The sequence below is a fragment of the Paenibacillus sp. FSL W8-0194 genome (genome assembly GCF_037969745.1).
Classification (GTDB): Bacteria; Bacillota; Bacilli; order Paenibacillales; family Paenibacillaceae; genus Paenibacillus_AQ; species Paenibacillus_AQ cookii.
Window position 1 is genome coordinate 921,774 of the sequence record NZ_CP150205.1, and the last position, 115,343, is coordinate 1,037,116.

Annotated in this window: 74 protein-coding genes, 4 pseudogenes and 2 CRISPR repeat arrays (2 of these 80 cut by a window edge); of the genes and pseudogenes, 63 read left to right on the forward strand and 15 right to left on the reverse strand. The window is 47.2% G+C overall.

Annotation, left to right across the window (positions count from 1 at the left end; translation table 11 throughout):
• Positions 1-3,437: direct repeats of the CRISPR family, unit length 32 nt; unit sequence GTCGCATCCTGTGTGGATGCGTGGATTGAAAT; it begins 109 nt to the left of the window's first position.
• Between the two features lie 526 nt (positions 3,438-3,963).
• The 5 genes from MKY58_RS03955 (at position 3,964) to MKY58_RS03975 (ending at position 9,015) form a co-directional block, all read left to right on the forward strand.
• Positions 3,964-4,647 (forward strand): response regulator transcription factor, encoded by a 684-nt coding sequence (locus tag MKY58_RS03955; protein WP_339323554.1) that lies wholly within the window; start codon positions 3,964-3,966, stop codon positions 4,645-4,647.
• Between the two features lie 18 nt (positions 4,648-4,665).
• On the forward strand, positions 4,666-5,700 hold the full coding sequence (locus MKY58_RS03960; protein WP_339323555.1) for a sensor histidine kinase: 1,035 nt from the start codon (positions 4,666-4,668) through the stop codon (positions 5,698-5,700).
• 225 nt (positions 5,701-5,925) lie between these two features.
• A complete protein-coding gene (locus MKY58_RS03965) occupies positions 5,926-6,711 on the forward strand; it encodes an ABC transporter ATP-binding protein (protein ID WP_212950927.1) in 786 nt (261 codons plus the stop codon).
• Entirely contained in the window at positions 6,698-8,626 is a 1,929-nt protein-coding gene (locus MKY58_RS03970; protein WP_339323556.1) for an FtsX-like permease family protein, read from the forward strand. Before MKY58_RS03965 ends, MKY58_RS03970 begins: the two co-directional genes overlap by 14 nt.
• Positions 8,627-8,682: 56 nt before the next feature.
• Entirely contained in the window at positions 8,683-9,015 is a 333-nt protein-coding gene (locus tag MKY58_RS03975) for a YxeA family protein (RefSeq protein ID WP_339323557.1), read from the forward strand.
• Positions 9,016-9,193: 178 nt separating this feature from the next.
• On the opposite strand, the gene MKY58_RS03980 is transcribed toward MKY58_RS03975, so the two are convergent.
• Positions 9,194-9,559: a DoxX family protein gene (locus tag MKY58_RS03980; RefSeq protein WP_339323558.1), complete on the reverse strand. Its 366-nt coding sequence runs from the start codon at positions 9,557-9,559 to the stop codon at positions 9,194-9,196.
• A 316-nt stretch (positions 9,560-9,875) separates the two neighbouring features.
• Here MKY58_RS03980 and MKY58_RS03985 point away from each other — a divergent pair, with 316 nt between their 5' ends.
• On the forward strand, positions 9,876-10,487 hold the full coding sequence (locus tag MKY58_RS03985) for a helix-turn-helix domain-containing protein (RefSeq protein WP_339323559.1): 612 nt from the start codon (positions 9,876-9,878) through the stop codon (positions 10,485-10,487).
• 102 nt (positions 10,488-10,589) lie between these two features.
• On the opposite strand, the gene MKY58_RS03990 is transcribed toward MKY58_RS03985, so the two are convergent.
• The gene (locus tag MKY58_RS03990) at positions 10,590-12,095 is read right to left on the reverse strand and encodes an oligosaccharide flippase family protein (RefSeq protein ID WP_339323560.1); all 1,506 of its coding nucleotides are present in this window, start codon (positions 12,093-12,095) and stop codon (positions 10,590-10,592) included.
• A gap of 223 nt (positions 12,096-12,318) precedes the next feature.
• On the opposite strand from MKY58_RS03990, the gene MKY58_RS03995 reads away from it, so the two are divergent.
• From MKY58_RS03995 to MKY58_RS04035, 9 genes and pseudogenes are all read left to right on the forward strand, one after another.
• Positions 12,319-13,425: an amidase domain-containing protein gene (locus tag MKY58_RS03995; protein ID WP_339323561.1), complete on the forward strand. Its 1,107-nt coding sequence runs from the start codon at positions 12,319-12,321 to the stop codon at positions 13,423-13,425.
• A 36-nt stretch (positions 13,426-13,461) separates the two neighbouring features.
• Positions 13,462-13,599: pseudogene (locus MKY58_RS04000) on the forward strand (IS3 family transposase); the annotation flags it as partial.
• Between the two features lie 509 nt (positions 13,600-14,108).
• A complete protein-coding gene (locus tag MKY58_RS04005) occupies positions 14,109-16,271 on the forward strand; it encodes a dynamin family protein (RefSeq protein ID WP_339323562.1) in 2,163 nt (720 codons plus the stop codon).
• A 16-nt stretch (positions 16,272-16,287) separates the two neighbouring features.
• Positions 16,288-18,591, forward strand: a complete 2,304-nt coding sequence (locus MKY58_RS04010) for a dynamin family protein (RefSeq protein WP_339323563.1) — start codon at positions 16,288-16,290, stop codon at positions 18,589-18,591.
• Positions 18,588-20,918: a dynamin family protein gene (locus MKY58_RS04015; protein WP_339323564.1), complete on the forward strand. Its 2,331-nt coding sequence runs from the start codon at positions 18,588-18,590 to the stop codon at positions 20,916-20,918. Before MKY58_RS04010 ends, MKY58_RS04015 begins: the two co-directional genes overlap by 4 nt.
• Positions 20,890-22,188, forward strand: a complete 1,299-nt coding sequence (locus MKY58_RS04020) for a hypothetical protein (RefSeq protein ID WP_339323565.1) — start codon at positions 20,890-20,892, stop codon at positions 22,186-22,188. The genes MKY58_RS04015 and MKY58_RS04020 overlap by 29 nt, the downstream gene beginning before the upstream one ends.
• Entirely contained in the window at positions 22,157-22,489 is a 333-nt protein-coding gene (locus MKY58_RS04025) for a hypothetical protein (RefSeq protein WP_339323566.1), read from the forward strand. The genes MKY58_RS04020 and MKY58_RS04025 overlap by 32 nt, the downstream gene beginning before the upstream one ends.
• 16 nt (positions 22,490-22,505) lie before the next feature.
• Positions 22,506-23,081, forward strand: a complete 576-nt coding sequence (locus tag MKY58_RS04030) for a hypothetical protein (protein WP_339323567.1) — start codon at positions 22,506-22,508, stop codon at positions 23,079-23,081.
• A gap of 212 nt (positions 23,082-23,293) precedes the next feature.
• A complete protein-coding gene (locus MKY58_RS04035) occupies positions 23,294-24,217 on the forward strand; it encodes a hypothetical protein (RefSeq protein WP_339323568.1) in 924 nt (307 codons plus the stop codon).
• Between the two features lie 110 nt (positions 24,218-24,327).
• Here MKY58_RS04035 and MKY58_RS04040 read toward each other — a convergent pair whose 3' ends face one another.
• Positions 24,328-25,305, reverse strand: coding sequence for a WYL domain-containing protein (locus MKY58_RS04040; RefSeq protein ID WP_339323569.1), 978 nt, complete (start codon positions 25,303-25,305; stop codon positions 24,328-24,330).
• A gap of 126 nt (positions 25,306-25,431) precedes the next feature.
• On the opposite strand from MKY58_RS04040, the gene MKY58_RS04045 reads away from it, so the two are divergent.
• From MKY58_RS04045 to MKY58_RS04065, 5 genes are all read left to right on the forward strand, one after another.
• Positions 25,432-26,139: a uracil-DNA glycosylase family protein gene (locus MKY58_RS04045; protein WP_339323570.1), complete on the forward strand. Its 708-nt coding sequence runs from the start codon at positions 25,432-25,434 to the stop codon at positions 26,137-26,139.
• Between the two features lie 350 nt (positions 26,140-26,489).
• Positions 26,490-26,858, forward strand: coding sequence for an HIRAN domain-containing protein (locus tag MKY58_RS04050; RefSeq protein WP_339323571.1), 369 nt, complete (start codon positions 26,490-26,492; stop codon positions 26,856-26,858).
• 85 nt (positions 26,859-26,943) lie between these two features.
• Positions 26,944-29,835: a PD-(D/E)XK nuclease family protein gene (locus MKY58_RS04055; RefSeq protein WP_339323572.1), complete on the forward strand. Its 2,892-nt coding sequence runs from the start codon at positions 26,944-26,946 to the stop codon at positions 29,833-29,835.
• Positions 29,828-33,127 carry a UvrD-helicase domain-containing protein gene (locus MKY58_RS04060; protein WP_339323573.1) on the forward strand — a complete coding sequence of 1,100 codons (3,300 nt, stop codon included), beginning with the start codon at positions 29,828-29,830 and terminating at the stop codon, positions 33,125-33,127. Before MKY58_RS04055 ends, MKY58_RS04060 begins: the two co-directional genes overlap by 8 nt.
• A 150-nt stretch (positions 33,128-33,277) precedes the next feature.
• Positions 33,278-34,234 carry a transcriptional regulator gene (locus MKY58_RS04065; protein ID WP_339323574.1) on the forward strand — a complete coding sequence of 319 codons (957 nt, stop codon included), beginning with the start codon at positions 33,278-33,280 and terminating at the stop codon, positions 34,232-34,234.
• A gap of 9 nt (positions 34,235-34,243) precedes the next feature.
• On the opposite strand, the gene MKY58_RS04070 is transcribed toward MKY58_RS04065, so the two are convergent.
• Complete coding sequence (locus MKY58_RS04070) at positions 34,244-34,906, reverse strand: 3'-5' exonuclease (protein WP_339323575.1); 663 nt, start codon at positions 34,904-34,906, stop codon at positions 34,244-34,246.
• A 118-nt stretch (positions 34,907-35,024) separates the two neighbouring features.
• Here MKY58_RS04070 and MKY58_RS04075 point away from each other — a divergent pair, with 118 nt between their 5' ends.
• The 20 genes from MKY58_RS04075 (at position 35,025) to mazF (ending at position 70,824) form a co-directional block, all read left to right on the forward strand.
• Complete coding sequence (locus MKY58_RS04075) at positions 35,025-36,053, forward strand: restriction endonuclease (protein ID WP_339323576.1); 1,029 nt, start codon at positions 35,025-35,027, stop codon at positions 36,051-36,053.
• A 107-nt stretch (positions 36,054-36,160) separates the two neighbouring features.
• Positions 36,161-38,167 (forward strand): DUF4145 domain-containing protein, encoded by a 2,007-nt coding sequence (locus MKY58_RS04080; protein WP_339323577.1) that lies wholly within the window; start codon positions 36,161-36,163, stop codon positions 38,165-38,167.
• Between the two features lie 468 nt (positions 38,168-38,635).
• Positions 38,636-40,480 (forward strand): hypothetical protein, encoded by a 1,845-nt coding sequence (locus tag MKY58_RS04085; protein WP_339323578.1) that lies wholly within the window; start codon positions 38,636-38,638, stop codon positions 40,478-40,480.
• Between the two features lie 18 nt (positions 40,481-40,498).
• Positions 40,499-41,275, forward strand: a complete 777-nt coding sequence (locus tag MKY58_RS04090; protein ID WP_339323579.1) for an OmpA family protein — start codon at positions 40,499-40,501, stop codon at positions 41,273-41,275.
• Complete coding sequence (locus MKY58_RS04095; protein WP_339323580.1) at positions 41,262-42,521, forward strand: hypothetical protein; 1,260 nt, start codon at positions 41,262-41,264, stop codon at positions 42,519-42,521. The genes MKY58_RS04090 and MKY58_RS04095 overlap by 14 nt, the downstream gene beginning before the upstream one ends.
• A gap of 9 nt (positions 42,522-42,530) precedes the next feature.
• Positions 42,531-45,281, forward strand: a complete 2,751-nt coding sequence (locus MKY58_RS04100) for a DEAD/DEAH box helicase (RefSeq protein ID WP_339323581.1) — start codon at positions 42,531-42,533, stop codon at positions 45,279-45,281.
• 117 nt (positions 45,282-45,398) lie between these two features.
• The gene (locus MKY58_RS04105; RefSeq protein WP_339325042.1) at positions 45,399-47,408 is read left to right on the forward strand and encodes a class I SAM-dependent DNA methyltransferase; all 2,010 of its coding nucleotides are present in this window, start codon (positions 45,399-45,401) and stop codon (positions 47,406-47,408) included.
• Entirely contained in the window at positions 47,405-48,652 is a 1,248-nt protein-coding gene (locus tag MKY58_RS04110; RefSeq protein ID WP_339323582.1) for a restriction endonuclease subunit S, read from the forward strand. Before MKY58_RS04105 ends, MKY58_RS04110 begins: the two co-directional genes overlap by 4 nt.
• A 14-nt stretch (positions 48,653-48,666) precedes the next feature.
• Positions 48,667-51,654, forward strand: coding sequence for a type I restriction endonuclease (locus MKY58_RS04115; RefSeq protein ID WP_339323583.1), 2,988 nt, complete (start codon positions 48,667-48,669; stop codon positions 51,652-51,654).
• A gap of 216 nt (positions 51,655-51,870) precedes the next feature.
• Positions 51,871-52,947, forward strand: a complete 1,077-nt coding sequence (locus tag MKY58_RS04120; RefSeq protein ID WP_339323584.1) for a hypothetical protein — start codon at positions 51,871-51,873, stop codon at positions 52,945-52,947.
• On the forward strand, positions 52,944-56,045 hold the full coding sequence (locus MKY58_RS04125) for a hypothetical protein (protein WP_339325043.1): 3,102 nt from the start codon (positions 52,944-52,946) through the stop codon (positions 56,043-56,045). The genes MKY58_RS04120 and MKY58_RS04125 overlap by 4 nt, the downstream gene beginning before the upstream one ends.
• Entirely contained in the window at positions 56,032-58,671 is a 2,640-nt protein-coding gene (locus tag MKY58_RS04130) for a DUF3962 domain-containing protein (RefSeq protein WP_339323585.1), read from the forward strand. The genes MKY58_RS04125 and MKY58_RS04130 overlap by 14 nt, the downstream gene beginning before the upstream one ends.
• 208 nt (positions 58,672-58,879) lie before the next feature.
• Positions 58,880-59,041, forward strand: a complete 162-nt coding sequence (locus MKY58_RS04135; RefSeq protein WP_339323586.1) for a hypothetical protein — start codon at positions 58,880-58,882, stop codon at positions 59,039-59,041.
• Positions 59,042-59,226: 185 nt separating this feature from the next.
• On the forward strand, positions 59,227-62,997 hold the full coding sequence (locus tag MKY58_RS04140) for an AAA domain-containing protein (protein WP_339323587.1): 3,771 nt from the start codon (positions 59,227-59,229) through the stop codon (positions 62,995-62,997).
• Positions 62,998-63,444: 447 nt separating this feature from the next.
• Complete coding sequence (locus tag MKY58_RS04145; protein WP_339323588.1) at positions 63,445-64,827, forward strand: DUF2399 domain-containing protein; 1,383 nt, start codon at positions 63,445-63,447, stop codon at positions 64,825-64,827.
• A complete protein-coding gene (locus tag MKY58_RS04150; RefSeq protein WP_339325044.1) occupies positions 64,812-66,224 on the forward strand; it encodes a hypothetical protein in 1,413 nt (470 codons plus the stop codon). The genes MKY58_RS04145 and MKY58_RS04150 overlap by 16 nt, the downstream gene beginning before the upstream one ends.
• Positions 66,214-66,930: a hypothetical protein gene (locus MKY58_RS04155; protein ID WP_339325045.1), complete on the forward strand. Its 717-nt coding sequence runs from the start codon at positions 66,214-66,216 to the stop codon at positions 66,928-66,930. Before MKY58_RS04150 ends, MKY58_RS04155 begins: the two co-directional genes overlap by 11 nt.
• A gap of 1 nt (position 66,931) precedes the next feature.
• Complete coding sequence (locus tag MKY58_RS04160; RefSeq protein ID WP_339323589.1) at positions 66,932-70,177, forward strand: AAA family ATPase; 3,246 nt, start codon at positions 66,932-66,934, stop codon at positions 70,175-70,177.
• A gap of 81 nt (positions 70,178-70,258) precedes the next feature.
• A complete protein-coding gene (locus MKY58_RS04165) occupies positions 70,259-70,489 on the forward strand; it encodes an AbrB/MazE/SpoVT family DNA-binding domain-containing protein (RefSeq protein WP_339323590.1) in 231 nt (76 codons plus the stop codon).
• Positions 70,483-70,824, forward strand: coding sequence for an endoribonuclease MazF (gene mazF / locus MKY58_RS04170; protein ID WP_339323591.1), 342 nt, complete (start codon positions 70,483-70,485; stop codon positions 70,822-70,824). Before MKY58_RS04165 ends, mazF begins: the two co-directional genes overlap by 7 nt.
• A gap of 172 nt (positions 70,825-70,996) precedes the next feature.
• Here mazF and MKY58_RS04175 read toward each other — a convergent pair whose 3' ends face one another.
• A complete protein-coding gene (locus MKY58_RS04175; protein ID WP_339325046.1) occupies positions 70,997-71,941 on the reverse strand; it encodes a phosphotransferase in 945 nt (314 codons plus the stop codon).
• On the opposite strand from MKY58_RS04175, the gene MKY58_RS04180 reads away from it, so the two are divergent.
• The 10 genes from MKY58_RS04180 (at position 71,940) to MKY58_RS04225 (ending at position 83,449) form a co-directional block, all read left to right on the forward strand.
• Positions 71,940-72,062, forward strand: a complete 123-nt coding sequence (locus tag MKY58_RS04180) for a hypothetical protein (RefSeq protein ID WP_339325266.1) — start codon at positions 71,940-71,942, stop codon at positions 72,060-72,062. The two genes, MKY58_RS04175 and MKY58_RS04180, sit on opposite strands and share 2 nt — an antisense overlap.
• A gap of 360 nt (positions 72,063-72,422) precedes the next feature.
• Positions 72,423-73,349, forward strand: a complete 927-nt coding sequence (locus MKY58_RS04185; RefSeq protein ID WP_339325047.1) for an ABC transporter permease subunit — start codon at positions 72,423-72,425, stop codon at positions 73,347-73,349.
• 39 nt (positions 73,350-73,388) lie between these two features.
• Complete coding sequence (locus tag MKY58_RS04190; RefSeq protein WP_339323592.1) at positions 73,389-74,270, forward strand: carbohydrate ABC transporter permease; 882 nt, start codon at positions 73,389-73,391, stop codon at positions 74,268-74,270.
• Positions 74,271-74,390: 120 nt separating this feature from the next.
• Positions 74,391-75,968, forward strand: a complete 1,578-nt coding sequence (locus MKY58_RS04195; protein WP_339323593.1) for an extracellular solute-binding protein — start codon at positions 74,391-74,393, stop codon at positions 75,966-75,968.
• 93 nt (positions 75,969-76,061) lie between these two features.
• A complete protein-coding gene (locus MKY58_RS04200) occupies positions 76,062-77,105 on the forward strand; it encodes a response regulator (RefSeq protein ID WP_339323594.1) in 1,044 nt (347 codons plus the stop codon).
• On the forward strand, positions 77,105-78,952 hold the full coding sequence (locus MKY58_RS04205) for a histidine kinase (protein ID WP_339323595.1): 1,848 nt from the start codon (positions 77,105-77,107) through the stop codon (positions 78,950-78,952). Before MKY58_RS04200 ends, MKY58_RS04205 begins: the two co-directional genes overlap by 1 nt.
• Entirely contained in the window at positions 78,949-79,716 is a 768-nt protein-coding gene (locus MKY58_RS04210) for a 3-oxoacyl-ACP reductase family protein (RefSeq protein WP_339323596.1), read from the forward strand. Before MKY58_RS04205 ends, MKY58_RS04210 begins: the two co-directional genes overlap by 4 nt.
• Before the next feature lie 28 nt (positions 79,717-79,744).
• A complete protein-coding gene (locus MKY58_RS04215; protein ID WP_339323597.1) occupies positions 79,745-82,063 on the forward strand; it encodes a DUF4962 domain-containing protein in 2,319 nt (772 codons plus the stop codon).
• 68 nt (positions 82,064-82,131) lie between these two features.
• Positions 82,132-82,449, forward strand: a complete 318-nt coding sequence (locus MKY58_RS04220) for a cupin domain-containing protein (RefSeq protein ID WP_339323598.1) — start codon at positions 82,132-82,134, stop codon at positions 82,447-82,449.
• A 148-nt stretch (positions 82,450-82,597) separates the two neighbouring features.
• On the forward strand, positions 82,598-83,449 hold the full coding sequence (locus MKY58_RS04225; RefSeq protein ID WP_339323599.1) for an AraC family transcriptional regulator: 852 nt from the start codon (positions 82,598-82,600) through the stop codon (positions 83,447-83,449).
• A gap of 58 nt (positions 83,450-83,507) precedes the next feature.
• Here MKY58_RS04225 and MKY58_RS04230 read toward each other — a convergent pair whose 3' ends face one another.
• The 3 genes from MKY58_RS04230 to MKY58_RS04240 form a co-directional block, all read right to left on the reverse strand.
• Complete coding sequence (locus tag MKY58_RS04230) at positions 83,508-84,395, reverse strand: type II CAAX endopeptidase family protein (protein WP_339323600.1); 888 nt, start codon at positions 84,393-84,395, stop codon at positions 83,508-83,510.
• 82 nt (positions 84,396-84,477) lie between these two features.
• A complete protein-coding gene (locus MKY58_RS04235) occupies positions 84,478-85,122 on the reverse strand; it encodes a response regulator transcription factor (RefSeq protein WP_339323601.1) in 645 nt (214 codons plus the stop codon).
• Positions 85,109-86,284: a sensor histidine kinase gene (locus tag MKY58_RS04240; RefSeq protein ID WP_339323602.1), complete on the reverse strand. Its 1,176-nt coding sequence runs from the start codon at positions 86,282-86,284 to the stop codon at positions 85,109-85,111. Before MKY58_RS04240 ends, MKY58_RS04235 begins: the two co-directional genes overlap by 14 nt.
• 196 nt (positions 86,285-86,480) lie before the next feature.
• Here MKY58_RS04240 and MKY58_RS04245 point away from each other — a divergent pair, with 196 nt between their 5' ends.
• Complete coding sequence (locus tag MKY58_RS04245) at positions 86,481-86,912, forward strand: hypothetical protein (protein WP_339323603.1); 432 nt, start codon at positions 86,481-86,483, stop codon at positions 86,910-86,912.
• A 175-nt stretch (positions 86,913-87,087) separates the two neighbouring features.
• The gene (locus MKY58_RS04250; protein WP_212950969.1) at positions 87,088-87,594 is read left to right on the forward strand and encodes a GNAT family N-acetyltransferase; all 507 of its coding nucleotides are present in this window, start codon (positions 87,088-87,090) and stop codon (positions 87,592-87,594) included.
• Between the two features lie 100 nt (positions 87,595-87,694).
• Here the strand turns inward: MKY58_RS04250 and MKY58_RS04255 are convergent, their stop codons facing one another.
• The gene (locus MKY58_RS04255) at positions 87,695-88,432 is read right to left on the reverse strand and encodes a GTP pyrophosphokinase family protein (RefSeq protein ID WP_339323604.1); all 738 of its coding nucleotides are present in this window, start codon (positions 88,430-88,432) and stop codon (positions 87,695-87,697) included.
• Between the two features lie 493 nt (positions 88,433-88,925).
• Here MKY58_RS04255 and MKY58_RS04260 point away from each other — a divergent pair, with 493 nt between their 5' ends.
• The 10 genes and pseudogenes from MKY58_RS04260 to cas2 all read left to right on the forward strand — a co-directional run bounded on the left by MKY58_RS04260 (position 88,926) and on the right by cas2 (position 104,828).
• On the forward strand, positions 88,926-95,042 hold the full coding sequence (locus MKY58_RS04260) for a phosphodiester glycosidase family protein (RefSeq protein WP_339323605.1): 6,117 nt from the start codon (positions 88,926-88,928) through the stop codon (positions 95,040-95,042).
• A gap of 338 nt (positions 95,043-95,380) precedes the next feature.
• Positions 95,381-96,187, forward strand: a complete 807-nt coding sequence (gene minD, locus MKY58_RS04265; protein WP_339323606.1) for a septum site-determining protein MinD — start codon at positions 95,381-95,383, stop codon at positions 96,185-96,187.
• A 651-nt stretch (positions 96,188-96,838) separates the two neighbouring features.
• Positions 96,839-97,283, forward strand: a pseudogene (locus tag MKY58_RS04270) (CRISPR-associated endonuclease Cas3''); the annotation flags it as partial.
• Positions 97,284-97,569: 286 nt separating this feature from the next.
• The gene (cas3, locus tag MKY58_RS04275; protein WP_339323607.1) at positions 97,570-99,834 is read left to right on the forward strand and encodes a CRISPR-associated helicase Cas3'; all 2,265 of its coding nucleotides are present in this window, start codon (positions 97,570-97,572) and stop codon (positions 99,832-99,834) included.
• A gap of 15 nt (positions 99,835-99,849) precedes the next feature.
• Positions 99,850-100,497: a type I-C CRISPR-associated protein Cas5c gene (gene cas5c / locus MKY58_RS04280; protein WP_036712949.1), complete on the forward strand. Its 648-nt coding sequence runs from the start codon at positions 99,850-99,852 to the stop codon at positions 100,495-100,497.
• The gene (gene cas8c / locus MKY58_RS04285; RefSeq protein ID WP_339323608.1) at positions 100,494-102,323 is read left to right on the forward strand and encodes a type I-C CRISPR-associated protein Cas8c/Csd1; all 1,830 of its coding nucleotides are present in this window, start codon (positions 100,494-100,496) and stop codon (positions 102,321-102,323) included. The genes cas5c and cas8c overlap by 4 nt, the downstream gene beginning before the upstream one ends.
• Positions 102,316-103,197 (forward strand): type I-C CRISPR-associated protein Cas7/Csd2, encoded by an 882-nt coding sequence (gene cas7c, locus MKY58_RS04290; RefSeq protein WP_036712950.1) that lies wholly within the window; start codon positions 102,316-102,318, stop codon positions 103,195-103,197. Before cas8c ends, cas7c begins: the two co-directional genes overlap by 8 nt.
• 296 nt (positions 103,198-103,493) lie before the next feature.
• Positions 103,494-103,667 (forward strand): annotated as a pseudogene (locus MKY58_RS04295) (type I-C CRISPR-associated protein Cas7/Csd2); the annotation flags it as partial.
• Positions 103,668-103,700: 33 nt separating this feature from the next.
• Positions 103,701-104,528, forward strand: a pseudogene (cas1, locus tag MKY58_RS04300) (CRISPR-associated endonuclease Cas1); the annotation flags it as partial.
• Positions 104,529-104,537: 9 nt separating this feature from the next.
• Entirely contained in the window at positions 104,538-104,828 is a 291-nt protein-coding gene (cas2, locus tag MKY58_RS04305) for a CRISPR-associated endonuclease Cas2 (RefSeq protein WP_339325048.1), read from the forward strand.
• Between the two features lie 157 nt (positions 104,829-104,985).
• Positions 104,986-106,542: direct repeats of the CRISPR family, unit length 32 nt; unit sequence GTCGCACCCTATGCGGGTGCGTGGATTGAAAT.
• A 284-nt stretch (positions 106,543-106,826) separates the two neighbouring features.
• Here cas2 and MKY58_RS04310 read toward each other — a convergent pair.
• The 6 genes from MKY58_RS04310 to MKY58_RS04335 form a co-directional block, all read right to left on the reverse strand.
• Entirely contained in the window at positions 106,827-107,852 is a 1,026-nt protein-coding gene (locus MKY58_RS04310; RefSeq protein WP_339323609.1) for a glycoside hydrolase family 88 protein, read from the reverse strand.
• Positions 107,853-107,928: 76 nt separating this feature from the next.
• Positions 107,929-108,762: a carbohydrate ABC transporter permease gene (locus MKY58_RS04315; RefSeq protein WP_339325049.1), complete on the reverse strand. Its 834-nt coding sequence runs from the start codon at positions 108,760-108,762 to the stop codon at positions 107,929-107,931.
• Between the two features lie 10 nt (positions 108,763-108,772).
• Positions 108,773-109,696, reverse strand: a complete 924-nt coding sequence (locus MKY58_RS04320) for a sugar ABC transporter permease (RefSeq protein WP_339323610.1) — start codon at positions 109,694-109,696, stop codon at positions 108,773-108,775.
• A 193-nt stretch (positions 109,697-109,889) separates the two neighbouring features.
• Positions 109,890-111,245, reverse strand: a complete 1,356-nt coding sequence (locus tag MKY58_RS04325) for an ABC transporter substrate-binding protein (protein ID WP_339323611.1) — start codon at positions 111,243-111,245, stop codon at positions 109,890-109,892.
• A 234-nt stretch (positions 111,246-111,479) separates the two neighbouring features.
• Positions 111,480-113,051: a response regulator transcription factor gene (locus MKY58_RS04330; RefSeq protein ID WP_339323612.1), complete on the reverse strand. Its 1,572-nt coding sequence runs from the start codon at positions 113,049-113,051 to the stop codon at positions 111,480-111,482.
• Positions 113,052-113,054: 3 nt separating this feature from the next.
• A complete protein-coding gene (locus MKY58_RS04335; protein WP_339323613.1) occupies positions 113,055-114,800 on the reverse strand; it encodes a sensor histidine kinase in 1,746 nt (581 codons plus the stop codon).
• A 412-nt stretch (positions 114,801-115,212) separates the two neighbouring features.
• Here MKY58_RS04335 and MKY58_RS04340 point away from each other — a divergent pair, with 412 nt between their 5' ends.
• Positions 115,213-115,343, forward strand: the start of a protein-coding gene (locus tag MKY58_RS04340) for a hypothetical protein (RefSeq protein WP_339323614.1). The gene runs 244 nt beyond the window's last position; the window shows 131 of its 375 coding nt (coding positions 1-131); it begins with the start codon at positions 115,213-115,215; its stop codon lies off the right edge, out of view.

Consider the following 115,343-nt stretch of genomic DNA (forward strand, 5'->3'; position numbering starts at 1 on the left):
ACAAGCTACCTGATTGACAAACTGGTCGCATCCTGTGTGGATGCGTGGATTGAAATAGGATAACCAGCAGCGCTTTGTCCATTACTTGACCGTCGCATCCTGTGTGGATGCGTGGATTGAAATGGAAGGGTGGTAAGCACCGTAAATGACGGTCTGGTCGCATCCTGTGTGGATGCGTGGATTGAAATACTTTTGATCCGCATACTATTCCATTCCACGAACCGTCGCATCCTGTGTGGATGCGTGGATTGAAATTTCAGCGGCAAGGACATGGCAAAGCTTGCGCCGCGTCGCATCCTGTGTGGATGCGTGGATTGAAATACTTGACAAAGAAAATTTATCACCAGAGAGAAAGTCGCATCCTGTGTGGATGCGTGGATTGAAATGCCATCCGGCCCCGCGTACGCCCAGCGGCGTCCTGTCGCATCCTGTGTGGATGCGTGGATTGAAATCCCGTCCTCACTATCATATGGATTGGCGATATCGGTCGCATCCTGTGTGGATGCGTGGATTGAAATAACACAAGTTCAATTCAGCCTCGGAGATGCAGTAAGTCGCATCCTGTGTGGATGCGTGGATTGAAATATCGGATACCTGAAGGAATGGAGGAAAGAAGAAAAGTCGCATCCTGTGTGGATGCGTGGATTGAAATATTATCATCATACACAGGCATTTTTCAAAATTCTGTCGCATCCTGTGTGGATGCGTGGATTGAAATTTACACCTCCATAAAAATAAGAGAGTCCAAAAGGGTCGCATCCTGTGTGGATGCGTGGATTGAAATCGTGAGGTAAAAGCCTACAACGTGAATGTCCCTGTCGCATCCTGTGTGGATGCGTGGATTGAAATTTCTCCAATCCCGATGAAGGCGAACTATTTTCGCCGTCGCATCCTGTGTGGATGCGTGGATTGAAATAAAAAATGCCGCCTCGATCCGAGACGGCAGTTCAAAGTCGCATCCTGTGTGGATGCGTGGATTGAAATAAAAACCCTGGTAAGGACCCTGCGAACCCATAAGTCGCATCCTGTGTGGATGCGTGGATTGAAATTTCGCAACGGCGATGAAAGAGCACAAGGATAAGCTGTCGCATCCTGTGTGGATGCGTGGATTGAAATAAATAAGTACACGATCCGGCCGCTTGAATGGCGTATGGTCGCATCCTGTGTGGATGCGTGGATTGAAATAAGTTTTTCGATGCTTCTTAAAACATCAGCGTGGGTCGCATCCTGTGTGGATGCGTGGATTGAAATTTAGAGGCCATGCCGGTAATCGCTGGAGCCATTGGTCGCATCCTGTGTGGATGCGTGGATTGAAATCACACGCGATATTCGCCGTTTTCAAGGCATTTTGTCGCATCCTGTGTGGATGCGTGGATTGAAATATAGAATTTAATATATGTCAAGCCAACATGTGTTCGTCGCATCCTGTGTGGATGCGTGGATTGAAATCGGTATACATCTGCATCAGCAGCAACAAAAGCGTGTCGCATCCTGTGTGGATGCGTGGATTGAAATCCATAAGACCCACCGCCCGCGCCGGGCAATCATGTCGCATCCTGTGTGGATGCGTGGATTGAAATCGGGAAGCTCCTATCATGAAGCCGCCTGTTTGGGTCGCATCCTGTGTGGATGCGTGGATTGAAATGGCAAACGTTAAGGTCTTCATATAATCGTACCTCCGTCGCATCCTGTGTGGATGCGTGGATTGAAATCTCTAGTTGTTAGCCTAATAGCGAATCGGAACAATGTCGCATCCTGTGTGGATGCGTGGATTGAAATGATTTGGTCGAGGTACTTGCGGATGGCGCCGGCGTGTCGCATCCTGTGTGGATGCGTGGATTGAAATATGTATCGAGCTCTCGCCGAATCAACCTGCTGCGTCGCATCCTGTGTGGATGCGTGGATTGAAATTGCGTATTAAACCGTAGGAATATCGCTGGTGGGGTCGCATCCTGTGTGGATGCGTGGATTGAAATACCCGTTTGTCCCTGTTACCCCAAATTTAACCTCGTCGCATCCTGTGTGGATGCGTGGATTGAAATACCCGTTTGTCCCTGTTACCCCAAATTTAACCTCGTCGCATCCTGTGTGGATGCGTGGATTGAAATTGAAAGCCGGTTGTGATTAGGTCCATTGCTTCCGTGTCGCATCCTGTGTGGATGCGTGGATTGAAATTCGTTCATGTCGGAACCCGGCAACAGCGGGTCCGCGTCGCATCCTGTGTGGATGCGTGGATTGAAATCAGCGTGTCTCCGACTTCTTTCAGCTGGCCGTAGTCGCATCCTGTGTGGATGCGTGGATTGAAATTAATAATTGTGTCTAAAATGTGAACATTCGAAAAGTCGCATCCTGTGTGGATGCGTGGATTGAAATATCGAATATCCCGCCCTTTCGTGCGCCCCGGCTTGTCGCATCCTGTGTGGATGCGTGGATTGAAATTTCGGAAGGCAATCACATCATGGACGTGCTTGGATGTCGCATCCTGTGTGGATGCGTGGATTGAAATCTCCTTAGCATCAAACTTGAATGTCCGCTTTCCGTCGCATCCTGTGTGGATGCGTGGATTGAAATGGAAGCCTGACGAAGCTCGTGCGCGTCGTTCTTCGTCGCATCCTGTGTGGATGCGTGGATTGAAATCTGTATAGGTTTTTGAATTGCCGTTATCCTTTTCGTCGCATCCTGTGTGGATGCGTGGATTGAAATATCGAAGACTATATGCGTACGTATCCGGGTGTTCGGTCGCATCCTGTGTGGATGCGTGGATTGAAATCACAACCCGGACGGCACACACCTCGACGGGATGGGTCGCATCCTGTGTGGATGCGTGGATTGAAATAACGAGGGCCTGTCGGTTGTCCGGCAACGGCAGAACGAGTCGCATCCTATGTGGATGCGTGGATTGAAATGTTCTGGACGGGGAAACCCACCGTAAGGTGCCGAACGTCGCATCCTATGTGGATGCGTGGATTGAAATATCGATAATGAGCAGCGTGCAGCCTTCATGTTTATGTCGCATCCTGTGTGGATGCGTGGATTGAAATCGGCGCCGATCGTTACGACATCTATCGGGATGGGTCGCATCCTGTGTGGATGCGTGGATTGAAATAGCAAAATATAAAAAGCACCCGAAGGTGCTAAATGTCGCATCCTGTGTGGATGCGTGGATTGAAATATGAAACGATTTCCTGATGCGTGGGAGGCGGATGAGTCGCATCCTGTGTGGATGCGTGGATTGAAATATAGGGGTCATAAAAGTTACAGTTGCGCGCCTCTGTCGCATCCTGTGTGGATGCGTGGATTGAAATGCCTTACGATGAACAATCTTGTATTCGATACAGGGTCGCATCCTATGTGGATGCGTGGATTGAAATTCAACGCTGGCATAGAAACTTTGCATGTCAATAAGTCGCATCCTATCCGGATGCGTGGATCGAAAGATAAGCCGTCGTAGAACTCACCTCCCGTTTGGCCGCTTTTTAAACACAAGAAAATCACGCGAAACGGGTCGCTAAGAAATTTACGGAAGCCCTAATTGCCACGAACCTTGAGGTATATTTCTCCATATGCTAAGATAACATTAAAGAAGGGACCGTGCTGGAACACGATCCCTCAGCACAACAGCCGCTAAAAAGAGCGGTCGGCCGTAAGGTTGATCAGAAAATAGACCGAATCCTTACCTGGGGCGGTCTATTTTCGTTTATTAAACGAAAGCAGCGCGACGATTAATGTCCCGAAGGTAAGCATTAAGCTTATCGCTTCATACGCTGTCATAGGCATCACCTCCCGTTTGGGAGACTAGCCGACCGCCCTTATAGCCGAAATGTTGTACAATCCATATTATACCATAGGACTCTCTTTCGAGGGTCTTTTTCTATTTAAGGAAGAGTCCTTTATCCTGCCTTGTATTTCAATTCACGCCCGCTATGATTTACAATACATGGTATGAAAGGGGACGGTATACCGATGGATATGAACATTTTTATCGTCGAAGACGACGCCCACATCTTTGAAGCCCTGAAGGAAAGGCTGGAAAAATGGTCTTTGCGCGTGACGGGACCGGCATCGTTTGACGATGTGATGGGTTCTTTTGCCGATGCGCAGCCCCATCTGGTCGTCTTGGATATTCAGCTTCCGAAATACGACGGTTTTCACTGGTGCCGGGAAATTCGGGCGGTATCGAAGGTGCCGATCCTGTTCCTGTCCTCGCGGGACCATCCGATGGATATGGTGATGGCGATGAACATGGGCGCGGACGACTACGTCCAGAAGCCGTTCCATATGGACGTGCTGCTGGCCAAAATCCAGGCGATCCTCCGCCGGACGTATGCATACGGGGAAGAGGCGTCGGATATTATCGAGTGGAACGGTGCGGTCATCGACATGAAGCGCGGCGTCATCCGCAAGGACGGCCAGGAGGCCGATTTGACGAAAAACGAATTTTTTATTCTTGCCGTCCTCGTCCAAGCGAAAAATGAAATCGTGTCCCGCCACGATCTGATCCGGAAGCTGTGGGAGGACGAGCATTTTGTGAATGACAACACCCTCACGGCCAACATGACGCGATTGCGCCAAAAGCTGGCGGTGCTCGGGCTCGAAGAAGCGATCGTCACGAAAAAAGGGCTTGGTTACATGGCCATCACGTTATAAAGGAGGCGAGTCGGAGAATTGTTTTTACGTTATGTGGCTTATAAAAAAAGCTGGATTGTTCTGTTTTTGGCGCTGCTCGTGTTTACCGACGTGCTGATTCTGCTCGACCATGGCATCGCGGTCCATGCCGGCTCCATGATCTATTTGAACGTGTTGTTCCTGCTCGTCTTTGCGGTATTTTTGGGTTGGCGTTATAAAACGGAAACGAAGTATGCGGCGGCGCTGGCGGCACGAAGCCAAGAGATGCACGAGGACTGGCTGGAAACGTTGCCGAAACCGGCTTTTTATCCGGATGAGGTAACGAACGACATTTTGCGTGCGGCGGATCTTTTTTACAGAAGAAAGCTATCCGACGTGAAGCAGGCGCAGCTGATCGAAAATGATTTTACCTCCTCCTGGATTCATGAAGTGAAAGCGCCGCTGACCGCGATGAAACTTACGATCGACGCCAACCGCAGCGATCCGGCGATCCGGAAAATCGAAGCGGAGTGGCTGCGGATCCATTTGCTGATCGACCGGCAGCTCCATATGGCGCGCCTTCCGTCCCTTGAGTCGGATTACGTGCTGGAGCCGGCGTCCGTGCGGCGGCTTGCCGCGGAGGAGGTGCGCGACCTGGCTTCCTGGTGCATGGAGAAAAACATCGCGGTCGAATTCGAGGGCGAAGACGCCGAGGTCGTGACCGACCGGAAATGGTGCCGGTTCATCCTCCGCCAGCTGCTGACGAACGCTGTCAAATACAGCCCGGAGGGCGGGATCATCGTCATCGGGACAAGCGTCACGGAGAACGGGAACGCCGTTCTGAACATGAAGGACGAAGGGCCGGGCATTGCCGCGCACGACCTGCCGCGCATTTTCGATAAAGGCTTTACGGGCGGGAACGGCCGAATCCAAAATGCGGCAACAGGCCTCGGGCTGTATCTCGCGCAAACCGTCGCGTCCAAAATCGGGATTACGCTTCAAGCGCAGTCGGAGCCGCCAAACGGAACGAACATGCGCATGATTTTTGCGGTTAAAAACGAGTTTGAGGAGATCCGGAGAGGGATGCTGACATAGCCCCAATCCTTGCTTCTTTGAAGGGAATATCCCCTTCCGATGTTCCCCATAATGGAATCTATACAAGACAAGCAGCCGGGTACGTCCTGACTGCTTTTTTTGATTTGCCGCAGCCGCAACATGACGATATTGTCACCTTGCCCTGCCGGCCTGTCATCCAAAACGTGCGACAAGACCCGGCGGTCGAAAGTACAATGAGGATACAGCAAAACATGGAGGTTCGCTATGAATGACATCAATTCGCAAAAAACGGTGCTGCACGCGCAGAACGTCCGCAAAACCTACGGTTCGAAAGGCAGCGCCCAACAAGTGTTAAAAGGCATCGATCTTCGCGTCCTGGAAGGGGAATTCGTGGGCATCATGGGACCTTCCGGGTCGGGGAAAACCACCCTGCTGAACGTGCTGGCGACCATCGACCGCGCGACCGAGGGGACCATTCGGATCGACGACGCCGATGTTTCGAAAATGAAGGATGCCGAGCTTTCCGCTTTTCGCCGCCAAAAACTCGGCTTCATTTTTCAGGATTACAACCTGCTCGACACGCTCACCGTGAAGGAAAACATTCTGCTTCCTATTTCCCTCAGCAAAATGGATAAACGAATGGCGGAAGAGGAGTTCAACATCATCGCCGACATTTTGGGCATCAAGGAGCTGGCGCATAAATATCCGCATGAAATATCGGGCGGGCAAAAACAGCGCACGTCCGCCGGCCGCGCCCTGATCCACCGGCCCTCGATGGTGTTTGCAGACGAGCCGACGGGGGCGCTGGATTCCAAATCGGCTTCCTCCCTCTTGGGAACGATGGAAGACCTGAACCGGAAACGGGACGTCACCATCGTCATGGTCACGCATGATCCCGTCGCTTCCAGCTACTGCAGCCGGGTCGTGTTCCTGAAAGACGGACAAATTTACTCCGAGCTGTACCGCGGGGACAAAACAAGACCGTCGTTTTTCAAGGAAATCATGGACGTGCAGGCCGTGCTTGGGGGGGACAACGTTGACGTTATTTGAACTGGTCATCCGCAGCATTCGGAAAAACATCAAACATTATTACCTGTACTTTTTTGCGCTCATTTTCAGCATGAGCCTGTATTTCGTCTTTGCGACGCTGCAGCATGATTCGTCGATCGTGGAGCGGATGGGCGCGGACGTGAATTTTGCAACGTCGTTCCGGGTGGCGGGAATTTTGCTGCTCGTCATCGTCGCCATCTTTACCATTTACGCCAACAGCATTTTTCTGAAGCGGCGCAGCAAGGAGATCGGTTTATACCAATTGATCGGCCTGTCGAAGCTGGGCGTGGCCCGGTTTTTGATCATCGAAAACATGCTGCTCGGATTGGGCGCCCTTCTGCTCGGTATCGGGTGCGGCGCGCTCGTATCGCGGCTGTTCCTGCTGATTCTGATGAAGCTGCTCGGCTTCGACGTCATCGTCGGGATCGCCTTTTCGGCCGCGGCGGCGGTGCAGACGGTGATCGTTTTTGCCGCCTTGATCGTGTTCACTTCGATACAGATGACGCTTACGGTTTACCGCAACACGCTGCTGGAATTGTTTAACGCGGATCGCCAAGGCGACCATCCCAAGAAGCCGAAAACCGTCGTCGCCGCGTTTCTTGCCCTGCTTGGCATCGCGCTGATCATCTGCGGCTATGACCTGTCGGGGCATATGGTGAACGACATGCTGTTTTTTAACATGCTGCTGGTGCTCCTTTCGACGATCCTGGGCACGTATCTGCTGTTCCGGGTGACGATCGGGTGGCTGTTTTACCAGTTTAGGAAAAGAAAAAACGGGCATCTCGGGCTGCTGAACAGCTTGTCCCTCGCACCGCTCATGCACCGGATGAAAGCCAACGCCAACTCGCTCACGTTGATCACGGTGTTGTCGGCGATGACGCTTACGATGGTGGCGCTGGCCTACTCGCTTTATTTTTCGGCGGAAAGCGATACGCGCATCTCGCTGCCGTACGATTTTGTGTTCGAAAACAAAGAAAAGGACGCCAAGTCGTTCGGCGCGGAGCTGGAGAAGGCGGGCATCCGGTTCGATCATCACCCGATTGACGCGGTGCGGCTGAAGGGAACGATCCGTGATTTGCAAGGGAAGCCGGAAGAATCGACGCAAGGCATGTTGTTCCTGCCGGCGGAGCAGCTTCAAAATGCGGGCATGAAGGTGAAAGTGCCGCCGAAAGGCGAGGCCGTGCTGTATGATGCCCGGGTGAACCTCGAAGGAAAAACTGATAAGGAAGGCATGGGGTTCCCGAAGGAAATCGCGCTGGGCAAACACGGGGAAACGAAAATGCGGCTGACGAACCTCGTCACGCAATACGTCATGAACTTCAACGTTTACGGCGCCCAACTCGTGACCTCAGAAAACACCGTGCAGGAGCTGGCGAAAAACATGCCGGGATCTTCCGGATACGAAAAAGTCCGCTTGGATACGTATCAGGTCCCGGGCAAAGCGGAGCGTGCCAAGGCATCGGCCCTTTACGCCAAATACGTGTCGAAGGACGGTTTCGAACCCGATTTTCATACGCAATACGAGGGGGCGCTTCATTCGCTCGGGTTATTGATGTTCATCTCGGCCTTCCTCGGCCTGGTGTTCCTCATTTCGACGGGCAGCATCCTGTACTTCAAGCAAATGACCGAAGCGGAACAGGAGAAAAGGAGCTTCAAGACCTTGCGGCAGCTCGGCTTTGACGTGAAGGACATCATGAGGGGCATCGTACGCAAGCAGCTGTTCGTGTTCGCGATACCGCTCCTGATCGGCATCCTGCATTCTATCTTTGCCGTCAAAGCGGCGTCCATCCTGGTCCTGTCCGACATCACCGTACCCTCGGTGATTGCGATGGCCATGTACGCCTTGATCTATTTTGTGTTTGCGGTCCTGACCATCGGCTACTATAGGAAAATCGTCAAAAACGCCATGTCCTGACAGGCTGAAATCAAGCAAATCCATGATTCAACCATGGGAAAAGAGGAGGAACCATCATGAAAAAATTCGGCGCAGTTGCCGCTTTTATCATCGTCATTTTCGGAGCATTTTTCGTTTTTTCGTACAAAGACGTCGTCGATCGTTTCAACCCGTTCATCACCAAAGAATATGTCTACGTCCAGGTGAATAAACCTTCGGAACCGGACGACGGCCGATTCAAGTACAGCTTGACCGGGTACAATGCCGAGGGCAAAAAGAAAGACGTGACGTTTACGTCCAGCGTCGATTTGAAGCAGGGAGTTTATTTGAAGGTGCTGGCGAAGGGAGCGTACGTGCAGGAATGGGAGCAGGTGAAGCAGGAGGATTTGCCGAAGGGCATCGGGTTGTAAGGTGAATGAACGTTAGTTAAAACAAGGTTAGATAAAAAGAATAGATAGAAAAGATCAGATAAAAAAGGTTGGAATAGCAGATTTAGTGGGGAAAGCACTCGGCGGGTTGCCGGGTGTTTTTTCGTTGGAGCGGAATAACCGGGAGCCGCAGCCGCAGGTCCCGGCGTATCGATCGTGATTATAAAAGGTTCATGATGCCGTCCGCATTCATAAGGGTTACAACGACGATGAGCGCAAGGAACACGACGGGCTGCACCGTTTTGCCGAACGAATCTTTAACCCTGATATGCGCAAAAAACGCGACCAGCATCGTAAATCCAAGCCAAATGCCGCCCCATGCAACCGCCTCTGCATACCAATAGCCGATGATGAGCACGGCCGCTCCGGCCAACTGAACCAGGCCCGTGATGACGCGGAACCATTGAGGCAGCTTCAAACCGTTGAACACATCCACCCAGTATTTGGCCCCCGCGATCTTCGCGGAACCCGAAAAGACATAATAAGCAATCAGCAAGCTTTGAAGAACGATCGATAACACGGTCATAGGGGATTCCTCCATTGATTTAATTTTTTTACGATACTGATGCAAAGCTTATTCAATCCAGGAAATCATTTTCGCCACCCGAATTTCGCTCTTCCGCATCACAGCCCCTTTCAAGACCATTCGGATTTTCCTGCCTTCAGCGAAGCTACGCGTTTGTTCCCATCGCCACCTTGTAACAAATATTGGTTACTGACTACATGGTAAGTTACAACTTTACTTTCGTCAAGTATAATTTTATTTTTGTAAAATTAAATTTGACAGCAGTTCAGTAAGCGGGTACGATGATTTTAACAGACTGGGATGGAGGTACAGCCGAGTGGGAGAAATACGCAACGCGGAACGTACGCAAAAGAACATTCTTGAAGCCGCAAAACGCGAGTTTTTCGACAAGGGCTTTAAGGGGGCGCGGATTGAGGCGATCGCGGAAAACGCCGGGGTGAAGAAGCAGCTGATCTATCATTACTTCAAAGGGAAAGCGGAACTGCTGGAAGCCGTTTTGGCGTATTCGGCGACGAGCGAACCGGAGTGGGTTGCCCAGGTTCCCGACGATCCTCTCCATATTGCGGAGCACCGTTTCAGAGTCAACAGCCAGGCGAGGGCGGACTTCATTAAGTTCACCGCTTGGGAAGCGCTTGAGGCGCGAGCCGAGCAAACCTCATGGAATAAGGGCGGGGAAAATGCCCTGCAATCCTACGCGTCGTACTGGAAGGCCCAACAAGAAAAGGGGATGGTGCCGCCGGATCTCGACCCTGAACTTTTGGCGCTGGCGCTGACCGCTTTAACGACGTATCCGATCATTTTCAGCAGCATCACGCAGATCATGACCGGCCTTGAGTCAAGCGACCCCGAATTTCAAGAGAGATGGTCGGCGTTTCTTACCAAGGTAAGCGGGCGTTTGTTGGAGCCGTATGGGAAGACGGAATCGTAAACGTGCTGAATCGTAAAAGCCTTATCTATTCTTCGCGATAGATAAGGCTTTATTTTTGCTTTTTCGGGTGTAGAGCACTCATTGGCCCTCCCGATTCATGGATTATTTTTTCCGGAATCGGTACAGGATGTATAAAACCATATTGGCGGTAAAAAACAACAGGCTTATGGCCGATCGGAGAGCCGACGACGCCAGGCCGATGTGCGCCAGAAAGGCATCCAATGGAGCATGGAGAAAGGGAATCAGCACCAGAAACAGCGAGATTTTAAACAAGTGGCCGATGGAAAACGCACCTTTGCACTGTTTATGCAAAACGATGGCGTTCCCAAGCAATGGAACGAGTTCGAATAGGAAGATGCCGATGGCCGCGCCGGCGTAACCGAACCCGGGAATGGCCGTTAAGAAGTATGCTGCAATCACGGAACAGGCAAGGCCGAAAAGAGAGCCGATGAAGGGCGCTTTCCTTTGGTCGGTCGTCCATAAAATCGTCGTCGTCAGCTCCCTCATCCCCGCAATGATCGGGGCAAAGGACATCCAGCGAATGGCCGCGGCCGCATCTTCGTTTCCAAAAATGAGCCTAGAGAGCTCGTCCGCATGAAAGAAAAGGATGATGGCAGAGCTGATCCCCCATAACCACCCGATTTCCAGGCATATGTTCGAGCGTTCTATAAAATCTTTCCTGTTGTTGCTTTGCCAACTGGCTGACAGCTTCGAGGCAACTGTATAGGATAAAGCGGCGGTCACAATGGTAGGCAGGTAAACGATGATCGATGCCATGCCGAATATTTCCCCGTAAACGGCGAGGGCACCCGAGTGGGTAAGTCCCGCGATCTGCAGTCGGCGAGGGATAATCAGCGCATCCAGAAGATCGGCTGCCGGGGAAATTAAACGGGTAAACATCATGGCAAGGGATGACTTTACGAAAAGAAAGGCTTCCGGCCCCAGGATGAACCAGCGTAACGTGGACGTTTTCCCCGCACTGATCGGCGAACCCTTTTGATTTTTATTTCGCAAAACCCAAAGAAAACATAATGCGGTCACGCCGCCTGTAAAGGCCCCGAACGCCGCCCCGCCGGCCGCAGCATGAATGCCGTATTTCAGCCATAAAACCGCCAATAATAACATCGTACCGGCGCGCACCGCCTGCTCGACGAGTTCGGAAACGGACGCTTGCAGGTAAGACTCGATCCCTTGCAAATAACCGCGGTACAGCTGCAGTAATGGAATCACCGCGAGCGCCGGCGCAATGCAGCGGATGGGAAACGCCAGACGGCTGTCCCCGAGATCATAAGCAATATATGGAGCTATGGCGTAGTAAAGAGAGCCGGAACATACACCCAGGATCAAAAACGGGACAACCAGCCGGTTGAAAAGTTGCAGACCGCGAGCTGCGTTTTTTGCCGTCATGAGCGCCAGTGATGTAGGGAAGCCCCCTACGGTGAGCGTAAGCGCGAATCCGAAGATGGAGTATACGATCTGATAGATCCCTGTTCCTTCCGAGCCGAGCAGCCGAAACAATGGGATGCGGGCCGCAAGCCCGATGGCTTTCACCAGAAAAATGATGCTTGTGCGCATAACGGTTTGTTTAAGGACGGAAGGAAGCGGCATCTTTTCACCCCAAAAAACGTTGTCCCCAAATTATATGAGCGAAACGGTGAAGGTAGTCCCAATTAGCGGCCGAAACTTGTCTGAAACCAGGATATGGAATTCGAACCTCAAAGGATATTTCCGTTCATCATGGGAAGCATAAAGGTTGATTCTCAAAAGGATATTCAAGGATTTTCAATAAAGCCCTGACGCTTAAATAACCTTGATAAGGGAGATTTCCGCCGTGTTACGACTGTTTTTGCTGATTGGCATGTCTTTGATCCTTTGCTTATCGCCATCGGATACTTATGCGCTTTCCCCCGAGCAGGACGATGATAAAGTAAAGATGATGCCGTTTTTGGAGCAATTGTACCAAGACCGCAACCGCTTGCTCATTGATCAGCAGCCGACGACGATTGAAAAATATTACGACCTGTCCGAATCTGGGGGCCGCTACGCTTACCAAATGGAATTAAAACGCGCAACATACGTCCACGCATGGGTTGAAAAACGCGGACTTCGGCTGATCGCCGCCGAACCCCGCATCCGAATCGCCCGTTTGAAGGAAGTAGGGGATCAAGCCGTACTTTCTCTGGTCCAATCCACCAAAATTTCTTACGGCTACAAGTCGTCGTCCGTTCCTCCGCAGTCTTTTGGAATCGGTACCCGGCATGCCCTTATCCTGAAAAAAACGAGCGACGGATGGATCGTTAAAAAGGAGTGGTACCTCGATCCGCTTGAAGAAAATCCGGATCTGATCCCGGATTCCCCTCCCGGCTTTCCGCATCTTTCGCCCGAACCCGAGGCGGCCCAAAAAGAAGGCAGATACAAACGGGAACGCGCCGTCGCTTACGCCAACAAATATGCGGGACTGGCTTGGGGAGCCGGCAATAACAATCGATACAACCGGAATTATAGGGATTATACGTCTCTGGGAGGAGACTGCACCAACTTCGCATCCCAGGTGCTTGGCGATAAAAAAGAAGGCGGCGGATTGCCGATGTCCGGCATTTGGGGATATCGGGGAGGCGGAAGCCAGGCCTGGGTGCAGACGGATGCCTTCCAGCGCTTCTTGTTTTACTCCGGATACGGCCGCCTGATTGCCAAAGGAACTTTTGAAGAAATTACGCGATCCAGCGACAAGCACCCGCACGGCGCGATTGCCAAGCTGCAGCCGGGCGATCTGATCGGCTACGAGCTGAAAGGGGACACGGACCACTTTTCCGTGGTCGTCGGGCACGACGCGAACGGCTATCCCCTCGTGAACTCCCATACCGCCGACCGGTACCGCGTACCATTCGATTTGGGATGGGATCAAACGACGAAGTATATTTTGATTCATGTTAGGTGACGAAACAACGACGGCTATCGTAGAGATCTTTCATGCAACCGAAAAGCATATGGAACGCGCAAATTGAAGGTCAAACTTCAAGAACAAGGCTGCACTGTTTCAAGCCGTCGGATCGGACGGATTATGAAAGAGCAGAGTTTCCCGTGCCTTTGCCACAGTAGAAGGCGAATTTGAGCGACATTTAGTGCCTTCATACCGATCTCGGAGGCGAAAAAGTTGTCTGATTTACTGTTGACAGTCCATATTCCTGGGGATCTATCTATGGACGGTTGTTGTTTGAGTGGATTCAAATAGGAAAAGAAACGTGATTCATGGAGGGTTCTCGATTTTATCGAGGGAATGAAATGGACTTCACATCTTGGGTGTGAGGTTTTTTCTTTTTGGAAAACGATAAAAGGGGGAGAAGATACAACAATTGAGGCACGCTCGAATGGGATTACTGCTTAAAAGAAGCTTGGCTTTATTTTTACGGGGATTGGGCGGTATGGGTGTTGCTCAGAACAATGGCAGAGCAACGTGAATCTTTTAGAATTTAATAAGAATATATGTTTGGTGGCAGACATATGTATACTACATTTTGTATAATCCTAGTGACCTATGTCGAAAAAAGGGAGGTTAAAAGAGGAAGTGGAATAAAATAAGTATAAAGAATTACGTGATGTTTCTTTAAAGAGACGAATGACTTGCTTGGAATTGCGACTAAGAGAGGGGGATCAACACTGTTAAAGCTGTCGATTGATCAAGAGAGACTAATGACTCATATTAGGGAGATTGAGAATAAGATTACAGACTCTGATCCGTTTCTCCTTCAAGAGCTTGATCTCCTAAAAGAAAGAGTAAATAAAAGTGTTTTTAAAATAGTAATTGTGGGTCATTTCAGCGCTGGAAAGTCAACTTTTTTAAATGCCCTGATAGGTCGAAAGCTCCTGCCTTCCTCAGCAAGTGAAACAACGGCTGCTTCTACCAGGGTATACTCTGTTTCTGAGCTGTCCCCGCTGGCTAATAAAGCTGAGGTCCTCTTTAGGAATGGAAATAAGCAACTTTTAGATTTGTCAGAGGGCGAGGGAGACATCGAGTTTTATGTTTCCTTGCTAAAAGGTGGTTTTGATATTGCTCGTGACATTGAATATGTCGATGTTTACTTGATTAACTCAAAGCAACCGACTGCCATTTGTTTGGTTGATACTCCTGGGGCAAATGGATTAGCGAAAGAAATTTTTGAGACGACAAAAAAGGAAATCAAGGACGCTGCAGCGATTGTATATTTACTGCCTAATAGAGGGTTTTCCGATCCGGACCGCCAGCTTTTGGACTATATATCCAATTATCAGGACCGGTTATTTTTTGTGTTAAATCAGTTAGATTTAATTGCTGAAGAGGAACGATCCGAAATGCTCGAGCATGTGAAGAAGCAAGCCAAGGAACTGGTAGGAGTCGAAAATCCGACTATCTATGGAATTTCTTCAAGGTATGCATTGGAGGGGCGTAAACAACATAATGAATCACTGGCACAAAAGTGGGGGTTCTCCGAACTAGAGTACGCTTTAACTACATATATGAATAACACTGAATTTGTACAAGGATTCTACGATTCCATTCAAAGGCAAATCCACTACCTCGAGCAGGAGTTGGAAAGTTCATTGGCAAAGCAGCAAGACGAACTTGAACATAAGCAACACCGGGCAAAACGCCATATTCAATTTGTCCGTAGAAGATTTCTAGCACTTGAAAAAAATCTGGTATCTTTCATTGATGAACAAACTATGAGTCTTCAGAAAAATATTGAAAACAATGCTTCTAGTTGGATAGAACCTGCAGTGAACTCTAGCAGCAGCTACTTAAGTAATGAAATAAAGCTGCTGAACAAACGATTGAAGCAATTGCCTGCTGATCGCATAATCGAATCGGTTCAACAAGAGTTTAAAGCATTGGATCATGTCATTCAGAGGCAAGTTTCTGATATTATTCAACAATTTCAAAAGAAGACGAGGGGATTTCTCGACACGATTACCGATAAATTCCAACAAAGGAATCAAGAAGTTTTCGATCTTATTTTACAATTTGAGCGAGAAGGAGAGGACGAACTGACTCATTTAGCTCAATTAAAGGAGAATATACAAGCTAAGGCATTTACATTCCAATCGCTTTCCACCAGAGCCTTTTCTAATGATATTCATCTTTTTGAAACGGTAACAGAGAAGCAACGCTCGATGGAGGCAAAGACTCAAACGATTAAGCAAAGGCTCAAACAGACTGTGGATGAAATAAATGAGACTCGAAAAACAGAGGAACGGGAATTTCAAAGACATAAAGAAGCTATACAAAGGCTTGGGTCAATGCCTGATGTTGATCGTTGGGAAGAAGAATATCAAGTAAAAAGAAGCGGATTTCTTGGCTGGTTACGTATGTCCAAAACAAAAACGAAAATATGCTCGGATGACTCAAAGCAAAAAAGTTGGTTAAAGCAAAAAGAGGATCTTGAACAACGATTTTACAAAGTTCAAAGCAGTCTTCAACAAAGAGACCAAGAACTTAGCCAGTTGAAGTTACAATTGTCCAGAAGCGAAAGAGATAACTCTTGCCAACTCATGGCACTTGAAATGGAAATGGAGCAAATACTTGACGATTTGCTGGACAAAGTACTAAACACTTCACTAGCATTTACCCGTCAGCTTGAGATCGAATTAAGAGCGTATTTGCACGATTATGTCGTGTCAATCTATTCTGGTTGCTACGAAGACATTATGAAAGACCGTGATGAAATTGTGAAATGGATTCGTGATGCCATCCGTGCACAGCAAAAGGAAACAGAAGATGAATTGATGGGAGCTGTCAATCTTAATTAAGGAGAGGAAATACAGAATGGAAAGTTTTAAACAAAACTATTTGCGTAAAATGGAATTAATAAAAAATGCTTTGACGGAAAATATTCAGGCGGCAAAAGCTTGGCAAATGGAATTGAGTGAGTTTGTTGATTTAACAGATGCAATTCAAAGCCTTGAAAAAATAAAAGACAACTTTGAAGTAAGCCGGTTTGAATTGGTGGTTGTCGGGGAATTCAGTACCGGTAAATCTACCTTTATTAATGCATTAATCGGAAAAAAAGTTCTGCCTAGCAAAGCTATGCCGACAACAGCTACCGTCAATTTTATTCGCCATATCCGCGAAAATCCTAATCATAAGGAGGAAGTTATAGTTCATTTTGAAAATGAAACGACACAGACTGTTGAATTTACGAATCTTGAGGAATTTGTTACGGAAATGAGTCAATCTCATTCGGTAGTGGATGATATTAGATATGTGGATGTCTTTGTTGACTCTCACTACCTTGAAGGCGGCGTAGTTATTGTGGATACACCGGGGATGAAGAGCTTACATCGAAAACATGATGAAATAACCCATGCTCAAATCCGCCGTTCGAATGCAAGTATTTTCCTATTTAATATAAATCAAGCAGGTTCCCGAACGGAATATGAATTTTTACAAAAAGTAAAAGAATCAATTAATCGCATTTTTTTTGTGGCCAACCGTTGTGATGAGGTAAATGAAGAAGACCAGTCAATTATGGATGTCATTCAATCTATCGAGGAAAAGCTGCGGAATAATGATTATTACCAAGTAGAAGAACACCAAGCGATTGTCTATCCTGTAAGCTCTCAGCAAGCTTTACTTTCTAGGGATAATACGCTGATGCATGGTAGAAATGGGATGAGTAACCAGGAGCTTTTCGAAAAGTCACGATTCCAAGTTTTTGAGCATCGTCTGTGGGAATACCTCACCAAAGGTGAAAAGGCACAGGAGCAATTAGAGGATCCATTGCACCGCATAGTGCTATTCTTTGAAAGTATTTCTAAGAAACTAGCTGAACGCTTAAATATTTTATCCGGAGAAGTAAATGTTGAGGAATTACAAGAGAAAATTCGCATCATTCAAGAGAGCATCGAGACTAGGAAGCTTAAACTGGCCAATGATAAGGAAGAGATTCATAGCTTTGCGATTGAAATTCGTGATAATCAGAGATCCAAATTCAATGAAGAGGTTGAAACCTTGAAGCAAGATTTGATCCGAACTTGTGCAAACTTTGAAGACTTGGATGAGTATAATGAGTCTTTTGGACAAACTGAAGCTTATATACATTCACGATTCTACGATTATATTCATCAAAATGCCAATCAGCTGAGGTTGAGCGTTATGAATCTAGTCATGAAAAAGCTGAAGGCAGATAAGGATGAATTTGAGGGGATTTTTAATTTTCCTATTGATCAATTTCAAATTGAAACGAGATTAAAACAGAAGAAGCGTAAACCCAATGAGGAGCTTCTGGCTATAAAAGGCGATATACAGGAGATTCAAGATAATCTGATCAACAAAAAAAATGATGCTGTAGAAGCTGAACAACGCCTTGAATCCGTGCAGATCAATCAAGAGATAGAGCGGCAAATAGAGCGTGAAGAGGAAATGTACCGTCAGCAGTACCAAATGATTAATGGTACGATTGCTAATATTTCTGGCATCTATACTGACTATGAAACTCCAGAATGGAGAGGGCTTGGAAAGGTGTTAGGTTGGATTGGTTTTGAGCGTAAGCAACGATCAGTGAATAGAAAAGATGATACCAAGGAGCAAATGATTAAAAAACAAGAGCAACTAGAGGAGCAGTTTCAAGAAAAGCTTCAAAAGTTGGAGTCACGCAAAGACAGCACAGTCACAGGGACTGTAGGTTTGTCACAGCAGAGGCTAGAGAAGATAGAAAGAGACATTGAAGAGCTCAAAAACAACTACCGTAAAGCGCGAGAGAAATTGCTGGAAAAGAAAATTGAAGCCAGTAAACAAGAAATGGTTAGCATTAATAAGGATGTTACTCGTATGATTGAGGATTCCGCAGCCAAGGTTGTTCGTTCTTACCAGCAAATTATGGCGGAGATTAACATAGACTCGATTATTGATCATTTTTTTGACTCGTATCTGGAGGAAAGTGATGAGACGATTCGTCTTCTTCATGAGGAGTTGGCCAGCAGCGAAAGACTAGTTAATGAAAATGAAGAGAAAAAACGTATGATTAAAGAAAAGATGGAGCAGATCGAAGGTCTAGTCCAAACAAAGAAAGCGCAATTTGAAGGGCTTCTTGAGCAATTAAAAGAACGCGAGGAGGTGCTGGTTCCGTGATTGAAAAGATAGAAAGTCAAATTTCCCTAACTGAAGGACAGTTAAATAAGTTGGAACAAATCCGAAATAGTTTGGAGCGTCCAGAGCTTCAAATAGCGTTTCTTGGGGAATTCAGTGTAGGGAAGTCCTCGCTGATTAATACTTTATTAAACTCTCAGAATCTCTTGCCTACGAAAGTAACAGAAAGTACAGCTGTCGTCACGGAAATCTCCTCAGATGACCGAAACCATGCTGTTATTCACTATGTTGATGGGGCGAGCTCAGAAGTTTCCCATGAACAAATTAATAGTTTTATTCATGGAAATAACAAGGTTCAGAACATTGAAAAAATAAGTGTATTTATTGATCGTACAAAGCTTCCTAAACAACTTACTCTGATCGATACTCCGGGAAGTAACGTCATTTTTGATGCTCATCTAAGAATGTCAGAACAAGCGATCGCGGAAGCTGAATATGCTGTGTATGTTACCAACAAGGCAACCCTGTCAAATTCAGATCTGGAATATCTGAATCATATCTTGAAATTTCAGCCTAATCTTATAGTTGTAATGAATCAAATAGATCGTTTACTAAACTCAGATGAGGGCGAAAGCTTAGTGGAAATTGTGACACAAATGGAAATGGATTTATTCAACCGACTGAATATCAATCTGGAAATCTTCCCGGTTTCGGCAAAGACCGGTCAGGGAGTCGAAGAGTTGCGAAGCTACTTGTTTACTGTTTTAGTCCAGCAACATAACGTTTATAAGAAAGAAGCTGCAAACCAACGGCTCTACCGTCTTTTGCTAGACATTCAGTTGAAGCTGGAACAAAAACAATCTCTATTGCGGATTCAAACAGAGAAAGGAAACAAAGGGTTGACCGTTGAGAGGGACAAGCTTATTGCGCGTCAAAATCAAGTTAATGCCTTGATTTCTAAAGAACGTAATGAGTTAAAACAAAGCTGGCATCAGATTTTAACGAAAAAATTAGATAAAATCCATTCTAAAACCGCGTATTGGGATCATTGGGTAAAACAGGAGAAAAAGAATGTCTTCAGCAAAGAGGGGGCACAAAATCTACTCTCACAGTTACAGAACGACATAGAACGGGATAAAAGAACCTTTATTAACGAATCCATGAATGAGCTGCGGATACAATCAAAGTATGAATTTGAATGTATAAAAAGGGAGCTCCGGGAATCCGAACTTGTTGGTTTACCGTTTCATTTAAAGGATCCAGATTTTACAGATATCACGGAACGTCAAGAAGAGGAAATGGCCGTTCTCCTGTCCGGAATAGCGAAAATAAAAGAGGAATATGACACGGTTAGAGATAAGCTGAAGGAACAAAGCAATGATGCTGAGATTGAAGCTCAAATTCGGGCTCTTGAAATGGAATTACAGTCTTTAAACGAAAAGTTGAACATTCCTTATGACCCTGTTTACGTCCATAAGGAAGGGAATAATGCCGGTATGTTTCGGCAAATCGGCAAGGGCATTGGAAAGATTGGGGATATTGCAATGATGCTAATCCCAGCTATGAGTGCAACGTCCGCGGGGAAAAAAATTGCCGAGAAGGGACTTAAGCAGGGGATAAAAGAATTAAGTAAAGGTACTGTCAAGGAAACTGTAAAAGAATTGGCAGAGCATGCAGTGAAAAAGACTGTTGATAGTAAAGCTGGCCAGAGAATGTTAAACAAGAGTCCAGTTATTCAATATTTAAATATGCTAAGCCTTGAAGGTATCATGGAACAAGCCGGGGAGTCAGCAGACAACTTCTTTGGTAATAACGAGCTTATCAAAGTTGAGGACGAGGGCGAGCGTATGCGTTATATGCAAAGGAGAAAGCAATTGGAATTCGAAACGCTGACCCGTTATAAAGAAATTCAAAGATTAAAAGAGCAGAAGCGAGCATCTATGGGAAGCAAAGAGTTTATGCTAGAAATGGAAAGAGAGAAACAAAAGCTGTTAAAAGAACAAGAACAGAAACTCCAAATGTTCGAGCAGGAGCTGAAAAAAGAATCTAGATTAAGAGAGAAAGATCACTGGAAGAAGCAGTTTGAATATGCGGCTGGCCAAATGATTCAAAGAATGACGGAAAGTCTGTCTGCTTGGTTTACTATGCAAAACCATCATATAACGGAATCCGTACAAAAAGGATTGGCGGCACATTACGAGGAAGAAATAGGACAAATAAATGAGAGTATGCTGGCTTTAGAACAAAAAGAAAACGAACAACAATATTCTGTTGAAGTGGAATTAAAGGACATTCAACGTCAACTACAAGTCTGCACGCGATTTCTGTTGGAGGTAGAAAATGAAGGAAGAACTGTTGTGGCTGGATGAAAGGATGAAGGAGGCCTTAACTTTGCCCCTTAATGAGCAGGAAGATTCCGTATTCTACTATATCCAACATATGAAAAACCGCCAGGAAGACCGGCAAATTCCGCCTGCTGATTATTCGTTAGCATATCTGAAACCTGCCATTCCTGAAGCGGCGGCTGGTGTTGAAGTAATCGATGAAGAGTTCTCGCTTGATTTCGATGATTTTAATTTTGACTTTGACCTTCCTACGAACGCTGAACATAAAGAGGAAGTTAATAATCAGAAAGAAAAGCTACCATTAATTTTTTCGAATGAAGACCAGGAGTTTCAATGGACGTCAAGGAATACTTGGGTATTTACCGACACAGATAAATTCACTTCAGAATATGTCTTCGCTGTTTTTCATTCATTTTCTAATGCTCAGCTTTTTCCACCATCATTTTCTTTTAAGAACTGGATGAAGAATTTTCGAGGCAGATTATACTTTGTTTATCACACCGTCCCAAGATTATATGTACTTCAGGACGGAATCCCTGTTCGAATAAACGAAGATAATTTCTCCGTGGCTTTTGACGCATGCAGTGAAGGAATTGTTGTCATGGGACTACCAGAACCAGTTCTCCAAATGGGGGATTGGTGTTTTCGGTCCTTTACAGTCTCTGCAAAAGAGGCAGGACAGGAAATCATTCTAGTGAAGTACCCGATGGAAAGAAACACTTATAAGTATATTTCTGAGTGTCAAACTGCAAAGCTGCTCTTAGTATTTTCAGAAAAGGAAATGATGTCCCTAGCACGTCAGCGTCTGGAACATTTGTCTAATGTAAGTGGAGTTTTATTTTCTATAGACTTTCATGTTCGAGACCTGATAGGGGGTATGAAACAAATCCAATACCGAAGTTTCCGTAGACAGATTCCTCAAAGCGTGACGATAACAGGGGCCCCATTTTGGCGCTCTATGGTCAATTCCTGGATGAATAAGCAGTTGGGGGATCTGGATCTCGATGATATCTTCACAATAGCTGCTGTAGATGTTTGTAATGAGTGGTGGTTGAGTTCCTTCCCGAAGGATGAAGACATTATTCCTGCCTTGTTTCGTTGCGCCAAAGCTTACCACCAGCAAATTGATGCAATCAAGACTGAGCTTTTTAAGATAGATGCAGAATCCTTGTATCAGGTCAAAAATAACACCTATAAACGAGTTGAGGAATATTTTAATGAAATCGTATTTGCCTTATTAGGTGGGAGAAGAGGTGAAATTCTTGGAAAAGCTAATTCTGCTAGAGCAAAATAATGAAAGATTACATGCTCTTCTGAATGAACACTTTTATCAATTAGAGCAGCTTTACGAAGGGATTAGCAACAAGTACCAACAATTTTACCAAGCGATAGCTCACGCTTCTATTGAAGACAGGGCGATGTTATTAATGGAGCTTTCCCGCCAAACCATTGATTTATATGATCAAACCGAGGATAGCATTCAGGCGTATATGCAGCAATTAAGGTCAGAACCGGCCTCGGGTTTTGCCTTAATGCTATTGGCCAAAATGGAACAGGATCCTTTAATGGTGTTTTCTAAATTACATATGTCATAGGAGAGGAATAAAAATAATGAAAATATATGCACCCATTGCGGTGCTCATAACCTTTATTGCCGCAAGTTTTTGCTTTGCACCAGTGAATTATGCGTTGCTGGGAGGAGGAGGCATTGTCTCCATTCTCGTGTTTTTTGCTTTGAGACATAATGAAATTGAAGATCGAAGCAAAGCCAATGAAATGAATCAACTGCTGGATGCCGTTAAACTTCAAGCTGCACATCATCAGGAAGTTGCGCAAAATCTTATTCATCTCACGAAGGTGGTGACAGATTTATCCGCAGGACTTGATAATGATCTTAAGAAGATTATCATGGGACAAGAGAGTTTGAAGAATGAATTGATTGCGGTTCAAAAAGCCGAGATCGGCCAAATAATTGAAACAACCAGGCAAAACCTTGAACAGCATCAAAAAGCTAATGCAGAGATTTCAAACACAATTAGAGAGCAAGCCCTCACACTTCATGAGTTAGTTGATCAGTTGATGGCAATCACTTCCCAAATGTCTGAATCAAAAGATGTAGTTCGAGAGCAAATACTCCGAATGCAAGAAGCATATGTTAATGAATTGAGACAAAGGGTAAGAGCATAGGCTAATTTGGCATAGAAGTGATTTGTTAAACATAGAAGCGCTTTAGGACTGCAAATTAGAATTATACGAAGTGCATGTGTATTATGATTATGGGACCGCATCGTTTGCTAGAAACACAGGATCGCGATGATAACGCTTCGGAAGCTACGCTCCGAGCAGCTTATCATCGCGATTTTGTTTTGGCCAATTAGATTAATAAGGAGTGTTGGTAAATGTCGTGTGAGTACTGTCATAAAGAAACTGATGAAAAATATATGATTGATTCCAAAGGAAATCAATTCTGTTCGGAACATTGTTTGGAGGAATACGTGGAGGAGGGCGAATATTCATTTGATCTTCATCCGTATGAAGAGACGTATTTATTGATCCGGAGCTCGTATATCCATTTGCTTGAAAGCTGGGAAAGATCGCTTCAACAGGTAACTGACGATTTGGAGGACGCTGTAGATGAGTTACTGGAGGAGATCGACGGTCTCATCGAGGATCATGCGGATTTCATTTTCTCTGAAGGTGATGACGGTCCATATGCTTGGGAAATCTATCAATACACGATAAAGCTGCGAGAATTACAGAAGCGAATATTCGCATGGCGACCGCAGCGAACGACGTATTATTGGATTAGCGGCAGCGACCATTATGGGAATTTAGATGCTAAGGAAGAGCAGAAATATGAAAAAATCTGTGCAGACTTATACCTTAATGGATATGAGGAATTCCTGACGTTCCTAATTGATCAACATCAACATCCGTATCATTGGGGAGTGAATTATATATTCGAAAGACGGGATATGGCTGAGGAGGCACTGAAGATATTACTGCCGTTCTGCAGCAAGCATGGTGTTGAAGTATCTCTTAGGGAAGCACATAAATGCGAAGCCCATTGCGGCGACATATTAGAGTCCGATGCAGATACGTATGTGAATGGCTGGTTCTACTGTTATTCTTGTAAAGAATCGGATGAGCATGGGGTATTTACGCTCCAGGAGTTGAAAATGGAGCTGGAGTATTATGATAACCATGAAGAAGAACGGCAAGTGGTAATTTATGAACGAGAGGACTGGTGTGCTCCTTTTAAGAGGAAAATAAAAAGAACATGCAGGGCACTTAATTATGAAACTCCATTATGGGCTGATTGATTCCTAATAGTTATATGAGATCGGCAAAGTACGTTGAGATTATAATCTAACTTCTTTATTTTCTCCTATATAAAAGGTAAGAGGTGCCATATCTCGGCACCTCGATAAAACTAATTTTGCGAATACAAGTCCAACATCTCTTTAATCGTACCTTGTATCTCTAACCGAAAGTGTGCAGGTTCTAGCACCTCAATCCGTGTGCCCTGACTCAATAACCACATCTTGACTCCCTGCTCGTATACGTCAGCTTCAAAAACGATTCCCTCTCGATCACGACCGATCTCTCTCATATTGGGCAGCCGATCATAGATGGCTTCCGGTGATTTTCCTCTAAAGCGAAATTTTATTCTTTGAAGCTTTCCCGTATGCATAAATTGTACCCGTTCTCGAAAGATGCCCTCTTGAAATCGCTGGGCATCTTTAATGTAAAAATGCTCTTGGTTGATCGAGTATTTCTCGATTCGATCCAGACGGTAGGGAATAGGCGAATCGTAATCTTTATCAGGCAAATATGCCATCAGATAAAAATAATACTCAGCAAACATGATGCCCACGGGGTTGATTATGCGCTCTACCGGGCGAGTATCACTCTCCCTTAGGTAACTCATGGTAACGACTTGCCTGTTTTGCACCGCTTGTTGAAGATCCCATAGCTTTGTAAAAATACTTCGTCCATGTCTAGGCTGTTTATAGTGGTGAAGCTCGTTTCGAATAAATTTATCGATCGGACTTTGGAAATCCGGGTGGCATAGAAGGATCAGTTTCTTTAATACTGCATCAACATCATTTTTAGGGAATGCGCGGCTTTCCAATAGGATCTTCGATACGGCGATGATTTCCTCTTTAGACAGTTGTTTCTGGTGCGCATCAGTCAATTCGAAGCCTTTTTTGCTGCGAGAATATTTTAATTTCCGTACTCCATCAAAATAGATTCGAAGGTCTCTAATATCACGTTGAATCGCTTTTTCACTGACTTGAAATTTCGTTGCCATCTCGGATTTTCGAATCAATTGTCCTTCAAGCAATTTATCAAATATATACAATATTCTTTGTTTATTTCCCGCTTCTGATCTACTGATTTTCCTCACCTCTCAAATCTTCAATCTGATTCTAATTTTAGCAAATGGACATATTATGTCCACATAAAATGGTATAATTAGGTGGATAGGTATGAAAAACGTTTGAAATCTATATCAAAAGTGAGGAGCGATCATATGAGTAACACGAACAAACAAATGGCTTATGAAGCACTAGTCAATCAACGGAAGAACTGCACGATGTGCGACCCTGCACAGTGTGAACTTATAAATCCGAGCCAAGCGCAGAACGGGCGATTCGATACGAATGAAATCGGACACTGGACAGAGTGGCAAGGCAGTCTGGATGCCAAAATGATGGTTGTCGGCCAGGATTGGGGAGATATCAATACATTGGTAAAACAAGAAGGCGTTAGTAATGTGGATAATAGCTCGACCAATCGCGCATTGATTCAATTGTTAAATATTGCGGGCGTGGACATTGACGAAAGTACCGCTAAAAACAAACATGCTGATTTATTTTTTACAAATGCCATCTTGTGTATGAAAACAGAAGGCGGACTGGCTGGTAAAGTGAGAGGATCGTGGTTTCGAAATTGCGTGTCCTCATTTCTTAAACCTCTCATTGAGGAGATCGTTCAACCCAAAGTTGTTGTCACATTGGGAGAAAAGGCGACCAAGTCATTATTACGTGAGTATGGCTATAAAGGTATAAACTTCAAGGAAGTGGTTGAAAGGGAATCACCGATTATCGTTGGCAGGAATACAGCAGTATTTCCGGTCTTCCATTGCGGTAGTTTAGGCCGGAGAAACAGGCCTTTTGAACAACAAAAGTCCGACTGGTTGCGAATCAAGGCATATTTAGAACGAGCAGATGATGTCTAATTTAATCTCTGTCACAGATTAATAATATGGTAAGCAAATTGAAAGCCGTATTTGGAAGCGACCGAGTTGAAGACTATCACAAGTACCATGCATACATATTTGCCCTACAAGATTAATGGTTTACAAAATAAAGTAAATTGAGTATCCCGAGACTTAACATCAAATTTCGTTGAACGGTATCCGATCAGACCTTCACACGTCACTCGTGTGAAGGTTTTTTAGTTAGAACATACATTCGCTGACAAACAGCTGTTCATCCTGCACTTTAAAATAAGCTTATCAACGATACGAGGCTAACTTTCGAAGTACAAGAAATATGATTTTCAGTTTGAAGTGGAGAGATAGCAGGCATGGAACACATTTATATTGCAATTACAGGCACCTCGCATTATTTCGGCACTAGTTTCTTGAAACCGGGGCAGACCGTACTCCTTGTGAAAGATCCTGACAATCTGCATGACGCGGAAGCCATCAAGGCGGTACTGCCGCCAGTCGGGAAGATCGGGTATGTCGCCAACAGCACGCATACGGTGCCAAAAGGTTGCCGAAGTGCGGGACGCATTTATGATTCGTTTGATTGGCATATCAGCGGGGTGATCCGGTTTATAGTAAAAGATTTGGTGATTGTCGAACTCGCAGAAGGCGACCCGGAATCTGAATTGTTTCATCAGTCCGAGAGGCGTTCGTTTCCTTTTATTAAGGGAGAGGGGTTTTTATAAAATACTTTGTTGCGGAATTAGGAAGGGGACAACGGGAAATTTGGCGAATGTAGGTATATAGAATTACTAGGGAGGAGGATTTTTCATGGATCTTGTAGATCGATTGTACCAGAAAATAAAGGAAGATCCGTTATCTCCTAAAGTGCTGGTCACCTCATCTTACGCTCAAGGGCACCAACTGCTCGAACAAGTTTCCGGACGATACGGTTCCATTTTTAATGTTGAAGTCCAGACGTTACAAGGGCTGGTGCGTGACAATACCAAATTGATCCTTGCCCGTAGAAGACTTCGTTTCATTGATGAGGAACAGTTGTTTTGGGTTGTCCATCAGATCATGATGCAAGTGGCCGAAGCGGAACCGCAATGTTACATAGACAAAAAATCAATGCTAAATCCAGGAATAGTCAATAAAATCCATCAGACGCTTGTTGAATTAAGGATGGCAGGCGTGCGTTCCGAGGAAGTCCGAGCGGAATGTTTCACGAATAAGCAAAAAGGAGCGTATCTGCAGCAATTGCTTGCCCGCTATGAGGCTTATTTAAGGGAGAACGCCTTGACGGATGCTGCCGGTTTAGAAGAATTTTGTGTTCCCTCTGGGGAAGAAACGCTTTTTATTCTGTTGCAGCCTGCAGACTGGTCAAAAATCGAATGGCGCCTAATAGAGAAAATAGCCGGGAAACGCCTGTGCGTCATTGATTTTGATGCGCCGTTTTATGACAATGAGCAATTTTCAAATAACAGCTTTACCATGTTTCGCGCTACAGGAAGTCTGGCGGAGGTTCGCGAAGGTTTGCGCAGAATGCTGGCTGACCCAGAACCACTGGATCATACGGAGATCATTTTGTCTGACTACGAACGTTATGTTCCTGTAATTTTTTCGCAAGTTGAGGCTTTGGGAGTGGAATGTACTTTTTCAAACGGGCTCCCGATGACTTTTTGCACAATGGGCAGAGCCCTTCTGGCTATTCTCGACTGGATCGAGGCAGGTTATCCCGTAACGAAGCTTACTGAGATGTTGCGCCATGGTTGCCTGAGAATCCCTGACATGCAAGCCGCCGCAGGCGATTGGATTCGTTTGCTGGAGCGAAGCGGTATCGGATGGGGCAGGAAGAGATATACTGCCATTCTCCGTTCGGAGAATGGGGACGAAGAACAAGAGCTAAAAAAGAAATTGTATGATCATATCCAAAGCTGGTTTGATCGGCTTCCGGAGGGAGACGGGTGGACTCCAAACATGTTGCTTGCTTGGCTGTTGGATTTTGCCCAAAAGTATGTACCTGTACATTCCGTCGATGACTGTACCGTAAAAAGCGCGCTGCAGGATTGGAATCAACGAATATCGGCCATTTCTACAGAACCGATGTCACCGGAATGGGCTGTTCGATACATGAAGGAGATTTTGAATTATATTCGGATTCGTGTGGATGCAACACCAAAACCTGGGGCGATTCACGTAGCCTCCATACATAACGGTTGCTTCAGCGGCAGATGTCGAACATGGATCGTCGGTATGGATGAGCATGCCTGGAGCATTCCGGCAATGCAGGATCCTCTCTTGCTGGACGAAGAACGGACAGCGGTGTCCAACGATTTGCAGTTGGTGAAGGAAAAGACGAAGAAGATTCGAAGCGGCCGCGATACACGTCTTTCACTTGTACGGGGGGAAGTATGGCTTAGTTACGCCTCGTATGATCCGGCAGAGAAGGATAACAGCAACCCTGCATTCGAAATGCTTCAAATGCTGCGGTTGCAGTCGGGGGATGATACTCAGGATTTCAATGCGCTCGCGACCTTTTTAGGACCGCCTTGCAGCTTCATGGATCTGATGCATCAGGGGGAGAGAGGCCCTAACGATGAGCTCGAAGCATGGGCGAAATATTTGAGGAACCTAAAAGGAGCGGGCATAGATGGGGGACATGCGTTAGCTGAGGCTTATCCAAACTTGGCGCAAGGGCACAGGGCGAGTTTGCATCGTCACGGCGAGGAACTGTCGAATTATGATGGGTGGCTGAATATAGACGTTTCGACTACATCAGGCACAGAAGAAGTTCCGGGTCAGCGAGTAATCAGCGTAAGTCAATTGGAGAAATATGCGGCCTGCGGTCTGCAATACTATTTTTATTCGATTCTGAAGCTGCGCCCGAAGGAAATTCCGACATTTGACCGAAGCCGGTGGCTGCAGGCTGACGAGCGGGGAATGCTGCTGCATGATGTATTCAGAAAATATCTGGAAGAAGTTACGGAGTCAGGTACGAAACCGCCCCAACATGACAGAAGCAAGCTGCAAATGATCATAGACCAAGCGATAGAAAATGCCGCACAGTCAATTCCTGCTCCAAGTCAGCATGTGTTTAAAAAAGAATGCGAGGAAATACGGCGCGATGCAGACATTTTTTATCGGAACGAAGCAAGAAAAACGGATCAGCCTTGCTTTTTTGAGCTGGAACTGGCTGGATCAGACGGTGAACCAATGGAACTGGCGTTGCCGGGAGGCATTCGGATCAAACTGAAAGGCTTTGTTGACCGGGTGGACCGGATCGGCCCTAATCAATACCGAATTATTGACTACAAAACGGGCAGCCCGAAAAAATACGCCTCTTCGGGATATTTCAGCGGTGGAACACAGTTGCAGCACGCGCTGTACGCTATCGCGGTCGAGCAGTGGCTGCGAGAAACGGGCCGGGATACCGAAGCGAGGGTAACGGAAGCCGAATATGCCTTTCCGACGGAGCGAGGACGAGGGGAACATGTGAGGCGGATACAAAACCGAAGAGAAGAATTGGCCGGCATTTTGTCGCGGCTAGTGGAATCAATGAACCGGGGCCTTTTTATTCCTGCCAAGGATACCAGAACATGTACATGGTGCGATTACAAGGCCGTTTGCGGGTCGCATGCCGAGTGGTCAGCGTCTAAGCGGGGAGCAGTCGCTAATGCAGATACATTGGGGACACTGCTGGAGGTGGAAGGAATTGATTGAACCGAAAATGGTGATTATACCGTCCGATCAAACGGACCGGGACCGGATTCTTCAGGATCTGGACACGACATTGCTTGTGGAGGCAGGAGCCGGATCAGGAAAAACGACCAGCTTGGTGGGCAGGCTTCTAGCTTTAATTGAGTCCGGCGTTCAAGCCGAACAAATCGCAGCGATTACGTTTACGAACAAGGCTGCAAACGAACTTAAAGAGCGGTTTAGACTTGCTCTCGAAAAAGCGTTTCGAGCAGCTGAACAAGGCTCACAAACCCGCAAGCGTTTTTCGGATGCGATGGGCAATCTGGATCTCATGTTTATCGGAACCATTCATTCGTTCTGCAGTTTGCTGCTGCGTGAACGTCCGATTGAAGCGGGGCTGGATCCTTTTTTTCGGGAGATGACCGAGGAAGAGGACAAGTTATTTCGTGAAGCCTGCTGGGATGATTATCTTGCGGAACTGGGTGAAATGGAGCTAAAGCTTTTCCGTGAGCTCATTTCTTTAGGTGTTGACGTCAATTCGCTCCGAACAGTGTATGACCGAGTGTCTATGTTTTCTGACGTAGCAGTACATTGCCGGGAACAGAAACGTCCGAACTTCGATCGTATTCGAGATACGCTGTTTCCGCTTCTTGATGCGGCGGCGCCTTTCATTCCAACGACTGAACCTGAACAAGGATGGGATACAGTTCAGAGACTTGTAACGCAAACGCGTCAAAAGATGCAGATGATGGATTTAACGGATGATACGCGTATTCTCGAAATCGCGAAGGACTTCGATTGCAAGCTTGCTGTCACGCTAAAACGGTGGACATCCAAAGAACAAGCCAGCGAGATGAAAAAAAGATTTTCAGACTGGCAATGCACGGTGTTATTTCCGTTTTTACAGGAGTGGCGCGAATATTTGTATCCGAAACTGATTGCGTTCGTTCAGCCCGCTATAACTTATTGTCAAGAACGACGCTTGGCCTCAGGACGGTTAAATTTTCAAGACTTGCTTATCCAGGCAGCCAAGCTGCTGCGCTGTCATGGCGAAGTCCGGAATTATTTTGCCCAAAAATACACAAGGCTTCTCGTTGATGAATTCCAGGATACGGATCCGGTACAAGCTGAACTTATTTTTCTGCTGACGGGAGAAGAGACAGCGGGAATGGAAGAGACGGACTGGAGGCAGCTGACGCCGCGGCCGGGCTCTTTGTTCCTGGTCGGGGATCCGAAACAGTCAATCTATCGTTTTCGAAGGGCAGACATCTCCATTTATAACGAGGTAAAGTCTCGGATCCGGGAAAGCGGTGCGGTTCTGCAGTTAACGTCGAATTTCCGCTCCGTTCCATCGATCGGGGATTATATCAACAATCATTTTATAAACAAATTCCCTCCTGCTGAAACGGAATACCAAGCTGCATTTGCAAGGATGGAGACACATGGGCACAAGCCGATTCAAGAAGCAGCTCACGGTGTGTATGCATTGAACTATCCCAAAATTGCCGGAGGCAAATCAGCTGCCGCTCTCGCTGATGCCAAACAGATTGCGAAGTATATTTCCTGGGCTTTCCATGAGGGGAACTTGCGGATTGCCGAAAGGGATGGTGCATATCGAAATGCGGTTCCGGGCGATTTCATGATCCTAACAAAAACGAAAGATTTCATTCACGTTTATGCGGAACAATTGGACCTGTGCGGTATTCCTGCGGATACTTCGGGCAGCACAGCCATTTACGAAGAAATGTTGATGCTCTGGCAGCTTGCTCGCTGCCTGGAGGACGGATCCGATCAGCCCGCATTGTTGGCGGTGTTGCGAGGCATGTTGTTTGGCTTAAGCGATCGGCAGCTCTGGGCATACAAGCGGGAAGGGTATCGGATATCGTTATTTGAAACGCGGCCGCGAGAAAACTTAAGTGCGGAAGCACAGCCGGTTGCAACCGTGCTGGCCAAACTCAGCGTATATTCGGAGTGGGTCCGAACCCTAAGCGCTGCGGCAGCGTTTTGCCGTATCGTTGAAGATTTGGGGATTGTGCCATATGTGTCAACATTGCCGGCAGGTTCCGTAAGAGCGGGAACCTTGGTCAAAGTGATGCAGCTTCTGCACAACGATTCACGGACAAGTTCCAGTTGGACGGAATTGTGCCGAGTGATGGAGGCAGCCTGCCGCGGGACTGAAACATCGAGCCTGTATGCCGGCGGCGAACAAGCCGTTCGCGTGATGAATTTGCATAAAGCCAAAGGCTTGGAGGCACCCGTTGTTTTTCTAGCGTGTCCATGTGGAGAATTCGATCATGATGCAACGCAATACATTGACCGCTCCTCCAATCCGGCGACGGGACACTTTACGATCTTCAAAAAGGAGAGCGCTTATCAATCTAAAGTGATTGCGCAGCCTCCCGGTTGGGACAAAATGAGCGAGCGGGAGCGGGAATTTGCCAGTGCGGAGAAAGACAGGCTGCTTTATGTGGCTGCAACGCGGCCCAAACAAATGCTTGTCATCAGTTTGTATCCGGAACAACCGGACAAGTGTCCTTGGACCCCGCTTGTAGAAGGCCTGCATGAGCTTCGGGAACTCCAGGTCCCTGATTTTGTCCGCGCGGCAAAGACGGAGTTAACCGATGGACCGGATCTTTCAAGCGTTCGGGATGCCCGGCGACATCGGCTGCAACTAATCGGCCGGCCTACCTATTCGTTACTATCCGTAACCGGTCAGACCAAAACCCTTAACGAACGTCCGGAATGGTCCTCCGAAGGGAGAGGTATGGCGTTCGGCAGCGTCGTTCATCGATCTATTGAGTTGATGGGTAAGGGATTGATCGAATCGGATCTGGAAGCGGCAGTTCATGTGCTTGCAGGTGAAGAGGGACTAGCCACGGAGTATATACCTGATGCCGTTCGTATTGTAAAAACCATTCTCTCAAGCGAACTTTGGAAGCGGAGTTTGCGTGCGCGCCGCAGGTTGTTTGAGTTGCCGCTGTTACTTAGAAAAAGCGCTGATGAGCTGAAGTCTTTCAATAGATTTGCGGCAGATGACATGCTTCCCGAAGCAGCCGCTGCTTCAACGGGAGAAGATACTGCCGTTCAACAGGCATTTCTTCGGGGGGTTATCGACTTTTTGTTCGAAGAGGATGACGGTTGGGTGATTGTTGATTTCAAAACAGATCATGTTGAAGAGGCATCACTCCAATCTTTTGTCGACTTTTATCGTCCTCAAGTCCTCGCATACGCATCCGAATGGGAGAATACGTTTGGCTTCACAGTAAAAGAAGCCGGGCTGTATTTTGTCGGGATTGGGCGGTATGTGGTGTTGTAGGTATACTAGGGCGGACTTCGAACTTTTGGAGTTCGCTCTTTTTAAATATCTTTAAAAGATTTCATTATTTTTAGTTCCTTGGAAGGATATGGGGGCTTTTTGTCGAAGTGTGTATATACTATAACGAAAGTTACATAGGAGAATTGGACTATGTCAGACAAACTATTCAGATGGTTCAAAATTATTTATGCCATTCAGGCAAGGCCTGGAATTAACGCGAAGGAACTTGCAGAAAGATGCGAAACTGAAGAGAGGACGATTTACCGCGATCTGCGTTCATTGGATTCATTGGCACCGATTACGAATATTGGATACGGTAAAGGCTACACATTTGCTGGGGATTTTGCCGTGTATCCGTTCAATTGGACGCAGCAGGAGGCCATGGTGTTTTCCATGCTGCCTTCATTTGTCGATCAAAGCAACATGCCGCCGGGATTCGACACGGCTTACGATAAAGTAATGGCAGCTCATTTCAGGCAAAAGAGGCGAGATCGGGATTTGTTGGAACATGTAACCGACATTATTCAGATGGGTTCTCCGGCTTATCGGGAGGATGCGCCGAACTTTCTATTTCAAGTGATCCAGGCGATCGTGGAAGAAAAGACAATCACGGCCGTTTATCATACCCAAAGCCGGAATCAACAGACGGAGCGCGATATCGATCCCTATTATCTTGTCCCAAGGGACCAGCGTTTTTATCTCATTGGATACTGTCACCACGCAGAAGAAGTTCGAACGTTCCGATTGAGCCGGTTTCGCTCGATAGAGATGACAAATCGTACCTTTAACCGCGGGGATTTTAATATCAAAAATTACTTGAAAAATACATGGTCAATTGAACGCGGAAACGACCAGATCCATTTCAAAGTGAAGTTTTCGCCGGACGTAGCTCGTTACGTAAAGGAAGAAGAAATGTTCGTTCGGCCTCGTATGACGGATTTGCCCGACGGAAGCCTGCTGTTTGAGGTAACTGTAAACCATGACCGGGAATTTATCACATGGGTAAGCCAGTACGGTCCCGATGCGGAAATTTTGGCCCCCGTGTCCTACAGGGAACGGATGAAGGAACGGCTGAAAAAGTGGAGCAAGTTATACGAGCAAGAGTAAGGAACGGCGCTATTGCGCCATTCCCAGCATTTCAGCCAGCCTGCTGAACGGATGATTCTCATTATGTCCCGTGGAGTATACCACTTCTGAAACATACAACTTCTCTTCGGCGGCGTTATTTGTGACCAGTTTAATCTTGGAGAAAATGGAGGCAAAAATTTTGGCCGTATTCCAAGCATCATCCGCTGCATGGTGTGGTTCCCCGTCAAACGGAAGCTGCAGATGCTCCAAGGCCCGTTTCAATCCAAATCTTTGCCGATGATCCGAATGATGGAGCCGGGTGAAAGCCAGTTGGATATCGTTATAATTTTGGAGCCAATCCAGGGGGAGATGGTGATATCTGCAATGCTGAATCAGCTGGTATTTATCGTCCGGCCCCCAAGCGCACAGGTAATACGGATCCTGACCGATCCATTCCAGAAAAGTTTCCAACATTTCAGGATAGGACGGGGCTTGGTTTACCTGTTCTTGTGTGATCCCCGTAAACGGCGTCGTTTCAGGTGTTAACTTATATTGTCTGGACGGCTTTACATAAGAATGAAACTTATCGGTTATGACGGGGGCTCCTTCATGTTCGGTCATTTTGACTGCCCCAATTTCGATAATATCCGCCAGATGTTGTTGTTTACGAACAACCATGAATTCAAGGTCAAAAATGATGTAGTTTGGCATTAGCAGTGCTCCTCTCTGTAATCGTTGTGAATAGTTTAGCAGGGAGGAGTGGCAGAAGTTGTCAGGGAATGGGTGTTCGAATTTAATATTTTACATGAGATCAGAGAGGAGAACATATATGGCATTATGGCTGTTTCGCGCGGGACGATCCGGCGAATACGAAAGCAAATTCTTAAATGATAAGAAGGTATATTTGACTTGGGATCAGTTGGACGTCGATTTAAAGAGTTTTTCAGACAGATCTGAGCTTATCAGTTATCTTATGAATGATTACGAGGCTGAAAAACTTGGAAGAGCGAGAAACTGGGCAGGACAAATCTGGCCGATTGCTCATGAAATGAGTAAAGATGATTGGATCGTCCTTCCTAGCAAGCTCAAGTCTGCGATTCATATTGGGAGAATTACAGGGGACTATGAATTTGATATTAGCCGTGACAACCCTTACTACCATTCAAGAGCAGTTGAATGGTTTGCTACAGATATTCCAAGAACGAATTTTGATCAAGATTTGTTGTATTCATTCGGTGCATTTATGACGGTATGTAGGATACAAAGAAACGACGCGGAAAGACGCGTAAAGGCGATGGCAGCAAATCATTGGCTCACGCCTAGCGTTAACGCTTATAATGATCCGACTCAGGCTGCTCAAGATGAAGATGAGAATTTATTTGATTTAGAAGAGTATGCGAATGATGCTATTGCCAAATATATTATTCAAAAATTCAAAGGCCATGGAATGGCCAGAATCGTAGAAGCTATTCTTAAAGCTAAAGGGTTTACTACTTATATTAGTCCAGAAGGTCCGGATAAGGGCGTGGATATATTGGCTGCACCTGGGAATTTAGGATTCGGTGAACCTAAAATTTGCGTCCAGGTTAAAACATCGGATACTCCAGTCGACAGACCAACACTGGATCAACTTATAGGCACGATGCATAATTTTAAGGCCAGCCATGGGCTTCTAGTTTCTTGGAGTGGCTTTAAAAGCTCGGTAGACAAGGAGATCGCATCACAATTTTTTAATGTAAGGCTGTGGGATCAGAAAGCAATTATTCATGAGTTGCTAGAAAATTATGATGCCCTGGAAGCGGATATTAAGGCTGAAATACCTTTAAAAAGAGCTTGGATTTTGGCGGGGACGGAGTAAGTTAGTCAGTAATTAGAAAAATACAAAAATTAAAAACAGTGCGAATAATCGCGGATGAAAATTTCATCCGTTATTCAGGATAGGAATTCGAAGGAAGTGCAATATCAATGTCATCTATTTTTACCTTTTTGGGTGAGGTTAACGAACCATTAGCTGCGCTGGTTATTCAGGCTGAAGCGGATATGTGGTCAAACCCGCGTGCAACACTTACTCAAGGCAGGTTATTTAGTGAAGAAATGGCTGTTACAGTTTCCAAAATGGAGAAAGTAGAACCGGTTTATGCAATAAAACCAAATGAACGAATGCATTTACTTGTTCGTAGAGGTGTCGTATCGGAAGAAATTAAAGAAAGCTTTGAATGGCTTCGCCGAAATGGAAATATAGCGGCTCATGATGTAAAACCGATCCCCATGGATCTGGCACTGACCGCACATCGTCATTTATTTACGCTTGCTCAATGGTTTGTAGAATCTTACGGTCCACTGGATATTAGTACGCCAGTTTACTCGATGCCGATGATACCGTCAGAACGCGAGTCAGAAGGCAGTGAGCTGAACTCCAGTGTAAGTGACCAACTGGAGCAGTTGTTGAGCGCTCAATTGGAGGCCAAGATATTACCCGCCTTAACGGAGCAATTTAAGCAGTTGCAGGATACAATTACCCAGGTAACTGTCGCTAATGCAATTGATTCACAGAGGAATACTCATGATCCAAGCATGGGTTCAAAGGAAGGCAACAGCGAAATCGACATCTCCTTATCAGGGGCAAATAAGATAACCGATTACCGTCCAGATCGCAGATCAATTGAAGTGAGGGAGTATCTGGAAGAGAAGGGGATGACAATTGTTGACAAGCGAAAAAATGGTGGTGCCATGTGGATTGTTGGCGGTTGGGAACTAAAAGAAGAGTTGTTAGCACTTAAAGAACAAAAAATCTATTTCAAGTTTGCCAAGAACGGAAGCCAATCAACGAAAAGAAAGCCTGCCTGGTTTATGATGGGCAAGGATCCTACTGAATTACGTTGGATTACACTGGAGAATGAAAGCTTATCTCTGATTGAATCAGCTCAAAATGAGGTTCCGACTAATCTTCCTATGGCCGTTAATGCTTTGACAGACTTAGGCAACTCAGAAACAGAGATGAGCAAGTCGGATTTATTAGAATCAACAGATGATCAAATGATTATAGAACCTACAGTGCAGCCTACTGTAACCACTGAAGAGTCTAGACTCGGCACAGTAATACGCAAGTCGTTCTTGAATAAGGAACTGGTATTTCCGCAATCTATGGCTGACATGAAACTTGATGATATTAATATCAATGGCTGTGGAGCTTTGTTAGCGTATCTTAAAGAAAAATGCAGGGCTACTACAATTCAAGAGATCCCTGAAGATTTACCGAATTTAGCTAACCAGATCAATGGTGTTGGTCCTAAAGGCATTGAACGCTTTGTCAAACAGCTAGAAGAAGCAATTACTGCAGAAAAGAAACTTATTGGTTCCGGAAAACGTAAAGAGCAGGCTGTGGTGGCTTATCGACGCCTTAAAAAACGACTTGGTCGACGTCCTTCATATATGGAGATTTATCAACAGGGTGGTATTAATAGTCAAGAGTATCGTCTTTTGTTCAATTCTTATTACAATTTTTTACTTGAAGCCAAAGAGCTGGACAAAACAGAATCGGCAGTCGCCAAGCGTTATGCTGGCTGGCTCGTTGAAATCGAAAACACAATTATCCGTAAAAGCTATAAGATGGTACTGCTTCTTGCAATGCTTGACCGGGGTATTCTTGATTGGAAGCGTCCTATTACTCCTGAAGAAGCAGCTCCATTTTTCTATGAATATTATATGAGTAATCCTAAAAGAAAGGAGACTGACTTCTCAGATAATGAAACTCGAAAGCTCTGGGATGCTCCGTTAGAACGGACCGCGCAGCTTATCGCAAGAATGCCTATGACTCATCTTGCAAAAAGCGCTAAAAAGCTTGTTCGATACACAGAAGAGGGATTTAGCATTGGATTTCAAATCAGGGAGTCTGACAATCCAACGTTATATGAATGGACTCGAGAGATTTGTGAGTATCGGTTGATAGAGTATTTCGAGAGGAAAGCGTAAGAATTTTCGAGAGACCTAAACCTTGTTGCAATAGAAAAAATAAAATGGGGGAATTTCTTTTGGAAAGTTTAATCGAGGTATTACTGGAGATCCGAAATGGAATCTATGCTATGAACGCTAATATTGAAGAACTAAAGAACTCTATTGAAGAACTTAAAGGAAACGGATTATATAATTCTATTACGGACGTTTGTGACAAGTTGGATTCAAATGTCAGAGAACGTCGTGGGAAACGGGCTATTTAACTCTCTGTCCGATGTTTATAATAAGCTCGATGAAATTTCTTCAACATTAGATTCTATTGATGCAAACACCATGTGATCAATTTCAAAATGTGGATAGTAGAGGAGCGAAGTACATCACAATACTTATTTGAGCCCTTCTCGGGGTTCTTTTTTATAAGAAAACATTTCTCGTTTGTGATGATTCCGCTGTGAGTATACATTTATGAACTAAGGAGGAAGAGGAATGAGTGCTTCATCAACTGGCCCTATCTTTGCTGCATTTATTGCTTTATTATTCTTTGGGCTGTTATTTCGCCAAATCCAAAAGACTATGGAATCAGGCAGAGATGCTGCTAATATAAGGAACATACTGAAAGAGCTGCAGAATGAGATGGATATACCTGAACGTTTTAACAAAATGAATGATTGGATACTTCAACAAGAAGGCGAATATCTCAAGAAATTTGTGCGACCAGGATGGATTGCTTTTTATAAGAGATATATTCACCAGGAAAATGCAATGAGAATCCCTGATGTATATGATTATTTTCAGGAGGAGGAGCTAGTACATAATTATGGAAGGAGAAGGTTTATCGAATTAATCCCCGGAATATTTCTTTCCATTGGGATTCTTGGGACATTTATTGGGATTGCTACAGGCGTAAGTGGTCTTAACCCTGATGGGAATTCAGAAGAAATGAGATCAGGCATTGGAATTCTGCTACATGGTATGCAGACTAAATTCTGGTCATCCATTGTTGGGATCGTAGCTTCCTTAATATGGCAATTTATTGATAAAAATTTCCTTTTGCCCCAATTGCAATCTACTTATCTCGATATCCGTGAATCATTTGACGAGGCATTCCCAACCCAAGACCAAAATACCATTCTTCAACAAATGCTAGAAAATCAAAAAAGCCAAATGAACGACTTTCAAATTTTTATGTCTGAGCAATTAATTCCGCAGATGATAACAGGCTTTAACGATACTTTAAAGCAGTCATTATTACCACCAATGGAACAGACTCAAGTGTTGATGAATGAATTAATTACAAGTGCCAGTGTAAACCAGATAGATGGAGTGAAGCAACTGACCGCTGAGGTGATGAACTCATTGAACGAGATTACAGGTGAACACATGAAAAACCTGGGGGAGGCACTACAATCAACAGTAGAATGGCAGAAACGAGTACATGAAGAGATGAGTAACTTGGTAGATTCTATGCAGCAATCTGCACGTAATCAATCAGAAATGGTGGAGAAGACGACTGTATTGACACAGGAAATTCATCATTATACCGACAACATTACGGAGTATCAGACAGTTCTGGAAGGCACCGTTTCCCAGTTGAACGATACTACATCTAAGAACAGTGAGCTTCAGTCTGCCGTGAGTGGTCTGCTGGACCGAATGGTTGAGGAGCGCAATGTCTTTAACCAATATTTCGACGAGCATCTTGCTAAATTACAAAGTAATGTGGAGTCCATTATCTCACAGACCGAATCTCAAGTGAAAGTACAGACCTTACTGGAACAGAATCTAGAACGAATTACGGACATGGCTGATAGTCAACAAGCTCTGGCCTCTTCATTATCGAATCAGGCAGTCCTCTCTAAAAAGTCCAGTGAAGAGCTTGGCCATTTAGTTGAACGATTTGAGAATAACGCTTCTCTATTTACGGAACTACAAGGCAGAGTGGGAGGTATGTTAGAACAGTCATTGGAAGAGCAGAGTCGTTTAGATAAGCTTATCGAAAAAGTGAACTTTGAGTTGGTGGATCAGGTCGAAGCTATGGATGAGCGAACAGATAAAATGATTTCGGTATGGGAAGAAAACAGCCAGTTAATGAAGGATTTAAACAGACAACTCGGTACTTCCATTAATCAGTTTGCAGACGATATGCATCGAGGCATCATGCGCACTTTTGAACAATTTGATGAAGAATTAACCAAGTCCGTAAACTTATTGGCAAGAGGCGTAGACTCGATGCGGGATGGTCTTGTGGAAATGCCGGAGGTCATTCAAGAACTCAAACAATCGGTTAATGAAATCAATAGGCTGGCCAAGCGTGCCACATTAAATACATAAGGTAAGGAGGGTTAAAATGTGGCACGTGGAATTCGAAATTTAGGACGCTCAAAAGGCCTAGTAGGTGAGGAAAAAGAAAGTTCATGGATTTCTTATACAGACCTAATGTCTGCTTTGTTAATTATTTTTGCTCTGGTTATCATGGTGACCATGTATGATACACAAAATGCTTATGAACAGCAAAAGAAAGCTATGGATGAGGCAACTGAGGCGATCAAACAGAAAGAGGCAGCCATCGCGGAAAATAATAAAATTATTGAGGAAGTAGTCGGAGTGAAATCCCAGATTATAGAAAAACTGATGCTAGCATTCAAGGACTCCAATCTGGATCTCGAGATAGACAAACAGACGGGGGCTATTCGTTTCTCCGGCGGCGTCTTTTTTGATAAAAACAGCAGTACGGTATCCGCGAAGGGAGTAGAGTATCTCGAGAGCTTTATTCCCAAGTATATTGAAATTCTATTATCTGATCAATTTCGAGATGAGATTGCTCAAATCATCGTGGAAGGTCACACGGACAGTGATGGTGGGTACCTTTATAACCTTCAATTGTCGCAGGATCGTGCGTTAGCCGTGGCTCAGCAAGTCTTTGCGCCCAATTTCCCTAAGTTTAAATACCAGGAGGAGCTAAAGACAGTTATTACAGCCAATGGCAGATCGTTTAGCGTTCCGATTTTGGATAAAAACGGTAAAATGGACCCTGATAAGTCAAGACGAGTTGAATTTAAATTCCGCTTAAAAGATGAGCAATTACTCGAGAAGCTCCAAGGAATGATGGTGGATGATGGACGATAAAACGTATATATTTACTTTTGCGTTTAAACCACAGAAGTTATCTCAAGCCAGGGAGTATATAGAAAGAAAATATGAGGATTTAGACAGGCTTACAGCCTCACAATTAAGTGCGTTACGATTACCAAAATTGTTAGAGCTCATACGTCAGACGCCTGAAGAGGAGATAGAACAGCTATCGAAAACTCTAAAAAAAAGAGACGTTATGGTTCTTGTATATGAGTATCCCTACCATCAGGAATCCAATAGCGTTCAGAAAAAAATAAATCTAGTCTTATATCATAACTATTCTCCTTCTATCGGTTCCATAATATGGGGGGGATTTCAAGGGGAATTTAACAACGTATATATTCAGGATTTATTGCGTCGATTTTATTCAAAGGACGGAACTGGTTTCTTGTATTCCGAGTATGAAGAGGAAAAACTTACGAAACAGCTAATGCCAGTGTTTATGAACAAAAATGGTATCGCACAAGGCTTGGCCGAACTCATGGCTAATGGAAAGATGAAATCCATCGAGTTTATGAGAATGGTGAAAATCAAGCCCGAATCTGAACTTGAAGATTATCTTGTGTTTCAGACATTGCAACGAAGCCTACACCATGATGGAATAATTAGTCGTGATGGAGAAACGTTCGTTGTTCAAATGCTTGAAAAGTATCCCATGAAGTCCTATCAAGAGCTTATGAAAATTTATCTGGAGGCCAGAAATCATGAACAATTTCACGCTCGGATTATGGAACAAGCGATCAGGAGACTTCATGACCCTAGAGAACGTGATGAGGACTGGGGTTTCTTATCTGAGGAAGGGCGTGAGGAGGTCAATCGTTGGCTTATTGTAGCGAGGCTGAAAACGATTAATGATGAATATAGAAGATTTGAATTCTGGAAAAGGTATCTCTTGGACATTCAGGATGTCAGTCAATTAGATGGGGAAAACGACCCTGCCGTGTTGTTTATTTATTTCAAAGAATTTGTGGTCGTTGAGTTTGGAGAAATAGGAGCTGCTTATTTTTATCATAAAAAAGGGTTTAATAAGTTCATATTGAGTCGAATTACAGGAACAGAGTTTAGAAGAAAAGGAAAAGCAGCCAAAGAAAAGGCATTGAAAGATACAGAGAAAATTAAAAGAGGAGAACCATTGTATATAACTTCATTGGGACATTACGGGGCTTTTGAGACTTGGACAGATAAATTCAGAAAACATATAAGCGAATTCATGAATGGACATTATAATTACTCGGAGTGACAAAATCGAATGAGTTGGTGGAACAGATTATCTAAGCGAACAAAAGAACCTGAGTATAAACCTATACAATGGGAGTTTATAAAAGATCAAAGAGGATTACTCGTTCATCTATTTCAAGACCAGGATAATATCCCTATCAGCCTCCCGTTAAATATGACTGTAGCAGAAATTCGGCATCAGCCCAATGTAGAAACATTAGAGCTCTTAGAGTCGATGTGGTATGAAGAATTGCTGAAGGAGACAGATGACGGATATTTACTTCCCTATGACTTAGTTATTGAAGCTCCTCCGGAAGTTCGCGAGCAATTTGAACTACCCGAGACAACGAGTCTTGAGTTGAAGCTCGGGCATGTGGGGATCATTGGAGGGTCTAATTTCAAATTTATTCTCGAAAAGCACTGGGGTAACCGGAAACATATAGAGAGAACAGCGAGACAAATTGGCCCTTGGATCCAACTTCCCGATCGTACGTGGCTTCTAATGGAACCGGAGCAGTATCAATTTGAACAATTAGTTAACGAACAGCCGAATGTCCTTGATAAGGAACAGATTTTTGCGTATGTAGCCAAGATTCGTTCCCAAGCTAGAAAACTAAATATACCCATGGATGATTATCTTTCGAAGCAAGATTTCAAGTTCGCAAATGATGTGGATATTGATCTGAGGTATAATTCGGACCAAATTGAACTGATACCTAAATATCGATCGAGTGATCCTATCCCCCAAGAAATTCTCGATGAAATGGGAGGCGCTGGAAGCCGATACTACTCCCACCCTGTACATGGTAAAATTTTTGTTTCAACTGATGTCGTTACCAAGTCCGATGAAATTCGAAAACAGGATCCCATCCGTGGCCAAGACATTCCTCGTTTCGCTGAGAATCCGGAAGCCTTTCTACCCGAAATTGAGGGTTTGGATTTATCTATGTTCGGAGAAAGAGTCAAATCATTAGGGATACGAGTATATAAAGCCCAGCCCTATGTCCATGCCAATGATAGCGGACGTGGTTGGTTTGAGCTCCATGCAGGGGTTCATATCATGGATTCTGAGGGCGAAGTTAATCAGACATTCGATGCAAGTGGGCTAGAGGAAGTATTCAGGGAGGCAACTACAAACGGGGAAGAATATGTCGAGCATAATGGGGAATGGATCAGAGTCCCCCATGATATCAGCGCTTTCCAAGAAGCCGTAGCTCAGTTGGAACAGACATGGGGAGATAACGCGCGAGTAGATGTTACCAAGCTTCCATATGTACTTGAAATATTCGAGAATATTAGTCAACTGGAGTATAACCAACCTATTCTAACCGTGCACCAGGAGATGTTGGATAACGGTATTTTGGATCGCAAGCCACCGGCAAGTTTTGGCGCCAGCCTCAAGCCTTTTCAGGAGGAAGGTTACGTATGGATGAAGTCCCTTCATTATCGTAAACTGGGTGGGTTATTGGCAGACGATATGGGATTGGGGAAAACCATTCAGGTTGTCTCCTTTCTTACATATTTGCATGAAATTGAGAAGCTAACTCCAACATTAATCGTTGTGCCGAAATCTCTGATTGAAAACTGGGTTGCTGAAATTCATAAATTTGCATCACCGATTGCTCATCTGGTTCATGTCCATAGTGGCGGGAATCGTGTCAAAGATCCAGTAATTCTTCAGAAATATGCCATAACACTTACGACTTATCAAACATTGGTGCGAGATCAACTGGCATTTGGGCAAGTCGAATGGCAAACCATTATTTGCGATGAAGCTCAAGCGATTAAGAATCCAACTACTGCTGCCAGTAAGGTTATTAAGGCCATGAATGCAAAATTTAGAGTTGCGATGACGGGAACTCCGGTGGAGAACGGGCTAAGCGAGCTCTGGTCGATTATGGATTATGTTCAACCTGGTTTGCTTGGGAGCTTGCATGAATTTAAAAAAGAATTTATGGATAAGCTCGAAGCTGAAGAACGGGATCATGAAACAGAGCAAAAATTGCTTGCTCGAATATCAATGGTTTACAAACGCAGAACAAAGACCGAGGAACTGGCGGGACAATTGCCTGCCAAGCTGTCTGTAGAGATTCCTGTTCCTTTAGGATCTGAACAACAGCAAGCATATGCTGCCGTTATTTCACAAGTTAAAATGAAAACATTGTCTGGTTTGCAAGCCATACAGCAGCTTAGAGAGCTATGCTCTCACCCAGCCTTGGTGAATGAGTCCTATCGGAACTTGCCTATCCAGTCTGTTCCAAAGCTGGCCAAAACACTAGATCTAATTAGAGAAATTCAGGCCAAAGGCGAGAAAGTCCTGATATTTACAGAGCTTAGACAAATGCAAGAGATTCTACGGGACGCTATTCGTGATCAATTTAATATCAATCCGCAGATTATTAATGGCATGACGGAAAGAAGACAGAGTTGTGTTGACCAGTTCAACAATCGACCCGGCTTTGATGTGATGATTCTCTCTCCTAAGGCAGCTGGTACCGGACTGACGATAACATCGGCTAACCATGTCATTCATTACACGCGTTGGTGGAATCCGGCGGTGGAGAATCAGGCAACGGATCGTGTGTATCGAATTGGACAGAACAAACCTGTTCAAGTATATTACCCGATCGTAACAGCTGAACAGTCATTCCTTACCTCTGGTACAGTGGAGGAAATTGTCCACCGCATATTAACTGAGAAACAGGAGCTTGCTTCGTCCATTATTGTGTCTAGCCGTAAACTGGAAATTGAAAATGAGGTTTTGAAAAGTGTGTTTAAATAGAGATTGTTGCATCATTTCAACTAAATATTTCTACAAGGGAAGACTTCCGCAACAGAAGAGATACCGGTAAACTTAGAAGGTATACTAGAAATGTTTTGCCATAAGAGGAGATGCATGATGATTAACTTTCAGGATAAAGTCAGTTTTATTTGGTCTATAGCTGAGGTCTTACGTGGCCCGTACAAACCTGAGGATTATGGAAAGGTCATTTTGCCCTTAGCCGTATTGCGCCGGTTTGATTGCGTACTGGAAAACACCAAAGATGAAGTGCTAAAGAATTTTGAAAAATTCAAAGCCATGAACGAAGACGCGCGTGAACCGATTTTGAACCGCATTGCCAAGCAGAACTTCCATAATACAAGTAAATATAACTTTGCCAACTTGCTAACTGACGCGGATAACATTGCAGATAACTTGCGTGATTATATTAATGGCTTTTCCAAAACAGCCCGGGACATCATGGATCATTTTGATTTCGACCGTCAGATCGAGAAAATGGACCAGAACGACTTGTTGTACCTAACCATTAAACGATTCAGTGAATTGGATTTGCATCCTGAAGTGGTTACTAACGTTGAGATGGGGTACATTTTTGAGGATTTAATCCGCCGCTTCTCGGAACATGCAGAAGCAGGGGATCACTACACCCCTCGTGAAGTAGTACGGCTTATGGTTAGCTTACTTTTCCTTCATGATGACGACATTCTAACCAAACATGGAATAACTCAGACATTATATGACTGTGCTGCGGGTACAGGCGGCATGGGGTCTGTTGCACAAGAATACTTACATGAGCTAAACCCTACAGCTGATCTTGAATTTTTTGCCCAAGAAATTAATGGTGAGTCCTATGCAATCTGTAAAGCAGATATTCTGATTAAAGGCGCCGATGCCAAAAATATTCGCCTAGGTAATACCCTATCAAACGATCAGTTTAAGGGGGAGAGGTTCGACTATCTTATTACGAACCCTCCATACGGTGTAGACTGGAAATCGTACGAGAAACCGATTAAAGCAGAGCATGAGGAGCTTGGTTATAATGGTAGGTTCGGTCCAGGGACTCCGCGTACGAGTGATGGGCAGCTCCTGTTTTTGTTACACTTGATATCCAAAATGAAGCCAGTTACACCGGAAAATCCGCAGGGTTCACGGCTTGCCATTATCATGAACGGTTCTCCTTTATTTACAGGGGATGCAGGTTCAGGCGAAAGTGAGATCCGACGTTATGTGCTTGAGAACGACTTGGTCGAAGGAATTGTAGCAATGCCAAATGACCTATTCTACAACACCGGTATTGCAACTTATATTTGGATTTTGACAAATAATAAGTCTGCTAATCGTAAAGGAAAAGTACAACTGGTAAACGCAGTTGATTTCTCCAGGAAAATGAAAAGAAGCTTGGGAAGTAAGCGGAACGAGATTTCTCAAGAGCAAATTGATGAGATTGTTCGTATGTATGGTGACTTTAAAGAAAGTGAGTATGTCAAAATCTTCGATAATGAAGACTTTGGTTATCACAAGATTACAGTCGAACGCCCGCTTCGTCTGAATTTCGTAATTTCAGAAGAGCGTATTCAGCGAATTCAAGAAGAAAAAGTGTTCCAGAACCTTGCTACATCCAAGAAAAAAGGAGAGAGTGGATTAGCTGAGATCGAAGCGGGCAAGTTGCAACAAGACAAAATAATAGAGACATTACGTAATATGACCAGTGAACAAGTGTATAAAAATCGGGACGAGTTTACCAAGATCCTGAAAGAGGCTTTTAAACAAGCTGATTTAACTGTAGCAGCACCTCTATTAAAAGCTGTTTTGAATGCTCTCTCTGAGAAGGATGAAACGGCGGATATTTGTATGAAAAATAAAACTGAAGCCGAGCCAGATGCTGATTTACGAGATACTGAAAATGTGCCGCTTAAAGAAGATATCAGTAAGTATTTCAAGAGAGAAGTTCTTCCGCATGTACCTGATGCATGGATTGATGAATCGAAGACAAAAGTTGGCTATGAAATTCCATTTACTCGGCACTTTTATAAATATACGGTTCTGCGTAGTTCTAAAGAGCTTATGAATGAAATTAAAGAACTTGAAGCAAGTATTGCAGAGCAGCTGAAGAAGGTGTTGGGATGAGTAATTATCAAAAAGATTGGTATGGTAACACTCCATTATACTGGGAAAATAAAAAACTGAAATATTTTCTTTCTGTTAAAAACGGTAAAGAAATTACTCGGGAATTACCAAACAGCGAAAGTTCTATTGATGTCTATGGCTCTGGTGGAGTATTTAAATGGACCGATAAAGTACTATATAGCGGGGAATCAGTACTTTTTGGTAGGAAGGGGACTATCGGAAAACCGATATTTGTCAATGGTGAGTTTTGGACAGTAGATACCATGTACTATACGGTGTTTGGAAATAAAGCATATCCTAAATATTTCTTCTATTTAATGAAGGTATTTCCCTGGGACGTTATTACTACTCAAACTGCCCTGCCTAGTATAGTAGGGACAGAAGTAGAGAACTTTGAGTGTTCAGTTCCTGTGTATTCTGAGCAGGTTGAAATTGCAACCTATTTAGATATTAAATGTAATGAAATTAACGCATTAATTAGGGCAAAGGAAAAAATGATATTTCTGTTAAAAGAACAGCTTCAGACCATTATTACAGAAGCAGTTACAAAAGGCCTAAACCCAGATGTAAAAATGAAGGATTCAGGTGAGGAATGCATTGGACAGATACCTGAGCATTGGGAAAAAACTCGATTAGACTTTATAGCCAAAGTGAAAGCAAGACTGGGATGGAAAGGACTTAAGGCTGAGGAATATGTTGATAAAGGTTATATTTTCTTAGCTACCCCAAATTTAAAGAATAGATTTATTGACTTCGAACATGTTAATTACATCACAGAAGAACGCTATTTAGAATCGCCAGAAATTATGCTTCAAAAAGGTGATGTATTGTTGGCCAAAGATGGTAGCACATTAGGGATCACAAATGTTGTTAGAGAGCTACCAGCCAAGGCTACTGTAAATAGTTCGATTGCAGTTATAAGACCTAAAGAGGATATTGATAGCGTATATCTTTATTATTATTTATCATCAACCTATATTCAGGATATCATTAATCAAATAAAAGATGGTATGGGTGTACCACATTTGTTCCAAGCTGATATAAAGAAATTCGCTGTTATATTACCCCCGCTTAGTGAACAAAAAGAGATTTCTGAATATTTAGATGAAAAAGTAAAAATCCTTGATTGTTTAATTGATTCTATAATAAGACAAATTCAAAAACTTAAAGAATACCGTCAATCCCTCATCTACGAAGCAGTTACAGGCAAGATCGATGTGCGTGACTTTGAAGTCGTTTCATAATGGAGGGTGATAACATGGCTATTGATGCAACAGAGAAAGGTTTAGAAACCAATATTGAAGAGTCCTTCATAACAAGCGGTTACCGGAAGCGCACACTAGAAGGTGAGGCGAGCCGACTATTCAAGCAGTATGCCATTGATGTAGAACAGCTCTTTATGTTTTTGGAAGACACTCAGAAAAAGTCACTTCAAGCTTTAGAGAAAATATATGGAGCGGATTACAGACAAAAAGTGCTGAACCGAATTTGTGATCAGTTGAAGAGCCAAGGGTTAATTCATTGTTTACGCCACGGGGTTAAAGACCGTGGTGTAACACTAAAGCTGATTTACAATAAGCCTTCTACTACGATGAACCAGCTCATGAATGAGTTATATCGCAAAAATAGATTTGCTGTGAGCCGTCAGGTTTACTACAGCGATAAACATAATAACAGTCTGGATATGGTACTGTTCGTGAATGGTTTACCGCTCGTTATTATGGAACTTAAGAATCAGTTTACAGGCCAAACTGTAGAGCATGCGATGAAGCAGTTAAGTAATGATCGGGATCCTCGCGAAACGTTGTTTAAATTCAATGAACGAGTCGTTGTGTATTTTGCGGTAGATCCAGATGAAGTTTATATGACCACCGAGCTGAAAAAGGAAAAAACAAAGTTTTTGCCGTTTAACCGAGGAAATAATGGAGGCAAAGGCAACGCTGTTGTCTATAATAATTACCGAACGTACTACTTATGGGAAGAGATTTTGCAGCCTGACAGTCTGCTCGATATTTTGTTCCGATTTGTATTTGTTAAGAAAGATGAAATTTTAGACTCAAACGGCGAGACCATTGGGGAACGCAAGATGCTTATTTTCCCACGGTTTCATCAATTGGATGTCGTTCGCAAACTTGAAGATGACGTACGTAAGAAATCCGTTGGCCAAAACTATCTAATTCAGCATAGTGCAGGCAGTGGGAAGACGAATTCAATTTCTTGGTTGGCGCACCGGCTTGCCAAGCTGCATGATGAAGATAATCAGGCTGTCTTTAGCAGTGTAATCGTCATCACAGACCGGCGCGTGCTAGATAAACAGCTACAGGATGCGGTTTATCAACTGGAGCATAAGGCTGGAATGGTGGAGCGAATTAATAAAGATTCGAATCAACTTGCCCAAGCTATTAATGGTGAGACACGTATTATAATTACAACCCTTCAGAAGTTTCCGTTTATAATGGAAAAAGTAGCCGATCTTGATCGCAAAAAATACGCAGTCATTATTGATGAAGCTCACTCTTCTCAAGGTGGTAAAGCCTCAACCGCTCTAACGAATATTTTGTCCGACAAAACCTTAGAGGATGCTTATGAAGAAGATCGCATTGCGGAAGAAAACATGGACAACTTGGATGAGCAAATCGTAGAGACGATCATGAAAAGCGGAAAACAAGATAATATTTCCTTCTTTGCTTTTACCGCAACCCCCAAACCCAAAACAATCGAAAAGTTCGGCACGATGGGAACGGATGGTAAGCTACATGCCTTTCATGAGTATACGATGCGTCAAGCTATTGAGGAAGGATTTATTCTAGATGTGCTCAGCAATTACACTACATATAAGACCTTCTATAAAATAGCTAAAAAAGTTGATGACGATCCATTGGTTTCTAAGAAGCAAGCTACGAAGAAGTTAGCCCAATACGTCTCCCTGCACCCTCATAATATTGCACAGAAGACTGAAATTATAGTCGAGCATTACCGCAATTTTATTCGAAAAAAAATTGGTGGTCGAGCTAAAGCGATGGTTGTCACAGCCAGTCGATTGCATGCAGTACGCTATAAAATAGCTTTTGACCAATATATCGACAAAATGGGATATGATGACCTGAAAACTGTCGTTGCCTTTTCCGGTATAGTGAAAGATGGCGAAATCCCTTACTCAGAGCCAGATATGAACGGATTTAGTGAAAAGGAATTACCTGACAAATTTAATTCGGATGAGTACAAAGTGTTACTGGTTGCAGAGAAATATCAGACGGGCTTCGATGAGCCACTACTGCATACGATGTACGTAGACAAGCCGCTGAGCGGGATTAAAGCAGTTCAAACTCTATCACGCTTAAATCGTACTTGCCCAGGGAAAGACGATACGTTCGTTCTTGATTTTGTCAATAACCATGAAGAGATTAAGGCTTCTTTTCAACCGTATTACGAAACCACTGGCTTGGAAGAAGTAACGGACCCCAATATCTTATATGATCTTCAGGCAGAAATTGAACCCTACCAAATCTTTACTGAAGAAGAAGTACAAGCGGTTAATGAACTTGAGATTAAAGGCGGATTCAAGAAATCCACCAAATCTCAGATGCAGTTGAACGCTTGGATTGATAAAGGCGTTGAGCGCTTTAAGCAATTAACCAAGGAAGAAAAGGAAGCGTTTAAAGCGGCGGCTACCAAATATGTAAGAACGTACTCATTTATATTACAGATTGCCACCTTTATTGATGTTGGTCTGCATAAACAATATATCTATCTGAGTTATCTCCTGCGGAAGCTCCCTCGCAGCAATACAGATAAGGATGTGTATTTGGCAGATGACGTGGCACTTCAGTACTACCGCAATCAATTGATAGCAGAGGGAGGCATCGAACTAGAAATAACAGGCGGTGTTGATTTAAAGCCGACCTCTCACGGTACTGGTGGAGCTGCAGAGGATGAGAAGGTGCGCTTATCTTCTGTTCTGGATAAATTAAATGAACGATTTGGTACCGATTTTACAGAAACAGATTTTCTCTCGAGAGAACAAGTGAAAGAAGACATGCTTAATAGCGAAGATATTCAACAAAAGGCAAAAAATAATACGAGAGATAATTTTAAATTCGCATTTGAAAAAACATTCATGAACTTTGTTATTGATCGTATGAATAGTAATGAAAAATTCTTTATGAAGATCCTGGAAAATGATGATTTTAGAAATTTCATTATGGATGATATGATGAATGAGGTTTATGACGAAGTAAATCGATAGGTGTGGTTATATGGTAGGAGACAACCTCATTCCATAAGAGTAAACAATTATTGAGGTTCTTCATTTTAACGGCCATGGTTTATTACCTTGGCCGTTATATTTGTTTTTGGCCTCTTTTCATGTTTTTTACGAATAGAACACATATTCGCTGACAATCTCCGTACACCCCAATAGTGTATCCTATATTTATCTTCTGTAATAAGGAATGGTGATCCTATGACCCAAGTGGAAACGGTCAAGAGACCGGATATGCTCTTTAACTTAATTACAGGAATCCAGAAATGGCAAGGGAATTTCGGTGTAATTCCAGACGAACTGTATACGGGCATGCTCATGTTTGCCCATTTGTCTGCCGAGGGTAATTCCGATCCTCCGGTAGATATTTATCAGTTGATACGAATTCTTCATAGACCCTCACATGAATGGGGGATCCAAGGCCTTCATAACGACTACCCAGAACATTCCCCTCTTCTTGAAGAAACCATCGGTTTAGTTGCCGACACGGACGAGTTTATGAATCGCTATATTTCTCCGCAAGATGCGGAGCAGCAGAACATGTATGACATCTTGAAATACTGCAAGGAGGATGGGAGACAACTGCAGGATGAATATACCGCTATCCGTACATTTCTGTCTGAACCTCAACATGCAGTCATTACAGCCCGTGAACTCAATGAATTCGCTGAAAATTTTCAGGATACTGAACTCAATCATTTGATCAGACATTGTTATCAGGAGATTACGCAAGAGCTGCCCAATTTCCGAAAATGCCCGCATTGCGGCTGGACGATGCAATACAAACATGATCGTTGGCGATGTAACAAGGAAGATATTTGCCACTCGCTTGCGGATATGGAGATTCTAGAGCCATTGGAGTTCGGAAAACAACGGGTTTTCCGTCTTAAGCCGGGTATTCAGCGTTTTGTCCTTTTACCTGGGATCTCTGAACTTCGTTTGGCTAAGCGTTTGAGAAAAAAAGGATACGAGGTTGATCTGTACCCGAACATTGATACATTCGATCTTGCTATCAGGCTAGCAGGCCGGGAATTTTTCCTGGATGTGAAAGATTTTAAAGATCCGCGGACACTAGCCAACTTTTTTAATGAGCAGTCCGCGTCTTATCTTGAAAAATATCAGGATCAGTGCCTCATTGTCGTTCCGAAATATCGAAGTTTGTTGTTCCAAGAGTATAAGAAAAGAGCAGAAAAGTATTTGAATGAGACAGCTAGAAACTACATCCGAATTGTGATGGAAAACGAGGTAGAACAAGTGTTGGAGGATGTATTTTGGTGAGGAAGACATATTGGGAGTTGTCTGAGGAAATTGTCAGAGAGTTTGATTCGTTAAATCTCGGTAAACATGATGTCTCAACATTAATCAATATAGAATTATTCATCACGGGCTGCCAAATGGTTGATCCGAAATTAAAAATCGAGCAAGCATGGTCGCTTTTGGTAGGTTACAACGCCCCCGTTCTACCTGATCTGGCACAGATTGAGATCCTTACCCGTATGCGTATTCTATTTCCCGAACTTCGTCATAAGAAGGTGCTATCTAGACGGTTAGGCAGATACTTCGAATTACACCGCGACTACCGGTTATATAACATCACGGAAGAAGGAACAGTTATACAAATATCGCCAAAATTCAGAACGGATCGTTTAGCCGTCTATAATCGGATTCTAAAGCAATACATCCCCAGAAAGCCAAGCACCAAGACGTTTGCCAGTGCAGGCAAATTTAGTTACAAGCGCAGAATTCGTGGCGGTGATCCCATTACTTATTATGGCCGTATTCCCGATAGTTTGTTGGAAGATCCTCCAAATCCCTTTCCTGCATATCGACCTAAAACAATACGTTCACTGCCGTTGCCTTACAATGGGACTGGCATAGCTGAGGAAATGGATGGCTGTCAGAACGAGAGTACGATGTGGCAGGATCGAGCCAAAACGGTCATCTTGGAATCGGTAAAAGGTAAGAAACAGGAACTGATCTATAAAGGGAACATTCATATTGGTGGCGGACTAGGTGCGGGGAAATCGACTTTTATGATTTTGGAAACTTTCCGATTGGTAAAGAAGACAGGGGCCAAGGTTGGGTTTATCGAAGGTAGTGTGGCCCAAGTATTGGAACGGGTTAAAGAGCTGCGGCGTCTTGGCGTACATGCAGTCCCTGTCATAGGTAGAACGGGAAGAATTAAGCATCAGCAAAATTATCTCGCCGCCAATATGAATCAAATCCAGAACATTAGTGATTGGCAAAACGAGCAGTACGAATCGCTTAAGCATGTATCCGATGTGTGCCTGATCCAGGCATTAGCCAAGGATTACGAACGTAATAAACCTTATCCATGTTTGCAGTTACAACAGGAAAACCGTAAAGTTGTCTGTCCACTAGCCCATAAATGCGGGGTCTATCGTGATTTGGTGGATTTGCAAAATGCCGAAGTATGGGTGACTACGGCCTCCAGTGTGTTGAAAACACGTATTCCTGAAATCATTGATCCGTATTCCAGAACGATTTTTGAAGCCATGTATGACTTGCTGGATGTCATATTTGTAGATGAGGCGGATCAGGTGCAGAAGCAGTTCGATGAAGCCTTTTTAACGGAGTACAATGTGTTCGGTTCGACTGAGGATATTTTTGAAAAACTCAGATTCGAATCAAGCCAACTCACCAATGGCGAATATGGGCAATATGCCGGAGATTCAGCCATCATTGAGTGGAACGACCGCTTGCGGATGTTGGAACATATGGTCTGGCGGATTTATGCGAAGCTGAATGATTCGGCTACTTTAAGAAATGACCTGCGAAGTAATCTCATTCGGGTAGCGGGTCTGGCCGGAACGCTAAGCGAGAAATTATCCAACGACCCGAAGGAGCAGAAACGGATCTTTAAATGGTTGATGGAGTATGCCTCTGAGCCTTATAAGGACAAGAGATTGTCGGGAATTGCAAGTGATCTTATAGATACAGACAGCCCAGAACGAAAACAGGAATGGATTGAGGAGCTTATCGCCAAGGTAAAAGGGAAAGTAAAACCGCGGGTGAAAAAGAAACTTTTATATGCTCAGTTGGAATTCTTCATTTACCTGTGCCGTGCGGAAGAGAATATTAAATATATTTTGACGGCCTTTCCGATGATTCAAGTGAAATTAGGTCTGTCGATTGATTTTTCGCCGCTTTTTACAATGCAGAAAGATTACGAAGCGTTTATGAAAGAAGCTATGACGGGGATCACGCTGGGTTACAAGTATGATCTGCCTGACGCTGAGAAGTCAGGAAAGTTCAAGTTGATCGAATATACGGCGATTGGAAGATTGCTCTTGAAAGATTGGCACCAATTATATCAAGTAAGTGACGGGAAAGAAGGGCCTGCAGTTGTCTTCCTATCCGGAACAAGCCATGCGCCTAAATCGGCGCATTATGATCTGGAGACTTCTTCAGACTGGCTGCTGAGAGCGGGGCGGCAAACTTCCAAAATTCAGCTTTATTATAAACCTGTCCTTGATATGACCCGTGGAGAATTTTATGCAGTTTCTGGAGTGCTTGATCCGGAACACAAGAGTAACAATCTATCGGGGATGGTCAGACAATTAAAATCCGATGTGAATTATGAACTGGGTTATTGGAAACGGTTAGGAAAGCAGCGTCGAGTCTTGCTGGTGGTCAATTCTTATGATGATGTTGAAACTGTACGGCAAGTATTCTCGGATGATTCCGCTTGGGCAGGCCGATACAAAGCACTTGGCAGGGATTCACAACTTAAGGAGGATGAACTTTCAAGAAGCCTTATTGAAACTTTCCATCTACAATCGGCAGAAGTATTGATAGTCCCCTTGTTATCTGTAGGGAGGGGATATAACATCCTTGATTCGGAAGGTGGAGCCTTGTTTGGCAGTGTCTACTTTTTGGTACGGCCTTATCCGGTGCCGAATGATTTGAATTACTTGGTCCAAATATTGCATGCACTTCTGCCTGAATACATGAAGAGGATTCAAAAACAACGCCTCCATTACGATAACGCCATCAATAAACTGCGCCAGATGAGTAGTGGCAAGCTGGAAAGCATGTACCAAAAGCCCGATTATTGGTCTCTGCTTACTAACGATGAGCGGGAGGTGATGGGCTGGTATACCTTTGTTCCAGTCTGGCAAATGATTGGTCGTTTGCTTCGCGGTGGAAGGGATGCCAGGGTCTTTTTCTGTGATGCCAAGTTTAGCGCTAAACAGGTAGATGAGGGTAAGTCGAAGGGGCTTTCTATGCTGGAAGTATGGCAGACCATCATGCATAAGAACAGAAACGATGTACTATTCCAAAGTTTATATGGGCCGTTTATGGAAGCTATTCAACAGATGGAAATGGAGGATGAGGATATTGAAGAAGACTAGAATGATGCAGCTATTTGAATTGGAAGTCAAGGAGGAAGTCTTTTACGATGAGGTTGTTCATTTGATGTACATGCCGGAAAGCTGGCGAAACTATTTGAAAAATCAGACTTATTCGGAGGAGGGTACATCACACAAAGGGAAAAGTTCGAGTGAGTATAAGCTTGCATTTAAAGTGAAGCCATTAGGCCTAAAACTGCAAAGCATTTTTCCGGAGATTATTAATGTGGCAGTAGATTATAAATTTGTAGAAACGGATTTGCCGTGGATTGTAGCAACAGAGAAAATATCGGAGTCCCTAATCAAAAGATTAACTTTGGGCTGGTTGGCTTCTACCAAGAGATGTACGGTTTCTGAGTTGCCTGAAGATCTGAAGGAGGTCCAATTATCCTGGATTACTACCCGTTTTGGTGAAATAACTACAGATTCAACTCAAAAGTATATTGATAAATATCAATGGTTGCCAGCACTTGCCGCCATTAAGTTTTGTGCTGAACCTCGCAAAGTTGATCTGGGTCAGGGAATTATTAAGGAATTTCAGTTTTATCATACTATTTTTAATGGCAAACATGAGTGTGTTACAGAGCCCTACATGAAGTCAAATAAATACGATCCATTTTCTTATGTTCTTAGGGTGAGTCTGCAAAATCGAGGCGGAGATGCGAACAGAATGTTGCTATCCGTTTCTATGGGAAGACGACGATATGTAAAGGACTCGAAAATAAAGATGGATAAGAAAACTAAGGGGCTTGCATGTTATTTAAAAGACAATCATACCTGTTCAGTACTTGTTTCTGTTCGAAACCCTGAGCTTGATCAACATACAAAGTCTTTTTCGCAGCTTCAATTTGAACGATTCGTGGACAAAGACAAAGGGACCTTTACACGTTGGAAGACTGCGTTGGACAATCTATATTGGGATATATTGTATGGCGAGCGTTTTGAGGCTGATATGTTGCTGACTGAACCTGCTGAGTATCTGGAGGGTAATGGAGAAATTACAGCATGGGTTGTTAATCATAACTCCTTTGAAAATAAAGGTAATTGGGTTAAAGCAGGATTAGGATTATCGGAAAAAAGGGGATTGTTCAATGCTTTCAAAGAGCTTCTTGCTGAATGGAATATCAAACCGCTACCCGCTATTGAAGGAATGCCCAGAAATAAAATGAACAGCCAGCGCCTTCCGATTGTTTGCCATAAGGCTCAAGATATTATTATTGAAGTGTATAGCAGTGAAGAGATGTTTGCAGCGATGAAACAGGCCTATACAACCCCACTAAAATTTATTGATATAGTCCCAAAAGAGGAAAAAGGGGTTGTTATCTTTAAACGCCAAATTTCGGATCATGTTTACGAGCTTCACAGCGACAAAGAGGTCACCGTGGAATTTATTCATCGGGATCCGGAAGGTATTGTGAGCGAGCTGGAAATAGGAACCTATACGGCAGACGTTGCCTACGCCAAATTGGTAGATCAAATAAAAAAGAAATTGGGCACATATTCGAATCAACAAAATAAAAAGACACTTGCATTAATTGAGATCAATGGAAAAGACTCGTGGCGCGATGGGGCGGATCCTAAAACAGCAATAAGAGAAGCTATGAAGCAGTCCGGTCGTTTATCGCAATTTATTGAACCACTGAAGAACAGTAGAGATGATTCTAATGAGATTGTCGTAGAAGGCAATAAAGACACCGGGAGCAATGCGGATACCGGACGTATGGTGAATGCGCTCCTGGACTTACTGAACGACGCTGGTTTTCTAAGTCATAATGTGACCAAACTTGAAGAAAACAAATCGATCCTTTCTTTCAAAGTACTCAAGGCTGATAGGGATTACTTGCCTGTTGTATCTAAAATGGATGGAACAGAGGTTGTGATCAAAATGCTTGGTGTGGATACCTGGATACCGATAGGAGATGCTCCTTTCCATTTGGATCGTGCAAAGATGCTTAAAAAGCCGCAGAAAAACAAAAATCATAGCAGTAATGTTTTTAAAGCGTTTGTCACGCAAGTGATTGAGAATGAGTTGGATCATGACGATAGACCAATTGTAGTCATTATGAATGCAACATTAAGAAATGGATGGTTGGATGTTCTGTTAAACCCTCGCATTCAATATGACGTCGTTCCTTATTTAAATGAACGTTTGGCGAATGAATCCCGAATCAAGTTTATCCGGATCAATACGACGAACCTGGATGTGCCTCAATACCGAATCTTTGATCCGGAAAATGAAGAAACACCTAAAAAGGAAAGTGGAATTTTTAAAGATCCGCTGGGGATCTATTATGGAGTAGGCGGAAGACCAAGTGCCTGGCAAGGTTCACTTGTAACAGATATAAAATACACTAAGCCGTCCAAACTTTTACTACAACAACGAGCAGTTGAATGTATTCCACTAGGTCCGCTGGACGAAAATGAACGCGATGAACTGGCTTATTTGGTCGATCAATTGCGAAGAGTAGGTTTGACCTTCGATACACATACTGTTGATCCGTATCCGATTAAGGTACTGAACATGTTGTCTAAGTATCTTACAGGCAATGAAGAGTTTTTTGACGATGGATTTGATGATGAGGTTGAAGTCGAAGAAGAGGTTGATGAAATTCCTGTTGTTGTAAACTAAATAAAGCAATCAGTGCCCCTCAAAATGAGTGGGCATTTTATTTTACTTAGTCTAAAAGAATAAGCCATGCTTTCTGTGGAAACAAAGTACTAATTCACAACAGCAGTTCAGACTATTAAATGCTCCGAACCTATGTTTGGTGGCATTCCTTCGTCACTACAATTCTTTAAACTATGGATAAATGAGGAATTAATGAAGGGGGAATACCATGAAACAAGGAAAACGTTTAGCGCATTTGGAGATAAAGCGAGTCATTGAGCAGATGGGTCTAACCAGTGAAGAAATCGAATTGTTTTATGTTGAAATGAAAAAGAAAGACGATAAAGAGAAACATAAAAATGATGATAAAATAATGCACCCCAAGCGGTGATATCCCATAAGGGTGGAAACTTGAAGGCTCAATTCGCTTTGTTTTTAGCAGTATAATGTCGAAAATAGCAGATATATCCATGATCTAGTGCTATTATAGAACTAATTGGTAGTCATTATAGGTCCAAAGAACTTTGGGCGGGGGCAGCGATAACTACAACTGCTTTAACGAAAGAAGTGAGTAAAATGAAGAATCAATTAATACACATGCGAGATAAATTAAATAACATAAATAAACGTAATCGCTCTATCCGTCTGTTAAAGATTTATCAAAAGTGGAGTTTTGATCTTGCATCATTAGACAGAATAGAAGATGCAAAAGAAGATGCTGCTTCCATTTTAAAGAAGGTTACTGAGCAAAAAGTAAAGGGAAAAGTTACGATACTCCAGCCATCTTTGGATGATGAAAAATCAATGAGCCTATCCAAAAAACTTACGGATCTTTACCGACAAATTAAGGCGCTGGAAGATGAAACAGGTGTGAATGACCTATATCTAGGTTATCCTTTTTTGTCCGGTGTTCTTCACGATGGAACTTTTATCCAGGCCCCTCTTTTTTTGTTTCCGATCCGTTTGGAGAAAGATAACTCAGTGATGCAAAAGTGGGTCATACAACCTGAAGAAGGGGGCCCACAGCTAAATCGAACTTTGTTTTTAGCATTAAAAAAGTTAAATAAACTTGGTTTCTCGGAAGAAATTTTTGAAGAGGCTGTTTCAGTAGCGAATTCCATGAATATTCCGGATGTTCTAGCCTTTTTAGAACGAAATCAATTAAAGGTTCATTATACTAAAACAGGTCTAAGACGCTTGAAGGAATACAAGTCTGGAGAAGTTCCGGAAATTGCGAACTTGACACTCTTGGAAAACGCAGTTATAGGAGACTTTCCGCAAGGTGGATCAGCCATTGTTCGAGATTACGACGAGTTGATTAATCTTTCCGAAATTCAATCCCTCTCATTGGTGGAAGAGATGATTCGACCTGATGACAATATTTCCCCCGACTCAGGAGTATTAGTAGATTTTTCGGAACCAAATGAGAGAAAGAGTTCTAAAGATGATATCCTGAATCTGCTGCAAACGGACGGTTCTCAGGAGGAGATTTTACGGGAAGCCCGGCATCAAAGAGGTTTAGTCGTACACGGGCCTCCGGGCACAGGGAAGTCTCAAGTCATTGTCAATTTAATAACCGATGCGCTTCATCGTAAAAAGAAGATACTTGTTGTTTGTCAAAAGCGTGCGGCATTAGACGTTGTATATCAACGTATGGACAGTCTTGGTCTTAGTGATCACGTTGCCCTTGTACATGATGAAAAAGTCGATCGGAAATTACTCTATCAAAAGATTACGACTGTGTTAGAACATAGTGAGTTACAGTTTGCAGAGGCGGCAGAGGAGTTAAATTCCGTTTCATCCCGTTTAAACAATCAAGAGCAGCTTTTGAACACGATAGCGAATGCACTTTATGAAAGACAGCCCTGCGGATTCCGATTGTATGAGCTTTACGGGAAGTCGAGACCGATCACGGACTCAAACCAGATTATCTCGTTAAACAGCGTGGCTGACCGATTAACGAGGGAAACTTTAGAGGAACTGGCGGAAGCAGTATATACGTACGGAGAGTGGTACCAGCAGTATGGACGAGAAGCCTATCCGCTACGCTATCGGAGAAGCTTTGCTTCTTATGATATGAAAACAAAATTAGAGGTAATGAGTAAGATCGAGGCATTGATCCAGAAAGCGAAAAAAGCAGTAGACTATATAGAAACTTTAGATATTAAAAGGATTACGCCTGCTTATACATGGCAGGTTCAACACCGATTAAATAAAATATATATGGATCTTGATGATACTCAGAAACGTTCCTTTCAAGGATTGCGTGTTTTTTGGTGGATAACCATTACGGGTAAATCCATTATTAAAGAAATGACTAATGGAGAAAAGTTTAAAGGAACCAATTCAACTGAGTGGATAAAGATAAAGCAAGAACTAAAGATTATGCATGAACTGGGGACTGTGACCAAGGCATTGTCCGACGATCTAGAAGCTTTGAAAACTGTGATTCAAGAAGAACAGGTTAAAAGGCTGCAGGTTCGGATAGCAAACGGAGACATCCCATTAAAAGAGCTAAGTATATTGTTAGAATATTTCTCTCGCGATTTCGAGGATCTAAAATTAATGGATTCGTTCTGGGAACAGGCAAGTACGGATTTAAGAAGTGTTATTTTGGCGCTGCAGGAAAAGGAGCCTAATAAAGAGCAGCCATTGCCGGGGTATTGGGTGGATATCTTTAAAAATTCGGCTTATATTCACTGGATTGATCAGATTGAGACTAAGTATCCAGATGTTAAAAAGATCTCAATGAGTGAGTTTGGAAGAATACGTGAATCATTTGCTAATTTATTGGAAGAAAAGCGGAAAGTGGCGGCAAACTACTTAATTCACGAATTGAAAACTCAAGTACACTCCCTTCGGTATATGCAAGGAAAATCTACGAAAGAGCTAAAACACCAAACAGGTAAAAAGCGAGCGATCTGGCCTCTACGCAAGTTAGTGAATGATTTCGCTGACAATGGGCTTGCGGATATTTTGCCAGTGTGGTTAGCTTCACCGGAGATGGTGTCCTCTATTTTTCCATTAAAAGAAGGAATGTTTGATGTTGTAATATTTGACGAGGCTTCCCAATTAACCGTGGAAAGTAGTATGCCCTCTGTGTACCGTGGCAAGCAGATTGTCATAGCCGGAGATGAAAAGCAGCTTCCACCGTCCAACTTGTTCCGGGCAGGATATGCAGACGAAGATGACGATGAAGAAGCAAAGTATGATACGGATGAGTCTGTCAGCCTGCTCAATTTAGCCAAACGACGGTTTCCGGAAAGAATTTTACAATGGCATTACAGATCTAAATTTGAAGAACTAATCAATTTTTCTAACCATGCATTCTACAATGGCTATGTACAAATTGCGCCAAATGTAACTCCATTTAACGAACCTCCTGCAATTTATTGGAAGAGGGTAGACGGCAGGTGGATAAACCAGTCTAACGAAATAGAGGCGTTGGAAGTTGTTAGAGAGCTTAAAAACACTTTGCAAAAACACCCTGGTAAATCGGTTGGAATCATAACATTTAACTCAAAGCAACAGTCTAAGATTCTTGATGTTATAGATAAGGTTGCAGCGGAAGATGAAGAATTTAGAGTTCTCTACTCAGAGATAATGTCTCGAGATCTGGATGAACGGCTTTTTGTCAAAAACATTGAAAATGTTCAAGGAGACGAACGAGATATTATTATATTTTCCATCGGGTACGCTAAAAATGAAGAAGGAAAAGTATATAACCGCTTTGGTTCACTTAACCAAAAGGGGGGCGAGAACCGTTTAAATGTTGCAGTTACCCGCGCAAAAGAAGGTATTATTGTAGTTTCCAGCATAGAACCAGAGGGTTTGAATGTTTCAAATACCACTGAGCGAGGGCCTAAACTTTTAAAATCTTACCTAAAATATGTGAGAGCTGTATCAGGAGGGAAAATCGAAGATATTCGTTCTGTGATACAAGAGATTAATGAAGTAGTGAACACGCACACAGTGCACCAAGCTCTTCATTTTGATTCCCCGTTTGAGGAACAGGTATATCAGCAACTTCGAAATCTGGGATACGAGATCACTACTCAGGTAGGCATGTCTGGCTATCGAATCGATATGGCTGTCGTCCATCCAAACGATCGTTCCAGATATATTCTTGGTATAGAATGCGATGGGGCAATGTATCACAGCTCTCCGAGTGCTCGAGAAAGAGATGTTTACCGCCAAAGATTTCTGGAATCAAGGGGCTGGGTTATTGAGCGAATTTGGAGCAGGAACTGGTGGAAAAACCCTGTAAATGAAATACAGCGCATTGATCAGCGGATTAAGGAGTTAGTACGCAAGGAAGATGTTAAAGAGAGATTTGAAGTGCTTTAATGATTATCGGAAAATCGCAAAACAAATGATACGGCGTACGATTCATTGCCTGGGGCGGCTTGGCTAGGAATCGTTACGACCAACAGTAACTGCTGTCCGAACAGCTGCAAAATGTTGTTGTGTAGCAGGTTTATGACGTATGGCTAGCATCGGCTGACCCGTTCGCTAGCCATCTGTTATCCATTGCCCAGACCTTATAAAGGAGTGACATCCCGTCAGTGGATACGCTACTTTTCACGCGGTCAACGGAATCTTTCAACGTGTTCACGAAGCAGGCGGGGCGCGATTCCGGTTTCATGAAGGCAAACAGGTCTGCAATATCATATAATCGGAGCTACCGCAATGCGGATCTGTTTATCCAAATAGTACGTCCGTTCTCTTTCACTCTCATTTTCCTCCCCTATGATACAATAAAACTCTAAATTACATTCCAAAGGTTCGTTGTTTATGATCATAAATCGATTTGAAGAAATTAAAAATTACATCGAAAAATACATCTTAAAGACTGGCGAGCAGCTCGAATTCGGTAGTCTAGATCCGGTTGAAAGTAATACAGATGGTGTTATTCATGAATTAACTATCGCAAAAAGAACCGTTAGAACCTATCGAAAGACCGGAATGTTGGTAATTGCTGTTAGTTATGATGATGAGTCACCGATCCCTTCGGAGAAATTGCTTGAATGGAGCGTCGGAAGGAAAGTTAATCTTAAGGAAGATTCGAATACCTTCACTTGGTTAGCGCAGGGCTGGATTATGAAAGAGTATCGTTTCAAACAAGACGGCAGGACTGCGGAAAGAATCAGTTACCGTATGGGACTTCGTTTGTTTCAATATAAGCAGGAGTTTATTGACAATAAAAGAGAGGCTGAAGACCGGCAGTGGTCTGCATTGCGGCAAGCCCTTAGGAACGAACTTGATATCCTTAAAATTCTTGAACCTGCCCTTTCTTTAAAAAATACGGATACTTCTTCTTGGCTTCAGGAGCGAAAGGAAAATATAACGTCTTTAATTTCAGTGTTGAATGCCCTACTTCAGCATCATCTTTGGGATGGCCTCAGTTCTTCTCCTGAATTTCCTGTCAATTGGACAGGAAAAAAACGCTTAGTGTTCATGCATTTCTTACAGGCTTTTATTCACTTGTCTGTTCGTAAGCAATCTTTTGACTGGAAAGAGATCGGAGCTTCCTATGAGCGGAGCATCGGTGGGTCTAAAACCTTTGATTCCCACAAACAGGACTTTTTAGATCTGGTCGAAACCTGGGCATCCTGTCCGTTACCTTTGTTAGGGTTGAATAGTCTTGGACAGATCACGCCCATTTATTTTACAGGTCCGATATCGGGCAGGTACTCGAATTATTTGGCTGGGCCCGTGCACGCTTTAACAGACCTGTCTGTATATAAGGATGACTATTCGACCTCAGCCGGTACACTCTGGCTTGCGGAGAACAGAGCAATTCTGACCAGATTTGCAGCTGAAGGGGAGTTTGTCCAAAACAGCGGCTCATTGGTTATCGGCGTAGACGGTCAACTCAGAAGCGCGCATGCCCGGCTGATTCGGCAGTTGCTTCAAGGTGATTCCATCCAGCAAGTGATCATGTGGACTGATTATGATGAATCCGGTCTTGTCATTGCCAGTCATTTAACATCGGTTGTAAAAGGGGCGAGTAAAGAACGAATCACAATGAAATGGATATGCCATGATCAATCGATCCTAACCCAGTTTGGAGAATACGAGAAATATATGAACGAACTGCTGATGAATGGTGAGCGTACAGAACAAGAGCTGATTTTGGGGAGTGAGACGGATTGGAAGAAATGGATCGAATGCTGATCTCGGTATTCGACAAGGACGAAACGGTTCCCGAACTAAATCAATCGATGCGGGATATCAGTTATCTTGCAGGAGTATTCAACGATCTCGGTACGCATCAATGGTTGACGCCAGGAGGGATATTCCGATTTCTGCGCATTATACAGCTTCTAAATGAGGAAGCTTTGGGCCTGGCTGAGCCAATTGAAAATACGGACACATTATTCTATCGTTACAGAAATAAATACATGGATCCCCATCCTCCTACCCAAAAGCAGATGGAGCAAATCATCAATATTTTGGTGAAATACAACTGGTTATCCAAACAGTCCAGGCAAATCAAGCTGCGCGATGTAGGGAAACGGATGATGGATGCTTTGGTGCGGCTTGCCAATGACTCATTGGCCTATTATATGCATGACGAGATTGGACGTTCTTTGTTTCAAGCAAGGCGAGACGCAGAAATCAGCGAAGCCTACGATGATCATGGTATTTCCGGGGGGAACAAGATTGCCAGCATGATTCGTAATGTCGAGAATGCCATCCAGCTACTCAAAGAACGAGAGCTTGAAATGCTGGCCGATCGTAATGCACTGCCGCAGTTAGAGCTGATTCACGAGTTGATGGGGGAGCTGCAGGGCAAGCTGGAGGAGCGCTACCGGCAATTTCAGACGTTGGAAGACAGTCTGGTGTTGACTACATTGATGCAAAAGGGGACCTCTGTACTAGCGGAAGGCACAAGTCTTAGTCTTGGGATGACGAATAAATATTTAAAATTTGCCACGATGCGGGAAACGGTGCTTTCATCATATATTCAGCCTGAGAAGGTACGTGAATTCATTATCAAAATGTATAATCCGCCTGTTGATTCTGACATTCCAAATCCTTACCAAATGCTAAGCTTCATGGAACAGGATCAGTACGAAGGCGAGGCATTGGATGGGCTATGGATTCCGGTCAAGTTTGCAGCTCCTATTTCTGCGGCTGATATTTCGGATTCGGTTCATTACTTGGAGAACTATGAGCCCAAGGTGAAACCTCTGGAAGAAGAGGGAGAAATGATCGAATACAAACTTGAGGAAATTTCTGCAGATGAGCTGCAGCAATATATAGGAGACACCACCTGGCTGATGACGAAATCCATGATCCGCACCGAAGAGGTCGAACAATATCTCGATCAATGTGATGAGGCGGGGATGGAGCAAATCATGATCGAAGCCGCGGGCCCGCGCTGGTCAGACGCCATCAATTCCTTGGCGGCTATTTCAGCACTTATTGGTAACGACAAGGTTTGGATGAATAGAGCTGGATCAGAACTTCAGCAGTGGCCCGACAAGGTCTGGAATTGGATCAATCCGAAGGATCGGGAATGGATGATTAAAAAAAGAAAGCCGGGAGATTTGCATGATGAATCATGAGGAAATGAGGAAACAGAAGGAAGATCGGGCAGAGCATGCGGAGAATCAGACGGCAGAGAGTCACACATTGCAGGCATTACAGGGATTAAAGGGGGTTCTGACACCGCAGGAAGAGCTGGTATTTATGAATATTTTGTTCTCCTCATCTGCAACTTTGCGAGGGGGCAACTTTGGTTTGTCCAGAAAGGAAGCAGAGAAACAATTGGGCATTGCAAGTGATAATGATGCTCTTGATTCTTACATTCTTAGGGTTAATCAGGCAGTAGGGAGATATTTCAAATTGATCTATGACGACCGACGGGATCAACTGATCGTCATGATGAGGGTTCCTGCTAGAACTGCAAGAAGCACTTTGTCTGAAGAAAGTCTGGCGTTGCTCCTATATATCTTTTATCAGCAAGAGGTGCTGCAGCATGAGTACACTCTGTTTGATCAGTTGCTGCATGCACTTGGACATGAAACGACGAAAGCCAATCAGAAGCTGCTGAATAATCTGGATGCGCTAAAAAAAATCGGAGCCATTGAGGAATATAGCGACAATGAATTTTCAAATGAACGAGCATATCAATTGACGGCTATCGGAGCCAATCTTTTCTCGGACTCTTTTCTGCGACGAACAGCAGAATTTAGTCAGTCCAATCAGCTGAGCAAAGAGGAAGTGCTCAAATTCTTCAAGCGTTACAATCTGCACACGGGAGGAGATTAAGTTGATTCCATGGAAGTTGACCTTTGCAGGCATTCGAGATTATGCCCCTGCTTATCTGGATTTGTCAGGTCATGCGGATCATATAATGATCACCGGCCCTAATGGAGCAGGGAAATCGACCATTACGTATTGTATGGGGGCTGTTCTCTACTCTTCTAAAGTAGAAGTGGAAGGGCTGAAATCACGAAACTTGCCTCCCGATGAAACCTGGAGAGCGCGCATTTCGCTGCTATTTTTGAATGAGGGATCAATAAAAATTGATGCTCCGCGATATATTGAATTTACGCTTATCCTCAAACAGGAGCCGGGTGAGCCGATCAAGAAGGAATTTATTATCGAATCAGGCGATGAACAAGATCATTACACAGATAGAAAGCATTATACTTCAGGAGATCGGGAAAACAGCTTTACCAAGTATAAAAGAGACTTGCAATATGTCTATAGAATTGACCCTGATCTGTTTTATTTAATCTGGTACCAGCAGGAAGTAAACCAATTTGCAACGATGTCGCCGGAAGAACGATTCCGTATTTTTAGCGAAATGCATGGCATTACGGATGCCCAGAGAAATTGGGAAGAAAGCATGGTCAAGTTGAAGGAAACACGGGAATCATTGTCTATGGCACAGACGAGACTGGCCGGTACGAAGCAAAATTTAAAGATTATGAAGTCAGAACTGGATCGATATGAGCAAAACCGCAAAAGGCTTCGAGATGGCGGAATACTGCGCTCCGTATCGCTGCTTCGTCTTGAGAAATATTTCAAGCAGGAAAGGGCGATGTATCTCGGGCAGGCAGAGCAGTTGCTTTTGGATCAAGAGGAGCAAAAGGAAAAAGTGGATGGTTTGATCGAAGAAAAACAGAATCTTGATGCTCAGCGGATCCGATGTGATGAAGATAAGGAGCGTGTTACCGGAGAGATCTTTGATCTCGAACAGAAGCTTCAGAACTTGCAAGAGGACAAGGATGTGCTTAAGACAGAGATTGCTGGACTGAAGCAGGAGCTTGCCATGCTCGAGGAAGAAAGAAAGTATATTCAGCGAACAGAAGCTCAGGTGACTAAAGGGCTGGAGGATGTTTACAGAAGGTTGACAGAATTGACAGAACAGGAACAAGTGAACGCCAAACAGACCTTGGAGGTCGAGCGTAGCCTCTCAGACCTTCGGATCAAATCAAGCGAGCTTAAGGCAGCTCTTGAACAGGATGAGAAGGAAGAATCCTTGCACCGTGATATTTTAAGTCAGCATTCTTCCAGTCATGAGGTGCAGCTGGAAATGAATCGACTTGAGGAGAAGATCAGGACAGGCAGAAATCACAGTTATGACCTTGATCGGGAATTGAAAGTGCTGGAGAGGGAATTAGAAAACTTGCGGATGGATCGGAATATCTCGGTCAGGCAGCAAGCATCACTTCAATATTTTCAGAGGCTGGGCAGAAAGGCGTATACGCTGAGTGACTTGATTGAACTGGATGAGGCTGCACATCCAAAGCATGAGGATGCGTTTAATACGATCAAATATACGATTTTCTTTAGCGGAAGCGGGGACGGAATCAAGCCTCCGAACGACTTGTATCATGTCCCTTTGCATTCGGTTGTTCCTGATCGATCAGTTACTGTTTTGCCATCGCTTCATCTCAAGGTAAAACGTGATTTGTCTGAGGAGATGACGAATGACGCCAGCAAGGCGCTCTGGTGGGTAGAACGGTTCTTTCTGAAGCATCCGGTCCGAATCGAGGAGGAAGTGCTTCGGGATGCCGCCGGACTTCGGGGCAACCAGGAGCAGCCGCGATATATTCTAAGTGCACGAGCACTTGAGGTTCGCAAAAAACAAGTCGAGTCCAATATAACCAAACTTTCCTCAGAACTGGAACAGATCAATCAGTTGATCCAGGAAGATACACAGAGAAGTCAGATCCTAGGGGGAATCATCCAGCAGGTGCGGATGGCCGAAGCTTTTATGACGAGAGAACATGAGCGGATACAACGGAGAGAACAGCTGCAGACGATGATAATCCAGTTGTCTGGTTTGGAAAATGAGCAGGCTCAGTTATCGAAGGTATTTCGAGATTTGATGACTGTCCGGGTCGAGCTTGAATACGAGCAGAAGATATTAGAAAAGGAAGCGGCATTTTATAAGAAGCTAGGTGCGCAGAGCGAAAAATTTGAGCGGCTAAATGCCAACGAAAACCTTCTTCGATTGTTAGAAAGTGAAACTCAGGAAAAGGAAGATGAATTTAAAGCACTGGAGGATCAACTGGAGCAATTGGAGAAAAGGGGAAGAAAGCTGGAACGGGATGACGGCGAAGCGGAGCATCGTTTACAGTTGACAAAACAGCAATTGCAGCAATTGAATAATCAACTGGGTAAAGCGCGAGAAGGAAAGCAGGATGCGGAAGCGGAACTGACGGCACTTGCTAGGCTTATCGAAGATATGAAAGGAATTGTGCCTGAAATTTTTAACGAGGCGAAACAGATTTATGCGGAGAAGTATGCCAAGGAAGAGAATGCGGTGTTAAAAGCGCTTCGCACAGAGGCCGAAAAAGGCGAAGTTACCTTTGAACAAGCGAGAAAAGAGGAAGTTGATCCTGCAGCTCCGGAGAATTACCGAATTGCCAAAGAAAATTATGAGCAGTTGGAGGATGAATATAAACGGACTGTGATCTTGCTCGAGGCGGACGAGCAGCGGACGACTGAATTGCAGGATTTACTGGAGACAACAATCAGTATGCGTGTGGGCGAAGTTCAGCAAAAGTTCAGATCCTATATGTCTTTGTTTCAGTTTGAGGGCCAGGTAGACTGGGATTCCCATCAAGACAAGCAAGGACGAACTCACTTCCATTTGTATATTAGAGCTCGAAAGGAAGGACATCGTGGAAAGCTGGAGGATGTGAGCATCAAAGCTCGCGGTGGAAGAGTAGGGAAAGGTGTATCCGGTGGGGAGGAGTCGCTGAGTTCCTTGCTGTTTGCGCTCTCCCTTTTACAAAATTTGCAGTCTAATCCCGGATTTATCGTGCTTGACGAATTTGACAGCGCGCTAGATGAGCAGCGCAAAAATATGGTCTTTGACCTTTATGTTCGCGAACTTAAACGAAAAATGATCATCCTGACCCCTAAATCGCATGAGCCAAGCTATTTCGAGCGATTTAACAAGGCTTATGTGGTGTATCATAATCCGCTAATTCCACGGAGTCAGGTCATTGGATTGCAAAAGAAGGAGCAAACTAACCATCAAGTGGGAAACACATAACTCATAAAGGAAAAGGACCCAAATTTGACTTTATGCCATATCGAGTATATACTTTGTATATACATTTAAGGGGGCGGTTCCATGTTTCATGTTCAAAAGTGGGGCAATAGTCTAGGCATTCGCATCCCGAAATCCCTTGCTTTGAAGGTTGGTCTGGAGGAAGGATCGGAGATCGATCTCGATGTAGAAAACGGTCACTTGGTTATCAAGCCAAAGTCCACTACACTGGGGGAGCTTCTTACTCAAGTTACTCCTGAGAACCTTCATGAAGAGGTGTCGACAGGAGATCCGAAGGGTCGGGAAGCATGGTAAATAACGATTATATACCGGATCGCGGCGACTTGGTTTGGTTGCAGTTCAACCCACAGACAGGGCATGAACAGGCAGGCAGGCGTCCGGCTCTAGTGATATCTCCTGCAGCCTATAATGGAAAGGTTGGACTTTCCTTGTTATGTCCGATAACCTCAAGGAGAAAAGGCTACCCCTTTGAAGTTATTATTCCGCAAGATTTGCCGATTGATGGAGTAATCCTTGCCGATCAGGTCAAGAGCCTCGACTGGCAGTCCCGTCAAGCGATGTTCATCTGCAAAGTTCCGCCCAAAACCCTCTCAGAAGTTATTTCAAAACTGAGCTTGCTAATCCTCTGACAAAATAAAGCTTCCGAGACCTTGGTCAAGACCCCATTTCGCGGACAATGAAAAAAAACCCTAGGATACAAGCTGGCTTCGGTACTCTACCGGCGTCAGCTTGTTTAACTTTGGCTGCGGTCGTTTATGATCATAAAAGCCTCTGCTGCCATTATTACGGCATACACGCTCCTCACTTCCCTAACCCCACCCACGCATCCATAAACTCCACTGCCTTAACCCGCTGCTCCCACGTTTGATTGATGGTACGCAGCATTTGCCGGCTGCCGGCGCCGGAGGGGAAACGGAAAGCGGACCAAACCTCCAACGGCAGAGCATAAACGGCCGCGATGGTTTTTCGGGCAGCTTTGCTTAATGGGCGATGTTTTTCGTATCCTGTCAGGAACGATTGGATGAACTCGGGATTGAACTGGGTCGTGTTCTTGATCGCCCTGGCCGTATCGATATAGGCGGAACCCAGCCGAATTCGGTCCCAGTCGATGATATAGAGACGGCCGTCTCCGGAAAGGATGACATTCGGCATCGTAACGTCGTTGTGAACGAATGAGGGACGGGCGGCCTCGTCCTGGATCAGACGGACCGAATCCGGGCTTGCGAGTTCGCTCCATGCCCGTTCCGATAGGGATGTGCAGGCTTTGCCGTACGTTTCGATCCATCTTCGGTGCTTTCCTTTTGGATGCAAGCGCGCCATCGTTTTGCGGAAGGAGGAATCTTTTGTTTTCCATAACCGAATTTGCTCAAGGGCAGGGGACCGTTTCAGATCGACCTTTCCCGGGGGAATGGCATGAAGCGCGGCTAGAGCCAGCCCGAGCTGCTCAAAGTCCTGCGCCGTTTCCATGGGACGTCCCTCGATCCATGCCGTGACATAGAAAGGCCTACCCCGGTCCAAGACCCACAGCTTGCCGGAGTTCGCCGGAAGCCATGACGGCATGTGCAAGTACCCGCTGTTCATCAAATGCCTGACATTCCCTGCGGCCGAGGTTATTTGTTTCACGGTGCTTACGCGTTGAAGACTGCTTTTGATAAAGGGTTTTAGCGCATAGGTTCCCGTTTCCGTTTGCAACCGAATCACAGCATGTTTACGGTAAAGGGATGGAACCGACGCCGAGGATATCATGTTCAAACCGAATTGGCGGGCGATGCCGCGAATTTGCGAGCTTGGATATGGAACGGGCATGAAAGGCACTCCCTTCAGCGAACACGGCCATGCTGCCCAAGGAGCGACGATGGACGTTTGATCCTATCCTATTCGTCCCGAAAACGGGGCGTATGGATGGATGCCTTTAAACGCGAAAAGGTTTCGTTTTAACCGCCTGATCTCCACTCCAGGAGATGAGGCTTTTTTATGCCCGCGAGCGGCATCCGGCTGTTTACTCTCCAAGCAACGCCTGCTTCCGATCCATCCCCTTTTTCCACCTTAAAAAATCACCAGCCCACAAAGAATCCAGCCATGGAGCATCCCGCCTTCCGCCGTTAGTATGAAAGTAGAGGATTTGGCAAAATCCGAAGACCCTGGAGTCTCTAACCTATTCCCATACGGCAGAAGGAGGATCGATATGTCAATGAAACCCGAAGCGGCCGAGGCGCTGCCCCCGGGCATGGGGCGAAGACGCGCCAAGAGCGGCGGCATCGCCCAGCTGATGTGGAAGTATAAGGCGCTGTACATCATTTCGCTTCCCGGCATTTTGTATTTTCTCATTTTCAAGTACATCCCGCTTGGCGGCTCGGTCATTGCGTTTCAGGACTACAACATTTTTAAAGGCTTTACCGGCAGCGAGTGGGTGGGCTTTGCGCATTTCAAGACGATGTTCGAGCATTACGATTTTTTGCGGATTTTAAAAAATACGGTGCTGATCGGGCTGTACGACCTCGTCATCGCGTTTCCGGCGCCGATCATTTTGGCCATTTTGCTCAATGAACTGCGGCTTGTCCTGTTTAAAAGAGTGGTCCAAACCGTCGTGTACATGCCCCACTTCCTGTCCTGGGTCGTCATCGCCGGCATGTCCGTCGCCATTTTGTCGCCGACCACGGGCATTCTCAATCAGCTGCTCGGGTTGTTCGGCATCGATCCGTTGTATTTTTTAGGCGATAACCATTACATCCGCAGCGTGCTGGTCGGCTCGGGCATTTGGCGCGATACGGGGTACGGCACGATTTTGTACCTGGCGGCTTTGGCGGGGATCAACCCGGAGCTGTACGAGGCGGCGGAGATCGACGGGGCGAACCGCTGGAAGCAGACGCTGAAAATCACGCTCCCGGCGCTCCTCCCGACCATCATGATTTTGTTCCTGCTGCATATCGGCAAGTTCCTGGATTTCGGGTTTGAACGGGTATGGGTGTTCCTCAACGCGCTGAACATGGAAAACGGCGAAATTTTGGATACGTACATCTACCGGGCGGGCCTGTTGTCCCAGCAATACAGCTACACGACGGCGGTCGGGCTGTTCAAGTCCGTGGTCGGCCTGGTGCTCGTGATGGCGGGGAACTTCTTCAGCAAAAAGACGACGGGCGAAAGCCTGTATTAGAGGATTTTAGCAACATCCCGATGAAGAGGAGGAGGACCCATGAACCGGAAAATGTCCGGCGGCTACAAAACGTTTAACGCGTTTAATATTTTGTTTTTGACGATACTCGGGCTGGTCATGTTCCTGCCGTTCCTGAACGTGATCGCGCAGTCCTTCAGCTCCTCGGCGGCGATTACGTCGGGAAAGGTAACCTTTTGGCCGATCGAATTCACGCTGATCAATTACGAATACGTGTTTAGCGACGCATCCATTTGGCGCTCCTTTGCCGTCTCGGTGTTCATCACGGTGGCCGGGACGCTGGTCAATCTGGTCGCCACGGCGACGCTCGCTTATCCGGTATCGCGGCAGGAATACGTCGGCAGGCGGATCGTCGTGCTGCTGGTGCTGGTGACGATGATTTTCAGCGCGCCGCTTATTCCGAACTTCATTTTGATCAAAAACCTGCACCTGATGAACACGCCATGGGCGCTGATTCTGCCGGGAGCGATCAGTGCGTTCAACTTTTTCGTGATGCATTCGTTTTTCAAGCAGCTTCCGGCTGAGGTGATCGATTCCGCACGAATCGACGGATGCGGTGAGCTGAGAATCATGACGAGCATGGTCGTGCCGTTGTCCAAACCGGTAATGGCGTCGCTCGGCATTTTTTACGCGGTGGGGCATTGGAACGCCTACATGAGCGCGCTGTATTACATCGATCAGCCGAAATGGTGGCCGCTGCAGGTGAAGCTGAAAAAAATGTTCGAAACGGACGATATCAGTATTGACCCCGGCGCATCGCAATTCAGCGATTTGGCGTTTACGTCCCCGGAGGGCATCAAAATGGCGACGATCATCATCGCGACGCTGCCGATCATTTTGATTTACCCGTTTTTGCAAAGGCATTTCGTGAAAGGGCTTACGCTCGGAGCGGTCAAATCTTAAAAAATGCCCAGCCGATATGAAGTTGCTCCCTCACGGTCGCTGGGGCTTTGACGATACAATCTGGCTAGCGAAAATCATCCATGACCTGCAAACATCATTTTTTTGAGAAGAGGGGATAACATGAAAAAATGGGCAAACTTGCTGCTGGCAGGCGTTATGGCTGCAGGGCTGCTGGCGGGATGCTCGGGAAAACAGGAGACGTCCGGCGGGCAGGGGGAAAGCAAGGAAGAAATGAAGCAGGCGGCAGCGGATGAGGTCACGAAGTTTTCGATTTCTTTGCGGACGCTCAACTTCGGACATGTCGAGAAATCGCCCGATATCAACCAGGACAAATGGGTGAAACGGCTCGAAGAGCTGACGAAAACAGATTTGGATATCCGTCTGGTGCCGCATAAGGAATACGAGCAGAAAATGGCGCAAATGTTCGCGACGAACGACATTCCGGACGTGGTGCAGGGCCAGGGCGGCGTGACGGGCAAAGAAATGGCGGGTTCCGTGGAGGCCGGCGTGTTCATGCCGCTTGACGATCTGCTGAAGGAGCACGGCCAGAACCTTTTGAAGAAAATTCCAAAGGAAGCTTGGAATCGCATGACCTATCAAGGTAAAATTTATGGTATCCCGGAATGGCTGTCCAATCCTTCCCGCCGGGCGACGTGGATTCGCAAGGATTTGCTGGATCAGACGGGGCTGCCCGTGCCGAAGACGGTCGACGAGTATCTGAACGTGCTGCGCGCCTTCAAAAAGCTCGGCGTGGAGAACCCGTACATGGGAAGGCAGGATTTCAAATATGCGGATACGTTTTTCGGCGCGTATGACGTATTCCCGTATTTAAGCCAGTTTGAAGAAGTGAACGGTGAAGTGCAGCCGAAATTTTTTGATTCGGAAAACATGATGAAAGCGCTCTCCACATATAAAACGATGTACGATGAAGGGCTGATCAATAAAGAGTTCGCGACGATCAATCCGACGACGTTCAAAAACACGATCCTGGCGGGCAAAGCCGGCATGTGGTCGATGAACGCCAACGAGCTGATCCAGTGGGAAACCCAGTTGAAGGAGTCGGTGCCGAATGCGAAGCTGGAAATCATTCCGTCTCCGGTCGGACCCGACGGCAAAGGCGGATATTACTTGTACGGCGACGTCAACCGCTCCTACTTCATCAACGCCAAATACAAACATCCGGAGAAGGTCATTCAATTCCTCGACTGGATGGTGTCCGACGAAGCGGAGAAGTTCTTCACGTTCGGGGTCGAAGGCGAGAACTACACGATGAACGGCGACAAAATCGACTACAAGCAGCCGACCGATTCCCAGGGTGTCGACGAAGAGCGGTACCGCCAGTCGTTTTTGTGGCTCGTGCAGGATACGACCTATAACAAAGGTTCGCTCAGCCTGACGGAAGAAGGCCGGAACCTGATGAGCGTGTTCGATAACATTCTCGCACATGAAGGACGCGACGGCATGGAATTCGAGCCGAGATTGGAAGCGCTTAAAAAGAACCCGGACATTACGCCGCTGTCGGATACGCCGCCGCCGGTGCTCATCACGCATATGGTGAAAATGGTGTACGGACAGGAGCCGATCGAAAATTGGCTGAAGGTGATCGAGGAGTGGAAATCGAAAGGCGGCAAGGACGTGCTGGCCGAAGCGAACGAACGGTTCCAGAAAAAAGAAGGCGTATTCCTGCCGCGCAAATAAACCGGTTCTAGCCGGCCTTTGGACGAAGCAGGTGTCTTAGCTAACCCCCGGCCTATACCGGATGATCGAAATCGAAAGGAGCTGTTCCATCGGATGTATCGCATTCTCATTGTTGATGACGAACCCATGATTTTGAAAGGCCTGACCGTATTCATTCGGCAATCCGGGGTTCCGGTTTCATCCATTCGCGAGGCCGCCAACGGAGCGGAAGCGCTGGAGGCCGTCCGGGAAGAGCTCCCCGATTTCGTATTCACGGATATCCGCATGCCCGTCATGGACGGTCTGGCGTTATGCGAAAAACTCGCCGAAATGGACGCTCCCGTGCAGACGGTCGTCATTTCGGGGTACGACGATTTTACGTACGCCCAGACCTGCATGAGCTACGGGGTGAGGGAGTACCTGCTGAAGCCGATCGGCAAAAGGCAGCTGCATGATACGCTGGGGCGGCTCGTGCAGCGCGCCTTCAAGCTGGGACGTTCCGCTTATTTGTCCGTGGCCAAAATCGACGAATGGCTGGAACGCTTCGAGCAGGCGATTTATTACGTGGACCGTGCGCAGGCGCAGGAGCTGCTGCGGTCTTGGGCGGGCGAAATTTCGGGTTACCGGCTGCATGATGCCGAGAAGTCCGAAATGCTGGAAGAGTTTTATGCGCTGCTGATGAAAAAGCTGAAAGCAAGGGATGTTCCCATTACGCTTGCCGAATGCCTGCAGCTGGAGCGCGGTCTGCCGTTTGCGGATGCCTGGAAGCGGTTCGAGGATAACGTCGGGCAGACGCTGGAAAACCTGCACCGGCGCAGAAAAGGCAAGCTGAAGGACCCGATCGAGGAGGCCAAGGCGTATATCGAACGCAATCTCGCCAGCGAGGTTTCGCTGGAGGAGGTGGCTGACCTGCTCGGGCTGCATCCGAATTATTTCAGCGTCATGTTCAAGCAGACGACCGGCGAGACCTTCGTCCAATACCGCACGAAACGGCGCATGGAATACGCCAAGCGGATGCTCGGCGAAGAGCGGCACCGGATCACGGACATCTCTTATGCGGTTGGATACGCCGACCACTCCAACTTCACGAAAACCTTCAAAAAATACGAGGGCATCTCGCCGTCCGAATACCGGCAGAAGCTGGGAATCTCCTCTTGATGTTCGGCAAAAGCATATCGCACCGCATCTTCTTTTATTTTACGGTGCTTATCGTCATTTCGTTGTCGGTGGTCGGCGCCATCACGTACGTGCAATCCTCGAAGCTGCTGGATCGCCAGCTCGAGCGCTATTTATCGCAAATGATCGCGCATGCCGCGTACCATACGGATTTGTATTTGCAGACCTTTGACAATGCGAGCAAAACGATTTTGTCCGACCGGGACGTGCTTCAATTCATGGAGATGGACCCGGACAACAGCTTCCAGTATTACGAATTGTCCGAGCGGATTCAAAAAAAGTTCGATCAGGCGTTTATCATCTATCCGCAGATCGACTTGATCTATGTCATCAATCAGGACGGCAAAGCGATTACGACGAAAGACATCATTCAGGACGAAGTAAAGGATTACAAAGCGTATTACGAGCTGATCGAAGGGCAAATCCCGAAGGACGGACTCGGGGCGCTGATCAACTCGGCTTCGGTCGCTCCGGGGGACGCCCAGTACATTACGTTCATCCGCCGCGTGCGCGGGATCGTCTCCCACCAGCCCCGGGGCATTCTCGGGATGAAGCTGAACACGAAGGAAATCTCGAAGCTATGGGGCCAGATGGATCTCGGGAAAAAGGGATATTCCTTCATCGTGGACGGACAGGGCCACTTCGTCGACCAGCCGGATCAGGTTGCAACGGATGAATACATGAATGAGGAGATCAAACGTCAGCTGCTGGCGGGAGAGCGGGACACGTTCACGGCGAAAGTGAACGGCGAGCGGCGAATGTACGTGTCGCAGCGGCTGCATGCGGCCGATTGGCGGATGGTTATCTCCGTGCCGGTGTCCGAGCTGCGCGAGCCCATCATGAGCATCCGGTACACGACGGTGATCGCCGGCGCGTTTACGCTCATGATCGCGTTGTGGTTCGCCGGCCGGTTCGGCAATTCGCTCGTGCAGCCGCTCAAGAAGCTGGTGCGGAACATGCGCATGATGGATAAAGGCGAATGGAAATCGATCGACGATGACGGGCGGCAGGACGAATTCGGCTTTTTGATCCGCAGCTACAACATGATGCTGACGAGGTTATCCGAAATGATCGAACGGGTTTACGAAGCCGAAATCCGGTCCAACAAAACGGAGCTGAATTTGCAGCGGATCGCGCTTGAGCAGCACAAAGCGGAGTTCCAGGCTTTGCAGCTGCAGATGAACCCGCATTTCCTGTACAACACGCTGGAGACGATCAAATGTTACGCCGTCGTCCAGGACTCGGAAGAAATCATGGAGATCGTCGAAGCGATGGCCCACATGCTGAGGTACGCGCTTCAGACGAATTTGGCGGAAATCACGGTCGTCAACGAATTGAAGCATGTGCTCAGCTATATGACGATCCTGAAGTACCGAACGCAGCGCGAATTCGAGCTGGACGTGGCGATCCCGCCGGAGCTGCTGCTGCACAAAATGGTGCGCCTGACCTTGCAGCCGCTCATCGAGAACATGTTCCAGCATGCGTTCCCAGACGGCATTCAGGATCACCACCGGATTCGGATCGGCGCAGCAGCCGAGGGTGACCGCTTCTATGTCATCGTCGAGGACAACGGGGCGGGCATGACGGCGGAACGGCTGCGCGCCGTGCGGGAAAAGCTTCGGCTGAACCGGCTGGCCGAATCCGATACGGGTTCGCTCTATCATAAAGGCGGACTTGGACTAATGAACGTGCATCGCCGCATTCAAATGGTGTACGGCGAAGCTTACGGGCTTGCGATCGACAGCGTCCCGGGCCAAGGGACGGTCATTACGATGTCGCTGCCGCTGGATGGCAACATGGCATGCATATATGAAGAGAGGGTGGGATGACAGTGGATTTGCACGGCAAAATCGCGCTTGTAACAGGGGCAAGCTCAGGGATCGGCCGCGAGATCGCGAAGACGCTGGCAGCAAGCGGCGCCGCGGTAGGAGTACATTACCGCAGCGGCCGGGAGCAGGCGGAAGCATTGGTCGCGGAAATCGCGGAAGCCGGCGGCCAAGCGGCCGCGTTCGGGGCGGACGTGACCGATACAAGGCAGCTGGCGGCCATGGTGGAGGAAGTTCAGGCCAGGCTGGGCGGCCCGGTCGATATTTTGGTGAATAACGCAGGCCATTTGGTGAAACGCGTGCCGAACGTCGACATGACGGAGGAGCATTACAACCGGGTCATGGACGTGAACTTCAAATCCTGCGTGTTCTTGAGCAAGCTGGTCATGCCCGGCATGATCCGCCGGGGCGGCGGGAAAATCGTCAACATGACGTCCGTCGCGGCGCATGACGGCGGCGGCCCGGGCGCATCGATTTATGCGGCGAGCAAGGCGGCGGTCATTTCGTATTCGAAAGGTTTGGCCAAAGAGCTGGCCGGCCATCGCATCAACGTCAACTGCGTATCGCCGGGGTTTATCGGGCAGACGGCTTTTCATGCGGCCTTCACCTCCGACGAAGGCCGGGCCGCGACCGTCGCCAAAATCCCGCTCGGGCGGGAAGGCACGCCGCAGGACGTAGCCAACGCGGTGTTGTACCTGGCGTCGCCGTTATCGGATTACCTTACCGGGGAGACGATCGAAGTGAATGGCGGATTGTTTATGCGTTAACAACGACATGGCACATGGAGGGAATAGCATGAATGCAGTAAATGCGTTGTTTCAGCCCGTAAGCGGGGACCTGACCGTTCAGTACGCGCCGCGGGAAGACACCGTGCTGTACGAGAATCCGCCGCGTTTCACATGGATTCCGGCCAAGCTGGAGGAGGACCGGTACGTCCTGGAGATTTCGTCTTCCCCGGAGTTTCGGCAGGAAACGACGAGAAGATACGAGCCTATAGGGTACAACTTTTTTACGCCGGACGAGGCCTTGGAGCCGGGCGATTATTATTGGCGGTACGCGCTGCTTGAATCGGAAGGAGGCGCGGCGGGAGGGCAATCCGAATGGAGCGTTGTGCGCGCCTTCCATGTACCGGCGGGACTGCCCGAGACGCCGCTGGCACCGGCGGCGGACCGTTACCGCCGGGTGCAGGGCGGCCACCCGAGGCTGTGGCTGCAGCCGGGCGAAATCGACGCGTACCGCGGCAGCATCGCGGAGGATGCGGAAGGCACCGGGTGGCGCGCGTTTTACGAGCATTCCGTCAAGCCATGGCTGACGCGCGAGCTGATCGCGGAACCGAAGCCCTATCCGGGCCATCGCCGCACGGCCGCGTTATGGCGGGAAAGCTACCTGGCTTGCCAGGAAGTACTGTACGCCATCCGGCATCTGAGCATCGCGGGCGTCGTGCTGCAGGATGCCGAAGTGCTTGCCAAAGCGAAAGCGTGGCTGCTGCACGCCGCCTCCTGGGACCCGGAAGGGCCGACAAGCCGGGATTATAACGATGAAGCCGCCTTTCGGATCGCGGGGGCGCTTGCCTGGGGATATGACTGGCTGCACGATCAATTGAACGAAAGCGAACGGGAGACGGTGCGCGAGCGGCTGCTGCGCAGAACGGAGCAGGTGGCCGACCATGTGATCAAACGCTCCAAAATTCATCATATCCCGTATGACAGTCATGCGGTCCGCTCCTTGTCTTCGGTGCTTGTCCCCTGCTGCATCGCGCTGTTCGACGACGAGCCGCAAGCGAAGGCGTGGCTGGATTATACGGTCGAATATTATTACACGCTGTTTTCCCCTTGGGGCGGTGCCGACGGCGGCTGGGCCGAGGGCCCGCATTATTGGACGACGGGCATGGCTTATTTGACCGAAGCGCTGGACCTGCTGGAAAATTTCGCCGGAATCAACGTGTTCGAGCGTCCTTTTTTCCGGCATACCGGCGATTTTCCGCTTTACTGCTACAGCCCGACGACATCGACCCGGACATCGTTCGGCGACAACTCGACGCTGGGGGACGACATCATCAAAAAGGTCGGCTACAACATGCGCCAATATGCCGGGATCACGGGGAACGGCTGGTACCAGTGGTATTACGAGCAGCTGAAGGACCGGAATCCGGAAGCGGACCGGATGTTCTACAATTACGGCTGGTGGGATTTTCACTTCGACGATTTGCTTTATTACCGCAATTATCCCCGGGTTCAAGCCGTGGAGCCGTCCGATATCGAGCCGGTCAAATGGTTTCGCGACGTCGGCTGGGTAGCGATGCATCACCGGATGCATGATCCGCAGGAGCAGATTTCGTTGGTGGCCAAAAGCAGCCGGTACGGCTCGGTCAGCCACAGCCACGGAGATCAGGGCGCGTTCATGCTGCATGCATACGGCGAACCGCTAGCGGTGGAAAGCGGCTATTACGTCGCGTTTAACAGCTCCATGCATTTAAATTGGCGCCGGCAGACGAGATCGAAAAACGCCATTCTGATCGACGGACAGGGGCAGTTTGCCGACATGAACAAGGCGCTGAACATCGCGGCCAAAGGCGAGGTTGAAGACGCGCATCGGGGCAAGGATTACGCGTACGTCCGCATGAACCCGACGCAGGCATATCTGGAGCATGTCCCTTATTTGAAGCAATACAAACGCGAAATTTATTTCGTGCAAAATGCGTATTTCGTCGTCGTCGACGCCGTCGATCTGGAACGGCCTGGCCGGGTGCAGTGGCTGTTCCACACGTTATACAAGATGGATTTGCGCGGGCAGTCGTTTCACCTCAACGGCAAACGGGCGCTGATGGAAGGGCGGTTCATCTTCAGCTCGTCGGGCGAGCTGGCGCTTAGCCAAACAAACGAATTTGCCGGCGTTGATCCGGCGGAAATCGAAGGGCTCGGCAAGCACTGGCATCTGACGGCCGAAACGAAGGAAGCGTCGTCGCACCGGATCGCTACGCTGCTGCTGCCGAAACGGCTCGATGAGCGCGGCAAATACGTTTCATATTTTATGGACGACCAAGGGTTCAGCTATAACCTGTATTTGACCGATCAGGGCAAAACGCAAAAAATCGAAATCCCGAAGACGTTTTAGACGGGCCCCGCGAAGGGACGCCGGCGTCCGATTTGCCGCGAGCAAACTTGAAGGAGGAGGTATTCTTTATGAGCAATATCGGCGTATGGGAAGACGCGGAGCCTGGCGTTAGACGCAAAATCATGCCGCCCGGCGCTTCGCTGATGATGATGGAGGTTCATTTTGAGGAAGGGGCCGAAGGCTACGAGCATGCCCACCCGCATGAACAGCTGTCCTACTGCCTGAAAGGACGGGTCGAATTTACGATAGACGGTGAAAAAAGCATCATTTCCGCCGGCGAAACGATCGTCATTCCCGGCGGCGCAAGGCACGGCGCCAAAGCGCTGGAGCCAAGCGCGCTGCTCGATTGCTTCACCCCGCTGCGGGAGGATTTGATCAAATCCTAGGAAATCGAACCCGCAGAAGCTGCACCGGATCGCGAAACAAATCCCCGCTGGCGAAACAGGCCGCGGGGATTTTTGGGCTTAAACCGCCGCGTCTGAATCATCGTTTTAGGGACGATCATTGTCGAAGAAGCCGGATCTGGTTTAAAATATGGAAAAGCATGATAAATATTCAAAACGGGGTGACGGCGTGGCGAAAGAGGTAACCGACGACTATTCAGGAATCGACGAAGTTATTGCCTATATTCACAAGCATATCGACGAACCGCTTCAGCTTTCGCGCCTGGCCGACATTGCGCTATACAGCCCGTTTCATTTTACGCGCATCTTCAAAGAGAAGATCGGGCTTTCGCCCATGTATTATGTCTCGGCTCTCCGCTTGCAGAAAGCCAAAGACCTGCTGCTGCAGACGAACTTGACCATTCGCGATATCGGACTCGAGATCGGGCAGCAGAGCCTGGGCACGTTCACGACCCGGTTTACCGAGCGGGTAGGCGTGACGCCGTCCGAATTTCGCCGGTCAGCGCAAGAAGCGGAAGCGCACTTCAAGTCGTTGCGGAATTTGAGCGACTGGGGAACGATGTCTTCTGTTCTGCTTTCCGGCAACTCCACGATCGAAGGCGAGATCTGTTCGGCAGTTCCGTTCGACGGCTTCATCCTGATTGGCTTGTTTGCCAAGCCGATTCCCGAAGGATTCCCGTTATACGGGACGCTGCTTCCTTCCTTGGGACGCTTTCGTTTTACGGATGTCAGGCCCGGCACTTATTATTTGATGGCAACGTCCGTCGCTTGGGAGATGCAGACGAAGGATTTCCTGCTGCCGCATGCGACCTTGCGTACCCGAGCGCACGCGCCGATTACCGTTCAACCTTACACGCCTGTCCGTTACCAGGAAGTCATGCTTCATCCCGCCCGGCAAGATGATCCCCCGATTCTGGTATCTTTGCCGCTCCTAATGAGGAACTTTCTTCATCTAAAGAATCAATCCGGGCAGCGGAAGTAGAGTTTACGGTCTCCAAAATATAAAAAAGGCCGGCCTGATGGCCAACCTGCCGTTTATTTTAATGCGGGAGGCTCGCGGCGTCGCCCCTTCGCTTCCTTGCACTCGCAATAAGCATCGGAATGGAGAACAGAAGACTGCCTGCAACCGGAACAATAGAGCCCTCAAGTCCAAAATCGCCCCCTGTGAGAAGTGCGGCACCGTTCACTTTTACAGTAAAGAGACCGGCAGCGGCGTGCCCGGAAACCGGAATGCCAAGCAAGCCTTCCATGGCATTCCAAGCAAAATGCAGTCCCATGCTAAACCATAAGTTCCGCCGCCACAAGAAGGCGGCTCCGAGCAGCACGCCTGCTTCCAGGAAGATGGCGAACGCGCTCCAAACGGTTGCCCCTGTATTTCCAAGATGGGCAACGCCGAAGAATAGAGAGGTTACAGCAAGCGCGAGCGGTCTTCCCCCTAATTGATCAATGGCTTGAAACATAAGCCCGCGAAAGATAAGCTCTTCAACAATGGCTGCTCCTAACGCTGCTACAATGGTGGATATTAGAACAGAAATCATATTCCCGGAACCTGCCCACTGAAAGGAGTACCCTCCCAGAGCCATAATAATCAAAGCGGACCCTGTGATAAAAATCGTCCCGGTCAATACGCCCAGAATAGCTTCCATCCCTGCGCGCTGTCCGGATATCTCCGGAGTGGACCGCCGGGCCAGGAACGCCAGCGTGAGCTTATAGACCAGGATGGCCAGAAAGCCCATCACCAGTGTTAGAATAAGGGAAACCGTCCCCTCGACTTGCGCCGTCAGCTGCCTGAATAACGTATCGATGAGAATGATGCCGCCGGCCCCGGCAATCATCCAGACGACGGGGAAACGCCAAAATGAACTCCAAGCACTTAACTTCCGGCCGCGCTGCCGCAGCTCTTGATTTCCGGACACTTTTTTCTTCATGCCTTTTATCGCCTCTTTTGTGGTTTGATGCTATGAGTATAGGCTTAAAAAGTCATAAAGAGGCAGTGCGCTTTAGTCACAATTAATGATCCATGATGCCTGAATCCCGGGCTTTACGGGCAGCCTCACGCCTGCCTTTTACATGCAGCTTCGAATAAATCGTTGAGATGTAATTTTTAACCGTCCCTTCGCTAAGATACAACATCTCGGCAATTTCCTGGTTACGCATGCCTGCAGCCAGCTTTTGCAGCACTTCGATTTCACGGGCGGTGAGGCCGAATTCATTATTTTTCGCTAGGGGGGGATTGTTCATGTTCTTGATCAGTTTACCCGCCATTTCCTGCGAAATTAATGTTCCTCCCGCCTGAACCACCCGGATCCCTGCAGCCAGGTCTTTGGGATGAATGGCTTTAAGCAGATAACCTTCCGCCCCATGGGTTAACGCCGCCAACACATATTCTACCTCTTTATAGGAGGTCAGCATGATGATTTTGGTTGCGGGCATTCGCTCTTTAATCAGGGCCGTTGCGGCGACGCCGTCCATGACCGGCATGTTGACATCCATCAACACCATATCCGGCTTAAACTGCTCGCAGCCCTTTACGGCTTCTTCTCCATTTCTGGCTAAACCGACGATTTCCAAATCCTCTTCCATGGACAGCACGATATGTAAGCTCTCGAGAATCAACTCTTGATCGTCGGCAAGCAGCACTTTAATCTTCGCCATGCGGCATCGCTCCTTTCAGCGGAATTTCGCATCGGACTTCGGTGATCGCTGGAGTTCCCTCCCCGGATGATAGGCGCAGGCTGCCTCCCAACCGCTCAACCCGTTGTTTCATCGTTGTCAGGCCGAAGCCGTAATTGAGTTTATCGATCGGCTTGCCGTTATTGCGAACGGACAATTGCAGATGGTTCCCGGAAAAATCAAGCTCCAGATGCAGTTGAGATGCTTCTCCATGTTTGAGCGCATTCGTAAAAGATTCCTGGATGACCCGAAGGATCGTTTGCCGTATTTCAAAACGTATGGACCGCTCTGTCCCCGGCAGACTCAAAGTCAGGGCCACACCCGTGTGCTCCCGGAAACGGGCCGCAAGGGATTCGACCTGCCGGACCAGGCTGGATTCCTCTTCTTCCCCCATCTCATGTACGATGTTTCTCATATCGTCCAGATTTTGCTCAGCCAATGCCCTTAAGCGGATTAACCGTTCTTTGGCCTCGGCAGGCTTGTTATCCAATAGGGCGATAGAAGCGTCCAGGCTCAGAATGAGCGAGATAAAAGAATGCCCCAGCGTATCATGAAGCTCCTTGGACATGCGGTTGCGCTCTTCAAGCAAAGTCATGTTCTCGATCTCGGCCGTGTAGTGCGTTAACAGCTTATTTTGCTGCTCCACTTCGGCTGCCAGTTTATTTTTCTGATCATACGCATTGGCTACCAGGCTTGCCCACATCCCGATGAAGCAGAACAGCAGGTTGTCCGTGCCGATGCCCAGGGTTTGCTCCCAAGACAATCCTAAGTAAGACTGGAAGGAAAAAGGAACGACAGCAAGCAAGGGGATGATCCAGAACGTCTGCTTCGTTAATAAGTACCCCATGGCAAGACTCGGCAGCAAATAGTCCGCTTTGGAGGTCAGATCCGGATGGAGGACGGAATTCACATAATAAGAACCGCCGAGCAACAGCTCCAGAACGCAAAACCAGGCTTTGTTCATCCGGCGCCCGGGAAACCAGAACAGCAGAGGAACGACAAGGGCTATGCTCAACCAGGTTGCGTTAAGCAACGTCCGGCCTGAAAACTCGCTTCCTGCCAGAACCCGGGACAACAGCAACATGTAATGGTATAAACGAAGAGCGAATATGCCCCAATCCATGAAGGATAATATTTTTTTCATAGCATCATCATACAGGAAATTGAAAAACTTGGGTGAGAAAAAACAGCAGGTTTCTGTTAAGTTCAATCAGCTTGACGAAATACCGAAACGATTTTTCATAAAGCCATGGTTGTTGCTGTTTCATATTTGCATTCGTTTTATGGCTTGTATAATATGATGGTTAAAGATGGTACTTTGAATGAGGGGGAGCGGGAGTATGTCAGGGGACAACAGCCGAAACGAACAGGTGAAAATTATTTGTGCCGAAGATTGCGGGAACGCGCCCAAAAAGGAATTTCTTAGAGCGTTTAATGTTGCCTTCGTTTCCAACGATAGCGGCTTTATCATGGAGAAGATCATTGACGATATCCAATGGAATTTTATCGGCAGCAACGTATTGCAAGGTAAAGATGAAGTCCTCAGCATGCTTGAAAAACTGATCAGCAAAAAGCCCACGGAGTTAGTGATCAGCAATATAATAACGCACGGATATTCCGGTTCCTTAAACGGCATCCTGAAGCTCGAGGACCATACCAGCTACGCCTTCTGTCATGTTTATCGTTTCAATAGCAGTTTGAACAAAACAAAAATCAAGGAAATCACCTCTTATATCGTAGACATTTCAAAAACATCAAACGCGGATAGCTGAATAAGATGAAAGCGGTAGAGCGGCCACGGCGCAACATACGCCGGAAGGAGGGGGGCATGGCCTTGATAAGCCGGTCCCGGACAGGATGTTGGCCTGCCGATATCGAAATAGTACGGTGCCAGGCATGAACGTTTCATGCCGTGGGACTTTGGTGTAGGAGGCATGGAACGACTTTATGAAACTGGAAACCGAAAGGTTAATCCTGCAGACGCTCGATCTGGATCTCATTGATGCGGCAGCCGGGCGCGATGCGCGGGCCATTGAAGCGTTAGGGTACAAAACCAACGGCGAATGGCCCGGACAAGACTTCTACGAAGCGCTGCCGTTTTTTCGGGAGCTGCTGGTCAAAAATAACGGCACTCGCGGATTCGATTCGTGGATCATCGCAACGAAGGCGGAGCGGGAAATCGTGGGCGGGATCGGCTTTTTGGGCGAACCGGATGAAAACGGCATGATCGAGATCGGTTTTGCGACGAACGAAAGCCAGCAGCGGAAGGGCTACTGCTTCGAAGCCGCATCGGGTTTGCTGGCATGGGCGACAAGCCGGGACGGGGTCAAAAAAGTGACCGCCAGATGCGAGCCGGGGAACCGCGCGTCCCGAAAGGTGCTCGAAAAATTGGGATTCAGCATCGACCGCGAGGACAACGAGTTTCTCTACTGGACGTACCGCGGGAGCAACTAAAGGGCGCAACACAGCAGTACAAAATAAAACAAGAAAAACCGGACCCATTCAGGTACCGGTTTTTTTGCTTTTTCGGCGACATGCCTCTATTTTCAAATGTTCAAGATGGGGGCGAAATGATGCTCAACAATTTTTCAGGGATTTTAAACTGCTCGTTATCGATCAACAGCTGAAACTCCCCTTTGCCGTCCGCTTGGTTGGACCGCTTGATATCCTCCATCTCGTGGTGAAGCTGCTCCATCGTCGTGTCCAGCGCATAGGCGGTGTCCGCGGCTTTTTTCAGATCGTCGACTAATCGCTGCGGCACGGATTCGTAGTATTTGTAGAAAATTTTATGTTCCAGGCTTGCCCAGAAGTCCATGGCGATGGTGCGGATTTGGATCTCCACGCAGACGGATTCCTCGTGATCGGACATGAACACCGGGACTTCGACGATCATATGAAGGCTTTTGTAGCCGTTTGGTTTCGGGTTTTTGATATAGTCCTTGACGGAAAGGGTCTTCAGATCGTTTTGGCTCTGCAGCATGTCGCTGATTCGGTAAATGTCCGAAATGAAAGAACAGGTAATCCGAATGCCTGCGATATCCCGGATCGTTTTCTTAATTTCCCCGAGGGAGCTTGCCCCGCCTTTGCGCATCAGCTTTTTCAAAATGCTTTCCGGCGACTTCAAGCGGGATTTGGTATGTTCGATCGGATTGTAATCGTGGAGCATTTGGAATTCTTCCTGCAAAATTTTGATTTTCGTTTCGACTTCCTGCAAGGCAAACTTATATGTCATCATAAAACGTTTCAGCTCTTTTTGGATGACTCTCATTTGTTCGATCGGATTGTCTGACATGGAATGACTCCTTCTGTACATAGTTTCACATATTCATAGTATGAAGCCTTTTGGAGAAGTCTGTCAAATGATGGATGGCCAGTTTAGGACCGCATCAGCCACTTCTATTCCTGCTTAAAATAGCCTCCTGTGCACACCGATCCGATGTCCCTCACCTGAAATTGTCCCCTGACCCAACCCCGTCCCTAAATAAGGGCAAGATCCGGCGTTCAGCGAAATCGGGCAATCGATGACCGGAAATGTTGAATTTCGGAAAAGGGTGACGCCAAGCCGCAAATAGCATAGCCCCTTGTCCCTAGGAAAAAAGTTCCTTAAATTCTATGAAATTAAATTTTATAGTAAAGGCAGCTAGATTTAGATTAATTTCAAAATAATATTTTACAATGCGTTTACGAAAGGACGGGAGGAGGCTTAACAAGGGGCCGCTATACTTTTCTGAAATGGTTCTACGCAAGACTCGAAATGCTGGCGGAAGAATGGGAGGAAAGATAGAATGATGAGGAAAAGGACGAAAAGGATTTGGTCCTCGCTGCTAAGCGGCACGTTGATGCTGTCGATGCTGCTTCCGGCGCAGCAGGCGCGGGCGGAGGTTGCGGGGGCGGCGGCGTTCGGAACCGTGATCGACGAAAGGCAGGCCGAGATCGGGCCGGGCGCGACCTATACGTGGAGGGATATGAAGCTGGACCGCGGGCTGGAAAAGCTCCATATGGTCGAGTTTGATCCGAAGAATGCGGCGTTAACGCTTGAGCCGGGCCTGACGGACGGCAAGGTCTACGGCATGCAGGGCGTCAGCAAAATGGCCGGCGACGCGGACAAGCCGGGAAACCGGGTCATCGCGGGGATTAACGGCGATTTTTACGATATGTCCAGCGGCGTTCCGCTGGGGATGTTTATGGGCGGCGGCAAGATGCTGGTCAGCCCGCCGAAGGACTGGTATGCTTTCGGATTAAAGGCGGACGGCACGACGTTGTACGGCCCAAGCCCCAGCCTGGCCAAAACGTTGACGATCGGGGGCAAAACGGCGGAACTGAGCGCGATCAACCGGATCCGCGGCAACAACGATCTGGTGCTGTATACCCCGGATTTCCACGCGTCCACGATGACCAACGATTTGGGGGATGAGGTCGTTCTTGGCGTGCTGAAGGGCGAAGTCAAAAGCGGGCAGACGCTGCAGCTGAAAGTGGAGAGCATCCACGGCAACAAAGGGAATACGCCGATCGCGGACGGCAAAGTCGTCTTGTCCGCTTCGGGCACGCAGCGGGATCGCCTCGCCGGACTACAAGTCGGGGACGAGGTCAGCGTCAGCCTGCAGCTGAGCGGCGAATGGAGCGACGTTACGATGGCGATCGGCGGTTCGGCGCTGCTTGTCAAAGACGGGCAGGTCCAGCCGAATTCCGATCCGGCGGCCCATCCCCGCACGGCGGTCGGGACGAAAGCGGACGGCTCGGTCGTGCTGCTCGAAATCGACGGGCGCCAGCCGGGGTTCAGCGAAGGCGTGACGCTGGCCGAACTTGCGCAGATCCTGAAAGACATGGGCGTCGTCAACGCGCTGAATCTCGATGGCGGAGGGTCTTCCACCTTCATTGCGCGGATGCCGGGCGAAACCCAGCGGAAGCTGCTGAATTCCCCTTCGGACGGCGGGGAGCGCAAGACGGCAAACGGAATATTGCTCGTAAACAAAGCGCCGGAAGAAGCGGCGGACAAGCTTGTCGTTCAGCCGCAGCTGCAGCGCGTGCTCGCAGGGTCGTCGGCTTCCTTCAAAGCGGCGGCGGTGGATGCGAACCTGCATCCGGCGGCCTTTAGCGGTTCCCTGCAATGGAGCGTAAACCCGCAGATCGGCAAGATCGACGACCAAGGCGCGTTTACGGCCGGACCGGGAGCCGGCATGGCGGATATTGCCGTGACCTCGGGCTCGCTGCGCGGAGAAGCGAAAGTGGAGGTCGTGGATACGCTGACCGAGCTTTCTTTCGGGGATGCGGTCAAAAGCTTCGCGCCGGGCAAGTCGGAAAAGCTCAAGGTGACCGCGCTGCGCAACGGCCAGGTCATTCAGGCCGATAACGGCCAGCTGAATTGGCGCGTGGAAGGGCCGATCGGATCGATCGACTCCAACGGCGTCTTTACGGCGACGGACCAAACGGAACAAAGCGGCAAAATTATTGTCGGCTATAAAGGGGTTGAGGCATCGGTGGACGTAAACATCGGATTGCCGCCGGTCATATTGGAGGATTTCGAAAACGGATTGGATGCTTACCAGCCATCGGCCGGGGCCCAGTTCAAAACGTCCAAGGTCAGCATCGAAACGAATGAGGACCTGGTGCGGTTCGGCACGGGTTCGCTGAAGCTGGAATATGATTTTACCGGCATGCCGGGCACGTCGGGCGCTTACCTGCAAACGAAAAACGCCCCGATCGCGATTCCGGGGTATCCGGAGAAAATCAGCATGTGGGTGTACGGGGACGGCAAAGCCCACTGGCTGCGTGCGCAGCTGCGCGACGGCAAAGGAGCGATCCCGCTCGATTTGACTCCTCAAGACACCGGGGTGAACTGGGTAGGTTGGAAGTACGTCGAAGCCGATGTACCTAAGGGCAGAACGCTGCCGCTGACGATGGACATGCCCGTGCGTTACATGGAGACTTCGGGAGCGAAAAAGGACGCCGGCGTCATCTACGTGGACCAAATCCGCGCGCTGTACGGCCCGGCGGAAGACGATCTGGAGCCTCCGGTGCTCCGAAACTTCTCCCCGGCCGAGGGAGAAACGGTTCGTACGAACCAGCCGGTCATCAAGGTGTACGCCGAGGATGCCGGATACGATCCGGCGCAGCATCCCGGAACGACCTTGATCGATCCCGATTCGATCCGTTTCGACGTGGACGGGGTCCGGGTGCAGCATACGCTGTATCCGCCGGAAGGGCGAATTTATTACACGCCGGCCACGCCGCTTGCGGACGGGGTTCATCAGGCGCGGGTGACGGTAAAGGACCGGTCCGGCAACCGGACGACCGAAGCATGGACGTTCAACGTGGATACCGGCGCTTCCAAGATCACCTATGACACGCCAAAAAGGGTTTATACCGGAAATACGTATTCGGTCGATTTTAAAGGCGTCAAAGCATCGGAATTGAAGGACGCGCAAATCAAGCTTGCTTTTGATCCTACGAAAGTGGAAAACCTGCGGTTCGTCCCGGGGCATAAGCTGGATGCTTCCCAGGCTCAGGCAGGCATCGACGGCAATGCGGGCACGGTCGTCCTGACGATGAGCAGGCTGAACGAAGCCGCGTTGACCGACCAGGATTTGATCGGACAAATTCAATACGACGTCAAAAAGGATGCGACGGGCGAGCATGTCATTCGTTTCGAGTCGGGCAGCGTTTCGTTCGTCGGCACGGGCGACGTGAAATACACCTTCTTTGGGCTGCCGCTGTCCTCCGCGATCCAAAGCGGCCTGACGTTATCGTGGAACGAGGACGGAAACATTCAAGGATACGAGACGGTGTTCCAGGTGAAAGAGGAGTCCGGGGCTCCCGTGGAAGGGGCGCAAATTTTGGCCGATGAAGCGGCCATCGGCATGACCGACGCGCAGGGGCAGCTGAAAACAAAATCCCTGACGTCGAGCGTGCAAACGTACAAGGTACAAGCGGCTAAAGGCGGCATGTACAGTCCGGTAGCCGAATTCAAGGTGTCCCCGCTATCCGGAACGGAAACGCCGTACAACATCAACGTCAGCATGGGCGCGGACCCGGCCGCCTCCAGAGGGTTCACCTGGCATACCCATCCCGGCACGGAGCCGACCGTCGTGGAAGTTGCCAAGCAGTCGGAGTTTAGCGGATTCGATCAGGCCAACGTCAAAAAAGTAGACGGCACGAGTTACTTGTACCAAACGCTGGACCTCGGAACCGTGCGCGTGCATAAAGCGACCGTCGACGGACTGGAACCGGGAACGGCATACGTGTATCGCGTAGGGGACGGTCAAGGCCGTTACAGCGAGCAAGGGACGTTCAAAACCGCCGAAGCGTCCGGGGACCATACGAGTTTTCTGTATTTTGCCGATTCCCAGGCAGGCGACCTGAAAGGGTTCCAGCTGTGGGGGAACACGGTTAAAAAAGCGCTTGAAAATACGCCGGACGCCGAATTTATGGTCCATGTCGGGGATATGGTCGACAAAGGCTTCAACGAGCAGGAATGGAAATGGTGGTTCAGCGAAGCGCAGGAGGCGTTCCTGAACACGACGCTCGTCGCCGCGATCGGCAACCACGAGGTGATGGGCACGAAGGAAAACAACGATTTCCTGGCCCATTTCAATCAGCCGGGGAACGGACTGGACAGCTTGAAGGGAAGCCATTTCGCCTTCGATTACAAAAACATCCACTTTGTGGTGCTGAACAGCGAATATCAGTATGAAGATCAGCAGAAATGGCTCGAAAAAGATTTGTCAGCCACGACGAAACCGTGGAAAATCGCGATTTTCCACCGCGGCCCGTACGGAAGCATCTACGATACGGCCGACATTCGCCAGTTATGGGCGCCGGTACTTGAAAAGCACGGGGTCGATCTCGTCCTGAACGGCCATGATCATATTTATTTGCGGACGTACCCGATGCTGGACAACCAAATCGTCGGCGACGGCCAAGGCACGACGTACGTCGTTGCCGGTTCGACGGGGCCGAAGTTTTATTCGCTGACGAAGCGGGATTGGCAGCGCGTGACAGACGATGAAGCGACGCAAATGTACGCCTCGGTCGAAGTCGACGGGGACCTGCTCAAGTTCGTGACGAAAACGGTAGGAGGGCGCATCGTCGATCAGTTTACGTTGTCCAAACAGATGACGGCTCCGGAAAGCGTGGAAATCAAGGAGCAGGACGTTAAGCTCGCCGTCGGCGAAACGCGCCAGCTTACCGCGAAGGTGAAACCGGAGCAGACGACGGATAAGCGCGTGACTTGGTCCGTGTACAGCTCCGACCCTGCGGATCCAGAGGTGGTCAGCGTGTCGGCCGAGGGACTGGTCACGGCCCGGGGGCTGGGCACGGCGGTCGTCAGGGCAACAAGCGCCGCCGACCCGAACTTGTACGGAGAGACGACGATTACCGTGGACCGGGTTCCTGATGGCAAGATGGATTCATTGCATTTGAAAGGAAAAGGCAGACTGAAAGTCGGCGAAACCGACCAGACCGTCACGGAAGCGGTCTATCAGGACGGGACCCGCATTCCGCTGCTGGAAGGCGTCATCTATGACAGCAGCAGCAAGGACGTCGCATCCGTCGATGAACGGGGGCTGGTCACCGCTTTGGCGGAAGGAACCACCGTTATTTCGGCAACCTACGAGGCGTTCCAAGCGGAATATGTGTTGAACGTCCAAGCACCGGGCAATCCGGGTGGAGATAACGGCAATGGGGGAGGAAATCCTGGCGGAACTAACGGCAATGAGGGCAGCGGCCATAACGGAGGCAGCGGTAAGCCAGCTCCGGTGACGCCTCCGAAACATGAAGGAACGTGGAGCGTATCGGAAAGCGAGCTGTCCGCGCTTGCCAAAGGCGACGTTTCCTTCAAAACGGATCAACCGTTCGCGGAATTGGTTGTGCCTGGCAGTGCCGCTTCGATTCTGCAAAACAAGCCGGTAAACATTCAGGCCGGCCAGGTCTCGCTGACGATTCCGGCGGCCGTGTTCCAGGCTGTAAGCGAACGGGTCCCTGAAGGACAGCGTGCGGGAAGCCGAATCCGATTCAGCGTGAACCCGATTGGCGGCAGTGAACAAGCGCAGCGGATGGGGGCAGCCGGGAATAAAGCGGGGGCTTCGCTCCGCACGGGCAGCGATTTCCTGAGGTTCAGCCTCAGCATCACGGCAAAGGACGGCCAAGTATATTCGCTGACCGATTTGAAGCAGCCGGTCATGCTGACGCTGCCGATCTCGACGGACGTCAATGCGAGGCTGTCCGGAATCTACGGCCTGACCGGCACGGGCGTGCTCGATTATGTCGGGGGCTCGCTTTCCGGCGGCAAGCTGACCTCCGAAATCTTCGATCTTGATCCTGCCTATGGCGTGTTGGAATACCGCAAAAACTTTGCGGATACGGAACATCACTGGGCTGCGGAGGTCATTCGGGAGCTGGCGGCGAAACATCTGATCGAAGGGATCGACGCCGGCCGGTTTGCGCCGAACCAGCCGGTGACCCGCGCGGAAATGGCCGCCATGCTGGTACGCCTGCTGAATCTGAAGGGCGGCGGCACGACGCCGTTTGCCGACGTGGCAGCGGACCAGTGGTATGCGGATGCCGTATCGGCGGCGGTGCAGGCCGGGATCGTGCAGGGCGTCAGCGAAAACAGCTTCGCGCCGAACGCTTTGATCAAACGCCAGGAAGCGGCGGCCATGATCGCCCGCGCGTATAAGCTGGCGGGTGGCGCATCCGGAATCGGCGGTTCCGCCGGCAAGGCCGCGTTTACCGACGTCGCCTCTTCGCCGGCCTGGGTACAGGAGGCGGTGCAGGCCGCATACGCTTCGGGGCTGATGCAAGGACAATCGCCGCAGCGCTTCCATCCGACGGGAGCGGCGACGCGGGCGGAAAGCGCCCAAATGATCTATAATTTCATGAGCAAATTGACGCAAGCCAAGCCATAATGGCAAGCAGCATAAGCGGCAGAACCCGCCGGTTCGGGTTCTGCCGTTTTTTTATATAAAAAAGATGAGTTTCGGAGCTTCAGTTTTCCTTCAGGATTTGGCGGTTTGGCGGATAGGATTTTTCAAATGGCCTGTCCGGAAATGGCGGGTTTTTGCGTTGTTTTCTCCCTGTTCTTTGTTGCAATGCGATAGACAATGATAAAAATGTAAAAAAACAGCATCTTTTTGTAGAGTTTTTGTATATTTCTCTATGATAAAGTAAGTAGGTTATAGCCGTCCTAGTGCGATGGTTATAAATGTTACAGCACGTATTTTGGTCAGAAGGATGTGTTGCTTCAATGGCAAGAGTCATTTGTATTACTTCGGGCAAGGGCGGGGTAGGCAAAACGACGGTCACCGCCAATTTAGGGACATCCCTTGCTTGCTTGGGACAAAAGGTCTGTTTGATCGATGCGGACTTCGGCCTCCGGAATTTGGACATTCCGCTCGGGCTGAGCAGCAGATTGAATTATGATATTTCCGATTTTATGGCGGGCAGATGCGGCCTGCATCAAGTAACCATCCAAGACAAGCGCCTGTCCAACCTATCGTTCATCTCCTGCAGCGGGAGTGCCGACCATGATGAGGACCCGGGGTTGTTTCGGGACGGGGTTCATTTTATCGCCCAAGATTATGATTATGTGTTGATCGATTCCCCGGCAGGGATCGAAAACGGGTTCCGCAATGCCGTATACGCCGCCGACGAGGCGATTATCGTCACGACGCCGAACCGGACGGCGATTCAGGATGCGGACCGCGTCATCGGGTTGATGAGCGATATGATCGATGCTCCCCCGCAGCTTATCGTCAACATGGCGGATGATCCGGCCGATCGGGTCCTAAAGCTTGAAGACATCATGAATATTCTCAATATCGGTTTAATTGGGGTCATACATATGGACATGGATATTATGCGTTCGGTAGCCAAAGGGATTCCCATCGCGCTGGATCCCGAGCTGGAGAGCGGCAGACGCTTCCGGCATATTGCGCATAATGTCGTACAAAACGAGCAGGAGTACGTATTCGCGGAAAAACCCAAAAAGAAACGCAATCGCCTATTTTCTTTTTCCAAAGGGCTGCTGTGGGGACAAAGCAACTCGGTTTAAAAGGAAAAACGGGAGAATGCAAGCATTCGTGATTTAAAAAGGGTACATGGATTCATGGACTGATGAGAGGTTTTGGAGGATTTTTGTCGAAACCATAACGTGAAAACATGGAAGAAATGAACTGGTGCGAACGTGTAGTGAACATGGATTTTCAGGAGGGTTCGCACCTGTGAAATCTTGATATTTTTACAACAATGTAAATAAATTCAATTTATTGTTGGAGAATGGAGTGTCATAAACCGCTTTTTCGGGCTTTTTGCTTGAAAAAGCGGTGTCGCACCCTGTGTGGGTGCGTGGATTGAAATTCAATAGCGCCATCCTCAAAAGCAATCGCGCTATTGTCGCACCCTGTGTGGTGCGTGGATTGAAATACTGTTGTGTTCATTGCTCACCAAACAGCTGACGAGTCGCACCCTGTGTGGGTGCGTGGATTGAAATCCGACAACCGACATGATCGTCGGCAGCATGGCGGTCGCACCCTACGCGGGTGCCTGGATTGAAATAGATTTATCAAATAAAACAAAATTTTACATACAAATTGGAAGGATATCTCAGATTCCTGTCGAATCTCGTTAAAATAAGGAGAATTGTCGCAGGTACATCGGACTACACGAGGGCTTGAACGACTCTATATTTCGAGGAGGAGACTGTTTGAATTATATAGCACATATTCGCGAAGCTGACAGGCAGCACCAAACAGTGGAGGAGCACTTATTAGGCGTACAAGCATTAGCAGAATCGTTCGGAAAGAAATTGGGAGTTTCGGTACATCGCCGGATTGGCAGGGATGCTGCACGATATGGGGAAATACACAGATGCTTTCAGGAATTATATTTTAGCAGCTGTAAACAACCCAAGCTTCCCGCCGAAAAGAGGAAGCGTCGATCATTCAACGGCAGGTGGGAAATTTCTGTATAACCTTTTTCGTGCTGGAGAAATCCACCCAATCAAAGGATTGTTGGCTGAAATCGTAGGTAATGCAATCATTTCACATCCTTCTTACCTCGAAGACTTTCTCAATCCCGAATTAGAGTCGAACTATTTGAAGCGTGTACGTGACAAAAGGGACAAATCGTTAGAAGAGTTTGAGCGGACACACATCTACTAACCGATTAGGAAGAAGGGGGATGGGACTAACATTTTGGTCATCACTCAAATGTCGCGGATTGATTCCGATGATAGAATGAAAACCTATCCTGAAGGGAAAGATAGGTTTTCTTGAGTAGATACTATATTTTTCAATCCACGCTTGCTTAGCGACAGTTTATTATACCACAGGAATCAATAGGTGTACCGGATATTATTCGTAATAAAATCATAATATTGTTCATATAATATCTACTTAAACGTAATTTACAAAGTAAAATATTGGATGGTATAATATGGTATATAAAAAAGAAGGTGAGGCCTTGTTTTTCTACGCACACAGTAAAAAATCAGGCGATTTTCAATATTTAAAGGAGCATCTCGAAGGAGTAGCGGCTCTGACTCGTACGTTTGCGGGATTATTTGGTATGAGTGAGCTAGGTTACTTAGCGGGTTTAATTCATGATGTTGGAAAGTATTCAGAGTTGTTTCAACAACGAGTTCGTGGCTCTCAGATCCCGGTCGATCACTCGACTGCCGGGGCACAGTGGATTATGAAGCCTGAGGTAGTTATTAAGTATATTGGTAAGTTTGGATTCGCACCGTATTTAGCCCGGCTGATTGCATATGTGGTAGCCGGACATCATGGTGGGCTGAGCAACTATGGCTCAATTGATGAGGAGGGATCATTAAAACATCGCTTGTCTAAACCGAAAGAAAAAGTGCCTGATTGGTCTATAGCGTGGTCGGAGTTATCCATCTGCTCGCAACCTCTCGAAAGTAACCCCATGCTTCGCTTCGGAAATCTAACGACCAGTAACATTGCTTGGAAATATAGCATTTTGGGCAGGATGCTTTATTCTTGCCTGGTAGATGCCGATTCTACTGATACCCGGGACTACTGCAATGATGAGGATCGGCGTTTAATGTATAAAAGAAGCTTACCCTCAATTTCTCAATTGTTGGAACGAATTGATAATTTTATATCTGAGCTAGAGAAGAAGGCAGAAAAAACGATAATCAACAACAAAAGACATCAGATCCTTGAAAATTGCAGGATAAGGGCAGGAGATGGCCAAGGGATATTCACATTATCTATACCTACAGGTGGCGGGAAAACGTTATCTTCGTTATGTTTTGCTCTTCATCATGCACAAAGGCATGAGTTACAGAGGGTAATTTACGTGATTCCTTTCTTAAGTATTATTGACCAGACAGTAGAGATTTTTCGAAATGCGCTAGGTAACGAGGCAGTTTTAGAGCATCATAGCAACTTTGATGAACAAGAATATCGGGAGAATTATGGTGTAGAAGAAGTGAGAAAACAGAAATTGGCTGCGGAAAATTGGGATGCCCCCGTTGTGGTTACGACTTCGGTACAATTTTTCGAGTCGTTGTTTTCTAATAAAAGAAGTAGGTGCAGGAAACTCCACAATATCGTGAAATCTGTCATCGTTATTGATGAAGCCCAAAGTATCCCTAGGGGGTTCCTTACCCCTTGTTTAAGAGTGCTTGAGGAATTAGTGGAATCGTACGGCTGTACCGTCGTATTGTGTACTGCAACACATCCATCCTGGGAAGCGCTAGGGATTCGTCCGACTGCAATTATACAAGATCAACTGTCTCAGCAATTGGTTGATACATTTAAAAGAGTCCGGGTTACAATGCATGGGGGAGCAACGAAAAGTATTCCTGATTCAATGACAATAGATTGGATGTCACAAGTTAAGCAAGCGTTAACCATTGTGAATACCCGAAAGCATGCTAAGATGTTGTTCGATCTATCTATTAAAAAACAATTAATTGGGGTTTATCATCTAAGCGGTCGCATGTGCTCCAAACATTGTATGGAAATATTAAAAGAAATCAAAGACAGACTTATTCACGAAAAACCGTGTCACGTTATCTCTACACAATTAGTCGAAGCAGGTGTGGATTTGGACTTTCCAATAGTCATCAGAGCGTTTGCCGGACTTGATTCCATTGCTCAAGCCGCTGGTCGGTGCAACCGGGAGGGAAAGCAATCTGTTGGGGAAGTACATGTGTTTTATCCTGAGTCGCACGGCATGCCTTTCTATGGGTGGATGAAAGAGACAGCTATTGAAGCACAAAACGTGTTGAAATATCAACAGGTAGATCCGTTGTCACCGGAAGCTATGAAGCAGTATTTTGATAGAATATACGGGGTTGCTGATGGCAGGGTCAGGGAAATAACAGATAGCAAAAGGATTATGGGATTATTAAGGAGTAAAAACAAAAATTTGGAAATCCCATATGAAGAGATTGCTAGTCGGTTTGAAATGATCGAGGGGGAAATGTTTTCGATTGTTATTCCCTTTGATGAGTTTGCTCGTAATTTAATTCATTTACATGCCAAAAGCAAAGTCCATCGTTCGGATATATTTCGCCAGTTGCAATCTTATTCAGTTTCAGTTTATAAGCGAGAATATACTGAGTGGATGAATAAAGGTTTATTAAGTGACGCTGGAGGTATTTGGTATTTAAATGATATGAACTATTATGATCAAGCAACAGGGCTTCGAGAACCAATGCGACATTAAGGAGGAGTTATATGTATGGCATATGGGATTAAACTGCGCGTGTGGGGGGATTATGCCTGTTTTACGCGTCCAGAGATGAAAGTTGAACGCGTGAGTTATGATGTCATGACGCCTTCGGCAGCACGAGGAATTTTGGAAGCACTTCATTGGAAACCAGCTATCCGGTGGGTTATTGACCGTATCCATGTGAAAAAACCAATTCGGTTTGAAAGTATTCGAAGAAACGAAGTAGAATCTCTCGCATCGCGCAAAAAAAAGTTTATCAACGTTTCGGAAGAGCGACAACTGCGATCGTCTCTTGTCCTTCGTGACGTCGAGTACATAATAGAAGGGCACTTTGAAATGACGGATCGTAAAGGCGAGGAAGATCATCCTGAGAAGCACTATAATATTTTCTTACGACGTGCAAGAAAGGGGCAATGCTTTCATCAGCCTTATTTTGGCACGAGGGAGTTTCCCGTTCATTTTGAGCTGGTTGAAGATGAAATAGAAGTAAAGGAAACTGTTCATCCTGGAATCGTTGATTTGGGCTATATGTTGCTCGACCAGACCTTCATTTTAAATTCAAAAGGGGAGGTAAAGGAGGTTATTCCGCATTTTTTTAGAGCCCAAATGGTCGACGGAATCATTGAAGTCCCGCAATTAAGGGAGGTGACTGGATGATTTTACAGGCGCTTTATTCCTACTACAAGACCTTACAGGACCAAGAAGACAATTGTTTACCGAGAGAAGAGTATTCGTCTGCTGAGGTGTCTTTTGAAATTTATTTAAGTGAATCTGGAGAAGTTACTTCGGTCAGGCCTTATACGGATGAAAAAGGGAAAAACATTAGGCTTACATTTAATGTCCCGAAACAGGCGAAACGTTCCGGAACTGGAGCCAAGCCGTATTTTTTATGCGATAAAGCGGATTATTTATTCGGATCGGCATTATCTATGCGTGAACAAAGCCGAATTGGGATGCAACAATTGTGTCATCATGTCCTGCAATATTGTACATCACACTCACCAGAGATTCGGGCATTACATGCTTTTGTGAGTCAGTCTTCGGAACAGTTGGCAGCTCAACTAGATGCTGTAACCAACGAAGAAATTAGGGATATGTTGCGCAAAGGAGGACTTTGTGTTCTGAAATATGCCCCAACAGGACGATTTTTGCATGATGACGGTCTGATTAAACGAACGTGGGAGCGTTATTACCATGGTCAAAAAAATGAAGGCACAAATGATGAGAAGCAAATGTGCCTTATCTCAGGTGAGATGATACCGAAACACGAAATCGCAAGGCTGCATCCCAGCATAAAAAATGTACTCGGTGCTCAGTCATCAGGGGCAGCTATTGTTTCTTTTAATAAAGACTCTTTTTGCTCCTATGGTAGAAAACAATCCTACAATGCTCCAGCGTCCCAAGAGGCAGCCGATGCTTATGGGTATGTTTTGAATAAATTCTTGGCGGATCCGGATCATCGCATTCGAATGAATGACACGACGGTAGTTTTTTGGGCAGAGACAGCGCCAGAGCGAGAACAGAGCTTGTTTGCATTGTTGTTCCAAGGAGAAATGGACGAAGCTTCGGAGTATGAACAGGAGGATGCTGAAAATGTACGTACGCGTGTGAAAAATGCTTTAGTACGTATTCAGCACGGGCAGACGTTTAAAGAGACATTTAAAGATATGGATATGAATACGAGATTTTATGTCTTGGGTCTTTCGCCAAATGCTGCAAGATTGTCGGTTCGTTTCTGGTATACAGGCACCCTCGGTGAAATTGGTGAGCGAATGTGGCAACATTATAAAGATTTAAGCATTACCGGGTTAGACCGGGCACCAACTGTACGGCAATTACTTCGGGAAATCGCAGTCGGACATGATTGGGGGAAAATCCCTCCTAATATGGAAGGACAATTGGTTAGATCTATTCTACACGGACTTCCATATTCCAGTGCAATATTTGCCCAATTGATCAATCGTATTCGTTCAGAGACGGATGATCCTAAAAAAAATCAATATAAAATAGGACCACTTCGTGCAGCCATGATAAAAGCATACCTTATCCGTAAAGCCCGCCACAATGATGATCAAAGTTTAGAAGGAGAGTTAACGATGTCCCTAAATGAAAATTCCACCAGTACCCCCTACCATCTGGGAAGATTATTTGCATGTTTGGAAAAAACACAGCTAAACGCATTGGGACAAGGCATTAATGCATCCATTCGTGACCGATTTTGGGGAGCGGCTTCAGCCTCACCTGCAACCGTTTTTCCGCGGTTGATCAGTTTGTCCAGGCATCACATCGCAAAAGATGATAAGTGGGGACGTTATAACGATGACCAGATTCAGAAAGTGATGAATGCATTACCTGAAGTCTTTCCACGTCGATTGACGCTAGAAGAGCAGGGAATGTTCGCGTTAGGTTACTATCATCAACGGCAAAGTTTTTATAATCCAAATCAATCAAAACAAGTGAAAGAGGGAACAGAACATGAGTGAAAATACAGCTTTAACGAAGAGATATGAGTTTGTGTTATTATTCGATGTTGAAAACGGAAACCCAAATGGAGATCCGGATGCGGGAAATTTGCCTCGTATTGATCCGGAAACCGGATGCGGATTGGTTACTGACGTGTGCATGAAACGTAAAGTTCGAAATTATGTTGAATTAGCAAAAGAGAATGCGAATGGCTATGAAATCTATGTAAAAGAAGGTGCTATATTAAATCAACTGAATAAAGAAGCGTTTGATCATCATCCGGATATTGAACTAAAAGATAAAAAATCAGACAAGATCGAAGCCAAGAAGAAAGAAGATCAAATGACTCTGGCTCAATGGATGTGCGATAAGTATTACGATATTCGTACATTTGGTGCGGTCATGACAACCGGCGTAAATTGCGGACAGGTTCGGGGGCCAGTACAGTTTGGTTTCGCAAAAAGTATTGATCCTATTTCTCCGTTAGATGTAACAATTACTCGAATGGCTGTCACGAATGAAAAAGATGCTGAAAAGGAACGGACGATGGGCCGTAAGAGTATTGTTCCATATGGATTGTATCGAATGGAAGGTTTTGTATCGGCCTCTCTTGCAAACCAGACGAATTTTAGTGAAGAGGACTTGGAATTATTGTGGTCGGCACTTGTAAATATGTTTGATCATGATCGTTCTGCAGCAAGAGGAAAAATGTCTGCACAAAAACTAATTGTTTTTGAACATGAAAGCAAATTAGGTAATGCGCCAGCACATAAATTGTTTAACCTTGTTCATATAGAGCGAAAGAGTGAGGTTGAGGTTGCTCGGTCTTATGCAGATTATGTATGTTCTATTGGCGAAGCTCCACAAGGTGTCACGATACATGAATTGTTGTAATAATTGAAGACCAAAGAATTAAAAAAATCCCCAATTCGATAACCAACGCTAGGGCTCGTGTTGGAAACTGTTATGGATAATTCAATAGGATGTGAATTGCCAGACAATGAAGGCCCCCTTATTTTATGGTGCGAATCCCAAGCGAACATGATTTGCCAGGGAGGTTCGCACCAAAAAATCCTTGACTAAAACCATTTATTTTTGTGGAAATTGTTTTTTGATTATTAAAATACTTTTTTTACGGCATTTTGGTTTAAAAATCGGTGTCGCACCCTATGCGGGTGCGTGGATTGAAATATAAGGTGTATTGGTGGGAGCATCAATCAAAGCTGGGGCAATATTCTTCGGCCAAGGTACATCGTTCATTATCAGTTAAACCACGGATAGACCAACCTAAAGCTTTTGAAGACTATGTAATTGAATTAACCGAACTGGAAGGGCTAAAGGTTGAGATAGTAGATGGCCTTTAATGACGAAGATGACTACCTTATGTTGTCTGGTATTTCTTAACGATGAATGGCAGATTTCTTGCAAGAGTAATCGGTCCGAGCAAAGGGAACGTCGTCCTGAGAAAGAAGCAATCTCTGGTATCCGAAGACGAAATGCTTTCGGCGAGAATTGCCCGGAATTTTATCATTGGTAAAATATTTAACCATAAATGGATGCTAGAAAGAATGACCCGAGATTACCCATTGCGCATAAATGTTGAAGAATTTAAGGAAGCTTCTCGGCAATTGTCATCCATCATGGCAGAGATCAGAGCATGTGAAAACTTGGAACGGCTTAGGGGGCTGGAAGGACAAGCTGCTCTAATTTATAATCAGCGCTTTGACCAAATGATTTTGCAGCAAAAGGAGCATTTCTTTTTTCGTTCTCGATCCCGCAGGCCTCCACTAGATCCTGTGAACGCGATGCTCTCACTCGCATATACTCTGCTCTCGAATGATATGATGTCAGCTCTGGAGGGAGTCGGGCTTAATGCTTATATCGGATTTTTGCATCGGGACCGTCCTGGTAGAGCTTCGCTTGCATTGGATGTAATGGAGGAGTTACGAGGCATTTATGCGGATAGGTTTGTTCTGTCGTTAATTAATACGAAAGTGGTCAATCCCAGTGATTTCGTCTTTAAGGAAAACGGAGCCGTAATCATGACGGATGATGCCAGGAAAAAATTTCTGACAGCATGGCAGAATAAAAAACAAGATAAGATCACCCATCCGTTTTTAGGCGAGAAAATATCATGGGGGTTAGTTCCACACGTACAATCATTGTTACTATCGAGATATCTGCGTGGTGATCTAGACGAATACCCTCCTTTTTTATGGAAGTAGGTGGACCTTATCCTTGTATTGGTGACGTATGATGTAAGCACGATGGATGCAGAAGGGCAGCGAAGATTGCGTAACGTATCTAAAATATGTCAGAACTACGGTCAACGCGTCCAAAATTCTGTGTTTGAGTGCATTGTAGATGCTACGCAGTTTGCGGCACTAAAGATGAAGCTTGCAGATGAGATTGATCAAAATCAGGACAGCCTTCGGTTCTACCAACTCGGTAATAATTATAAAAACAAAGTTGAGCATATAGGCGTAAAAGAGTCGCTTGATCTTGAAGGCCCCCTTATTTTATAGTGCGAATGCCAAGTGAACATGATTTCTCAGGGAGGTTCGCACCAAAAAAACCTTAGATAAAACCCATTAATGTAAAATAATTGAAATTTATTTTTGTGAAAATTGATTTTTGATTATTAAAATACTGTTTTTACGGCATTTTGGCTTAAAAATCGGTGTCGCACCCTATGCGGGTGCGTGGATTGAAATACATTTTCAAACGGTGGGGGTTCGAACACAAGTCTGAGTCGCACCCTATGCGGGTGCGTGGATTGAAATTTTTATAAGCAAATTTCGAATTACTTTATCCAAGAAGTCGCACCCTATGCGGGTGCGTGGATTGAAATGTCACAAAGACGGCCGTGACGATCGCAGGCGGGTGTCGCACCCTATGCGGGTGCGTGGATTGAAATACGGTTGTTTTTTGCAAGCACCAGCAGCTTGGAAGTCGCACCCTATGCGGGTGCGTGGATTGAAATGCTATCCCGCGGCACTCCACGAACTCATCCGCCGTCGCACCCTATGCGGGTGCGTGGATTGAAATGCCACGAAGTCACCCTCCGACCGGGCCACGTTATCGTCGCACCCTATGCGGGTGCGTGGATTGAAATCGTACTTCTCGCCATCGGCAGCCAACGCAGACGCGTCGCACCCTATGCGGGTGCGTGGATTGAAATTATGCAAAATCCCTTGAGGCCACGATTGAAAAGGTCGCACCCTATGCGGGTGCGTGGATTGAAATTGGCAGCTCGTCGAGTGGCTGGTAACTCCAGTCGCACCCTATGCGGGTGCGTGGATTGAAATAAAAGGTGATCATTCATCAAAAGAATATGGTCAAATTGTCGCACCCTATGCGGGTGCGTGGATTGAAATCGCCAAACACTTCCGCACCCACACGTCCGGATCGCGGTCGCACCCTATGCGGGTGCGTGGATTGAAATTGATTCCAGAACGCCAGGCTAAATTCGTCGTCCGGTCGCACCCTATGCGGGTGCGTGGATTGAAATCTTTGGAACACTTCTAACTGGAACCCGAGATTATGTCGCACCCTATGCGGGTGCGTGGATTGAAATGACGAGTCGCAAAGCAACTTTGATTCCCGTACATGGTCGCACCCTATGCGGGTGCGTGGATTGAAATGTAATGAAACTAAAAGAAGCACTGCGGACCAATGGCTAGTCGCACCCTATGCGGGTGCGTGGATTGAAATATCTGGAGTTAAAGACCATGGTGTTCAAGTCGCTGGTCGCACCCTATGCGGGTGCGTGGATTGAAATAGCAGGCGCAGCGGAAATTTCTAGGCTCATTTTAGTCGCACCCTATGCGGGTGCGTGGATTGAAATGACGAGTCGCAAAGCAACTTTGATTCCCGTACATGGTCGCACCCTATGCGGGTGCGTGGATTGAAATATCGAGGCACAATTGGCAATGTGGCTGTTTGTCCTGTCGCACCCTATGCGGGTGCGTGGATTGAAATGAATATGGATATCCAGCAAATCGAATTGAAAATCGTCGCACCCTATGCGGGTGCGTGGATTGAAATAAAATAGCTGCGGCCGTTTACGGCAAGGGCGACAAGTCGCACCCTATGCGGGTGCGTGGATTGAAATAGCGGGTTGATTAGCGGTCTTTCAACGGAGCGCACATAGTCGCACCCTATGCGGGTGCGTGGATACAAACTCCGCCGTGAGCATGGTAATGCTGTCGCACCCTACGCAGGTGCGTGGATTAAATGCCCTACCGACTGGGGCAATGCTAACTTCAATTTCGCACCCTATGTAATCCGATGGATTGGCTACGGTGATAAACCCTGTAGTTTAGCATCCTTAAGCTTTACCTTTGGTACGCAAAAAAGCTTGGAAACAAGCGAACAACCACCGTTAAGCAGGCTGGGGGCCTAAACGGTGGTAGTTTTCGCTTGAACAGCCAATATTATCGCGCCGTGGCATCCACAGCCTTTAAAAGTCCCGGGCCTTTACCGTTGCAGCGGTAGAGGCCCTTCTTCATGCCAACCTCCCATCAATACGGATTATTTTTAAGCAGCTCCGACAAAAACGCGAGCGTTAGTCCCTGTCCCCAGCCTTGAATTCGCTTGTCGGGCACGCCTTTGTATCCGGCGGCGTCTTTCATGACGGCGGTGCCGGCGGACACGCCGGTGACGGTGCCGTCGCTTGTAATTTTGGACAGGATGCCGTCGATTGCTTTTTGCGTGTATTTGTTGTAAATCCGGCCTTTGGTCAAAACCGCGGCGGCGATCCCGGCGGAGCCGGATGTTTCGAGCGGGGAATCCGGATCGTTCACGATCGTGTGCCACAGCCCCGATTCGTCCTGCAGCCGGACGAGGCTGCTGAGCTGGTCGCGCAGCGAACCTTCGATGACCATGAAGGACGGGTGCGTCACCGGCACCAGCTCCAGCGCCCGGGCCATCGTCAAGGCCGCCCACGCGTTGCCGCGCGCCCAGAATACGCCGGACATATGGTTGCCCGCGATGTTGTCCCAGCCGTGGTAATACAGGTTCGTGACCGGATCCTGCAGCACGTTTTCATGGCCGTGGTATTGCTTCAGGCCGTCCTCGAAATAGTCGTCGCGCTGCAGCGCCGCCCCGATCCGGAGCAGGAAATAACCGGCCATAAACATCGTGTCGACCCACGCTTGCTCCGGGAAATTGTACGTCTCCGAGTTGACGGTGTGCTGAAAAATCCCGTCGCCGAAGCGGACGGCTTCATGTGTCAAATAGTCGGCCATCTCCTGCGCCGTTTTGATGTACCGGTCATCGTTGTATACCTCGTACAAAGTGAGCAGCGAATGCCCGATGGAGACGCCGTTCACCGACAGCTTGGGCAATCCGTCCTCCATGTTTTCATCGACCCAGGCTTTCAGCGGCTCCAGGTATTCGATTTTACCCGTTGCCTGATAAGCTTCGCAGACGCCGTAAAAGGCGACGCCCCCCGGCCAGTCCCAGCTGAAATCCATCCGGAACGTGCGGTCGACCACGCGGTCGATCGTTTCAAGAATCTGTTTTTCGTCAAATACGAGTGCTGGCATTTGGTTCGTGCCCCTTTCGAGAATGTTTTGTGCTTGGAGAATACATTCGTGATTCCATTCGGCGCCCCCGGCCGGATCAGCCTTTCAGCCCGGTGGTACTGATGCCTTCGACGATGTATTTTTGGAAAATGAAGAAGACGATGACGACCGGCAGCAGCGACAGCGTCGCCATGGCGAACATGCCGCCCCAATTGTTCAGGGATTCGCCGTCCAGGAACAGCTTAAGCGCGAGCGACACCGGATATTTGTCCGGGCTGTTCAAATAAATGAGCGGGTTGATGAAATCGTCCCAGCGCCAGTAAAAGGAGAAAATCGAGCTTGTGATGAGCGCCGGCCCGATCAGCGGCAGGACCACCCGGTAAAACACGCCGTATTTGCTGCAGCCGTCGATTTTGGCCGCTTCGTCGAGCTCCTTCGGGATCGTCCGGATAAACTGCATGATCAGGAAGATAAAAAACGGCGTCCCGAAAAAATGCGGGATGATCAGCGGTTTGAACGAAGAAAGCCAGCCGAATTTGGCGAACATAACGTATTGCGGTACGATGACGACGTCATGGGGCAGCATCATGGTGGCCATCATGCAGGCGAACCAGAATTTTTGCCCGAAAAACTTTGTTCTGGCGAGCCCGAAGGCGACGAGGGCGGAAGAAGCCACCGCGCCGATGGTCGAAATGACGACGATGACAAAAGAATTTTTGAAAAAGGTCGCAAACGTCGTGCCGCCGAACCCCTGAAAGCCGGTCGCATAGTTGGAAAATTCGAGGCGGCTGGGAATGAGGCTGTAGGACGTTGCGAAAATTTCGTCGTTCGGCTTCAGGGAGCTGGCCACCAGCCACAGGATCGGGTAGATCATCAGCAGGGCGAACACCGTGACCAGCACGTGGTAGAGGATGCGTTTCGGTTTCGACATGGCCATGGCTTTAATCTCCCTTCGTTTCGTAATGAACCCAGCGGGTCGATGATTTGAAGATCAGCAGCGTCAGCGCGCCGACGATGAGCAGCATGATCCAGGCCAGCGCCGAGGCGTACCCCATCTCGAAATGCGAAAACGCTTTGCGGTACAAATAAAGTGAATACAGCAGCGTCTGATCCAGCGGACCGCCTTCCCCGCGGGAAATGATGTACGCCGGCGTAAACGTCATAAACGCGGAGATCGTCTGCAGCGTCAGGTTGAACAGGATGATCGGGCTGAGCATCGGGAGCGTGATGTGGAAGAAGCGGCGGACCCCGTTAGCCCCGTCGACGCTGGCCGCCTCGTAATAATCCTTCGGGATGTTTTTCAGCCCCGCCAAAAAAATGATCATCGACGAGCCGAACTGCCAGGTGGATAACGCGATCAGCGTCCACAGCGCAGTGCTGGGGCTGCCGATCCACGAGGTCGAGGAAGGGATGCCGATCAGCGTCAGGAAGGAGTTGACCAGCCCCTGGTCTCCGAAAATTTGCTGCCACATGATCGACACCGCCACGCTTCCCCCAATCAGGGACGGCAGGTAAAAGGCGGAGCGGTACAGCCCGACGGCCCGGGTGGCCGTGTTCAGCACCATCGCCACGAACAAGGCGAAAATGAGGCGCAGCGGCACGCTGCCCAGGACGTACGTAAACGTGACTTGAAACGATTTGGCGACTTTTTCGTCGTCCATGAACATCCGTTTGTAGTTGTCGAAGCCGAGCCATCTCGGCGCCTCCATCAGGTTATAATCCGTGAAGGAGTAATACAGCGAGGACAACACCGGATACAGCGTAAAGATCAGAAAGCCAAGCACGAACGGGGCCGTAAAAACATAACCGGTGATGTGCTCGTTATCCCGCAGCTTTTTCATAACGTCAACTCCTAGGCTCAACATGGTTCAGGATTTTGCGAAAAATCCTTGGTATATCTCGATTATAGAAACGGGCGGCGGATGGAGTAATGGATAAAACCGGGCTCTTTGTTCAAAAAGCAGAGGTGTGGAATCCCGGAAAATGCATATCTCCGCACAACAAAAGAGAGCCCGTCAACCGCCACCGGTTTTCAGCTCTCTTTGTCAGAATGCTGGGTTATTTCTGGCTTCGGGCCAAAATGGCGTTCGCTTCTTTGCGGAATTCGGCGGCCGCCTCGTCGATCGCGATTTTCTTGAACAACATCTTTTCGCTCAGATCGCGCAGCAGCTTTTCGATTTCCACCGCTCCGATCGGATTCGGAGGATCCATCGGGCTGCTGTTGGATTCGACCCAAGTGACGTAATCGAAAATTTTGGCTTCGTTTTCCGTCAAATTCGGCTTCAGCGCTTCTTTTACCTTGGAGGAGACCGGTACGCCGCGTTCGCCTTTGATGAGCTGGTTCGCCTCGATGTCGTTGATGAAAAAGCTGATGAATTTCGCCGCTTCTTCCTTCTGTTTGGACGTCTCCGCGATGGAGAAATACATGGATGGCTTCAGGAACAGGCCTTCTTTCGTTCCGGGGCCCGGCATCGGATTCAGCTCCAGCGGACGGTCCTTCACCAGATTGGCGACGGCCAGGAACTGGTTGGACCAGCCGGTGCCGGAGACGGAGTGGCCGAGCAGGATTTCGTCCTCTTCGGCGACGCCTTTTTTCTGGGCTTCTTTATCCAGGGACAAAATGTAGCCGTTGTCGTACCATTTTTGGTAGCGGGTGAAATAATCGATAAACGGTTTGTCGTCGGCGTATCCGAGCGTTTTGCCGTCCTCGCTGTACATTTTTTGGCCGATCGTTCTCAGGTAATAAGGGAAAAAGACGTCGTGGCGGAACGCAAAGCCGCCGATTAGCAGCCCTTTGGCTTTCGCTTGGGCGCCCATCTTGTCCATATCGTCCCATGTCCATTCTTTGGACGGGATATCGATGCCGTTTTTCTTCATCGTTTCCACGTCGAACGTCGTTTGCAGCGCATTGACCCCGAGGTTCATGGCTACGAGCTTGCCGCCCACTTCCCCGCCTTTCAGCGCGTTTTCGCTCACGTCTTTGACGTCCAGCACGCCGCTGTCCGTAAAAGGCTTCAGATCCGCCAACTGGTTGCGCCCGGCATATTGGCTCAAATACGAGATGTCCATCTGGATGATGTCGGGCAGGCCGCCGGCTACCGCCTGAGGCGCGAGCTTTTTCCAGTAGTCGTCGAACGGCGCGTATTCCGGCTCGATCGTGACGTTCGGATGTTTTTCCTCGTACATTTTGATGACCTTCAGGGTGTAATCGTGCCGGGACTGGCCGCCCCACCAAGCGATGCGGAGCTTGACCGGCTCCTTGCTATCTCCGCCTTTATCGCCGGAAGCTTCCTGGTTCGCAGGTTTCGGCGTCGACGCCGTGCCGCCCGATTTATCCGCCGTTCCTCCTCCCGAACAACCGATGAGGCTGGCCATCAAGGAAAACAGCAATACGGCAGTGAACGTTTTTCTCATCGTATTTCCTCCCCTTATCGTGAACCGTTTCCTAAACTGATTGTGCTTACAAGTTCATTATCGATATTTGCCTCCTTCGGGGTAAGGAAAAAAACCGACCTGTTTGTTTAAAAAGCAGAGGTGTGGCACGGCGGGGGCTCCACGGTTTTCTGCATGCCGCTAGGGAAAGAGGGCGGGACAGAGGTCTGACAGGTTGTATGTACAACTTCATGCCCAGCCCGGTCCTTATACGGGTCATGCGTTGGCGCGGCCCCAATCCAAGGCAGCTTTGCGGATATACTCCGACGGCGTGCAGCCCACCTGTTTTTTGAATACTTGGCTGAAATATTGGGGGTTGTCGCCGAAGCCGAGCCTTTCGGCCATTTCGAAGATTTTGACGTCCGGATCGGAGGCCATCAGCTCGGTTGCCCGCTGAATGCGGATCCGCATGACGTAATTGGAAAATTTTTCGCCGGTTTCTTTTTTGAACAGCTTGCCGAGATAATCGGCGTTCATGTAAAGCATTTCATGGGCAACCATGTTCAGGGACAACGCGGAGTTTCCCAGATGCTCCTCCACGATGTCGATCACTTTCCGGACGATGGCGTTATATTTGCACGCATTCCGTTCAGCGTTGCGGCGCGAGATCTCTTGGACTGCATGTTCGAGAAAAGAATGGATCGCCTGCAGCGATTCCATTTCGGCAATTTCGGGGATGCGTTTATACGCTTCGTCCATCCGTTCCGGATCGGCCAGCCGGATAAGGGAAGCGTACTGCCGGATCGCGTACGACTTGGCCATGTCGATGCCGAGCTGGGCGCGTTTCATTTCGGCGATGAACCCGGATAAGGCCAGCGCCGCTTCTTCGGCGCGGCCGGAGCGAACCGGAAGGATGAGCCGTTCTTCGTCGAAATCAAACTCCGCGTCTTGGCTGCCCGGGGAGAGTGCATCTTGTCTTGTAATGATGCCGCTTTCGTCCAGGTAAAACCGGTAATCCAGGCATCGCAGCGTTTCGCGGTACAGCCTTCTGGCCTGCGCCATGGGGCCGGGATCGCTGACGGCAATGGTGACGTTGGTTTTGTAATAGAGGCTGAAGGTGCTGCGGACGTCTTGAAGGCCGCGGTAAAAAGACTCCTGATCCTGCGGATCGGCCATCAAAATCAGCACGTGGTCGCCGATCGTCGTGCTCAATAACGTCGACTGCAGCACGTCTTCGGCAATGTTTTTGACGGCAAACCGGTGCTCGAAATCCGTTTCGCCCTCAAGCTGGCAGAGCAGAAGCCGGATCGGCTGGTCGAAGGGATAAGGGAACAGCCCGCGGTATTCCTCCAGGTCGCGCGTTCCGTAGGTTTTGTTGGTGACGAATTCCTTGAGCACCTGTTCTTTCGCATGGGGGATGACTTTCTCGAAACGCCGCTTCATGTCGCGGATGAACGTTTCCCTGCTTTGCTGCCGGTCGAGCTCTTCCGTGACTTCCCTGAGCGCTTCGGCTATTTTGACCTCGTCGGTCGGTTTCAGCAAATAATGCTTCACGCCGTATTGCATGGCGCGGTTAGCATATTCGAATTCCCCGTAACCGGAGAGCAGCACGAATTTGACGGCGGGATGGGTGCCGTGGGTTTTGGCGACCAGCTCCAGACCGTCCAGGCCCGGCATCCGGATGTCGCTGACGACGATATCCGGCGCCGCCTCGACGATTTTTTCGTAAGCCTGAATCCCGTTTTGCGCCGTTCCGATCAGCTCCGTCCGGAATGCGGACCAATCGACCATTTGGGAGATGCCGTCCAAAATAATCCTTTCGTCGTCTACCAGAAGAACCTTATACATTGCTTATCCCTCCAATTCTTTTGGCAACTTGATGATCACGCGGGTTCCTTGGCCGGGGGCGCTGTCGATGTCCACGCCGCACCGCTCCCCGAAGGCAAACCGGATCCGCTCGTCAATATTCAACAGCCCGATCCCGTTTCCTGCCGCAACGAGTTTTCCTTCCCGCAGCAGTTCGAGCGTTTCGGGAGGCATGCCCGGCCCGTCGTCCTCGACGATCAGGCAAAATGCATCCGCTTCGTACCGGCTGTAAATGGCGATGGTACAGGTGTTCACCGAAGGCTCAAGCGCGTAGTGGATCGCGTTTTCGAGCAGCGGCTGCAGGGTCAGCTTCGGGATTTTGCGCGCATACTCCCGTTCCTCGAGCTCCATGCGGAAGGACAACCGGTCCTCAAACCGGAATTTCTGGATCGTCACGTAATTCCGCACCATCTCCAGTTCTTCCCCCAGCGTCAGGATCGGTTCCTTTAAGCTGACGGCGTTGCGCAGCAAAAAGGCCAGCGCCTGAACCATTTGCGAGATGCGGGTTTGCTTGTTGACCTTTGCCATCCAGTTGATGGATTCCAGCGTGTTGTACAGAAAGTGGGGATTGATTTGGGCCTGCAGCGCCTTGAATTCGGTCTCCTTGATGAGCAGCCTGCTGGCATAGTTTTCGGTAATGAGCGCGTTGATTCGTTCGACCATCAGGCGGAACGTCCGGTGCAGCAGTCCAAGCTCATCCATGGCCGGCGGCTCCTGATCCGAGGCCAGCACGTTCGCTTCGGCGAAATTTCCTTTTTCCGCAAGCTTCATGCGGGCGATCAAATTTTCGATCGGACGGGTCAGGCTGCGGGAGAAGCGGATGCCGCAAAGGATGGCCACGGCAAAAATAAGAATGAATACGATGACGACAAGCTCTTTGATAAACACGATTTGTTTGAAAATCCGGTTGAAAGGCGTGACGTTCAAGTAGGTCCATCCGGTATCCGCTGAACGGTTGTAAGCGACGAAATAGGTTTGCTGATCGATTTCCTTGATAAAATACCCGGCTCCCGCGAAGAGGGCGTCCTGCAAGGCGGACGGGTCGAAATCAAGCCTGGAGGGGTAAATCACGACGGTGCCCGCCGTCATCATGAACACGCCTTCCTCGGCCGCCAGCTCCTGGATGATCCGGTCCATGTTGATCCGCATAAAAATCGTGCCGATTTCCTTCAGGTCAAACAGTGTCCCGGAGTAGGAGCGGATATCCCGCGACAGGATGAGGGCAGGGTCGGAAGCGTCGGGATAGGTCCACCGGGCTTCGCCTTTGGCCTCCGCGGCCAGCTTCAAGATGGAAGCCCGTTTGTCCGGGGCGATCGGGATGACGCTGCCGAGATCCTGCTGGGCCCCGTGGGCATCCACGACATGGATGGAATAGAGGGACGGCTCGGAACCGACGTAATTGAGCAGCCGGTCGACCAGGCGCTGGCGCAGGGTCAGGCGGTCGTAGTCGGAATCGCTGTCGGCGATGGAACGGAGCAGGGACTGGATTTGCGTGTCGGTCGCGACGCTGAAGGACAGCTGCTCGATCCGCTCCAGCTCCTTTTCGATCGCGGAGGAAGACAAATGCAGCACCTGCGAGGACTTTTGATACAGCTGCTCGTCATACACCGAAAAGGCGTACTGCAGGACAATCAGCGCAAAAGCGAACGTCGTCGCGACGATCAAGGCGATCAGCAGGGAAAGTTTGTTTTTGATCTTCATATGCTTGAATGAGACGAACCCTTTTTGCACGCGACTCCTCCCATGGCAGTGGAATTTAGTACACATTATGTCACTGTCATGTAAACGCTGTCAATATTAGGATGGACCTGACAAGGGGACTTTTTGAACAAGGAGGATGGTCTTGCGCCTTCCATTGGCTGCGGGTGCCGGGGGATCATGGCATAAGGGTCAGCTTATGCGGAAAGGATGAATAAAGGAGGGATGTCACGTGAGGAAAAGCGGAACTGCAGGCCGGGAGTTGAATATAATGAAGACATGAAGCGAATCGCTGCTTGATTTTTTTTTTTTTTTTTTTTTTTTTTTTTTTCGCGCCACCCGGATTTGACATAGCTAACTGTGTTTAGTATTATTACAGTAATCTTCTTTTTGTTATATACGCAGTTACAGTTTGTATATCAATTTAAGGTAAGGCGGTGGAAGAATGAAATTCGGAATTGGCGATTGGGTTCAAGGGAAGACGGTAGACGGAGAGTTTATTCACGGATATATCGAGACGCTGGATGCCCAGCAGGAGATCGTTCGAGTACGCGTCGTTCAATCGGATCATGAAGA

What these genes read in the sequence shown, in the direction of transcription:
- MKY58_RS04030 (WP_339323567.1), top strand. Translation starts at nt 22,506, where the DNA reads ATGAAAATATATGCACCCATTGCGGTGCTCATAACCTTTATTGCCGCA.
- MKY58_RS04310 (WP_339323609.1), bottom strand. Translation starts at nt 107,852, where the DNA reads ATGCCAGCACTCGTATTTGACGAAAAACAGATTCTTGAAACGATCGAC.
- MKY58_RS04165 (WP_339323590.1), top strand. Translation starts at nt 70,259, where the DNA reads ATGTTTCATGTTCAAAAGTGGGGCAATAGTCTAGGCATTCGCATCCCG.
- MKY58_RS04050 (WP_339323571.1), top strand. Translation starts at nt 26,490, where the DNA reads ATGGAACACATTTATATTGCAATTACAGGCACCTCGCATTATTTCGGC.
- MKY58_RS04010 (WP_339323563.1), top strand. Translation starts at nt 16,288, where the DNA reads ATGGAAAGTTTTAAACAAAACTATTTGCGTAAAATGGAATTAATAAAA.
- MKY58_RS04185 (WP_339325047.1), top strand. Translation starts at nt 72,423, where the DNA reads ATGGGGCGAAGACGCGCCAAGAGCGGCGGCATCGCCCAGCTGATGTGG.
- MKY58_RS04330 (WP_339323612.1), bottom strand. Translation starts at nt 113,051, where the DNA reads ATGTATAAGGTTCTTCTGGTAGACGACGAAAGGATTATTTTGGACGGC.
- MKY58_RS04110 (WP_339323582.1), top strand. Translation starts at nt 47,405, where the DNA reads ATGAGTAATTATCAAAAAGATTGGTATGGTAACACTCCATTATACTGG.
- MKY58_RS04315 (WP_339325049.1), bottom strand. Translation starts at nt 108,762, where the DNA reads ATGTCGAAACCGAAACGCATCCTCTACCACGTGCTGGTCACGGTGTTC.
- MKY58_RS04190 (WP_339323592.1), top strand. Translation starts at nt 73,389, where the DNA reads ATGAACCGGAAAATGTCCGGCGGCTACAAAACGTTTAACGCGTTTAAT.
- MKY58_RS04095 (WP_339323580.1), top strand. Translation starts at nt 41,262, where the DNA reads ATGATGGACGATAAAACGTATATATTTACTTTTGCGTTTAAACCACAG.
- MKY58_RS04020 (WP_339323565.1), top strand. Translation starts at nt 20,890, where the DNA reads ATGAAGGAAGAACTGTTGTGGCTGGATGAAAGGATGAAGGAGGCCTTA.
- MKY58_RS04215 (WP_339323597.1), top strand. Translation starts at nt 79,745, where the DNA reads ATGAATGCAGTAAATGCGTTGTTTCAGCCCGTAAGCGGGGACCTGACC.
- MKY58_RS04210 (WP_339323596.1), top strand. Translation starts at nt 78,949, where the DNA reads ATGACAGTGGATTTGCACGGCAAAATCGCGCTTGTAACAGGGGCAAGC.
- MKY58_RS04135 (WP_339323586.1), top strand. Translation starts at nt 58,880, where the DNA reads ATGAAACAAGGAAAACGTTTAGCGCATTTGGAGATAAAGCGAGTCATT.
- mazF (WP_339323591.1), top strand. Translation starts at nt 70,483, where the DNA reads ATGGTAAATAACGATTATATACCGGATCGCGGCGACTTGGTTTGGTTG.
- MKY58_RS04120 (WP_339323584.1), top strand. Translation starts at nt 51,871, where the DNA reads ATGACCCAAGTGGAAACGGTCAAGAGACCGGATATGCTCTTTAACTTA.
- MKY58_RS04175 (WP_339325046.1), bottom strand. Translation starts at nt 71,941, where the DNA reads ATGATATCCTCGGCGTCGGTTCCATCCCTTTACCGTAAACATGCTGTG.
- MKY58_RS04150 (WP_339325044.1), top strand. Translation starts at nt 64,812, where the DNA reads ATGGATCGAATGCTGATCTCGGTATTCGACAAGGACGAAACGGTTCCC.
- cas8c (WP_339323608.1), top strand. Translation starts at nt 100,494, where the DNA reads ATGATTTTACAGGCGCTTTATTCCTACTACAAGACCTTACAGGACCAA.
- MKY58_RS04065 (WP_339323574.1), top strand. Translation starts at nt 33,278, where the DNA reads ATGTCAGACAAACTATTCAGATGGTTCAAAATTATTTATGCCATTCAG.
- MKY58_RS04195 (WP_339323593.1), top strand. Translation starts at nt 74,391, where the DNA reads ATGAAAAAATGGGCAAACTTGCTGCTGGCAGGCGTTATGGCTGCAGGG.
- cas3 (WP_339323607.1), top strand. Translation starts at nt 97,570, where the DNA reads ATGGTATATAAAAAAGAAGGTGAGGCCTTGTTTTTCTACGCACACAGT.
- MKY58_RS04140 (WP_339323587.1), top strand. Translation starts at nt 59,227, where the DNA reads ATGAAGAATCAATTAATACACATGCGAGATAAATTAAATAACATAAAT.
- MKY58_RS04235 (WP_339323601.1), bottom strand. Translation starts at nt 85,122, where the DNA reads ATGGCGAAGATTAAAGTGCTGCTTGCCGACGATCAAGAGTTGATTCTC.
- MKY58_RS04055 (WP_339323572.1), top strand. Translation starts at nt 26,944, where the DNA reads ATGGATCTTGTAGATCGATTGTACCAGAAAATAAAGGAAGATCCGTTA.
- MKY58_RS04070 (WP_339323575.1), bottom strand. Translation starts at nt 34,906, where the DNA reads ATGCCAAACTACATCATTTTTGACCTTGAATTCATGGTTGTTCGTAAA.
- MKY58_RS04035 (WP_339323568.1), top strand. Translation starts at nt 23,294, where the DNA reads ATGTCGTGTGAGTACTGTCATAAAGAAACTGATGAAAAATATATGATT.
- MKY58_RS04155 (WP_339325045.1), top strand. Translation starts at nt 66,214, where the DNA reads ATGAATCATGAGGAAATGAGGAAACAGAAGGAAGATCGGGCAGAGCAT.
- MKY58_RS04115 (WP_339323583.1), top strand. Translation starts at nt 48,667, where the DNA reads ATGGCTATTGATGCAACAGAGAAAGGTTTAGAAACCAATATTGAAGAG.
- MKY58_RS04200 (WP_339323594.1), top strand. Translation starts at nt 76,062, where the DNA reads ATGTATCGCATTCTCATTGTTGATGACGAACCCATGATTTTGAAAGGC.
- minD (WP_339323606.1), top strand. Translation starts at nt 95,381, where the DNA reads ATGGCAAGAGTCATTTGTATTACTTCGGGCAAGGGCGGGGTAGGCAAA.
- MKY58_RS04255 (WP_339323604.1), bottom strand. Translation starts at nt 88,432, where the DNA reads ATGTCAGACAATCCGATCGAACAAATGAGAGTCATCCAAAAAGAGCTG.
- MKY58_RS04240 (WP_339323602.1), bottom strand. Translation starts at nt 86,284, where the DNA reads ATGAAAAAAATATTATCCTTCATGGATTGGGGCATATTCGCTCTTCGT.
- MKY58_RS04225 (WP_339323599.1), top strand. Translation starts at nt 82,598, where the DNA reads ATGGAAAAGCATGATAAATATTCAAAACGGGGTGACGGCGTGGCGAAA.
- MKY58_RS03975 (WP_339323557.1), top strand. Translation starts at nt 8,683, where the DNA reads ATGAAAAAATTCGGCGCAGTTGCCGCTTTTATCATCGTCATTTTCGGA.
- cas5c (WP_036712949.1), top strand. Translation starts at nt 99,850, where the DNA reads ATGGCATATGGGATTAAACTGCGCGTGTGGGGGGATTATGCCTGTTTT.
- MKY58_RS04325 (WP_339323611.1), bottom strand. Translation starts at nt 111,245, where the DNA reads ATGAGAAAAACGTTCACTGCCGTATTGCTGTTTTCCTTGATGGCCAGC.
- MKY58_RS04105 (WP_339325042.1), top strand. Translation starts at nt 45,399, where the DNA reads ATGATTAACTTTCAGGATAAAGTCAGTTTTATTTGGTCTATAGCTGAG.
- MKY58_RS04245 (WP_339323603.1), top strand. Translation starts at nt 86,481, where the DNA reads ATGTCAGGGGACAACAGCCGAAACGAACAGGTGAAAATTATTTGTGCC.
- MKY58_RS04180 (WP_339325266.1), top strand. Translation starts at nt 71,940, where the DNA reads ATGTTCAAACCGAATTGGCGGGCGATGCCGCGAATTTGCGAGCTTGGA.
- MKY58_RS03965 (WP_212950927.1), top strand. Translation starts at nt 5,926, where the DNA reads ATGAATGACATCAATTCGCAAAAAACGGTGCTGCACGCGCAGAACGTC.
- MKY58_RS04260 (WP_339323605.1), top strand. Translation starts at nt 88,926, where the DNA reads ATGATGAGGAAAAGGACGAAAAGGATTTGGTCCTCGCTGCTAAGCGGC.
- MKY58_RS03955 (WP_339323554.1), top strand. Translation starts at nt 3,964, where the DNA reads ATGGATATGAACATTTTTATCGTCGAAGACGACGCCCACATCTTTGAA.
- MKY58_RS03980 (WP_339323558.1), bottom strand. Translation starts at nt 9,559, where the DNA reads ATGACCGTGTTATCGATCGTTCTTCAAAGCTTGCTGATTGCTTATTAT.
- MKY58_RS04145 (WP_339323588.1), top strand. Translation starts at nt 63,445, where the DNA reads ATGATCATAAATCGATTTGAAGAAATTAAAAATTACATCGAAAAATAC.
- MKY58_RS03990 (WP_339323560.1), bottom strand. Translation starts at nt 12,095, where the DNA reads ATGCCGCTTCCTTCCGTCCTTAAACAAACCGTTATGCGCACAAGCATC.
- MKY58_RS04045 (WP_339323570.1), top strand. Translation starts at nt 25,432, where the DNA reads ATGAGTAACACGAACAAACAAATGGCTTATGAAGCACTAGTCAATCAA.
- MKY58_RS04220 (WP_339323598.1), top strand. Translation starts at nt 82,132, where the DNA reads ATGAGCAATATCGGCGTATGGGAAGACGCGGAGCCTGGCGTTAGACGC.
- MKY58_RS04250 (WP_212950969.1), top strand. Translation starts at nt 87,088, where the DNA reads ATGAAACTGGAAACCGAAAGGTTAATCCTGCAGACGCTCGATCTGGAT.
- MKY58_RS04320 (WP_339323610.1), bottom strand. Translation starts at nt 109,696, where the DNA reads ATGTTGAGCCTAGGAGTTGACGTTATGAAAAAGCTGCGGGATAACGAG.
- MKY58_RS04080 (WP_339323577.1), top strand. Translation starts at nt 36,161, where the DNA reads ATGTCATCTATTTTTACCTTTTTGGGTGAGGTTAACGAACCATTAGCT.
- MKY58_RS04205 (WP_339323595.1), top strand. Translation starts at nt 77,105, where the DNA reads ATGTTCGGCAAAAGCATATCGCACCGCATCTTCTTTTATTTTACGGTG.
- MKY58_RS04230 (WP_339323600.1), bottom strand. Translation starts at nt 84,395, where the DNA reads ATGAAGAAAAAAGTGTCCGGAAATCAAGAGCTGCGGCAGCGCGGCCGG.
- cas7c (WP_036712950.1), top strand. Translation starts at nt 102,316, where the DNA reads ATGAGTGAAAATACAGCTTTAACGAAGAGATATGAGTTTGTGTTATTA.
- MKY58_RS04100 (WP_339323581.1), top strand. Translation starts at nt 42,531, where the DNA reads ATGAGTTGGTGGAACAGATTATCTAAGCGAACAAAAGAACCTGAGTAT.
- MKY58_RS04085 (WP_339323578.1), top strand. Translation starts at nt 38,636, where the DNA reads ATGAGTGCTTCATCAACTGGCCCTATCTTTGCTGCATTTATTGCTTTA.
- MKY58_RS04075 (WP_339323576.1), top strand. Translation starts at nt 35,025, where the DNA reads ATGGCATTATGGCTGTTTCGCGCGGGACGATCCGGCGAATACGAAAGC.